A 109,800-nucleotide genomic window follows, 5' to 3' on the forward strand; every position below is an offset into this window, starting at 1 on the left:
CCAAGCGGCCAAGCGGCGCCGGGGACAGCCCCGTCTACCTTGTTTCTTCCCCTACAGTCACGATCACCCGCACGGCGTCCAGGCGCAGGCGGGTGCCCTCGATGGCCTCGTCCAGAGCGGCGCGCTCGGCGCGCAGCGCCGCGAGCTCGTCGTCGCGCACCGCCGGGTTGCGCCGCGCTAGGGCGGTGAGGCGTGACAGCTCGCCATCGAGTTCCTCGCGCATGCGCCCCTGGGCCGCCTCGACGATGGAGGGCAGTTCGCGCTCCGCCTCGCCCTCGCCGCGGTCGAGCAACTCGCGCAGCTGTTCCAGGCGGCTGCGGATCAGGTCCCGGGCCATCGCCTTCTTGACCTTCTGCAGATTCTTCGAGAGCCCGGTGAAGGAGATCTTGTCGGTCAGGTTGGCGCCGGACTCGTCGAGCAGCACGCGCACCGCGGTGGGCGGCAGGAAGCGGTTCAGGTGCAGCTTCTTCGGCGCCGGGCAGTGGGTGCGGTAGATCAGCTCCACCATCACCCGCCCGGGCGGCAGCGACGGATGCCGGAGCAGCGCGAGTGCCGTGTTGCCCATGCTGCCGTCGAGGATGCGGCCCATCATCTCGCGCACCATGGGGTGTTCCCAGGAGAGCCGCTGGACGTCGTCCCGGGCCAGCGCCCGCGCCCGCGAGTAGGTGGCCGAGAAACCCTCCTCGCCCTTGGCCAGTCCCGGCAGGCCGTCGAGCATCTGCGGCCCGGCCACCAGGTGCTGGATGCCGCCGCCCAGCTCCTGGCTGTCGACGCCGAAGATATCCAGCGCCAGGTCCAGGTAGCGGGGCAGGGCACGGTCCTCGTCCAGTTCACCGATCGCCGCGGCCACCGCCTCGGCACGTTCGTGCCGGCAGGCATTGAGCTCCAGCAGGCGATTGCGGCCGGCCTCACGCTCGGTCAGGCGGCTCTCGAACAGCGCCCGGGTCTCCGTGATCACCTCCTCGAGGGCCTCGTCGTCGAGCAGGGCGTCGGCCAGGGCATCGCCGAAGGCATCGAAGATCTCGCTGCCGATGCCGTGGGGCGCGCTGAAGGAGTCCATGCCGTCGCGGAACCAGCGCAGCAGCTTCGCGCCGGGGCTGGCCGCGAACACCGGAACGTGGATCTCGATGGCGTGGCGCTGGCCGATGCGATCCAGGCGACCGATGCGCTGCTCCAGCTGGTCGGGATGCAGCGGCAGGTCGAACATCACCAGGTGGCGGCAGAACTGGAAGTTGCGCCCCTCGGAGCCGATCTCCGAGCACACCAGCACCTGGCAGCCCTCCTCCTCGTCGGCGAAGGCGGCAGCGGCGCGGTCGCGCTCCACCAGCGAAAGCCCCTCGTGGAACACCGGGGCGTGGTAGCCCCCCAGCACGCGCAGTGCCTCGGCCAGCCCCTCGGCGGTCTCGCGGTTATGGGCGATCACCAGCACCTTGTCGCCGGCCAGCCCCCCTGCGGCGTCATCGGCCAGTCGCTCGAGCAGCCAGCTGACCCGCGGGTCGATCTGCCACCAGGGTTCCCCGTTGAGCGGGTCGTCGGCCAGGGCGCGGTACATGGCGTCCAGGTAGATCAGCACCTCGGGGTGGTCGAGGCCGGTCTCGATCAGCAGGTCGTCGAGGTACTCCTCGTCGTGGCCCAGCTTGCGCAGCACCCGGCGATAGGCGGCGGGGGGCGCAAGCTCGGTGACATGCAGGCGCCGCTCGGGGAAGCCGCCCACGTGGCGGCGGCTGTTGCGGAACATTACCCGGCCGGTGCCGTGGCGGTCGAGCAGCTGGTCGCGCAGCTGGTGGCGGGCGGTGTCGCGCTGGGCGGCGTCGGCCTCGGGGTTGGCCAGGGTGGCGAGCAGCGCCAGGCTGTCGGGCTCGTCGATCACCGCGGCGATGCGCTCGCGGTCGGCATCCGCACCGGGCAGGCGCTCCAGGGCGTCGATCGCCTCGGCCACCTCCACGTAGTGGGACTCCTCCTCGCGGAAGGAGGCCAGGCTGTGGTAGCGGTCGGGGTCGAGCAGGCGCAGGCGGGCGAAGTGGCTCTCCATGCCCATCTGTTCCGGGGTGGCGGTGAGCAGCAGCAGGCCCTCGCTCTCGGCGGCCAGGCGCTCCACGCAGGCGTAGCCGGGGCCGACCTGCTCCTCGCTCCAGTCCAGGTGGTGGGCCTCGTCGACGATCAGCAGATCCCAGGCGCAGGCCTCTGCCTGGGACTGGCGGTGGGGATTGGCGAACAGCCAGTCCTGGCTGGCCAGCACCAGCTGGCCAGCCTCGAAGGGGTTGGTGTCGCCGTGGGCCTGGCTCTGCTGCTCGTCGAGCAGGGTCACCTCAAGGGCGAAGCGGCGCAGCAGCTCGACCAGCCACTGGTGGGTCAGGCTCGCCGGCACCAGGATCAGCGCCCGCTCGGCGCGGCCGGTGAGCAGCAGGCGGTGCAGGATCAACCCTGCCTCGATGGTCTTGCCCAGCCCCACCTCGTCGGCCAGCAGCACCCGCGGGGCGTGGCGGCGGGAGACTTCGTCGGCGATATACAGCTGGTGGGGGATCAGGTCGATGCGCGGGCCGGCCAGGCCCAGCGCCGGGTTCTGCTCCACGCGGTGATAGTGGTGCAGGGTGCGGAAGCGCAGGTCGAACCAGTCATTGCGGTTGACCTGGCCGGTGAGCAGGCGGTCGCGGGCCTGGTCGAACTGCATGCTGTCGGCCAGGCGCGCCTCGGGGAGTTCACGCAGCTCGCCCTGGTCATCCTCGCCGATGTAGACGATCAGGCCGCCGACCTCCTTGGTGTCATCGACGGTCAGCGTCCAGCCCTCGGCGGCGCGGATGCGGTCGCCACTACCGAAGGCCACGCGGGTCAGCGGTGCCTGGCGGCTGCTGTAGGTGCGGGTTTCCTGGCTGGCGCCAAACAGCACGGTGACGCTGCGGGCGTCGCAGCTGAGGATGGTGCCAAGGCCCAGTTCGGCCTCGCCGTCGCTGATCCAGCGCTGGCCGGGGGAGAAGTCGCTCATGATGCCTCGAGGATGCTGTAACAGGGTGCGCTCACGGCCGCGGGAAACGGGCGGCCCGGGGACAGGGCGCGGTATCTTACAGCAAAGCCCGTCGCGGCTTAAGCGTGGGACTACCTCGCAGGGCTATCCGCAGCTCAAGGCTTTCCCGGCGCCTTTCGCTATTGCCGGATGATTAGCCGTGATAGCCCTGCTACTTCTCCCGGCCCAGCCAGCTATCCAGCTGGGCGCGGGTGAGCTCGCCCACATGGCGCTCCACGGCGCGGCCTTCAGCATCGAACAGCACCGTGGTTGGGAGCCCCGGTGATTCGCTGAGCACCATCAGCTCCTGGTGGGGGTCGAGCAGGGCGTAGCGGAAGTCGAGTTCCTGGTCGTCCAGGTAGCGCACCACCTGCAGCAGCGACTCGCCCTGGTTGGCCACCACCACGGTGACATCCTCCCGGGCATCGGCCTCGGCTAACAGTGGCATCTCGCGCAGGCAGGGCGGGCACCAGGTGGCCCACAGATTGAGCACCACCCGCTCGCCCTCGAGCTCGCGCAGGTTGACCGTGTTGCCGTCGAGGTCCTCCAGGGCGATGTCGGGCAGTTGCTTGAGCACCATGCCGCCACCGAAGGGTGCCAGGGTGACGGTGGCCAGCCACAGTGCCGAGACCACCACCAGCATGGCCATGGCCCCCACCAGCCGGCCGAGGTGCTCGCGCAGCGCCCAGCCGGTCCAGATCAGCCCGGCCATCAGTCCCCACAGCCCGTGATAGCCCGGCTGCCACAGCTTGAGGGCGTCCAGCGGGGCGGCGGCATAGGCGTCCAGATGCAGGGCCACATGGCCGACCCTGGCGCCGATCAGCCAGGCCAGCAGCAGGCCATTGAACCAGCGGGCGTGGATGCGCCGTGGCAGGCCCAGCAGCCAGGCGCTGGTGGCGAGCAGCAGCAGGGCGGCGACGAAGGCGTAGAGGCGCGGCAGCGAGAGCAGGACGGGGCCGAGGGCGATGGCATCCATGGGGCGTGACTCCTTGAGGGCAGGGTCGGCGAGCGAGTGACGAGCGGTTACACTGTGGCGCAGCCGATCCCGGACCCCGCCAAGCCTACTGCCGGCGGACGGGACTGTCATCCGACGCATCCGCTACCGGGAGCCGCCATGGCCAAGTCCGCCTTCGACACCCTGCGTGCCCTGGCCATTGCCAGCCAGGCGCTGGGCTTCATCCTGATCATCACCCTGGAGACCGTGATGGGGGACGCCGCGCGCCCCTGGCAGGGCTGGACCCTGGCCGCCATGGTGGTGGCGGCACTGTGGATCGCCCTGGTGCGGCTGTATCGGCGCAACCGGGAACGCAAGGCCCGGCTCCGGGGCCTCGGCGATGACGACTGAGTCGCAGCAGGAGTCCCGGCTGGCGCGGCTCAAGGTGCCGCTCGGCCTGCTGCTGGGGCCGCTGCTGGCGGGGCTGCTGCTGATGCTGGGCGCCCCGGAGGGGCTGTCCGAACCGGCCTGGCGGGTGGTGGCGCTGACCGCCTGGATGGCCGTGTGGTGGGTGCTCGAGCCGGTACCCATCGCGGTGACGGCGCTGCTGCCGCTGGTGCTGCTGCCGCTGCTCGAGGTGGCGTCCATCGAGGATGTCGCCGCCCCCTACGCCAACCCGCTGATATTTCTCTTCCTGGGTGGTTTCCTGCTGGCCGAGGCGATCCAGCGCTGGGGGCTGCATCGGCGCATCGCCATGCTGGTGCTGCGCGTGGCGGGGCGCCGCCCCGATCACCTGGTGGCAGGCTTCATGGCCGCCACCGCCGCGTTGAGCATGTGGGTGAGCAACACCGCCACCGCGGCGCTGATGGTGCCTATCGGCCTCTCGCTGCTGGAGATGCTCAAGCAGCGCGGTGGCGAGGGGGGCAGCCATCATATGGCGCTGACCCTGCTGCTGGGGATCGCCCTGGGCGCCAATATCGGCGGCATGGGAACCCTGATCGGCACGCCACCCAATGCCCTGCTGGCCGGCTTCATGGCCGACAGTTATGGCATCGAGATCGGCTTCGCCCAGTGGATGGCGGTGGCGCTGCCTCCCGCGATGCTGCTGCTGGCGCTGTCCTGGTGGCTGCTCACCCGCTGGATCTACCCGGTGGGGCGCAGCGAGCTGCCCGGGGTCGCCGCCATGCTCGAGGAGCAGGCCCGCGACCTGGGGCGGATGACGCGCCCGGAGCGGCGGGTGGCGACCATCTTCGCCCTGGTCGCCCTGGCCTGGGTGTTTCGCCCACTGCTCGAGGCCTGGCTGGAGGTGCCGCTCAGTGATGCCGGCATCGCGGTTACCGCCGCCGTGCTGCTGTTCGTGGTACCGGCACGCTGGCGCCAGCGTCAGTTCCTGATGGACTGGGATGCCGCGGCCAACCTGCCGTGGGGTGTGCTGATCATGGTGGGTGGCGGGCTGAGCCTGGGGACCGCCATCGAGTCCAGCGGTCTGGCCGCGGCAGTCGCCGAGGGCCTGGCCGTGTTCGGAAGCTGGCCGACCTGGGGGCTGGTGGCCATGGTGGCGCTGGTGGTGATGGCGATGAGCCATATGACCAGCAACACCGCGACGGCCGCCGCCATCCTGCCGCTCACCGCCTCGCTGACGGTCAGCCTCGGCCACAGCCCGCTGCTGCTCTCGGTGCCGGTGGCCATGGCGGCGAGCTGCGCCTTCATGCTGCCGGTGGCCACCCCGCCCAACGCCGTGGTCTTCGCCAGTGGCCAGCTCAGCGTGGCGGAGATGGTGCGCGCCGGGGCACTGGTCAGCCTGGCGGCGCTGGTGGTGATCGTGGCGGTGGTCTTCGCCCTGGCGATGCCGCTGCTCGGCTTCGGCTGGGCGGCGTGACCCAGGCCCCTGGCCCGGAGGAGGTTTGACGCAGGACAAGGCGAAGCGGCGCTCGGGCACTATGCTGAAGTGAGAGGGGGAGTCACCGCCCCCGGTTCTTTCCGCCACTGCAGGAGACTTCTCATGTTCAAGACCATTCTGGTGCCCCTCGACGGTTCCGAGCACGCCATCAAGGCGCTGAATGTCGCTGCCTCTTTGGCGCGTGGCGGGACGGCGAAGCTGCACCTGATGACCGTGGCGGAGTTTCCGCCGGACAATATCGGGCTGTTCACCGGCGGCACCGCCGAACCGTTCTCCGAGGCGGAGCGCGAGAAGCTCGCTGCGGGCATGAAGGAGGAAGCCCACAAGGTGATCGAGCAGGCGCGTGACGCGGTCGACTTGAGCGGACTGGAGGTGGAGGAGAGCGTGCGCCAGGGGCGCCCTGCCGAGTTGATCAACGAGGAGGCCGAGAAGGTCACTGCCGATGTCATCGTGATGGGCAGCCGCGGTCTCAGCGACGTGCGTGGGATGATGTTCGGCAGCGTCTCCCACAAGGTCAGTGTGGGTTAGCAGTCGATATGGCACCGGCGAGGGAATGTGGGACAACAAACGATGAAGTGGGACTATTCGTGACGAGAAGTGCCGCAAGTGGCTGAAATACAGGCATCTTAGCGGGCCGGGCAGGGTATAAAGCAGGGGTCAGATAAACAGAACCGGTGCCAAAGGTGCGCGAATCAAGAAAAGGGCCGTCTCAATGCGAGGCGGCCCTTTTTGCTGGGTGTTTGGCACCGCTATGTCACAGCCAGCCCGCAGCCCAGACGGCGCGGCCGATGATCTCCAGCTCGTCGAGGCGATCGCGGGGAACCTGGATCTCCCGGTAGGCCGGGTTCTCGCTGATCACTGCCACCCCGTCGAAGCTGCGCTGCAGCCGCTTGGCGTAGAGGTGATGGTCCAAGCGGATTATGTAGATGCCTTCGCCCTCGATGGTCGTCCTGGTGTGGTCGATCAGAACGGTGTCACCCGCCTCGAGCACCGGCTCCATGGAATCGCCATCCACGCGGATCGCCGAGAGGTGCTCCGGGGTGAGGCCCTGCTTCCGCAGGCTGTGACGGGTAAAGGCCAGGTGAGTGAGCACCTGGCAGTTCTCGTTCCAGGCTCCATCTCCAGCGCTGCATTGAGCGTCGTAGAGGGGGACCAGAGCGTAGTCCTCAATGTCTAGGTGGTCCTCGAATGCACCGGAAGCCTTACCCAGATCGTGTAGCTCTGCCACGCCTGGCAAGGCGTGCTCTTGCTCATCTCCGGTGGCTGCGCACACCTTGTGCATCGCCCTAGCCATCTCATCGCCATAAGCCACCCAATCCAGTGATACCCCAGCAGCCATGCACAGCCTTGCGACTCCCGCAAGAACGGGTACTGACTCACCGGTGGTCCATCGGTTCAGCGTAGATACCGACACCCCAGCGGCTTTAGCCGCTGCCTTCCGGCTGCCGATGCGGTCTGCCACCTCAGCGATTCGAGTTCCGATTCCATCTGTGGGATTCGGAACCGGGTTTGGTTCTTTCTCGTCCAGTTCCGTTTCCATCTAAGCACCTGATTTCATTTGGTTGTCGCCAAGTTTGGTTGCGCCTCGGGCAATTTGAGGAAAGAGAACTCCAAATATGGGTTGATAGCTAACCAAGTTAGGGCTAGTGTTTATGGCAAGTGCCAGGTTAGACACGCCAGAAAAACGCCACCGAGGTGACGCCATGAAGCCCGACATTCCACGGAACCCCCATCAGCGCTGGGAATGGATCAAGTACCAGCTGCGTAGCAAGGGATCCAGCCTCAGCCGGTTGGCTGGTGAGCTGGAGGTGTCGGGTAGTGCCGTGCAGCTAGCCAAGTACGTCCCATACCCAAGAATGGAGCGAGCGATCGCAAAGAAGTTGTCTCTGGCGCCGACTCAGATTTGGCCAGAGCGCTGGAATGCCGACGGCACTCCGGCACGGCAGCGGCCCAATCGCGCGGAAAAGCGTGCCAGCACCACTTCATCTTCGCGCCGCTATTCCGCACAGGATAGCGACTCTAACGCTATCGCGCACCGTCAATTGGCGCGGGAGGCGTGACCATGAGACGTGTCAACGATACCGAAACGCTTGACCTCTTCGAGGTACCGCGCCCGGTGATCCCAACTCCGGGATGCGGCAACTATGCCGCCCTGGTGAGCGAGCTTGTGGGAGAGGTGCTCAAGGACACACCGGCGGATCGCCATGAGATCGCCGCCCAGATGAGCCGCCTCTCCGGCGATGACGTCTCCAAGCACATGCTAGACGCCTGGAGCTCTCCTGCTCGGGTCGATCACAACATCCCCCTTTACCGCGTGCCCCTGCTCGAGGAGGTGTGCCACAGCCATGCCTTCACCGACTGGCTGGTGCACCAGCGCGGCGGGCGCGTGGCCTATGGTCGCGAAGCGCTGGCGGCCGAGTACGGCAAGCGCCAGAGGATGATGGACCAGCTCAAGGCCGATATGCGCGAGCTGAAGCGGCTGATGGGAGAAGAGGAATGAACTGCCAGACCTCCAATCTCACCCGCGGGTGGTACACCGCCAGGGAGCTGGCCGGGCTGCCCGGCATGCCCGGCACCGATCGCGGCGTGAAGAAGGCTGCGGAACGCGAAGGCTGGGAAGGCCAACGTCGTCTCGGAACCAAGGCCCTGGAGTACGCCTTCGCCGTGCTGCCGGCGGAGACCCAGCAAGCGCTGATCGCCCGCAGTGTGGGCCATGGCGCGCCTGAGCCCGAGAACACCGAGCCCGCCGCAGAAGCTCAGCCAGCCGCGGTCGACACCCTGCGCCTCACCGATACCCAGCGCCGGGTGATGAGTGCCCGGGTCGCCTTCGTGCGCGAGATCGAGCGCATGAGCCAGCTGGTCAGCCAGCAGCAGGCCATCGAGACGTTAGTCGCCCTGGCCAAGGCCGGTGATCTAACGCCTTACCTCGCCGAACGTGTGGTGGTCGCCAACGACCGCAAGAGCGAGACCCGCACCCTTAGCGAGCGCACCCTCAAGCGTTGGGTTTCCGCCTTCAGGAAGGAGGGCGAGCGCGGCCTGGCGCCCAAGCGTCGCAAGGCGGACATGAGCATGCCGCCCTGGGCGGGGGAGTTCCTCAAGCGCTACCAGCGCCCGCAGAAGCCCAGCGTCGAGGCCGCCTACCAGCAGCTGGTCGAGCAGACCGAAGGCCCTCACCCCAGCATCCACCAGGTGCGCCGCTTCCTCGCCAAGCTCAGCCCCGAGGCCCGCGAGCGCGGCCGCATGGGCCCCCGCGAGCTCAAGGCCCTGCAGCCGTTCAAGCGCCGCAAGACCGAGCACCTGCTGCCCAACGACGTGTGGGTGGCCGACGGCCACACCTTCGATGCCGAGGTGATCAACCCGCTGACCGGCCAGGCCTTCCGCCCCGAGGTCACGATGATCATCGACTGGGCCACCCGCCGCATCGTCGGCTTCGCCATCAACCTCGCCGAGTCGACCCTCGCCACCCTGGACGCCCTGCGCGACGCCGTCAGCCGCGTCGGCATGTTCAACCTCTTCTACGTCGACAACGGCTCCGGCTTCGATAACGCCAGCGTCTATGAGGTGGTCGATCGTCTCGGCGGCACCATCACTCACTCGCTGCCCTACAACTCTCAGGCCCGCGGCGTCATCGAGCGTCCGCACCAGAGCATTCTGGTGAAGCTCGCCCGCGAGATGCCCAGCTATATCGGCGCCGACATGGACCCCGAGGCCGCCAATCGCGTGCACAAGCTCTCGCGCAAGGCGATCAAGGAAGGCCTCAAACCGGCGATGATCCCCACCTTCCAGGAGTTCTACGACCGGCTGAATGCCGCCCTGGATGCCTACAACTATCGGCCGCATTCCGCGCTGCCCAAGATCCGCGACCTGGAGACCGGCCAGCGTCGCCACCAGAGCACCATGGAGGCCTGGAAGAGCGCCGAGGCCGAGGGCTTCGAGGCGCTGACTGCGCCCGCTGATGTCATCGCCTCGCTGATGCGCCCGCAGGAGATCCGCAAGACCCACCGCGGCGAGGTGCGCTTCGCCGGTGGCCTCTACTTCCTGCGCGAGCTGGCCGACTTCCACGGCGACGAGGTGAAGGTGGCGTGGGACTACCGCGACGTCAGCCGCGTGGGCGTGTTCACCCTGGAGGGTGAGTGGATCGGCGAGGCTCTGCTCGACGGCAACGCCACCCCGGCGATGCCCGCCAGCATGATCCAGCGCGCCGCCGACAAGCGCGAGGCCGGCCAGCTCAACCGCCTGGTCAAGAAAGCCAAGACCATCACCGGCCAGGACGTCGAGATCCGCACCCTCGAGCCGGCCACCGAGAGCACCTATGACGATCGCCGCCTCGAGGCCGGCCGGGCCAAGGCCCGTGAGCTGGCCGCACCCCAGGCGGAGCGCTTCGAGATCCCCCGCGACCCCACCCAACGTTACCGCCTGTGGCAACAGCTGGACGCGCGTCAGCGCGCCGGCGAGGTGCTCGGCGAGCAGGAGAAGACGTGGTGGGCGAGCTACCCGAAGACGACAGGATTCCGCGCCATCCAGCGCGTGATGGATGCCGAGGGACGGCAATCCCCCGGCACCCGGCGGGCCATGTAAGCGCATGGCCCATGACACCCAAGCAAGTGAGGACTGATATGAGCGTCAACGCCATTGTACCACTGACCAACGTGGGCCTCCTGGCCACCGCCGTCGAGAACGTGATGAACCGGCCTCCCGAGCTGCCCGGGGTCGCGGTGATGTACGGCTTCAGCGGCCTGGGCAAGAGCCTGTCCGCCGCCTACACCGCCAACCTGCATCGCGCCTACTACCTGCAGTGCAGGGAATCTTTCACTCGCAAGGCCTTCGTGCAGGCGATGCTCCGCGAGATGGGCATCACCCCCATGAAGACGCTGAACGAGATGATCGACCAGGTCGCCGAGCAGCTCAGTCGGTCCGGCCGACCGCTGATCATCGATGACGTCCAGTACGTCATCGAGAAGAGCGCCGCCAACATCATCACCGACCTCTACGAGGCCAGTCAGGGCACCCTGGTGCTGATCGGCGAGGAACACGTGCCCACCGCCATGAGCAAGCGTCTGGAGCGCCTGCACAACCGGGTGCTGGAGTGGGTGCCGGCGCAGGAAGCCAGCCTCGACGACGTGCAGCTGCTGGCCGAGAAGAGCTATCCCGACATCGAGATCGGCGCCGACCTGCTCGAGCGGGTCAACACTCGGGTGCGCGGCTGCCTGCGCCGGGTCGCGGTCAACCTCTACCAGATCCACAGCGAGGCCCTGGCCAACGGCTGGGCCCGTGTCGACCTCGCTACCTGGGGCGATCGCGACATCCACACCGGCCAAGCGCCGGCACGGAGGGGCTGAGCATGTCACGCAAGCCCGTCCATCTCGAGGCCCAGGGCCCCAAGGGAGACCGCCAGGCCATGTGGGAGACCCTGCGCTGCCTGCACCTGTCCGGCGAGCCGATCACCATCCGTGACGTATGGCTGGTGCTACCGCCCGAAACCCCCAGGGGCCGCGTGCGCGATTACCTGGTGGGCCTGGAGCGCGCCGGCTACCTGGAGCGCCTGGCGGAGCCCAGCAAGAGCGGCGAGGCGGTGCGCTATCGCCTGGCCCGCGACGTGGGCGTGGAAGCCCCGCGGGTCACCAAGCAAGGCCGCCACGTCACCCAGGGCCTGGCCCGCGAGCAGCTGTGGCGCACGCTCAAGATCCTCGGCGAGTTCAGCGCCGCCGAGCTGGCCGATGCCGCCAGCACGCACCGGGTGCCGGTAGCCGAGGCCAGTGCCGTCGAGTACTGCCACTACCTGGAGCGCGCCGGCTACCTGCGCCTGACCCGCCAGGCCGGCCCCGCCGTAGCCGCCCGCTATCGGCTGGTGCCCAGCCGCTGGAGCGGTCCGCGCCCGCCGATGATCCAGCGCGTCAAGCAGCTGTTCGACCCCAACCTCGGCGAGGTGGTGTACAGCCGCGATCCCAGCGTGGAAGGAGGTGCCGAATGAGTCCCCGCAACCCTCGTCCGGTGGATCTTTCCGCCTGGGGCCCCGAGCCGCCGCGCTGGATCCGCCTGCTGGCCAGCGAGGTGCAGGCCAGCAACCGCACCGAGGCCGGCAAGCGCATCGGCATCTCGCGCACCGCCGTGTCGCTGTGCCTGGCCAACAACTACTCCAGCCCCAGCACCGCCGGCATCGAGCGCCGTGTGCTGGCCGCCCTGGATGGCCGCGACTGCCCCGCCCAGGGCCAGCGCATCAGCGCCGAGGCCTGCCGCGAGTTCCGCGACCGTCCGGCTCCCACCCACAACCCCATGGCGATGCGCATCTGGCGCACCTGCCAGGGCTGCCCGCACAACCCGAAGTGCGAGAACGGCCGCGGGCAGGACGCCAAGGGAGGTGAGTCATGACCGATGCCGCTCTGATCCCGGGCCCATCACACCCGGACATGTTCGATGACGAGAGCCCGATCATGCTCCCGCTCGATAAGCATCTGCAGGCTTACGAGGTGAGTGTGACCTACCTGGTTACCGAGCATGAGTCTCGCACTGTAGTCGTCGCCGCTCGGAACGAGGAAGAAGCGGCGCGGCTGGCTCAACAGCGGGTCGAGGATCACGCCTGCGAAGAAGATCACGACCACGACGTTGAGATGGTCACGCTCCTTGATCGTCCCGCTAATGCTGCCGAAAAGCGAGCCTGGCTGGCTCGCGATGGAGGTGACCAATGACCATCCGTGGCATCTGCCCCGAGTGTGGGCTCTCCGCCGAGCTGGCGGCGTTCGTCACCCAGGGCGAGCACAACCAGGCGCTGGCCGCCGCGCTGGAGATCCCCGCCATCCTCGGCCCGCGCGTGGTGCGCTACCTCGGCCTGCACCGGCCGCCCAGCCGGGCGCTGGCCGGGGCCAAGGCGGTGCGCCTGCTCACCGAGCTGCGCGACGTGATCGTCAGTGGTCGCATCGAGCGCAAGGGCGTCAGCCGCCCGGCGCCTCTGCAGGCGTGGATCGCCGCCCTGGACAAGCTCCTGGAGCGCCCGCCCAGCAAGCTACCGCTCTCCGGCCACGGCTACCTGTTCGAGATCGTCGCCAGCGAGGCCGACCGGCTCGACGCCGAGGCCGAGAAGCGCAAGGAAGAGGCCGTTAGAAGCGGGGCCAGCACGCCGCCTTCTAACGCCGTGCGCGAGCGCTCCACCGAGGACGTACTCGCCGAGCACCGCCGCCTGGCCGCCCAGGGCGGAAGGCCCCGGACCGGCGAGCAGGCAGCGGCCCCGCGCCGCGGCAAGCAATCCATCAGCCAACTGCTGGAGGGCGCGCCGCGCCCCGAGGAAGGCGAGTCATGAGCGAGCAACCCATCATCCGCAACCCCTACCAGGCGCCGCGCATCGCCTACCAGCCGCGCTACGCCTGCCCCCAGTGCGGCCCGCTGGGCAGCAACGAGTTCACCCTCGACCACCGCTGTGCCGACTGCAACCGCCCGGTGCTGGCCATCCGCAAGCTCGGCGAGCGCCACGACCGCGACATGGTCAGCCTGCCGCGCCGCGACCTGGAGCTGATCATTGAGCACTGCGGCTGCGCCTACACCCATACCGCCCTGAGTGAACTGCTGGAGGCCCATCATGCGGACCTATAGCGACGCCACCCTCGAGCACTACGCCGACCGCTTCATCGCCCTGCGCCTGGCGCGACACGGCGTCACCCTCGAGCAGTACCTGGCCAACCCGGCGCGCTTCGAGCGCCTGGCCCTGGAGCCCGAGCCCCCTCTGCCCGCCCAGCAGGCCGCCGCCCTGCGCCTGTGGTGGGCCTGGGATACCGGCCTGGCCCCTGCCGGGGCCAGCACCGCACCCACGGCGCTGCCCGCCAACTACCAGTGCTGGCGCGAGCTGATCGCCCAGTGGCGCCACGCCGAAGCCACCGTGGAGCGCGACATCGCCCATCTACCGCGCCGCAACGGCGCCTTCATCGAACCGCTGCATCACCACCGCTTCCCGCGCGGTGGCCAATCCGACTTCACCAAGCGAGGAGCCTGACCATGAACGCCAAGACCCCCATCGCCGACAGCGTGCCCGAGGGCTTCCGCCAGGACGCCAAGGGCCGGCTGGTACCCGAGGACCAGATCAAGGAGGTCGACAAGCTGCGCGACGAGTTCGTGCTCTCCATCGTCGACCGCGCCTGCGAGCTGCGTGACGAGCTGCGCGACTTCAAGGGCGACGTCTTTTCCGAGATCGAGGCCTTCGTCGAGACCAGCGCCCAGGAGTACGACGTCCAGATCGGCGGCAAGAAGGGCAACGTGCAGCTCACCAGCTTCGACGGCCAGTACAAGGTGATCCGCGCCATCCAGGAGCACATCACCTTCGACGAGCGCCTGCAGGCCGCCAAGGGGCTGATCGACGAGTGCCTCAAGGAGTGGACCGCCGACGCCCGGCCCGAGATCGCCACCATCGTCCAGGACGCCTTCCGCGTGGACAGCGCCGGCAACATCCGCACCGGTCAGGTGCTCGGTCTACGCCGGCTCAACATCCAGGACCCGCGATGGCTGCGGGCCATGGATGCCATCGCCGACGCCGTGCAGGTCACCGGCTCCAAGAGCTACGTGCGCGTCTACAAGCGCGACGAGAACGGCCGCTACCTGCCCATCAGCCTGAACATCGCCGACGTGTGAGGAGGTGTGACATGAGCACCGCAACCCTGGGGCCCACCGGGCCCCGCTGCACCATCACCATCGAGCAGGGCGAGGCCGGCGTCATCGTCGCCGCCGAGTTTGGCGAGGCGCTGGACTTCCGCGAGCCCATGCTCACCCAGGCCCTGGCGATGCACGGCGTCGATGCCATCAACCGTCAGCTCGCCGACCTGCGCGAGATCGCCGAGGCCAGCGGCCAGCCGCTGCACCCCACCCGTGCCTACAACCACTGAGGTGACCGCGATGAACGAGGTGGCACTGCGTTGGAGCTCGCGCAAGTTCTGGGCCGCCATGGTCTGGCAGACGGTGCTGGTGTGGCTGCTGGCCACCGGCCGGCTGCCGGTCGCGGCCTTCGAGTCGCTCACCTGGTTGCTGCTGGGCGGGTACTTCGTCGGCAACATCGGCCAGAAATGGCTGCTCAAGGGGGAATCATGAACGAGCCGATCCTGATCCGCGTGCGGCTCAGCACGCAGACCTACACCGCCAGCGCCGCCGGCAAGCGCGCCAGCGCCACCGCCGGGCACCGCCAGGCCGCCGAGCGGCTGGCCGAAAAGCTGGCCGAGCCCGGCACCTGCGAGCTGTGCTTCGCCGGCATCGACAACAGCGACCCGGCCCGGGCGGTGCACTGCTACAAGCTCTATCCCAACCCGTAACCGCGAAACGCCCGGCTCTCGCGAAGAGCCAGGCGTCGTCCGGCGGTGGTGCGCCGGGCCTGATGAGCAGCCAACCAGGAGCCACCCATGATCAGCAAAGGCAAGCTCGCCCAGATTCATATCGCCAAGGCCCAGCTCGGCCTCAGCGATGACGAGTACCGGGCGATTCTGGCGCGCACCGCCGGGGTGAGCAGTGCCAAACAGCTCACCAACCGCAACGTCGGCAACGTGCTCCACGAGTTCCGCCGCCTGGGCTTCGTGCCCAAGCCGGCCAAGAAGGCCGGGCGCAAGGCGCCGCGGCCACCGCGCAGCCGCGCCCGGGTCATGGACAAGATCGAGGCCATGCTGGCCGAGGCCGGCCGCCCCTGGGGCTACGCCGATGGCATGGCCCGGCACATGTTCCAGGTCGAGCGGGTCGATTGGCTCGACGACGACCAGCTCCAGCGGCTGATGCAGGCGCTGATCATCGATGCCAAGCGGCACGCGAGGTACCCCGATGAGTGATGACAACCTGGATCTCGGCTTCGCGATCCCGGAGGACGCCCTGGAGCGCCTCGAGGATCCCGAGCTGCTCAAGAAGTGGCCCCAGGGCCTCACCGACATGATCATGGTGATCGAGGCCGCCATGGTGCGGCGCGGGGCCTGCCGCGAGCAGGCTCGCCGGGTTGCCTTCGTGGCGGTGCGGGCGCTCAGCCAATTCGCCGGGGGGCGCAGCTTCTACATCCCCAAGGGCGAGGCGCTGGACCGCGCCCTGCGCGACCGCGAGCTGTGGGAGCGCTTCGACGGCAGCAACGTCTCCGAGCTGGCCGCCTGGGCGCACCTGACGGAGGTGCAGGTCTACGCCATACTGGCAGAGCAGAGGAAGCTGGCGCGCCGGAGAGTGCAGCCAGAGCTGTTTGAACACCAGGGCTGAGGGGAACAGGGGCATGAAGAGAACAACGACAATCGCCACTATCATCTTGATCGCCAGTCTGGCGGGGTGTGCATCCGGCCCGCCGGTGAACAAGGCCACCCGCTCGGGCTATGCCGAGGCAATGATTCCGCACCTTAACGGTGAGGAGATTCGCGACAGGATCGTCTCTCGCTGCCTCGACCGGGGGCACTCAATCGAAACCTCTACCGAGACCCAGGTGGTTTGCCGCAAGCGGATAGACGGCGCAGCCGGCATCATGACCTGGGCGATGATCGGCAACAGCTACTCCACCCAGCCCGATGTGGTGCTGCGCTTCACCATCGCCAACAGCGAAGGCGCCTACCGCGTGGTGGCACAGCCTCATGTCGAGACGCAAATGGCCATGGGCCAGATGCGGCGCATGGATCTGAAGGAGAACAACGAGCTGCGCAACAACATCCAGGCCTTTCTGGACTCGATCTAGCCGGCTTTACAGCGTGGCCACGATCGCGCTAAATACCCCCACCACGCCCCGCTATCCAGCGGGGCGTTTTCGTAAGGCGCCTGATTGCCGGGCGCCACCGGCCAGCCCCTAGCCTGAAGGCTCAAGACGAGCCATTCCCCCTCAGGCGAGGTGCCCCGTGATCACCACCACCCTTCGAGACAAGCTCCGCGTCGGCCCCTGGCTGGTCGCCGCGCTGATCATGGCCGCCCTGGTCGGCCTGCTCTATCCCCACCAACTGGGCGTGCTGCTGTGGAGCCTGACCAAGCTCAGCTTCGGTGCCTACCTTGGCTACTGGATCGACCGCTCGATCTTCCCCTATGCCCGCCCTGGCGACGCTCTGGACCCACCCCCGCCGGATGCTCGCGACTACTACCTGCCGCTGATGGTCGAGGAGGGCATGATGGACCCCGCCATGCTGATGCTGCGCCGCGCGATCATCATCGCCGCAGCCATCATCGCGCTGGGGCTGGGGGTGTAGCGTGGCCCTCGATCGGCGCACCGTGCTGGCGGCCATCGCCGCCGAAACCGCCGACCGCGCCGGCCCCATGCCGGTGTGGCTGGTGGAGGTGGCGGCCAATGCCAAGACCAAGGCCGAGCGTGACTTCGTGGCCACCGAGCTGATCAGCCTGCGCCAGGCTCAGCTGATCGATTGCCACCGCCAGAACGGCGCCAGCGGGGTCTCGCTGACCGAGGCCGGCCGCGCCGAGCTGCGCGAGCTTAACCAGAGCAAGCGACAGCCCAGCGCCTTCCACGGTGAGCCGATTTCAGCACCTAGCTACCTACACTTCGACACCAGCTCCCTGCACTCCGACACTGGCTCGCCACAATCGCCGCCGATGCCCGACGCCCTGGGCGAGCGCCAGGTGAAGGCCGCGCCACCGCCGGATTCCGGCCCGCTGCCGGATCTCGAACGCCTCGACCCCGATCTTCAGCCGCGCCTCTACGCCCTGATGATGCAGCTTGGCCAGGTGTTGGTGGAGGACCTCGCCCTCGCCACCGAGGCCCGCGATCTGCGCCGCGCCAAGCGCCTCGATGACCTGGCTCGCCGTGTGCTGCGTCACACCCGGAGGCCGTCATGAAAGCTGCCCGTCACGCCCTCGCCGAGTGCCTCGAGGCGCTGGGCATCGTCGGCCTGGTGCTGGGCGCCGGGCTGCTGGCCCTGCTCGCGGGGCTGGTGATGGTAGCCCGCACCCGAACCGCCTTGGCGCTGATGCTGATCGCCCTGCTGGTGCTGGTCAGCTGTCAGCCGGCGCTAGCCCAAGGCATCCCCGGCAGCGCCGAGCGCTACCAGCGCGAGCTGACCCGCGTAGTGCAGCAGGAGTGGGGAATGGCGGGCCGGGTGGCGGTGCACGGCGCCCAGATCCACCAGGAGAGCGCCTGGCGGCCGGGGGTGAACAGCCCCGTCGGCGCCCAGGGGCTCAGCCAGTTCATGCCCGGCACCAGCGCGTGGATCGCCGAGCTCTACCCGGATCTCGGCCCCGCCGCGCCCTATTCGCCGGGCTGGGCCATGCGCGCCCAGACCCGCTACAACAAGTTCCACTGGAATCGCCTGTCCGGCACTGCCGACCAGTGCGAGCGCTGGGCGATGACGCTCTCCGCCTACAACGGCGGGCTCGGCTGGGTGAACCGCGACCGCCGCCTGGCACGTGCCGCCGGCGACGATGCCGCCCGCTGGTTCGGCCATGTGGAGCGCTACACCAGCCGCGCCGGCTGGGCCAAGCGCGAGAACCGCGACTATGTACGCCGCATCCTGCTGACCCTGACCCCGCGCTATGTGCAGGCCGGCTGGGCCGGGGGTGCCCCGTGCTGAGCGTGGCCCGCAAGCTGATTCCCGCCTGGGTGTGGGCGGCACTGCTCGGCCTGCTGGCCCTGTGTGGGCTGGGCTGGTGGGGCGTGACCACCTGGGAGGCCCGGGTCGAAGAGCGCCAGTCACTCGCTCAGCAGGTAGAAACGCTGGAGGCGAACCGCGAGCGCTGGCAGGCCCACACCCTGAGCGTGATGGCACAGCTGGGCGAGGCGCGCGAACGCGCCCGGAAGGCCGAGGCCGCCCTGGTGGAGCTGCAGGCGGCGCTGGCCGAACGCGATGCCGACTACCGCGAGATCCGCGGCCGCATCCGCCAGGCCCCCGCCGAGGACGATGGCCCGGTGGCGCCGGTGTTGCGCCAGGCCCTGGAGGCGCTGCCATGACCCTGCTTGCCAGCCTGCTGTTGATCGCCCTCGGTGGCTATGCCGTGTTCGCCGCCCTGTTCGATACGCGCAACCACCGGCGCCTGTGGCGAGGCGTGGCCATCGGCTGCCTGGTGCTGCTGATCCTGCTGCTGGCCGGCTGCGTCACCCGCGAGGCGCCGCCCCCCGAGCCGCCGCCGTTGCCCGCCCCGGTGCTGTGCGCCGCCCCGGTGGGGATGACCGTCCAGGAGCCCGAGCCGGAGCGGCCGGCGGGCGCGATCACCCAACGCGACGTGGCCGCCTACCTGGTCGAGTTGCACCGCTGGGGCTGGCGTGGCTGGCGCCGCCTCTCAAGCGTTAGAGCGCATGCCAAAGCGTGTGCTTCTAACGCCAATGATGAGTCTATGAAGGAGTACTGAACATGGCACGCACCCCCTATTCCGGTTGGGGCAGCGAAGGGCTGCAGGTCTTCACCCCCTCGCGGATCGAAGAAATCGCCGCCGGCGGCAGCCTGGATACGACCGGCGTGGTCGCTATCCGCATCCCGGCGGACACCGAGTATCAGCTCAACGGTGGAGGGCCGGTGGCCATCATGCCTGCTGGCGCCACCGGCATCGCCCCGGAGGTCACCTCCATCACCTTCGTGACCGCCGTCACCGTGGAGGTGATGTGATGTTGGGGCTGGCGCTCGGCTTGGGTACCAGGGCAAAGGCGGTAAGCCAGTACCCCCTGGCCGAAGGCGGCCTCGAAACCGTCATCGAGCAAAACGGCGTTTATTACCGCGTCCACACCTTCGCGACTGACGGTAGCCTGACCGTCGCCCAGGGCGGGGAGATGCAATATTTGGTCGTCGCCGGGGGTGGTTCAGGCGGTTCCAATGGTGGCGGTGGCGGTGGTGCAGGGGGGCTGTTGCATGGGGCGCTTAACCTTGTCTCCGCCAACTACCCGGTCGCCGTCGGCGCCGGCGGCCCCGGCATTTCTGCGGGCACCACCAGTAGCGGGGTCAATGGGGCCAACTCATCTTTCGCCGGTATGTCAGCCATCGGGGGCGGTGGAGGGGGCGCATTTGAATCAGGCTCGGGACAGAGCGGTGGATCTGGCGGCGGCGGCGCCGCACCTCCGACCTACACGGCTGGGGGCGCTGCGACGACAGGGCAGGGCTTTGAAGGCGGAAACGGTTCTTCCACCACTCAAGACCAATCTGCTGCTGGCGGCGGCGGCGGCGCTGGGGCTCGCGGCCAAGATGGTTCGGCATCAGGAGGCGATGCGGGCGATGGTGGCGCCGGGCTGGAGATCACCCTGAGCGGCACACCCACCTACTACGCCGGCGGCGGGGGTGGCATGTCCGGCAACAACCTCCCTGGTGCTGGTGGACTGGGCGGCGGCGGCGCCGGTGCCGATGCCGGTGATGGGGAGCCAGGGGTTGACGGTCTCGGCGGTGGCGGCGGGGGCTGCCGTTCCTCAGGGGCTTCAGGCTCAGGTGGCTCCGGCATCGTCATCGTTCGCTACCGCATTACCCAAGCCGAATACGAAGCGGAGGTGTCGTGATGGACATGATCTTCGATGTTGCCACCGAGCAGTTGGTGATCGACACCGCCGGGGTATACCCCTGGGGGACCGATCTGCGTGCCGTGCTGAATCGGTATGGCCACACCATCAACCTGCGTGGCGTACAGATGCGCCTCACCATCGCTGTCGAGGGAGAGACGGCCTTCGACATGAGCTTGCCGCCCCCGGGAGTTCGCTACCGGAAAACCGACCAGGACGTGCTGGCGACGGGGCGAGTTCGTTGGCACCCCGATCAGCACATCGAGGTCAGTGCTTGGTGCCGCACCAACGCGGGGCAAGAAGTCACCGCACAGGCTTCCTTCACAGCGCCGCGGCCGGCCCAACCCTTCGATTCCTGGACATGGGATGGCCAGCGGTGGCAAGCGCCGACGCCATACCCCGACGATGGCCAAGCCTACCTCTGGGATGAAGCACAGCAGTTGTGGGTTCTGGACCCCGATACACCGGACAGCCAGGAGGCTTGATGGAAACCATCGACTGGAACGCGGCGCGCTTCTTCTGGGACCTGCTCTCCGCCCTGTTCATGGGCGCGGTGGCCATCTACGTGTGGTGGACCAACCGCACCCGCGCCACCGGCGCCGCCCTGCGCGAGGTACACGGCCGCCTCGACCAGGTCGACAAGCACGTGGCGCGCATCGAGCAAACGCTGGAAAGCCGCCCGGGCTACGCCGAGATCGACGTGCTGCGCGCCGAGATGGCCACGATCAGCCGCGGCATGGCCGAGATCAGCGCCCAGATGCAGAGCACCACGGCGCTGCTCAACCGCCTGCATGAATACCTGCTCACGGAGAAGGGGAACGCACGATGAGCACCGATTTTCAGGACTTCGAGACCGAGGGGCGCCGGCTGGTGATCCTGCGTATCCTGTCGCGGCGCAACCAGTACACCACCAACGAGTACAGCCTCCACGACGAGCTGAAGGGTGCCTACGCGCATATCGTCAGCCGCGACCGCCTGCATGGCGACCTGGCCTGGCTGGAGGAGCAGCAGCTGGTGATCACCCAGCAGCCGCGCGCCGGCTGGATCATCACCCTCACCGCCCGTGGCTCGGATGTGGCCGAGGGCCTGGCCCAGGTGCCCGGGGTGGCCAAGCCTCGCCCCGGCATCAGCTGAGGAGCCGCCCATGCCCCCGCGCAACAAGGTCTACGACCTGCCGCCGGAGATCCGCGAGGCGCTCAACGAGCGCCTGGTCTCCACCGGCTTCCAGGGCTACGAGGAGCTCGCCGCCTGGCTCGAGGAGCAGGGCCACAAGATCTCCAAGAGCAGCGTGCACCGCTATGGCCAGGATCTCCGCGAGGAGTTCGAGGAGGCCATGGGTGATGTGCGCAAGACCACCGAGCTGGCCCGGGCCATGGCCGCCCAGGACGACGACGAGAGCGGCCATCTGATCGACGCCACCGCCCGCATGGTGCAGGACCAGCTGCTGCGCATCACCATCGCCATGCGCAAGGCCGAGGAGGACCCGGCCAAGGCCGCCAAGCAGCTGGGCAGCGTGACCCGGGCGCTGGCCGAGATCGGCCGCGTCTCGCTCGGGCAGAAGAAGTGGGCACGTGAACTGCGCCTGGAGGTGGCCAAGGAAGCCGCCGAAGCCGCCGAGGGCGCCATGGCCAACCAGGGCATGAGCCGTGAGGCCATCGACTCCATCAAGCGCGACATCCTGGGGATCGCCTGATGAGCGTGCTGCCCGAGTCCGTCCTGCTGCCCTACCAGAAGGCGTGGATCGAGGATCCCTCGCCGCTGAAGATCGCCGAGAAGAGCCGCCGCACCGGCCTGACCTGGGGCGAGGCGGCCGACGCCGTGCTGAGTGCCAGCGCGGCCAGGAGCGCCGGCGGCACCAACCACTTCTATGTGGGCTCCAATAAAGAGATGGCCATCGAGTTCATCGATGCCTGCGCCATGTGGGCCAAGGCGTTCGATCGGGCCGCCAGTGCCATCCAGGAGGAGGTGCTGCACGACGAGGACAAGGACATCCTCACCTTCAATATCCACTTCGCCAGCGGCTTCAAGATCCAGGCGCTGTCCAGCCGCCCCAGCAACCTGCGCGGCCGCCAAGGCAACGTCACCATCGACGAGGCGGCCTTCCATGCCGAGCTGGCCGAGGTGCTCAAGGCGGCCCTGGCACTCACCATGTGGGGCGCCAAGGTGCGCCTGATCAGCACCCACAACGGCGTCGACAACCTCTTCAATGACCTGATCCAGGACTCGCGCGCCGGTAAGAAGCGCTACAGCGTGCACCGCGTCACCCTGGACGACGCCTGCGAGCAGGGCTTGTACCAGCGCATCTGCCAGGTTCGCGGGATGCTGTGGAGCCCCGAGGCCGAGGAAGAGTGGAAGGCCAACCTGCTGGCCGACACCGCCACCCGCGAAGACGCCCTCGAGGAGTATTACTGCGTGCCCAAGAGCGGCGGCGGGGCCTACCTCAGCCGTGCGCTGATCGAGGCCCGCATGATCGAGGCCCCGGTGCTGCGCTTCGAGGGCAGCGCCGAGTTCAATGCTGTGCCGGAGCGCTACCGGGCGCTGGAGGTCGAGGACTGGTGCCAGCGCGAACTGGCCCCGCTGCTGGCCGCGCTCGACCGCCGCGACGAGCATGTGTTCGGCGAGGACTTCGGTCGCTCCGGGGATCTCACCGTCATCGCCCCCATGGCGATCACCGCCCACCTGGTGCGCCGCGTTCCCTTCCTGGTGGAGCTGCGCAACGTGCCCTTCAAGCAGCAGGAGCAAGTGCTGTTCTTCATCGTCGACCGCCTGCCGCGGCTGCGCGGCGGCAAGCTGGACGGGCGCGGCAACGGCCAGTACCTCGCCGAGCAGGCGGTGGAGCGCTACGGCAGCACCGTAGAGGCGGTGATGCTCACCCAGGGCTGGTACCTGGAGAACATGCCGCCCTTCAAGGCCGCCTTCGAGGACGCCGGCATCGAGATCCCCCGCGACCGCGACACCGGCGACGACCTGCGCGCCCTGGAGGTGATCAAGGGCGTGCCCAAGCTGCCCGATGCCAAGACCGGCGCGAAAGGCGATCGCCACGGCGATGCCGCCATCGCCCTGGTGCTGGCCCATGCGGCCTCGCTGTCCGACGCCGTGGCCATCGACTTCATCCAGGTGCCGCGTGGCCCGGGCGGGGCCTTCGCCGACGATGACAACCTGACAACCGACTGGGGAGGTGGCGCATGGTAGCCATTCGAGGACTCATCAGCCGCCTGTGGGGCGGCGGCCACCAGGCGCTCAGCGAGCAGCAGACCGACGAGGACGATGGCGCAGGCACCGCGCGCATCGGCTCGCTGAAGCGCGAGTTCGCCGAGCACCCCAGCAAGGGGCTCACACCGGCCAGGCTCTACCAGATCCTCGAGGAGGCCGAGCAGGGCCAGCTCAAGGCCCAGCACGAGCTGTTCGACGACATGGAGGAGAAGGACGCCCAGATCGGCGCGGACCTGGGCAAGCGCCGTCAGCTCGCCGCCGAACTGGAGTGGCAGATCGTGCCGCCGGATGGTGCCAGCGCCGTGGAGAAGCGTGCCGCCGAGCAGGCCGCAGAGGTGTTCTCGGCGCTGGAGGTCGAGGACCTCATCCTCGATCTCGGCCAGGGCATCGGCCACGGCTGGGCCAACTTGGAGCTCTCTTGGGCGCGCGACGGCTCCACCCGCTACATCGAGCAGCCCATCCTGCGCCCCCATTCCTGGTTCCGCCTGCACCCGCACGACCAGAACGTCATCACCCTGCGCGACCATAGCGCCACCGGCGCCGAGCTGTGGCCGCTGGGCTGGGTGCAGCACCGCCACCGCGCCAAGGCCGGCTACGTGGCGCGCATGGGCCTGCACCGCATGCTGGCCTGGCCGTACCTGTTCCAGAACTACGCCCTGGGCGACCTGGCGCAGCTGCTGGAGGTCTACGGTCTGCCCGGGGTGGTGGGCAAGTTCCCCAAGAACGCCACCGACAAGGAGAAGGCCACCCTGCTGCGCGCGGTGGTCAGCATGGGCAAGGATGCCCGCGGCATCATCCCCGAGGGCATGGCCATCGAGTTCCAGGAGGCCGCCGGCAAGGGAACCAGCGCCGACCTCTACAAGACGATGATGGACTGGTGCGAGCGCGCCAAGGCCAAGGCGATCCTCGGCGGCACGCTGACCAGCGGTACCGGCGAGGGCACCAACACCAACGCCCTGGGTAATGTGCACGAGCGTGGCCAGGCCAGCCTGATCCGCTCCGATGTGCGCCAGTACGCCGGCAGCATCCGCCGCGCCATCCTGTGGCCGATGGCGGCGCTCAACTTCGGCATCGAGAAGGCGAGCCGCGCCCCGCGCTTCTATCTGGACGTGGGCGAGACCGAAGACTTCAAGCAGCTCGCCGACACCCTGCCCACCTTCGTCGACATGGGGGCGCGCATCCCCAAGTGGTGGTTCCACGAGAAGAGCGGCATCCCCGAGGCCGGCGAGAACGAGGAGATTCTCATGCCCCGCGCCCAGCCCGCCGATGCGTTCGCCCCGGGCGGCGCCCCGGCGGCCCTCAAGGCGCCGGCACCCCGCCGTGGCCTGGCCGCCCTGGCGGTGGGCAAGGATGGCCGCGAGACCGGCGACGATGCGCCCGAGCTTCAACTGGCCCGCCTGCGCGAGGAGGGCGACGCCGCCCTGGAACCCTGGACCGAGCGCATCCGCCAGGCGGTGGACGACGCTGAGAGCCTCGAGGATCTGCGTGACCGCCTGGTCGAGCTGATGCCGGAGCTCAAAGGCGAGCAGTTCGCCCAGGTGATGACCGACGCCCTGGCCGCCGCCCACCTGGCCGGCCGCTACGACATCCTGGAGGGCGACTGATGGCCGCCGAGCAGTACGGCTCGCTGCCGTTCCGCGAGCAGATCGAGGCCTTCCGAGAGAGAGTGCCGATCCCGACCCGCGCCTGGACGGACGTCTACGGCCGCGAAAACGACCAGGCCTTTGCCGTGGCCGGCGCCAACCGCCAGTCCATCGTCGAGGACTTCGCCGAGGCGGTCGACCGCGCCATCAGCGAGGGGCGCACCCTGGCGCAGTTTCGCGACGAGTTTGACACCATCGTCGCCCGTCACGGCTGGGCCTATAATGGAAGCCGCGGCTGGCGCAGCCGGGTCATCTACGACACCAACCTGCGCCAGAGCTACGCCGCCGGCCGCGAGGCGCAGATCGCCGACCCCGAGCTGCGCCGCGCACGCCCCTACGGCCTCTACCGCCACGGCGGCAGCCGCGACCCGCGCCCTCATCACCTGGCCAAGGATGGCTGGGTGGTGCCACTGGATGACCCCTGGTGGGACGTGTGGACGCCCCAGAACGGCTGGGGCTGCAGCTGCAAGAAGTTCACCCTCAGCGAGGATGACGTGGAGCGCCTGGGGCTGGAGGTCCGCCGCGATCCGCCGCCCATCGAGTACGAGGAGCGCGTGGTGGGTGCCAACGGCCCCAGCCCGCGGCGCGTGCGCGTGCCGGTGGGCATCGATCCCGGCTTCGAGCATCGCCCCGGTGCGGCCCGCCTGCGCGGTATCACCCCGCGCCGGCTCGAGACGCCGCCACCAGCCGCCCGCCAGGCGCCCGATCGCCCCGCCCCCGACATGCCACCACCGGCGCGTCCGGCACCGAGGGCGCCTGAGGCAGACGGCCCCGACGCCGAGGTGGCCGCCTTCCTGGCCCGCTTCGGTGCCGAAGACAATCGCGCCGCCTTCCACCCCGACCCCCTGGGCGAGGTCCTGCCGATCTCCCGCCAGCTGTTCGGCGACGAGGCCACCCCCCGGCTGGGCGCACTGGCAGGCAGCCTGCACCTGCTGGGCGAGGCGCTGGAGGCGCCCGACGAGATCTGGACGGCGCTAGTCTACCACCAGGAGGCCGAGCGCTGGCTGCTGCGCCGCCGCTACCTGGCGTGGCTGGCCGACGATCAAGACGAGCGTGCGGTGCTGTTCGAGTGGGGCCGTGCCGGCTGGGCCGCCTCGGTGGTGACCGGCGACAGCGAACGCCTCGAGGAGTGGCGCCGCGGTGTGCGGCTCTACCGTCGCGGCGAAGAGGAGGAGTGACCCATGGCCGGCGCCCGCCTGCAGATCGAGCTCGACGCCCGCCCGGTGCTCAGCGCCCTGGCCGAGCTGGCCCATCGCATCGATGACCCGCAGCCCGCCTTCCGCGAGATCGGTGAATACCTGGACATGGCCCACCGTGACCGCTGGGACGCCCAGCGCGCCCCGGATGGCTCGCCCTGGGCGCCGCTGTCTGACGTCACCAAGGCCCGAAAGAAGAAGAACGCCGACCGCGTGCTGGTGCTCGACGGCTACCTGCGCGACACCCTGCGCTATCAGGAGAGCGCCACGGAGCTGCTGTTCGGCACCGATAGGGTGTATGGCGCTGTGCATCAGTTCGGCGCCAGGCAGGGCGCCTTCGGCACCACCGCCCGAGGCGGCCCCATTCCCTGGGGCGACATTCCGGCGCGGCCCTGGCTGGGCATCGGCAGCGAGGACGAGCAGCCGATCCTGGCCATCCTCGAGCGGCACCTGATGCGCTGAACAGCAAGCCCGCCTGTGAGCCCCTGTGAGGCGCGCAAAGCTCGAGGGGGTACCTACGGTCATGTTTTTGGAGGTAGGGCAGTTAGACCCGCGTTAGATTTCCTCTGGCCGGGTGTTTGGGTGAGCGGCTAGGCTGTTCGGTGTCTCATTGCTCCACTTCACGCGATAGGGAACATCCGATGCCAAGACGCCCAGCACTCAAGACACTCCATTACCTTCGAGCCGTGTACAACGAAAACCAGGCGCCTCCGGAGCCATTTGCTGACCTGGTCAGGCAGGCGCTAAATCAGCTACCGAAAGTGCCTGACACCAAGGTGGGGATCAGTAATCTGGGAGTGGTCGGCATCCGACAGCGCCACCCGGACTGCGAAGACCCTGACCGGCCCTTGCTCCTTGCCGTCGGCGCCGGGGCGCCTGGAGAACGGATGGGCACCTTCGGAGCCGACGTGGATGCCGACCATGACGACGATCTGCCGGAAGATCCTCCTCAAGACCGTGCCTTCAAGCTTGCCGATGCTTTCATCCTGATCGATGGCCAGGAGTTGCTGGTTTGCACTGACGGAGCAATGCGCGGCTATGCCTCGGTGGAAAAGTACCTGCGGGGGCTCTTCGACCGCGCCAACCTGGATCCAGGCGTCTCAATGTTCGAGCTGCAACCGGCCTCGAATCAGGAGAAGCGTCAGACCCTCGAACGGGAAGGGGTGAAGGACATCACCATCAAAGGCACGATGTATGCCGCCACCCAGGAGCTTGATGGGCAAGACCCCGCAGGCTTCACCGAGTATTTCCGCCGCTTCCGCAAGAAATGCCAGGACTACCTAGCCGAGGAAATCGAGGACGAGCAGGAGCGAGAGGTGCTGGCCGGGCATTGGGGTGACATCAATGTCACCACGACGATCACGCCCACTGGAGGCACCCGTGCTGTGCCTGTGGTGCTGACTTCACTGGATGAGGCAGGTCTGGACATGGTCGAAGAGATCCCCGACGACTCCGAAGTGGTCATCACGACCCGGGCGGGCAACACCATCCGTACCGGCGATGTGGTGTTGAAGAAAAAGGTTAGACTGCGCCGCAAGGAACAGCAGAATGACCTTGACGCGTTCGAGGTGTGGGAGGAGTTGAAGATCTTCCACCGGGAGTTGAGGCAGAGAGGGGCATGGCAGAGATAACCAGCGGTCCCAGGATCAGCAAGCGCAAGGTCGCCATGGAGGTGGTCAGTGTGGTGATTGCCGTGCTGGCCGGCTGGCTGCTGCAGCCTTGGTATCATTGCAGCGACGATGCCACCTCGGTGCTGGTGACGGTGTTCTCGATCCTGGCGGGCTTTCTGGCCGCGGTGATGGCGATTGTCGCCAATGACCGGGTGCTACGAGGACGTAATTGGCGCCAGGACACCTACTACCTCCGTGAGATCCGCCGCGAGCTGCTTCGCCATAGCGTGACCTTCTACGTATATTTGGCCGTGTTGGTGCTGGCCTTCCTGACCAGCATCTCCTCCACCTGGCCGCTGTGGGTGCAGCAGTGGACCGAGCATGGCCTGCTTTTCTTCGCCACTTTGGGTATCTTCCACTCATTCCAGCTGCCGAAGATCCTTAGCCGGAAGCATGTCACGGCGATGGAGAAGGAAATCCGCCGGCGGCGTGAGAAAGAAACCGGCGCCGGCTAACGGCCTGCCACCACTTCCCGCACGTTAGAAACTCGCAATACGCTTTAAATCCTCCCCCCGCGTGTCGGGCGCCATGCTGCGCCCATGACCACGCAACGCTCCACCTCACCCCTGGCCGCGCTCTCCATCCCGGCGGCCCACCCGGCCCGGCCGGTGGCGGCCTGCGCCCTGCGCGTGCAGGCCAGCGAGGACAAGACGCGGCTGATTCCCGCTGGCACCTTCGACGCCCCGCGCGGCTCGATGGCGGGCGAGGGGCCCTGGCAACTCGACGCCCAGGGCGCCGCGGCGATCATCGCCCTGGCGGCCAACCGTGCCACCGACATCGCCATCGACTACGAGCACCAGACCCTGCTGGCCGATCGCAACGGCCAGCCGGCCCCCGCCGCCGGCTGGGTCGACCCGCGCTCGCTGGAGTGGCGTGACGATGGTCTCTATGGCGCGGTGAGCTGGACCGAGCGCGCCCGCACCATGATCGAGGGCGGCGAATACCGCTACCTCTCACCCGTGTTCCCGTACGACGCCCAGAGCGGCGCCGTGCTGGATCTGCTGCACCTGGCGTTGACCAACACGCCGGCCATCGACGAAGGCATCCCCCGGCTCGCCGCCGCGCGGATGGCGCCGACCCCTACCGCAACTCCCCAGGAGGATGACGCTGTGAATCGTGAACAGCTGATTGCCCTGCTCGGCCTGGCGGCCGACGCCACCGACGAGCAGATTGAGACCGGCCTGGCCGCCCTCAAGGCCCAGGCCGATACCGCTCACACCCTGCGCCAGGCCCTCGACGTGGGCGAGGGCGACGACGCGGCCGCGGCCGTGGCCGCCCTCAAGAGCAAGGCCAGCACGCCTGCCTCCCCGGACATGAGCCAGTACGTGCCCAAGGCGGTGTTCGAAGAGACCACCGCCCAGCTGGCGGCGCTCAAGGCCAATGGTGATACCGCCGAGCTGGACGGCCTGATCGAGGCCGGCCTCAAGGATGGCCGCATTCCCGGGAAGGCCACCGCCGACTGGCTGCGTGAGCAGGGCCTGGCCGCCTGCAAGGCGCACCTTGCCGGCGCCCCATCCATCGCCGCGCTGAAGGGCCCCCAGACCCAGGGCCGCGCCCCCGAGGGCGATGACGCGGCCAAGGGCGCGCTCTCCGAGGCCGAGCTGGCGGTGTGCAAGGCGATGGGGTTGACCCCCGAGGCCTACCGCGCGGCCAACCCGGTCGAGTGATCCGCCACCTGAACGCCTGAGAGGAGAGTGCCGTCATGGCCACCACCAAGAACCGCAACACCCCGACCCGCATCGGCTTCCGCCGTAGCGCTCCCGTCGCCGCCGACGCCGTGTGCCATGCCGGTGCCATCGCCGTGCTGAATGCCACCGGCTATGCCGCGCCGGCCACTACCGCCACTGGCCTCACCGCCCTGGGCGTGTTCCACCACTACCAGGACAACACCGGCGGCGCCGACGGCGACCAGGTGGTCGAGATCGAGCGCGGCTTCTTCCACTTCGCCAACAGCGCCGGCGCCGACGAGATCACCCGCGCCGCCATCGGCTCGGTCTGCTACCTGGTCGACGACGAGACCGTGGCCGCCACCGATGGCACCGCCTCGCGCAGCCCCGCCGGCATTGTCGATGACGTCGACGAGCATGGCGTCTGGGTGTGCATCGATCCCACCAACGGCGTAGCCGCCAGCGCCTGATAGGAGCCTTTCACCATGAACCTCACGTCCGCGAATCTTCAGGCCCTGTTCAAGGCCTACAATGCCAACTTCCAGCAGGGCTTCAGCTCGCTGGGCGACCAGGGGGCGCTCTACGAGCAGTTCTGCACCGTGGTGCCGAGCTCGACCGCTGTAGAGGTCTACCCCTGGCTCAAGGCGTTGCCGCGCATGCGCGAGTGGCTGGGCGACCGCGTCATCCACTCCCTGGAAGGCTCCGAGTTCTCGATCAAGAACCGCAAGTTCGAGCTTACCGAGGGCGTGCCCCGCGACTCCATCGATGATGATACCTACGGCCTGTGGTCGCCGGTGTTTCAGGAGTTCGGCCGCTCCAGCCGCGAGCATCCCAACGAGCTTGCCGTCGAGACCCTCGAGGCCAACCCCGAGTGCTACGACGGCCAGCCGCTGTTGGATACCGACCACCCGGTGCTGGATAAAAGCGGCGCCGAGATCTCGGTCTCCAACGACATGGGGGGCAGCGGCCCTGCCTGGTACGTGATGGATCTCACCCGGGTGATCAAGCCGGTCGTCTTCCAGCGCCGCCGCGATTACAACTTCCGCGCCATCACCGACCTCAATGACACCCAGGTGTTCATGACCGACCAGTTCCTGTTCGGGGTGGATGCTCGTGTGAACGCCGGCCCTGGCCTCTGGCAGCTGATCGTGCGCTCCAACCAGGAGTTCAATGCCACCAACTACGCCGCCGCGCGCAAGGCGCTGCAGGACATGCAGGGTGACTACGGCCGACCCCTGGCGCTGCGCCACAGCCACACCATGGTGCCCACCAATCTCGAGGGCGCGGCTGCCCAGGTGCTGCAGGCCCAGCTGGTCAGCGGGGGCGATAGCAACATCTGGCAGGGTACCTCGCAGCTGATCATGAACCCCTGGATGAACAACGCCTAACGCGGCGCTGATCTGATCTCGGGTGCAGCGCCGCCGCCCAGCGGGGCGGCGGCCTGACCAGACCAACAGGAGAGCCCCATGACCACCCGCAAGCGCACCCCGAAGGCGACCCAGGCCGAGCCGACCCCGACTCCCCAGGCAGCGCCCGCCCAGGGCGAGGCCACCTCGAACACGGATGCAGCCACCGCCAAGGATGGCCCTTCACCCACCCCGGAGAGCCCGCCGAAGGCCTCCCAGGAGGGCGAAAAAATTAACACGCCCCCGGCCAGCGCCCCCCAGGGCGAGATTCCGGCGCTGTTCGTGCGCACCAGGCGACGCTTCAAGAGCCGCCGCCGCGCCGGCCATCGCTTCGATCGCAACGGCCACAGCATCGCCCTGGAGGCGCTCTCCGCCGAGGAGATCGCCGCGCTCAAGGCCGACCCCGCCCTGGAGGTGGAGGAGTGCACCTTCCCGGCGGAGCCGGACGAGCCCGAGACCACCTGACCACCGGCCACCGCCGCAGGAGGTGATCCATCTCCAGGCCGGGCTCTGGAAACCCGGCAGCCGCCGGCCCGCCGCGAGGCGATCAGGCGGCCTTTCAACCACCCAGCAGGTAGCGCGCCATGCCCTACATCACCCTTCAGGACCTGACCCGGCGCTTCGGCGAGAGCGAGATCCTCGCCCTGTCCGATGACGGCGCAGGCGCTGTCGACCAGGAGGAGATCGACCGCGCCATCGAGGATGCCGGCGGCGAGATCGACGGCTACGTGGCGGGCGGCGGCTATGTGGTGCCGCTCGACCCCGTGCCGAAGATCGTCGCCAGCTACGCCTGCGACATCGCCCGCTACCGCCTGTATGACGACGCCGCTACCGAGCAGGTGACCAAGCGCTACGAGGACGCCATCCGGTTCCTGCGCATGGTCGCCAAGGGCGAGGTGCTGCTCGGCATCGGCACCGAGGACGGCGGCGAGACCGCCGGCAGCGTGCAATTCCAGACCGGCACGCGGGTGATGCCGGGAGGGGGCTTCTGATGAGCCAGGCGCTGCACCATGACGACTACCTGGTGGCCGAGGGGCTGATCCTCGACCGCCTCGAGGCGGAGCTTTCCGACCTGGCTGGCCTCAAGGTGCTCTCGGCGGCGGATCTCGCCGGTGTGACCGAGGGCGCCCAGCACACCCCGGCGCTGCACGTCATCTACATGGGCGATGCGGTGCCGGGCGGCGAGCAGGTCGATGAGGGCAACTACCACGTGCTGCGCCAGCGCTGGATGGTGGTAGTGGCCGTGCGCAACGCCCGCCACCAGCGCACCGGCCAGGCCGCCCGCGAGGCCGCCGGGCCGCTGCTCTCGCGGGCTATCCAGGCGCTCTCCGGCTGGCGGCCGGGGCAGGGCCTGGGCTCGCTGGTGCGAGTCAGCGCCCCGGCACCGGCCTTCACCCCCGGCGGCTTCGGCTACTTCCCGCTGCAGTTCGAGACCGTGCTGATGACCCGCGCGCCCTCGGTCGATTGACCGCCGCGCCCACTCCCAGGAGATCGACACCGTGAGTACCAAGACCAACGCCCAGCCCGCCCCGCGCCGCGAGGTCACCCTCGCCAAGCCGATCATCCAGGGCGGCATCGAATACACGCCCGGCGGCAAGCAAAAGCCCCTGCTGACCGAGGCGCAGATCGAGCGCCTGACCAAGTCCGGGCACATCGGCGGCGGCGCGAGTGCCAAGACCGCCGCGAAATCCACCCCCCAGGAGGGCTAAGCCATGTCCCGCACTCTCAATGTCGTGGTGCCTGCCGGCAAGGTGTACTTCAACCCGCGCCGCGAGGATGGCAGCTACGAGGGCTACCGCTACCTGGCGGAGACCCCGGCCTTCACCATCACCGCTCAGGGCGAGACCCTGCCGGTGGATGGCTCCGATGGCCCCACCGCCGAGCGCCTGTTCGACGTGCCGATCCGCGTCAACCGCTCCGGGCGCACCACCCTGCGCGACATGAACGCCGAGAACTACGCGCTTTTCCTGATGGGCGAGGCCAGCGAAGTCACCCAGACCGATACCCCGGTGGTCGACGAGGCCCACGATGTGATGCCCGGGCGCTTCTACCAGCTGGGCGCGAGTGCCGCCAACCCCGGCGGGGTGCGCAACGTCTCGGCGGTGGATGTCACCGACGAGACCGACACCACCACCTATGTGGCTGGCACTGACTACGTGGTGCACGCCGAGATCGGCATGCTCGAGATCCTCGAGGATGGTGGCATCGCCGAGGAGACCATCCACGTCGGCTACACCCCGGCGGCCGAGACCCGCGACCGCGTGACCACCAACCAGCTCGGCGCCCGCCGCGGCGAGGTCAAGTTCGTGGCCAACAACACCCAGGGCCAGAACCGCGACATCTACATCCCCGAGGCGCGCCTCTCCCCGGACGGTGAGCTGCCGATGAAGAGCCGCGAGAACCCCCAGGAGATGCCGCTGATCGTCGCCGTGCAGACCCGCGACGGCTACGCCCAGCTCTACGTCGACGGCCGCGCGGCCTGATAGGAGCCCGACCCCATGAGCGAGCACCAAACGCCGGCCGCCGATGAGGCGGCCAGCGACATCGAGATCCTCCTGCCCGACGAGGCCGTGACCATCGAGGGCGAGGAGATCCTGGTTCGCGAGTTCCGCTACCTGGAGGGGCTGCGTGCCATCGCCCTGGCCCGCCCGCTGTTCGCGGAGCTTGCCAGGATCCTCGAGGAGGGCGAGATCGACGCCCTGGCCCTGGACGGCTTGATCGCCGAACACCACGAGGCGTGGATCCAGCTGATGGCGATCAGCACCGGCAAGGACGAGTCGTGGATCGAGGGCCTGCGCGACCGCGACGGCCAGACGCTCTCGATGACCTTCTGGCGGGTCAACTCGGGTTTTTTTATGAGACGGCTGGTGTTCGGCGGGGCGCTGGCCAGGGCGATGCGCCAGATGGTGGCCCCGACGACAGGGAACCCATCCCCCTCGCCGAGCTCTTCGACGCCCTCATCAGTGGCGGCTACGGACGCGACCCCGGAGAGCTCGCCCGGCGGCTAACCTGGCGGCAGATCCAGCGTTACTACGCGCTGACCCGCCGCCGGCGCGACGAGCATCGCGCCGACCTGATCGAGGCGGTCCACGTCGCCTGGGGCGGCAAGCCCAACCAGGAGATCCGCAAGCTGCGTAACCGGAGCCAACCCTGATGGCCGATCGTAACCTCGAACTCGCCCTGCGCATGCGCGCCGACCTGCAGCAGGCCCGCCGCCAGCTGCAGCAGGTCGAACAGGAGCTGGGCGATGTAGCGCGCGGTGGCGGCAAGGCCGGCCAGGGCATGCGCCGCTATACGCAGGAGGCCGACAAGGCCGAGCGCAGCTCGCGGCGGCTCTCTTCCACCGTGGGGCAGATGCGCAACCTGCTGGCCACCCTGGGCGCCGGCCTCGCCCTGCGTCAGATGGTGCAGTACACCGACACCATGACCGGCCTGGAGAGCCAGCTGCGCCTGGTCACCGGCAGTCAGGACGAGTTCAACCAGACGTTCGCCGATCTCTACCAGCTCGCCAACAGCACTCGCCAGGGCCTCGAGCCCACCGTCAACCTCTATGCCCGTATGGCCCGCGCGACCGAGGAGCTGAATCTCTCCAATGAAGAACTGCTGACCCTCACCAAGGCAATCAACCAGTCCTATATCGTCTCGGGCGCCAGCGCCCAGGAGGCCGCGTCCTCCACGCTGCAGCTGAGCCAGGCCATGGCCAGTGGGGTGCTGCGCGGCGAGGAGCTCAACTCGGTGCTGGAAAACAGCCCGCGCCTCGCGCGTGCCATCGCCGACGCACTGGGTGTCACCATCGGGCGGCTGCGCGAGATGGGGGCAGAAGGCGAGCTCACCGCCGAGCAGATCAGCCGCGCCTTGCTCGAGTCCGCCGACAGCATTGAACGCGAATTCCAGACCATGGAGCGCACCGTCGGACAGGCGCTCCAGCAGCTGCGCAACGACCTGCTGGTCACCTTCGGCGGCAGCGAGGTCGACGGCTTCACCGATGCCATCGATGACCTGCGTGACGTGGTCACCGATCCGGGCTTCCGCCAGGCGGTGATCGATATTGGCACCTTTATCGCCGAGCTGGTCGGCGATGCCGCCGCTGCGGCCACCCAGGTCGGCAACCTGGTCAGGCAGTACCGCGAACTCCAGGGCGTCACCACCTTCGATCTCGCCAGCAACGCGGCGGCGGGCTTCGATGCCTTCATGGATCAATTCCGCGATCCACAGGCGCTCGGCAGCATCGAGGCCATCGACCGCGCCCTGGATGCGCTGTTCGATAACCGCGAGCGCCTCAATGAGCGCATCGATGCCTATGGCCCGGATAGCGAGCAGGGGCGCCAGGCCATTGAGGCGATGGAGGCGCTCAAGGCGCAGTATGACGCCCTGATCGAACGCAAAAAGGCGCTGGTCACGGCAGGCAGCGGTGAAGACGGTGTGACGCCACCGCCCCAGGTGACCGCTCCCTCCGCCCCTACGCGCCCGTCCGGTGGGAGTGGTGGTCGCAGCAGCGGCCAGAGCGCCGCGGCCCGCGAATACCAGGCCGCCTTGCAGGCGCTGGCCAACCTCGATCAGGGCCTCCAGCAGCAGATCGCCACCTTCGGCGAGGGCGAGGCCGCCGTCCTGGAGTACCGGCTCACCCTGGGCGATCTCGCTGACGATGTCGCCCGCCTGGGCGCCGAGGGCCAGGCACTGGCCGCCAGCATCGTCGAGCAGGCCCGCGAGGTGGAGCGTCTGACAGAGGCCGAGGAGCGCCGTGCCGAGGCCGAGCGTGAGCGTCAGCAGGCTCAGCAGCAGGCCGAGCAGGCCCTCCAGCAGATCCTCGACCAAGCCGACCCGGCCCGCGCCCTGGAGCGCCAGCTGGAGCTGATCGAGGAGCTCAAACAGCAGTTCCCCGAATACGCCACCGCGCTCGACCAGGCCGCCGCCCAGGTCAGCCAGCGCATCGACGAGATCAACCAGGGCCTGCTCAGCGCCCGCAACATCAACGCCGAGTTCGCCTATGGCGCCACCGATGCCCTGACATCGTTCGCCGAGGACATCGCCAACGGCCGGAACGCCATCGACTCACTAGCCGATGCCTTCCGCCAGTTCGCCGCCGATTTCCTGCTGCAGATCGCTCGGATGATCATGCAGCAGGCCATCTTTAACGCCCTTCAGACGATGGGCGGCGGTGGTGGAGGGATAGGGGGCGCCATCGCCAGCCTGTTCCACGGCGGCGGCGTGGTCGGCCAGGGCGGCACCACTAGCGACCTATTTGGCACTGCACCGCGCTACCACACCGGCGGCATCGCCGGCCTGGCCCCCGACGAGGTGCCCGCCATCCTGCGCCGCGGCGAGGAGGTGCTGACAGCGGCCGATCCCCGCCATCGCAACAACGAGGGTGGCACCGGCCAGCAGCCGGTCAGCGTCAAGAACGTCAACGTCTTCGACAGTGCCGAGGTGCTCAACCAGGCCATGTCCGATACCGCCGGCCAGAAAGTCATCCTCAACTACATCAAGGCCAACCGCAGCGCCGTGCGCAGCGCGCTGGGCAGCTAGGGAGCCGTCATGCGATTCGCCGTGATCAACAACTTCGAGGTCCAGCTCGCCGCGCCGCTGACCGCGGGCGCGACCACCATGGACATCACCGAGGGCGGTGATCGCTTCGCCTCGGCGACGCTCGAGCGCCAGTACCCGCTGGTGGTCTGCGAGCGTGACATCCGCGGCCGCGACCTGCGCCGTGAGATCCTCTACGTCACCGGGCGGGCCGCTAACACCTTGACCATTGTGCGCAGCCGCGAGGCCACCGCCGCCGATGCCTGGCCCGCCGGCTCGCCAGTGGAGTCACGCTTCACCGCGGCGATTCTCGATGCCTTGGTGGCTAGTGACGCCCTGGATGCCCACGAAGCGGCGAGCGACCCGCATCCGCAATACGAGCAAAAAGCCCCCGGCAGCCTCGACGCCCTGCGTCCGGTGGTGCTGCGCTCCGCCGAGTTGGATCTCACCACCGCCGGTGCCGCCGTCACGGTGGTGATCCCCGCCAGCTATCGGCTGTTCCTCGATGCCATCGACCTGGTGGTGACCGCCAGCGACGGGGCGGGTGGGGTGCCAGAAGTACAGGCCGGGCCGGACGATCAAACGCCGGCCGCTTATCTGGCCAGTACCGCCGTGACCGTTGCGGCTCTCAACGCCCGCCAGAGCGAAGCCCCGCTGGTCGCCGATGGACTGACGGCCGTGCGGGTGGCCACCACCGTGGCCGGTAGCGGCACGGTCTACTCCATTCGCGCACTGCTCTATGGCTACCTGCTGGCCGAGGGAGCCTAATCGCATGAGCGCCATCTGGCCCGTCAACACCAAACCCGTCGCCTGGGGTACCTCGCGGGTCACCGAAGGCCCAGTGGTGCCGCCCGAGGGCGAGCGCCGCGCCTGGCCCTTCGTCATCGCCTGGCCGCCCAGCGGGCAGAACGTGCAGGAGCGCTACCGCTACCTCACCGAGATCCAGGTCTCGCGCTCCGGGCGTGAGTATCGAGCCGCCCGCCGGGACAGCCCGCGCCATGCCCTGGAATTCTCTGCAGTGCTCTTCGAGGGCAGGCTGCGCGACTGGCAGGCCCTCGTTCACCGTGCCCTGGTCCAGCCCCTGGTGCTCCCCCAGCACCACACGCGCCTGCCGCTGCCCGCCGATATGCCCGCCGGCACCGATGTGCTTTATCTGGCCGAGCCGCCCGAGTGGCTACTGCCCGGCCTGGACGTGATCCTCGGCGACGGCCCGCAGCGCGAGGCGCTCACCGTCATCGCCGTGGAGGGCAACCTGACCTTCTTCGCCGCCGGGCCCGCGCAGACCTGGCCAGCCGGCACGCCGCTCTATGCCGGGCTGGTCGGCGTGCTCGAGCAGGCCCACCAGGCGGATCTGGTCACCGCCGAAGTGGCCACCCTGGAGATCGCCTTTCAGGTGCGCCCGCTCTCCGAACCGACGCCCGCACCCGGCGAGCCCGAGCGCATCTTCAATGGCCGCGAGGTGTTCCTGATGCGCCCCAACTGGGTGCAGCCGGTGAGTCAGTCCTGGGTGCGCCCGGTAGACGAGCTCGACTACGGCACCGGCCCGACCACGCGCTATTCCCCGGTGCCATTCGCCGCCGACACCCTGCAGGCCACCTACGTGGGTGCTACTCGCGACCAAGTGCAGGCCATCGGCGACCTCTTCCACCGCATGCGCGGACGCCAGGGCGAGTTCTACGCCCCCAGCTGGCTGCCGGATCTCCCCCTGCGCGAGGGCCTGACCGCCGGCGCCACCACCCTACGGGTGCAGGGCCAGCAGCTCGCCGAGGCATACGCCGCCAGCCTGACCCATCGCGCCGTGTTCGTGCGCCTCGCCGGGGGTGAGCTGCTGCTGCGCCAGGTGGAAAGCATCGCCCTGGTCGACGACACCCAGGGGCGGGATTCGCTGATCACCCTGGATGCCCCCTGGGCCGAGAGCGTACCCGAGAGCCAGATCGTGATGGCCGGCTGGCTGCTGCTGCGCCGCTTCGCCTCCGACGACCTCACCATCGAGTGGCGCACCTCGGCGGTGGCCACCATGCAGTTCGGCATGCTCACCCTCGAGGCGTTGCCCCCGGAAGCGTTAGACACGGGAGGGCTCTAACGATGTTCGAGACCTTCTTCACCAGCCGGGCCGGGTCGCGGCCGATCTACCTCTACGACCTCACCTTCGGCGAGGGGGACGCTGGCAAGCTGCGCCTGACTAGCGCCGAACGGCCGATCTATGCCTTGGGCGGACGCTTCGATCCTGCCCAGATCAAGCACGGCGAGATCGAGAGTTCCGGCACCCTGGACAACGCCACCCTCGAGGTGAAGACGCCGCGCACCAACCCGCTGGTCGAGATTTTCCGGGTCTACCCGCCGGAGCGAGTGGTCAACCTGGTGATCTACCGTGGCGAGTTGGACGACCCGGACGCCGAGTTCAAGGCGGTGTGGTCGGGCCGGGTGCTGAACTTCGGCCTTCAGGGGCTGGAGGCGACCTTCTCCTGCGAGCCGATCGCCACGGCGATCCGCCGGCCGGGGCTGCGCCGCACCTACCAGTACGGCTGCCCCCATGCGCTCTATGGCCCCCAGTGCCGAGCCGACAAGACGGCCGCCAGTTCGCCGGGGCAGGTGACCTCGATCAGCGGCTCGGTGGTCACCCTGGCCAGCGGCTGGAACGCCCAGCACGCCGCCAAGTACACCAACGGCATGCTGGAGTGGGCCGGCGAAGGCGGCACCACTCGCCGTACCATCCTGCAGGTGCTGGCCGGTGATCAACTCCTGCTGGCCGGGGTGATCCACGACCTGGCCCCGGGCGATGCGGTCACCGCGGTACTGGGCTGCAACCACCAGATGAGCGACTGCAAGGACCTGCACGACAACATCCTCAACTACGGCGGCCAGCCGTGGATCACCAAGATCAACCCGCTCGGCCAGCGCACCGTCTTCTACTAGGAGGTCATCATGTTCTCGTTTCTCGTGGCCATCGGTATATCGATCCTGCTCGCCGTGGTGGCGTTCATGCTCATGCCCAGGCCCAAGAACAACGTGCCGGATATGTCCCGCGACCTGGAGATACCCACCGCCGAGGCGGGGCGCCCGATCCCAGTGGTATTCGGGGAAGGGACGATCAAGTCGCCGAATACCCTGTGGTACGGCGACAAGGATCAGGAAACCGTCGAGATTTCGGCGTAACCCCCAGGTAACGGAACCAGGAGACGCGCATGGGCCTGTTCGGCGGTGGCGGCGAAGCCAAGATGAAGGTCACCAAGTATTACCTCTCCATCCACATGGGGGTGTGCCAGGGGCCGGTCGACGCCGTGAAGCGGGTCTGGGTTGGCGAGAAGCTGGCCTGGCGCGGGGTCTGGACGCGCAGCGGCACCACCGCTCTGCTGCGCGATGGCCTTTTCGGCGGGCTCAAGAAGGAAGGCGGGGTGGCCGGCAGCATCGACGTGTTGATCGGCAACCGCGAGCAGCTACCGTCACCCATGCTGATCAAGAAGCTGCGCCGCGACGCCGGCAACGTGCCGGCCTTCCGGGGTATCACCTCGCTGCTGTTCTATGGCGGCGGCGAGGTGTGGCCCGACATGACCAACCTCAAGCCGGACGACACGGACACCGGGGGACTGTTCGGCGGGGTACGCGGCGTCTTCTCGATCTTCGCCTTCTTCTCGAAAAAGAGCTTCTACTGGGGCACCCAGCCCTACATCAAGCCCGTGTGGGTGACCGTACAGCGCATCCCGGCCCGCCAGCTCCGGCCAGACACCGCGCCGATCCCACGGGGCGTCAGCGAGCCCCTGGCGCTCTATTTGGCCATCGACATCTCCAACTCCATGGCGGAGATCACCAGCAACGGCAAGACCCGCCTGGAGAACATGAAGACCGCCCTGGAACAGGCACTGCTGCCGCTCACCGCCTACACAACTGCCACCAGCCTGGACATCCGCGTGGTGGCCTTCGCCAAGTCCTCGGTGAGCATCCAGCGCGACAACGTCAACGGCCAGGACGTGCGCGACATCATCGACTGGATCAAGGCCCGCGATCAGTCCGATGTGGCCAACGGCAACACCGACTTCGAGCTGGCCGTCTCCTCGGCCCCGGCTTTCTTCGATGGCCGTCCCAACAAGGAGCGGGTGCTGGCGTTCATCACCGACGGGGAGCCCTACATCTCGGGCCAGCCACTCCCCACCGAGCAGAACGCCATCGACGCCGGCAACGTCATCGACAGTGTCTCCATGCTCTCCTCCTACGGCTTCAACATCGACCTGGAGGACACCCAGTACACCGCCTACGTCGACAACACCCCGGGCGACGGGGTGCCGGTAGTGCCGGGCGGCGACCCCTCGGTGCTCGCCAACTCGCTGGGCTATGTGTTCTCGCCGGTGGCCGACGCCAACCCGGCGCATATCGTTTATGAGTGCCTGACCGACACCGACTGGGGCATGGGCGCCGACCCGGCGAGCCTCGACACCGCTAGCTTCGAGGCCGCCTCCCAGGTGCTCTACGCCGAGCAGTTCGGCGTGTTCATGACCTGGATGCAACAATCCAGCATCGAGGACTTCATCGGCGACGTGCTGGACCACATCAAGGGCGCCCTCTACCCCCACCCCCGCACCGGCAAGATCACCCTGCGCCTGTTGCGCGACGATCTCGACCACGACACCCTCAAGGAGATCACCCCCGACAACGCGGTGCTGGGCAACTTCAGCCGCAAGGGCTGGGGCGAGACCACCAACGAGATTGTGGTGACCTGGACCAACCCCGACACCGAGAAGGGTGAGACGGTGCGCGCCCAGGACCTCGCCAACCTGGCGCAGCAGGGCCAGCTCGTCTCCGGCAGCAAGAACTACTACGGCGTACGCACCCCGCAACTTGCGCTGCGCCTGGCCGAGCGTGACCTCCGCGAAGCCTCGGCGCCGCTGGCCTCCTGCGAGGTGGAGGTGGGCCCCGAGTTCTGGGACACGGTGCCGTTCGACGGGGTGAAGGTCACCTGGCCCGAGTTCGGGCTGGACGGCCTGGTGATGCGGGTGATGAAGGTCAACTACGGCGACAGCGGCAGCCGCAAGATTCGCCTCTCCCTGGTCGAGGACCTGTTCGCCCTGCCGCTGGCCAGCTATGTGCCGCCGCAGCAGGGTGAGTGGGAGGACCCCACGGCGCCGCCGGCGCCCGTATCGCACGCCTGGATGATACCGTTCCCGCTCTACTTCCTCGATCTGGTGGGGGGTACGGTGAACGACCTGACTCACCCGGAGACCGGGGTGGTGGTGCTGGCGGCCAACCCGACTACCGACGAGAGCGCCACCTTCGACGTGCTGTGGAAGGGCACCACGGCCTCCGACGATACCGCCTGGGAGTGGGTGCAGACCGACCGCCCCTTCCTGGGCCGGGCGACCCTGACCGTGGAGCTGCCGGCGGCGGTGACCAGCCCCGACGTAGGGCTGGAGGACCTCACCGGCTGGTGGGTTCATCGTGACGACATCGTGCTGTTCGGCGACAGCAGCCTAGCCCCCGACGAATTGGAGATGGCGCTAGTGACGGCAGTCGACGAGGAGACCGGGGCGCCCACGCTGCTGCGCGGCGTGCTGGATACCGCCCCGCGCACCTGGCCGGCCGGCACCCCGGTGTGGTTCACCAACCGGGAGATGTGGCGTCCGCTGCCCAAGGACCTGAACGACGGCGACACCTTCACCCTCAAGCTGCTGGTCACCACCGGCGAAGGGCAGCTCGACGAGAGCCTGGCCCCGGAGATCGCCGGCACGGGGGCAGCGCGCCCCACGCTACCCTACCGGCCCGCCGATCTGCGCGCCCAGGGCTTCCTGTGGCCCGCCGAGGACTACTACCCGGACTACCCGGTCGACGTGGAGTGGCTGGAACGCAACCGCCTCACCGAGACCGGCGCCATGCGCGCCTGGGACGCCGCCGGTGTGGCGCCGGAGAGCGGCACCGACTACCGCGTCACCGCCGAGGCCATCGACGAGACCGGCGCGGTGGCCGGGGTGATCGAGGAGGTAGTCACCGGGGGGCTCACCAGCTACACGCTGGATGACGCAACCGTGGGCGAGACCTGGGCCGGCTACCCCTTCATCCGCGTCTCGGTCGCCGCGCTGCGCGACGGCCTGGCGAGTTGGCAGGCGGGGCAGGTGACCTTCCGTGGGCCGTTCCGTGAGCCGACGGGGCTGGTGGGCGTCTACGCCTCACCCAAACCGCCGCAGGACGTTAGCTTCGATCTCATTCCATAGGGCAGACGCATGGGCATCCGTATCCGCTGGCTCGACAACAACCTGGCCGAGGAGGGGCACCGCCTCTACCGCTCGGACTCCCCGATGGACGTCAACGCCATGCCGGCGCCGCTGGCGTTGATGGGCGCCGACGCCACCGAGTACGACGACGCCGACGGCATCGTGCCAGGGCAGACCTACTACTACCGCATCGGCGCCTTCGTGGGCGGGGTGGAGAAGATCAGCGACGAGCTGGTGATGGTGGCTACCGAGGACCCGGTGCCGCTGCAAGGGCTGGTGCTGCACTACACCATGAACAGCATCACGGGAAGCTCCCTGGCCGACGAGACCGGCAGCTACGACGGCACGATCAGCGGCGCCATGCAGGTAGCAGGCCGCTTCGGCAACGCGCTCGCCTTCGACGGTGAGAACGACTACGTGGACGTCGGCGCCATCATCCCTCTGGAGACGTTCACCGTCTCCTTCTGGCAGAAGGGACGGGCAGTCGGCGGGCGGGTCTATGACGGCGGCCGTGGACTAGGCCCTCTGGAGTCAGGCCTGAAGGGCTTTCAGATCAAGGATGGCTCAGTAGAGCCTTTCTTGCTGGAGCGAGAAGACGGCACCAGTTTCAAGATCCATCCGGAAGATATGCGGTATCGCTACGGCCACGACGACGCCTGGCACCATGTGGTGTGGCAGTACGATCGGCAAAGTGGGCAGGCGCGCGGTTATGTCGACGGGCGTTTGTCCGCCAAGGGAGTGTTCGCGGATAACGGCTCGTCGCTGCTGGGCGCCTACAACCACCGTCTCGGGGGTCCTGCGAATGGAGCAAGCGTGCAGTACCTGGCGGCGGAGCTGGACCAGTTGCGCCTCTATGCGCGCTTCCTGACCGAGTTCGAGGTCTACCAACTCTACATGGAGGCGACATCATGAAGATTCGGATTCGCTGGCGAGACGCCAACTTCGGTGAGAGTGAGCAGCGCATCTACCGCGACACGTCGCCGATGGACCCTCAAGCGTTACCGGCTCCTATCGGCAGTGTAGGCGCCGGGGTCACGGAGTTCATCGATGCCAATGTGGTCGACCAGACCACTTACTACTACCGCCTCTCGGCCATCGTCGACGGCCAGGAGTACGTCGACGACGAGTTCGAGGTGTTAGCTGACGACACCTTGGCACTCTACAAGGGGGTGTGGCTGATCTCCCTGGCCGCCTGGGGCGATGTCAGGGTAGAGCAATACGACCCCGCGAACACAGAGCATATCGCCTGGCCGGACCGCTTCGGCCTGACCGCGGGTTCTATCCTGATCGACAACTACAAGAAGGAGACCACCGGCCGTGTGGATACCGGATCGGTGGTGGGCGGCGTGATCCCGGCGGGCGGTCCCGGCTACGAGTTCTACCTGTTCGGCGACAACCGCAGCGACTACTACTCCGAAGCCGAGATGGACCTGGAGTTCCAGGATGCTCAAGGCACCACCCTGGCGGTGCTGCGCATGGCCCGCGACGGCGCCTACAACCAGGGGCTTTGGTACGGAACCGACTTCAACTCTCTCACGAAGGCGCCACAGAACGGCGACGGGTCTTACGAGATGACCGCCGGCTGGCTGCGCTTCGACAATGACGGCTTCTCCTTCACCGTGGATGAGGTGAACGTAGGCTCACGCTACAACGACAGCTTCCGCTTCGACGTGCCCGGCGGGCTGGCCGATTTCGCCCAGATCAACGTGCCCTACACCCGGGCCTATGAATACGAGACCTCCGGTAGCGGCAGCCGCACCTACTGCTATCTGGAGCTGCTCAGGCTTCGGCTGCTGCTCGGCTTCGGCGTCAGCGTGGATACGCAGGCTGACCAGACCACCCTCACCTGGGAGGAGTCGGTTCCGTCGAGTGTGCAACAGGTTCGCGTGTACCGTGACACTTCACCACTCGAGCCGGATAACCTGCCGGCGCCCCTGACGACTCTCGCCGGGGGTGTGGGGACCTACGTCGACACGGTGCCCGACGGGACGGTGAACTACTTCTACGCGCTCGGTCTTGTCGGACCTTCAGGGGAGCAGGAACTATCAGAGGTCGAGATGGCAGTCTACAGCGACCTTTCTAGCGGGCTGGTGGCCTGGTACACCATGGATGCCATCTCAGGCGGGGTGATCGCCGACGAGATGGGCGCCTACCCGGCGACACTGGTCAACGGTACGGTGGTGCCCGGCAAGGCCGGCGACGCCGTCGCCTTCGATCCTAACGCGCCTACCTACGCCGAAACCTCGCAGCGGGTGCCGCATGGAGGCACGGCCATCACTGTCGCCGTCTGGGCACGGCTGCACAACCCCACGAAGTCAAACGGCAACTGGGTGCTGAGCCAACGTTCCGATCCCGATGATAATGCGCAGCAGGAGTGGCAGTTCAACAACAACTCGGACTCTGGCGAGGATTCGATGGCGTTCTGGATCAGCGATGACTCTGGCGCCGGTTACCAGTTTCGTCATACAACAGACACGATCCCCGCCAACGAGTGGGTCCACTGGGTCGGCACCTACGACGGCACCGATATCAAGGTCTACAAGGATGGTGTGCTGCTAGGCAGTACCAGAGCGCCAGGGGTTACACTCAGCAGCGGTGCTGGTGCGATGACGATGGGTGTGCGGGCGATCCTAGACCCAGAGACGGCCTACACGGCTGGCGCACCCGGCAATACCGACGGCGACCTGGACGATGTGCGCCTCTACGATCGCGCCCTGACGGCGACCGAGGTGCAGGCGCTGTATGGCCTGCACGCTTGAGGACTCAGCGGGCTTGCCTCACTCCTTGGGTTTGGCGGGTACACCCACGAGTGTGACTTTCTCGGAGAAGCTCTTCGTCACAAAGGCCATGGCGCCCACGATGGTCTCATCCGCAAGGGTGATGCCATGCTGCAGGACTGCCTGCGTCCCGATGAAACAGCCATTGCCTATCTTGGCACCACCGATCGACTGCTTGCCTTGGTCGAGGTTATTGGTCATGACGCGGGGGGAGAGATAGCAGTCATCGCCTATGTCACACCCTCTGGCAATGATGGTGCCGTATCGAAGGCTGACATTGCGCCCGACTTTACAGTCGCCTGAAGTGGAAACGCGAGAATCTACATAGCAGTCCGGGCCGATGATGGTGCCTTTCCTGATCTCCACGAAGTCCATCATGAGCGTTCCTGCCCCAATGACGGCTCCGCTCTTGATGACGCAGTAGTTGCCAATCGTGACGTTGTCGCCGATCTCGGCACCTTCCTCGACAATGCTGCCGATGCCAATCTTGACGCCTTCCCCCAGAATGGCCTTGTCCGATACATGGTTACTCATGCCGCTACCTTAGTTATCAAGTGGCTTGGGAACGCCTGACATCCTGCCAGACGCGGATTTCGCGGGCTTGGCCGGGGCGCCCATCAGCAACAGTCCCGGCTCCTCGCAATGCTTTACAACGACGGCGCCGGCGCCGACCACGGTGCGCTCGGCGAGCCGAGTCTGCGGTCGCACCACGGCGCCAGAGCCAAGGAAGCACTGCTGGCCCAGGGTGACGTTGCCGGCGATCGAGATATTGTTGGCGAAGTGGCACTCAGGCCCGATCTGCGAGCCATGGCCGATCTTGCTGCCGTGGGCAATCACACAGCCTTCCCCGATGATGGTGGTCTCGTTGACCGAGCCGCGCACCACCGTGATGTCAGTTCCCAGGAAGGAGCCACGGCACACTCGGGTGTAGCCCGTCTGGGGCTGCACGACACGACGGCGGGTAACAGGGTCCCAGATCCAGGCCACGCCAGTCGCACCAATCGTCGAGTGCGACTCGATGGTCACGTCCTCCTCGATCGTGGTGCCTCGCATGATGGTGACATGAGAGTGGAGCCTGGCGCCGGCCTTGACGATGCAATCCTCCAGAACGCAGAAGGGCCCGATGTAGGCGCTCGGGTCGATCTCGCAGCCCTCACCGATAACCGCCGTCGGGTGAATGCCTTGCGGCTTCACGCTTTCACCCACCATGGCTTCCATCAGCCGATAGAACACCAGCTGAGGATCCTCCACCTGGAGGGTCACATTGCCAGCCCCACCGTAATCGGCCTCGGGGTATAGGATGATGGAGTTCTCGATCTGCGGCGGGTTGGGGATGCCTGCCACCAGGAAGTAGATCCCGGCCGGCTCGATCTGCCGCAAGCTCTTGAAGGCATAGCGCGCTTCCGGGGCGGTAGAGCTTGAGGTAGAGAAGGGGATGTCGAGCCGTTGGAGCTGCTGCTGCACCTCTTCCAGCGTGAAGGTTCGGGCTTCGCGCATACGCATCCCTGCTGTTGGTCTATGGAAAGACCATACCCTACTAAGATTCCTTTGCACGCGCGACACCCATCCCGAATGATGCGCCAATGTCCTCGCTGGCTGTAGGAGATCGCTTACACAGGGTGGGGTAGCGGCACCAGTGCCAAGCATCGCGCGAATTCCGAGAGGTGCTATCAGCCACTACCAGTGCCAATTACAGCGCGAGGCTATGCCAATTCCGGCGCGCGGTTACAGTCAGCCACACCGCCAGTTGCAGCGTGATCACGGTGACCTGAAGGCGTTGACCGTGCGACCCCTGCCTTCGGGAGGCAGAGGTCGCACGGTGGCTTGCAAGCCGAGCAACGAAAAAGGCCTTGCGAGTAATCGCAAGGCCTTGAATTCGTTGGTCGGAGTAGCAGGATTCGAACCTACGACCTCTGCCTCCCGAAGGCAGCGCTCTACCAAGCTGAGCTATACTCCGATGTCGATTCTCGAGGGCTCCGCCTCATCGACGCAGCGTAGTTTACGCAAATGCCGGCGGAATGCAACCCCGCCGGAGCGTTTTCACGCCTGGCGATCCACCGCCAGGCGGGCGAGTTCGGCCATGCTGTCGCGGTAGGGGCTGGCCGGCAGCGACTCGAGCTGGGCCAGGGCCAGGTCGGCCATCTCCACGGCGCGGCTGCGGGTGTACTCCAGGGCACCGGTGGCGTCGATGATCTCCAGCACCTCCTGCAGGTGGTCGAGGCCACCCTGGCGGATCGCCTGGCGGATCACCTTGGCCTGCGCCGGGGTGCCCTTGGCCATGGCCTGGATCAGCGGCAGGGTGGGCTTGCCCTCGGCCAGGTCGTCGCCGACATTCTTGCCCATGGCCTCGGCATCGCCCTGGTAGTCGAGCAGGTCGTCGATCAGCTGGAAGGCCAGGCCCAGGTAGCGGCCGTAGTGCTGCAGCGCGGCCTCCTGTTCCGGGGTGGCCTCGGCAAGGATGGCGCCGCTGTGGCTGGCCGCCTCGAACAGCATGGCGGTCTTGCCCTGGATGGTCTCGAAGTAGGCGGCCTCGTCGATGTCCGGGTTGCCGACGTTGGTGAGCTGCTGCACCTCTCCCTCGGCGATCACGCAGGTGGCGGAGGAGAGCACGTCCATGATCCGCATGGAGCCCACCTCTACCATCATCTGGAAGGAGCGCGAGTAGAGGAAGTCACCCACCAGCACCGAGGGGGCGTTGCCCCAGGCGTCGTTGGCGGTGGCCTTGCCGCGACGCAGGTGCGACTCGTCCACGACATCGTCATGCAGCAGGGTGGAGGTGTGCATGAACTCGATCAGGGTGGCCAGCGTCACGTGGCGGTCGCCCTGGTAGCCCAGCGCCCGGGCGGCCAGCAGTACCAGCAGCGGGCGCAGTCGCTTGCCACCGCTGGCGATGATGTACTGACCGATGGTCTCGACCAGCGGGATGCGCGAGCCGAGCTGGGCCATGATGGTGCGATTGACGGCGGCAAAGTCCTCGGCCACGGCGGCGTGGATCGGGGAGGGTGCGGCGGTTTCGGAAACTGGAGCGTGGGTGGGCATGGAGGCGATATCGACGGTCGGTTGGGGGCCGGGGCGAGGTGGCCCCCTCTGGCCATGGATTGCCGGCCATGCTATGGGGCCCCCTCGGGGGCGTCAAGGCGCGCTGCCGGGCGGCGGGACGAACGGCGTGTTTCGCGGGTTGTCTGGGGCGTCGCCTGTCGTTATAATTCGCGACCCACTCATCTCGCTCCCTGTCAGATGGCTGCCAAAAGGGGCGCCACTCGAAGCAGGCCGACGAAGAGCCCAACCCGATGAGTCCTGGAGAGAGAAGCATGTACGCAGTTATCAAGAGCGGTGGCAAGCAGTACCGCGTTCAGGAAGGCCAGACCCTGAAGCTCGAGAAGATCGAAGTCCCCACCGGCGAGTCCATCGACTTCGACGAAGTGCTGCTGGTCGGCAGCGAGGACGAGGTCAAGGTCGGCGCGCCGCTGGTTGACGGTGCCAAGGTCTCTGCCGAGGTCGTCTCCCACGGCCGTGGCGACAAGGTGACCATCATCAAGTTCCGTCGCCGCAAGCACCACATGAAGCGTCAGGGCCACCGCCAGTGGTTCACTGAAGTCAAGATCACCGGGATCTCCGCCTAAGCGGTCCATCCCCCTGAACGGAGGTTTATTCCATGGCACATAAGAAGGCAGCGGGCTCTACCCGTAACGGTCGCGATTCCGAATCCAAGCGCCTTGGCGTCAAGCTCTTCGGTGGCCAGGCCGTGAACGCCGGCAACATCATCGTTCGCCAGCGCGGCACCAAGTTCCACGCCGGCACCGGCGTCGGTATCGGCCGTGACCACACCCTGTTCGCACTGGACGAGGGCGTGGTCAAGTTCGAGACCAAGGGTCCGAAGAACCGCAAGTTCGTCAGCGTCGTCTCTGCCTGAGACGCCTGATGCTTGCCGCGAGAAGGCCCCGCCACGGCGGGGCCTTCTTGTACGTATACTCAGGCGGGTGGGACGGCATATTGCCGTCAGGAGAGTGACAGATGCAGTTCGTCGACGAATCCTCGATCATCGTGGAGGCCGGCAAGGGGGGCAATGGCTGCCTCAGTTTCCGCCGCGAGAAGTACGTGCCCAAGGGTGGTCCCGATGGTGGCGACGGTGGCCATGGTGGCAGCGTCTACCTGATCGGTGACGACTCCCTCAACACCCTCATCGACTTCAAGTACCAGCGCTTCTACAAGGCCCAGAACGGTCAGCCCGGCATGGGTCGGCAGATGAGCGGTCGGGCCGGTGAGGACCTGCACGTCAAGGTGCCGGTGGGGACCACGGTGATCGACGAGGACACCCTCGAGGTGATCGCCGACGTCACCGAGATCGGCCAGGTGGTGCTGGTGGCCCAGGGCGGCCGCCGCGGGCTCGGCAACATTCACTTCAAGTCCTCCACCAACCGCGCGCCGCGGCGGACCACGCCGGGCACCGAGGGCGAGCGTCGCAACCTGCGCCTGGAGATGAAGGTGATGGCCGACGTGGGCCTGCTGGGCATGCCCAATGCCGGCAAGTCGACGCTGATCCGCGCCGTCTCCGCGGCCAAGCCCAAGGTGGCCAACTACCCCTTCACCACCCTGGTGCCCAACCTGGGGGTGGTGAAGCTCGGCATGCACGAGCACTTCGTGATGGCCGACGTGCCGGGGCTGATCGAGGGCGCCTCGGACGGCGCCGGCCTGGGGCTGCGCTTCCTCAAGCACCTGACCCGGACCCGGCTGCTGTTCCACGTGGTGGATGTGGCGCCCTTCGACGAGTCCGACCCGGTGGAGGCCGCCGAGGCGATCATCCACGAGCTGGGCGAGTTCTCGCCGGCCCTGGCCGAGCTGCCGCGCTGGCTGGTGCTCAACAAGCTCGACCTGCTGCCCGAGGAGGAGCGCGAGGCGCGCGCCGACGAGATCGTGCGTCGCCTGGCCTGGGATGGGCCGGTGTTCCGCATCTCGGCGATCTCCGCCGACGGCACCGATGCCCTGGTGCAGGCCGCCTACCGCTGGCTGACCGAGCAGCGCCAGCTCGAGAACGAGGACGAGGAAGCCGCCGAGCGTGCCCGCGAGATGCGTGCACGCATGGAAGACGAGGCGGTGGCCCGCACCGAGGCGCGGCTGGGTCGCAAGCGCAAGACGGCCGACGAGGATGATGACGACTTCGATGACGACGACTACGACGTCGAGGTCGAATACGCGCCTTGAGGATCGAGAGCGAATGGAAAGCAACGAGCAGGTGGCAGGCCGCGAGGCGCTGATCGGCGCCCGCCGGGTGGTGGTGAAGATCGGTAGCGCGCTGCTGACCAACGATGGTCGCGGCCTCGACGAGGCGGCGATCGGCGGCTGGGTGGACCAGATCGCCGCGCTGCACAAGAGCGGCGTCGAGGTGGTGCTGGTCTCCTCCGGGGCGGTGGCCGCTGGCATGGTGCGCCTCGGCTGGCAGGTGCGCCCCTCGGCGGTGCACGAACTGCAGGCCGCCGCGGCAGTGGGCCAGAACGGCCTCACCGAGTGCTACGAGGGCCACTTCGCCCGCCACGGCCTGCTGACTGCCCAGGTGCTGCTGACCCACGACGACCTCTCCAACCGCAAGCGCTACCTCAATGCGCGCTCGGCGCTGCGCACCCTGGTGGGCCTGCGGGTGGTGCCGGTGATCAACGAGAACGACACCGTGGTCACCGACGAGATCCGCTTCGGCGACAACGATACCCTGGGCGCCCTGGTGGCCAACCTGCTGGAGGCCGATGCTCTGGTCATTCTCACCGACCAGGAGGGGCTGTTCGACGCCGATCCACGCGGCAACCCCGAGGCGCGGTTGATCGGCGAGGGGCGCGCCGATGACCCGGCGCTGGCGGCGGTGGCCGGCGGCAGCGGTGCCCTGGGGCGCGGTGGCATGGCCACCAAGATTCGCGCCGCGCGGCTGGCGGCGCGCTCGGGGGCCGTTACCGCCATCGCCGGTGGTCGCCAGGCCGAGGTGCTCGCGCGGCTGATGGCCGGCGAGCGACTGGGCACCCTGCTCTACCCTGACCAGGCGCCTATCGCGGCACGCAAGCGCTGGCTCGCTGGCCAGCTGCAGGTGCGCGGCACCCTGACCCTGGATGCCGGGGCGGTAAAGGTGTTGCGTGGCAGCGGCTCGAGCCTGCTGCCGGTGGGGGTGAAGGCCGCTTCCGGCGCGTTCCGTCGCGGCGACATGGTGCTCTGCGTCGACGAGGCCGGCGAGCGGGTGGCCAAGGGGCTGGTCAACTACGGCATCGACGATGCGCTGCGCATCCTCGGCCAGCCCAGTCATCAGATCGAGGCGCTGCTCGGCTACATGGAGGCCCCGGAGCTGATCCATCGCGACAACCTGGTGGTGCTCTAGGCGAGACGCTATGGCAAGCGGATCACGGGCTGTGCTAGGATACGCCATCCTCTCAGACACGGCCCGTGAACGGTCGCCTATCTTCGGCGATCGGCCAGATGGCCAAACCGGCGGGAAGGCTTTTACTTTCCTGCCGGATCAATACGTTATGAAGCCGTCACCACACGGGCGGCAATGAATCTCCAAGGAGACAGCAAGTGGCAAACAGCAAGCAAGCTCGCAAGCGCGCCCGTCAGGCCGAAGGTCGTCGTGTCCTGAAGGCCAGCCAGCGCAGCATGGTCCGCACCTACATCAAGCACGTCATCAAGGCCATCAACAGCGGCGATCACGCCGAGGCCATGGCGGCTTTCAATAAGGCGCAGCCGGTCATCGACCGCATCGCCGACAAGGATGTGCTCTCCAAGAAGCGTGCCGCACGCATGAAGAGCCGCCTGAACAAGCGCATCAAGGCCCTGGCTGCCTAAGCCGGTCCGATGCCATCGAGGCGCGGCCTGCGTGGCCGGCGTCTCGTGAAAAAACCGGCTGCGGCCGGTTTTTTTGTGGCTGCCATTCATGGGGCGGATGAAAAGCCGAGGAACGGACGTGACGGATCGCGAGCAGTCGCCACCGGCACCGGTGGACGAGAGTGACAAGGTGGTGGCCCCCAAGGGTGGAGGGCTGATGCGCTCGGGCCTGGTGGTCAGCGTGATGACCATGCTTTCGCGGGTGATGGGTCTGGCCCGTGATGTGGTGATCGCCGCGCTGTTCGGCGCGGGGCAGGGCGCGGATGCCTTCTTCGTCGCCTTCAAGATTCCCAACTTCATGCGCCGGCTGTTCGCCGAGGGCGCCTTCAACCAGGCCTTCGTGCCGGTGCTTTCGGAGTACGCCACCCGCGGCAGCCGGCGCGAGGTGCGCGAGTTGCTGGACGCCGTCTCCGGCAGCCTCGCCGCGGTGCTCTTCCTGCTCACCGCGGTGGCCATGTTCGCCGCTCCCTGGCTGGTGTGGGTGTTCGCCCCCGGCTTCGGCCGCGATCCGGCCAAGCTCGCGCTCACTGCCGACATGCTGCGGCTGACCTTCCCCTACCTGCTGCTGATCTCGCTGACGGCGTTTGCCGGCAGCGTGCTCAATACCTGGAATCGCTTCGCGGTGCCGGCCTTCACCCCGGTGCTGCTCAACCTCTCGTTGATCGGCGCGGCGCTGCTGCTGACGCCCCTGTTCGAGGAGCCGGCCATGGCGCTGGCCTGGGGCGTTCTGATCGCCGGCGGTGCCCAGCTCGCCTTCCAGGTGCCCTTCCTGATGCGGCTGGGGCTGGCGCCGCGGCCCTGGCCGAACTTCGCCCACCCCGGCGTCAAGCGGATCATGGTACTCATGGTGCCGGCGCTGTTCGGTGTCTCGGTGTCGCAGATCAACCTCCTGCTCGATACCGTGCTTGCCTCGCTGCTGGCGGCGGGCAGCGTCTCCTGGCTCTACTACTCCGACCGCCTGGTGGAGCTGCCGCTGGGGGTGTTCGGTATTGCCATCGGCACCGTGATCCTGCCGGCGCTCTCCAAGCGCCATGCCGCGCAGTCCGGCGAGCACTTCAGCGCCATGCTCGACTGGGCAATCCGCGCCGTGCTATTGCTCGGCCTGCCCGCGGCCCTGGCCCTGGCGGTGCTCGCCGAGCCGCTGCTGATCTCTTTGTTCCACTATGGCGCCATGACCGAGCGCGATATCGCCATGGCGGCGATGAGTCTTCGTGCGTACTCGCTGGGGTTGGTGGCCTTCATGCTGATCAAGGTGCTGGCGCCGGGCTTCTTCGCCCGTCAGGACACCAAGACGCCGGTGAAGGTGGGCATCATCGCCATGGTCGCCAACATGGTCTTCAACCTGATCCTGATCTGGCCCCTGGCCCACGCCGGCCTGGCGCTGGCCACTGCCCTCTCGGCGTTCCTCAACGCCGGCCTGCTGGGCTGGCTGCTGCGCAAGCAGGGCGTGCTGGTATTCCAGCCCGGCTGGGGGCGCTACGCGGTGCAGCTGCTGGGCGGCTGCGCGGTGATGGGGTTGGGCCTGGCCTGGGCCGCGCCCGATTGGCAGGCGTGGCTCGGCTGGGGCATCTGGCAGCGTGTGGCCTGGCTGGCCGCCCTGGTGGTCGGCGGCGCCGCGCTCTACTTCGCCTGGCTGGCCGCCACCGGGGTGCGCCTGCGGCATTTCCGGATGAAGAGCTGACCTGAATTTGTAGGAGACCGTTGTATCGGCGATAGCGGGTATGGGTGCCGCCTGGTGGGAGCCCGATTTATCGGCGATAGCGGTGTTGCCAGTGCGCCTGCCGGCGCCATCGCGCAGAATCTGCGCTCCTACATTGTGGGAGCCCGATTTATCGGCGATAGCAGTGCGTACCGGTAGGCACCAAGGCCGCCCCGGCTGTCAAGGGGCCGGCTGTCCGGTATAATCGACGCTTTGACCACCTTTCGACGCCGAGCGGGGCTCCACCACGCCATGCAAGTGATTCGAGGACTGCACAACCTGCGCGACGAGCACCGCGGCTGCGTGGCCACCATCGGCAACTTCGATGGCGTGCATCGCGGCCATCAGGCGATCCTCGAGCAGTGTCGCGAACAGGCCCGGCGCCTCGATCTGCCGGTGGTGGTGGTGGTGTTCGAGCCCCAGCCCCGGGAGTTCTTCGCCGGCGAGCAGGCCCCGCCGCGGCTCACCCGCCTGCGTGACAAGGTGCGCCTGCTGGGCGAGGCGGGGGTCGAGCGCGTGCTCTGCCTGCCCTTCAACGACGCCCTGCGCAGCCTGACCGCCGAGGCCTTCATCGAGCGGGTGCTGATCGACGGCCTGGGCGTGCGCCATCTGGTGGTGGGTGACGACTTCCGCTTCGGCTGCGACCGCCGCGGCGACTTCCACCTGCTCACCGCGGTGGGCGAGGCCAACGGCTTCGGCGTGGAGCACACCCGCACCTTTACCGCCGACGACGAGCGGGTCTCCAGCAGCCGTATCCGCACCCTGCTGGCCAGCGGCAACTTCGCTGCCGCCGCCGCCCTGCTGGGTCGCCCCTATCGCCTGGGCGGGCGAGTGGTGCCCGACCAGCAGCTGGGCCGCACCATCGGCGTGCCCACCGCCAACCTGCCCCAGCCGGTGCGTTCCCTGGCGCTGCAGGGGGTCTACGCGGTGATCACAGAACTGCCCGACGGGCGCCGCCTGCCCGGCGTGGCCAATATCGGCTGGCGCCCCACCGTGGGCAGCACGCGCCCGGTGCTCGAGGTACACCTGTTCGACTTCGATGGCGAGCTCTACGGCGAGCGCCTGGTGGTGTTTCCCTGCGCCAAGCTGCGTGGCGAGGTGAAGTTCGACGACTTCGCGGCCCTGAAACACCAGATCGGTCTCGACCTCGAGCGGGCTCGGGGCTACTTTGCCCAGCATGCTTTGCAGCGCCCCACCTTCATTAACGATGATTCTCTTCCTCTGGCATCGGCGCCGCTGGCGCGCGAGGCCGTGACACTCGATTCCTCGGTGGGTACGCCTGCCGACCATGACGACGGCTGATCCCCAGAATATGAGCGACTACAAGCCCACTCTGAACCTGCCAGAAACCGACTTCCCCATGCGCGGCATGCTGCCCAAGCGCGAGCCCGAGCGGCTGGCCCAGTGGCAGCAGCTGGACCTCTACCACCGCCTGCGCGAGGCGCGCCGGGGCCGGGAGCTGTTCGTGCTGCACGACGGCCCTCCCTATGCCAACGGCAGCATCCATATCGGTCACGCCGTCAACAAGATCCTCAAGGACATCATCGTCAAGTCGAAGAACCTGGCCGGCTTCGATGCCCCCTATGTGCCGGGCTGGGACTGCCATGGTTTGCCCATCGAGCACAAGGTGGAGACCACCCACGGCAAGCACTTGGCGCCCGAGCGTGCCCGCGAGCTCTGCCGCGAGTACGCCGCCGAGCAGATCCAGGGCCAGCTCACCGACTTCGTGCGCCTGGGCGTGGTGGGCGACTGGGACAACCCCTACCGCTCCATGGACTTCGCCAACGAGGCCGGAGAGATCCGCGCCCTGGCCGACATGGTCGAGGCCGGCTATGTGTTCAAGGGCCTGAAGCCCGTCAACTGGTGCTTCGACTGTGGCTCGGCCCTGGCCGAGGCGGAGGTGGAGTATCAGGACAAGAAGTCCGACGCCATCGACGTGGCCTTCGCGGTGGAGGACGCCGACCGCCTGGCCGCCGCCTTCGGCCTGAGCGAGCTGCCCAAGCCGGCGGTGATCGTGATCTGGACCACCACTCCCTGGACCATCCCCGCCAACCAGGCGCTCAACATGCACCCGGAGTTCACCTACGCCCTGGTGGATACCGGCAGCCGCCTGCTGGTGCTGGCCGAGGAGCTGGTGGAGTCCTGCCTGGAGCGCTATGGCCTCGAGGGCGAGGTGATCGCCACCGCCAAGGGCACCGCCTTCGACGGTATCCGTTTCCGCCATCCCTTCTACGAGCGCCTCTCGCCGGTGTATCTCGCCGACTACGTCGAGAGCGAGGTGGGCAGCACCGGCATCGTCCACTCTTCGCCCTCCTACGGCGTGGATGACTTCGTCACCTGCCGCGAGCACGGCATGAGCTTCGATGAGATGCTCAACCCGGTGCAGGGTGACGGCGTCTACGCCGATGATCTGCCGTTCTTCGGCGGCCAGCTGATCTGGAAGGCCAACCCGCAGATCGTCGCCAAGCTCGAGGAGGTGGGTGCGCTGATGGCCCACCAGCCGATCATCCACAGCTACATGCACTGCTGGCGCCACAAGACCCCGGTGATCTACCGTGCCACCGCCCAGTGGTTCGTGGGCATGGATGTGCAGGGCCGCGACGGCAAGACCCTGCGCGAGCAGGCCCTGGAGGGCATCGAGGCCACCGCCTTCACCCCGGCCTGGGGCAAGGCGCGCCTGCACAGCATGATCGCCAACCGCCCGGACTGGTGCATCTCGCGCCAGCGCAACTGGGGCGTGCCGATCCCCTTCTTCCTGCACAAGTCCACCGGCGAGCTGCACCCGCGCACCGTGGCGCTGATGGAGGAGGCCGCCAAGCGTGTCGAGGCCGAGGGCATCGACGCCTGGTTCCGCCTCGACCCGGCTGAGCTGTTGGGCGAGGAGGCGGCCGACTATGAGAAGGTCACCGATACTCTGGATGTGTGGTTCGACTCCGGCACCACCCACCGGCACGTGCTGCGCGGCTCGCACCCCCACGGCCACGAGAGAGGCCCGCGCGCCGACCTCTACCTGGAGGGTTCCGACCAGCATCGCGGCTGGTTCCACTCCTCGCTGCTCACCGGTTGCGCCATCGACGGCCATCCGCCCTACCGCGGCCTGCTCACCCACGGCTTCACCGTGGATGCTCAGGGCCGCAAGATGTCCAAGTCGGTGGGCAACGTGGTGGCACCCCAGGAGGTGATGGACAAGCTTGGCGCCGACATCCTGCGCCTGTGGGCAGCCTCCACCGACTACTCCGGCGAGATGGCGGTCTCCGATGAGATCCTCAAGCGCACCGCCGATGTCTACCGCCGCATCCGCAACACCTCGCGCTTCCTGCTCGCCAACCTCAACGGCTTCGCGCCGGAGCGTGATGCGCTGCCGTTCGACGAGATGCTGGCCCTGGACCAGTGGGTGGTGGATCGCGCCGCCCAGCTGCAGGCGCGTATCGAGAAGGCCTATGAGGAGTACCGCTTCCTCGACGTCTACCAGCAGGTGCATGGCTTCTGCGCCCGGGAGCTGGGTGGCTTCTACCTGGACGTGATCAAGGATCGCCAGTACACCACCCAGACCGACTCGGTGGCGCGGCGCAGCGCCCAGACCGCGCTCTACCACGTGGTGGAGGCGCTCTCGCGCTGGGTGGCGCCGATCCTCAGCTTCACCGCCGAGGAGATCCATGAGCATATCCCGGGGGAGCGCAGCGAGAGCGTGCTGCTTGAGGAGTACTACACCGGGCTTGCCACGCTGGCCGACGACGCCGAGATGGGCCGCGACTTCTGGGAGCGGGTGCTCGAGGTCAAGCAGGCGGTCAACAAGTGCCTGGAGGACGCCCGCAACGCCAAGACCATCAAGGGCAGCCTGGCCGCCGAGGTCACCCTCCACGTGGACGACGCCCTGCAAACCACGCTCGCCAAGCTGGGCGATGAGCTGCGCTTCGTGATGCTCACCAGCGAGGTGACGCTCAAGCCGCTCGTCGAGGCACCGGCGCAGGCCGAGGCCACCGAACTCGAGGGTCTCAAGGTGGCGGTGGTCGAGAGCCCCAACAACAAGTGTGAGCGCTGCTGGCACCATCGCGAGGAGGTGGGTACCCATCCCGAGCATCCGGATCTCTGCAACCGCTGTATCAGCAACCTGCCGGATGGCCCCGGCGAAACCCGTCGCTATGCGTAAGGTGCCCGGCATGGCCAGCAGTGAAGAAAAGGGCGAAGAGCCCAGGGAGAGCGCAGGGCAGGGCGCTGCAAGGGGCGTGGAGGTGGCGCCCATGCAGCAGCCGCTGCGCTGGCTGTGGCTGGCGCTGGCAGTGATCGTGCTGGATCTCGCCACCAAGTACGCCGCCAGCGCCTGGCTCACCTATGCCCGGCCGGTGGAGGTGCTGCCGTTCTTCAACCTGACGCTGCTGCACAACACCGGGGCGGCCTTCAGCTTCCTGGCCGGCCACCCCGGCTGGCAGCGCTGGTTCTTCGCCGCCATCGCGGTGGGGGCGAGCATCGGCCTGACGCTGTGGATGCGTCGCCTCAAGCGCGACGAGACGCTGCTGGCGGCGTCGCTCGCCATGATCATCGGCGGCGCCCTGGGTAACCTCTACGACCGTCTGGTACACGGCTACGTGGTGGACTTCCTCTCCTTCCACGCGGCCGGCTGGTACTACCCGGCCTTCAACGTGGCGGACATCGGCATCACCCTGGGCGCCATCGGCCTGATCTGGGAGTCGCTGTTCGGCGAGAAGCGCCGCGCCCGCCGCCGGGGCTGACATAACCTGTGATTGAAATCGTAGGAGCCCGATTTATCGGGCGAATGGCGCCGCAGTCGCCCCTGCGGCGCCACCCGGCCCTGTAGGAGCCCGATTTATCGGCGATTGGCGCCCCGGTTAGCCACCAGGCTCACTGTAGGAGGCCGGCTCCGCCGGGCGATTGGCGCCGTCAGGCGCCCCGGCAGTGTTGCCCAAGCCTCGCCACCGAACTGAAATCCTGTTTACCGAGTCCCAAGACCCATGACCGACCAGAATAGCCCCCAACACCGCATCGACGAGGGCATGGAAGTGACCCTGCACTTCACCCTCAAGCTGGAAGACGGCACCGTGGTGGACTCCACCCGCGACAAGGCCCCGGCCACCTTTCAGGTGGGCGACGGCAACCTGCCGCCCGGCTTCGAGCACCCCATGAAGGGCATGAGCGCCGGCGAGAGCGCCACCTTCGAGATCACCCCGGAGCACGCCTTCGGCCAGCACAACCCGCAGAACATCCAGCGCCTCAAGCGTGATGACTTCGGCGAAGAGGCGCTGGAGATCGGCACCGTGATGTCCTTCGCCGATCCCGGTGGCGGCGAGCTGCCCGGCGTGATCAGCGCCATCGAGGGCAATCAGGTGGACGTGGACTTCAACCACCCGCTGGCGGGGCGTACCCTGACCTTCGAAGTGGAAGTGCTGGACGTGAAACCCGCCACCACGCATTGAGGCGCCACCGAAACCAACAGGCAGATGCGCGAGCATCAAGGCAAGGCAACCATGCAAGCTAACCCCGTGCAGATCAGGCTGGCCAACCCCCGCGGCTTCTGCGCCGGCGTCGACCGCGCCATCGAGATCGTCAACGGCGCCCTGGACGTGTTCGGCCCGCCGATCTACGTGCGCCACGAGGTGGTTCACAACCGCTTCGTGGTGGACAGCCTGCGCGAACGAGGCGCCATCTTCGTCGAGGAGCTACACGAGGTCCCCGACGACGTCATCGTCATCTTCTCCGCCCACGGCGTCTCCCGCGCCGTGCAGCAGGAGGCGGAGCGCCGCGGCCTCAAGGTGTTCGACGCCACCTGCCCGCTGGTCACCAAGGTGCATATGGAAGTGCTGCGCTACGCCAAGCGGGGCCAGGAGTGCATCCTCATCGGCCACGAGGGCCATCCCGAGGTGGAGGGCACCATGGGGCGCTACGACACCTCCCATGGCGGGCAGATCTACCTGGTCGAGGACGAGGCGGACGTGGCCAACCTCGAGGTCAAGGACCCGAGCCAGCTGGCCTTCGTCACCCAGACCACCCTCTCCATGGATGACACCGCCCGGGTGATCGACGCCCTGCGCGAGAAGTTCCCGGAGATCCAGGGGCCGCGCAAGGACGACATCTGCTACGCCACCCAGAACCGCCAGGACGCCGTGCGCGAGCTGGCGGATGGCGCCGACCTGGTGCTGGTGGTGGGTAGCCCCAACAGTTCCAACTCCAACCGCCTGCGGGAGCTCTCCGAGCGGGTCGGCACCCCGGCCTACCTGGTCGACAGCGCCGAGCAGGTCGACCCGGCGTGGCTGGAAGGCGTCAACGTCATTGGCGTCACCGCCGGCGCCAGCGCCCCCGAGGTGCTGGTCAAGGGCGTGATCGAGCGGCTGCAGGCCCTGGGGGCCACCGCCCCCGAGGAGCTCGCCGGCCGCGAGGAGACCATCACCTTCTCCATGCCCCGCGAACTGCGCGAGCGCGTCATCGCCAGCGAGTAGCATTATGAATGTCGGCTGACTTCGAGCGAGTCAGCCGACGGCAGCGTCACAACGCCTCTTCGATCTGCTCCACCAGTACAAGTTCGCCCTCTTGAAAGACGATGCGAACCAGCTTTCCTGGCTCCAGCTCACCGGGTGTCGCACGCTCTCCACTAACGTAGATATCTACGCCTTGTGTTAGCCGAAAAACACGACCTTCCGCACGGAAATGAGACGAGCTTACGGTGTCTAGGCGGACGATGGTGCTGAGTCCAGTGCTTTCTCCCTGCGCTGTAGCAAGGCTGGAAAGTACCAAGCTGCCAATTATGAATAAGAGGCATAGTACCCGGCGAATGGACTTGATATCTATCTGTTTCATTTTTATTCCCAAAGTTTTTTTAACGCTCTTCCCAAGATAACCGGCCGATAGATCCTCTGTCCGGCACGATACCGAGCGGTTCTCCTGCTGGGTCGTTGGAAAGAATCGACTGTTGTCCCTCGGCATTGCTGACACTGGGGGCCTGAGTACCATCGCCCCAGGCTACGGAATCAATGACTATTGTGTCGTCCCCTTTCATGGGATTATCGCGGTCGTCCACATATCCATCGCGATTCAGGTCGAATACGGGAGCAGGATTGCTGCCGTCTGGGTGAATGTCTAGTACGTTGAGCCAGCCTTCGCGCCCTGGCAGGCAAGGGTCATCATTAGGGAGCATGGAGGCGAAGCGGACTTTTTTTCCGCTACCTGAAAGAGTTGGGGTGCTGATAACGCGCTCTCCCTCGGGTGTGCTGTAGGCGAGATCTAGGTACCACCCTTGCTGGCTGTCATTCACGATGTTACGCGAGACTTCACGGGCATTGTAACTCTGAGTGCCGCCACCATCGAGCGTGACCGAAACACTCCCTTCCCATTCAATAGTCTGCTCTTCAAGCTGGCCTCGGCCGCCAACGGATTGCCCGGGGGTTGTATCGTGCACAGCATAGAGCGACTGGATCTGTGAGGCGCTGCCGCCAACGGCATCTTCTACTCGGAAGTAACTGCCAGTGCCGAACATCACCACGATCTCGCCTTGCTGCCCGGGGTTAGGCGCCAGCAACGGGCGGGCGGTGATGGGCTGTGACGTGCCGTTGCGCACGGCCTGAAAAAGTTTATTCGCGCTCCAGTTCTCGGGATTCTCACTGCTGAGGTCAAAGCGCCACATGTTGCCCTGTAGGTCGCCGGCATAGGCGCGGCTGGCATTCAGGTCGAGGTTTGGCCAGTCGGTAACAGTGGGTGTTGCAAGGCCATCAGAGCCGACCTCCTCGGTTTCGATCAAGTTAATGAGATCGCCGCTCTCTAAGTTGACAACAAAGAGTTTGGCGGTTCGGTCGCCGGCGTTGTAGCCATTGCCGAATATCGCGGCCCATGTGCCGTCACTCAAGCGAGCGATGCTGGGGCGACTGACGCCACGACCAAGGTCTTCGTGAGTAAACTCCCAAAGGACATCACTGTCAGTAAAGCCTTCAGGATCAGTCACATCCAGAGCGAATACGGTGCGACCGCCTGCCCCCATGCTGCCCAAGGCAATGGTCCGCCAACCGTTTTCGAGATATGCATCACCGACCGTGGTTTCACCATCAAGCAAGAAGCGATGGCTGTAGTCAGGCTCCATCAGGGCGCTGATTCGTGCAGGGCCGCCGGGTTGCTCTGGGGCTAAGAGTTCTGACGGCATGTAAGCAAAAAGTTCTTCTCCGTCTTCAGTATCAAAGGCATGTAGCATTCCATCATTGGCGCCAACATAAAGCATGTCAGGACGTTCGCTCAAACTCTTGATAAAGCCGAGGTAATCATTACCTTCATCGCCGGGTAGCGAGGAGTATCCCTGATACCGTTGTGTCGCTATAATCGGCGTGGAGTGAACGATATCACCTAAGAGGCGCCGCCCACCAGGATGAGACCGGTTACGTAACTGGTCATGATCAGAGCCACGCAGCCAGTTGATTCGAGCGGTTCCTAGGTCATCTTGCTGATCCTGCCAGTTGCGATCCAGTGCCTCTTGCTGAATTTCTGAAAGGTTTTCGAACACCAAGGAAATTGGACCCTCATCCGAGGAGCTGAAGATGTTCCGATTATCAGGATTAGTGCTGCGCAATTTTGCCTCTGCGTCCCAGACGAGCTCGCCGTAGCTGGCATCCGAATTCAGAGAATAACTCTGTAGTTCACCCGACCAGTCTTCACTACGAAAGGCAGAGAGATAAGCACGGGAACCATCCTGAAGGAAGCTGCTTGCGACTGCCACGGCGGTGGCTGTTTCGCGGGTGGAGCTGATGATGTTGTCGAAAATTCGCTCCAAGGCGGCATCCAGCTCCTGGGGTTGCTGGGCAAAGTAGGCCCTGTTGGTGCCCCCGGCGCTAGCAAGCCGCTCCAGCGAGTTAGGGTCAACGGTGGGTGGCATGGCGAAACCCACGACATAGGCATCCACGTCTGCTGAGTGAAGTTCCTCCGCGGCTGCAATAGCCTCATTGAGCGCCGTGTCGGTATCTTCCCCTAGCGCATTGCCCTCCTTGTCGACAGAGGGCATCCCATCGGTGAGCCAGATCAGAGTATTGACCCCGCAGCTTTCCGGCAGAGGATATTCGGCGTTACCTCGACCCTGGCGGGTGCCGAAATAGGAAGACTGGTTTTTAAAGTAGTCTCTGGCTGTCAGCAGGGTGCCTTCCAGCGGCGTCAGTCCAGCGGCTATGACCGGATCGTCCGGGTCCGTCAGCAGGTTGGAAGCGTAGTTCTGATGTTGTGGCGCTAGTTTTTTCTGCAGCCGCTCGCGCTGTTCCTCATCGAGTGGCTTGATGGGGGTGTGCAGATAGCCTAGACCGGGAGAGGAGATTGATACCCACTCTTGGGTATTAAATGGTAGAGCGACCATCTGTTTCCCCCAGTTCGTGACGCCGCGTGCTCTCGCACTATCGTTAAGTAGGCCAGAAGTGCTTCCACAGTAAGAAGAATACCCATATCCGTTGTTTGATGTGCCGGTCTTTCTGCGGTAGCAGTAGAAGCGAAAAGGTGCATTCTTATAGCTGCTGCCAGATTCGTAGTTCCAGAAGTAGGCTTCCTCGCCTGATCCAGTTGTGTACCCAGGAACTCCAATGTTGTAATTTATTACGCCGTCTGGGTCGCTGGGATTGTCAATTTGAAAGCGCTTTTTCTGGCTGTCCCAAGGGGAGCCAGAGAAACTGGGGTCAAAGTCCTCTGGATCGTAACTGACATCGTAATAGCGATTGACAATATCAGCTAGAATGACATTATCGTCCCAGCCTGAGGTGCCGGCAGGATTCTGTTGATAAGCCATTAGCCCCAAGTTGACCTGGCCGAGGTACTTGTCCAGCAACCGGCGGCCAACGCCACGAATGATTTCCGATTTGCTGAGCGGGCTGGCAGCACCCGCTATACAACTTGCATTCGGTCCCGGTTGGCATTCGGCTGCCACCGTGCCCATGACGTTTTCAACCATGGTGTTGGAGTTGTCTAGTAGCAGCAGGATATTGGGAGCAGCACTAGTCGTGACGTTAAGGGGGGAAGAGGCGATAGCAATGTCTTCATATACTTCATCAAGCTCGCAACCCGATTCAATGCCTTCAACTGTGATTTCAGCTATGCAATTTTGCGCAATTTGAATGGTGTTGCCAGATATCCCAAAGCTGTTATCTGAGCATGAAGTAAATATGCTGCAAAAAAAGCTAGAACAAGGAATGTACTCTTTTATTTCCGTAATGATTTCTAGGTCATTAAACGTTACTTGTGTCTGGTTTCTAAAGCTTCCAACGTCACCATTGGTAGTTCGTTCTACCAGGCACTGATTAGCATTTGCTTTATTCGGGAGGGTTAAAAAAACTCCTAATATAATAACTATGCAGTAGCTAAGGGTTTGAGTCAGTGTGAACTGAAAATTTCTGCAGAGTAGCGTTTTTTTGATATTTGGCATTTAAGACCACCTGCTTTCAATAGCTCGAAATTTGGGGTTGATCAAAGCTCGCATTCCGGCCTCGGTTGAAAGTAGCTGCGGAGCCTCACCTGAGCCTGATTCGTTCCACCGCTGGATCTTGCATCAACTTGGAAGATACATCGAAAACGTAAGTCGCTACCGATTTCCAACCCCTGCCTACGATCTACGAGACGTTGGCGCATTGCCAGCATAGCTGTATAAGTTGGCTCGTCGGATAGCAGCCCTTGCAAGGACTGGGCCTCAACAACACCGTTCACACTGTCCATTGCGTCAAGGTAAAAACCTTCATCATCTCTAAGCCTGCCCTCCGCGCTTGATAAGGCCGCCTCCGCTCCTTGAAAGGCCCTGGCACGGTCGGAAGAGTTGCCCGCCATGCGCTCCTGTAGCCCGCTTACCTGCATGATCGAAACGCCCAGCAGCGACATGATCAACAGCAGCACGAGCGCAATGGCCAGCGCCGTTCCTCGTTGGGTTTGGCGACAGTTAGTCATGCCTTGGACGAACATGGCGTCTCCCTAGTGGTTTCGTAACCAAACCGTGCCCCCGATGGCATATCTAAGCCTCCGATCGTTGGCCTGGCGCATTGCGCCATCGAAGAAGTACGCTTGCTCGCCCGGGCTTGCCAGCACATCATTTTCGCTGCGCAGAAGCAGTTCGAAGCGTACGGCCAGGATTTCCTCGTTGCCCAGGCTGCCGTGCCGCACGAATCGATCGACGCTTTGAGCATCATCCGAAATGCCATAGAGGAGTTGTATCGACTCGATGCCTGAAAAGGTCGGTGAGCCATTAAAACGCAGCACACCGTCGCCATCTAAGCGGAATTCCCGCTCCTCCACGCGCACTGCGATGGCGGGGGAGTTGGTGGCAACCTCTAGGCTATCCAGCCCTTCAGCGTTGACATCCACGCTACCGCTTGCGCTTGCACTCAGAGTGAAATCCTCGCCTATCTCGACCAAGGCCATGTTGTTGCAGTCGTTGACCAGCACCACATTTCCATTTCTCCAATTGAGCTGGGGGTCGTCATTGCCCAACTCCATGGTCAGGCTATCGGAGTTGACGCCGGTAACCCGATAGGAGGCACTGCTGGGGCTCAACAAAGAGAAGCTGTCGTCGTCGGTTTGCTGAATGACTTCGCCGTTTACCAGTCGAGTCGCCAGCGACTGAATATTGTCGTCATCGTCATCGCGGAATATTTCGCCATCCTCTCCGCCACCGCACCCGGTGTAGCCTGCGGCTCTCAGACTGCTACTGAAGACTTCGGCAGCATAGCGGGCATCTTCTTGCAGGGTTGAAGACGCTTCGGCTAGGCGATAGTTGCGCTGCATGCCGCCGAACATGGCAAGCAGTGCGCCTGTCACCACGAGCCCAATGATCATGGCTATCATCAGCTCGATCAGGCTGACACCTCGTTGTTGCCGCGGGCCGGCAGTTCGTAAGGAGTGCCTCATGGTGCCACCGCAATCTCGACACGTTCCAGCGTATCATCGTCTGCATCGACCTCTTCCATCGATGACCACTCGATGCGAATGGTGTAGACGCCATCGCTTTCGGCGATGGAGGCGATACCGGCTGGCAGCCGGCAGCCAATCAAGTTCTGCCATTCGGCCAGGTCGTTTTCCGTTGTAAATGTGCCAGCCAAGCTGATGTTCTCACACTCAAAAGAATTGTCGGGCATGGAAAACACATAGTCGTCTGCGTCTTCATTTACCTCGGCAGAGCGAAGCCGATCCGCCATGTCGTTGGCCAGTATTACCGCCTGGCTGCGCAGGTAGCCCGCGCTGGCGTTTTCCAGGCCCCTGAGCTGCATCATGGCCACCGCCAGTAGCCCGATACTCAGAATGGTGAGCGCTACCAGGACTTCTATGAGAGTTACGCCGTTCTGATATTGGTCATGTTTCATGGCGCTCACTCCCCTGGCTCGTCATAGTCATCCTGTTTGGAGGCGTCTTCATTCGTCACTCTTCCTGAGCTTTCGACGCTAAGGCGCTTGCCCCTGACCGAGTCATTGCTGGGGGTAAGAGTTACCGAGCACTCCCTTGCTTCACAGCCTGGCGCGCGGCCCAAGGCATTGAACTCAATAGATGCTGCCGATGCACTGAGCTGGGTCGCTCCATGGTCGTAGCGGTGCTGGCTGATCACTTGGCCATCGTTATCCACTATGCTAAATCCCCAAGGTTGCTCGGTCTCGGGGTTGAATCGTACCGGAGCTCTGCGCTTTACGGCTTCACTGCGGGCAAGATGAAGGCCTGAAATCAAGGTGTTAGTGTCTGCTACGATACGGTTGCTCGCTACCAGTGACTGAAATCCAGGCACGGCTACGGTGGCCAGTATTGCAAGAACTGCCACCGTCACCAGGAGTTCGATCAGCGTAAAGCCACTGACCCGCCTCATTTACTATCGCTACCAGCAGTTATCATCGTCGGCACCCCGGTTGCCAGTCGCGTCGATCGTTAATGTGCCGCACCTGTCACTTGACTGAGCGCTTCCCGAATCGGGAGTGGCGGTCAATGCAAATGCATTTCTCGTTATCGCATCGGTGTCTATCGCCACAGTATAAAAGTCAAGCTCAGCGTTGCGCGCATTAAGAACCTCTTCGGCTGAGGTACAGTTAGTGTAGGTAAAGTTTGCACTGCGGCATCGTTCCATGGCGCCGGCAACGTCTAGAAGGGCCGACTTAGCCTCCGTGCGACGAGCGTCTTGTACATAGCGTTGGTAGCTGGGATAGGCAATTGAGGCAAGGATCCCTATGACAGCGACGGCGATCATGAGCTCTATCAGAGTAAAACCCTTATGCCTATATAGTGCTTTATTCTTTAAATCGCTGTTTTTCATACAATTTGTCACATATTTCAGCTCACGTTCTGTCATTATGGCTAAGAGGAAAAGGGTTTTCTAGGAAAATGTAACCAGATTGTGAATTTTTCTGACTCAACCCCACATCTGGTGTGCGCGCACAAGAGGTTACGTGCCAGAAGTCTCATCCAGCGGTCCCCAAGTTCCATCCTCCCACCAGCCCTTGCGGCTTCGTTTGCGCCGTTCCTGCACGTCCTCTATCGCTGCCCGGGTGTCTTGCAGCGGGTCCTCCAGGGCATTGACGGGGCGAAAGACCACCTCGGCCGGTGGGGCGCCGTCGCGGTTGATGTGCTGGCGGATGCGCGAGACATCTTCCGTGCTGATCAGCGCCGGGGAGCCCGACGTCGGGTTGTTCTGAGCGACCAGGCGGCCGTCGTAGTCCCAGCAGCGCTGCGGTACCTGGGCAACGGTCCAGCTCCGCCCTTGCCACTCCGCGACTCGGCCATCCTCTACCAGCCTGAGGTGATGAAGCGGCACCACGGCGGTAAGGCGCCGGGTGTTGAGCACGATGCCGGTATCGCCCATGCGCACCCCGCCCTCATACCGACCGGCCTCAAGCGCTTTTTTCAGGTTCATCGCAGACTGGCGTGAAAGCGAAGTGGTCTTAGGAGAAGGCAGGATAGAGAAACGGCGGTAAATCCAAGTAAGCTGATGTTCGCCAAAACGCCCAGCCTACGGACACCGCCGTTGCTATGGATGCTACCCCGCTCTGCCTGTTCTGGAAAGGTTTCACCGTCACCCACCACGAGTTCCTGGATCCTCAGACGCTGCGGCTCGAGCTGGAGCCCGATGACCGAATCCCGCCGGTCTGCAGTGGCTGCGATCATGCCTGCTTCCTGGTGCATGACGTGCATCGTCGGCGCGTCCGTGAGGCACCGCTGCTGATCTACCGAGTGGAGCTCGACGTCCCGGTACGCCGTCTGCGCTGCCCCGTCTGTGGCCCGACACGGGAGCGCATCGACTGGTTGCCTTGCCGGGGCGCTCGCCGGTCACCACCACGTTGCGCCAGTGGGTGGAGCGCTTGGTCACGTTGCTGCCGATTCGGCATGTCGCCGACCTGGTCGGCTTGCACTGGCATACCGTCAAGGCCATCGACAAGCAGCGCCTGCAGCGCGACCTGCCGGCACCGGAGCCGACGCGGTTACGGCGCCTGATGATGGACGAGTTCGCCCTGCACAAGGGGCATCGCTACGCCACGGTGATCGCCTGCGCCGACACACAGCAAGTAGTGTGGGTTGGCGAAGGCCGCTCCCGAGAGGCGATCCGCCCGTTCTTCGAGTGGCTGGGCGAGGCGCGGGAGCAAATCGAGGCGGTCGCCATGGACATGAATTCGGCCTTCGATCTCGAGGTGAAGGACCAGTGCCCCAACGCCGAGGTGGTTTACGACCGCTTCCATGTGGTGGCCAAGTACGGCCGCGAGGTGATGGACCGGGTGCGCGTCGACCAAGCCAACCAGCTACGCGATGACAAGGCCGCTCGTAAGGTGATCAAGGGCAGCCGCTGGCTGCTGCTGCGCAATGCCGACAACCTCAAGCCCGAGCAGGCAGTGAAGCTGGAGGAGCTGCTGGCGGCCAACGCGTCACTGACCACGGCGTACCTGCTCAAAGACCAGCTGAAGACCCTGTGGTTTGCCGACGACGAGGCCACCGCCCGAAACGTCTGGCAGGAGTGGTACGACATGGCCACCAGCAGCGGCATTGAGGCCCTGGCGCGCTTTGCCAAGCGGTTGGCTCCCTATCTGCAGGGGATCCTGTCCAGTGCCCGGCACCGGCTAAATACCAGTGTGCTGGAGGGCATGAACAATCGAATCAAGGTCATCAAGCGGATGGCCTATGGGTACCGCGACACGGCGTATTTCTTCCTGAAGATCCGTGCCGCGTTTCCCGGCAAAGTGCGATGAACCTTTTTTCACTCGCCTGGGCTTTTCGTCCGATGCCAGCACTCCCTGACCGCATAGGTGCAATATCCCGTCGTCGTCGACCTGCTTGATGACCCAGGCCTTGATCGGTGTCTTCTTGAAGAGAGTGCGCATCATGTGGGGCGGGTGATGTCCATGTCGATGAAAGCGTGAGCATGCAGCGTGTCGAGGCGAGGTCGAGGGGCACGGTGACATGCCGGTCGACGGGGCGAAACGCAACATGCCGAAGTGTGGTGCTGCGGCTCGATGATCAAGGTTACCCCATGGGGCAATGTGCTTCACTGACGGACAACGCGGACAACTTCTTCCCGCCTGGCCGTATCCAAATCTTTACTTCTCCGGCGGCTCGCCCAGTGGCCCCCAGGAGCCATCTTCCCGCCAGCCCTTCCGGGAGCGCTTGCGCCGTTCCCGCACCTCCTTGATCGCCGCCTGGGTGTCCTGCAGCGGGTCTTCCAGGGCATTGACGGGCCGGAACACGACCTCCCCCGGCGGTGCGCCGTCGCGGTTGATCTGCTGGCCGATGCGCGAGACATCTTCTGTACTGATCAGCGCCGGGGAGTCCGAAGTCGGGTTTCTCTCCGCCACCAGGCGCCCCTCGTAATACCAGCTGCGTTGGGGCACCCAGGCCAGCCGCCAGCGTTTGCCTTGCCATAACGCGGCATTCTGCGTGTCATCCAGCCAGAACTCCTCTTCGGGAACGATAGCCTCAAGCAGGCGGCTATTGATTACCATGCCGGTATCCCCAATGCGGATACCGCCGCGGTACTGGCCAGCCAGCAGCTGAGCCCGAAGCTTCTTCGGTTTCATGTCAGATTCGAGGGTGCCCCTGCCAACCAGGTGCAGTAGTTCTTCATCGGCCTGCTTGATGGACCAGACCCAGATAGGTTGCCTGCCGAATAACTTCCCAAGCATGGGGGAAATCGTCCTTTTCATGTAGGCGCGCATCCAACGCTCGTATCAGCATAGTCTAGCAGGTTGGGCGTTCAGGCTCGACACGCACGCGCCCCATGATGTTGACAATGACCCTGGCTCCCTCCTCGAACTTTCCACAGATCCTGAAAGTGCCGAAATGCCCGCCGGCCCTCCCCAGGGCTCCGTAGCGTACTGGCAGGTTGTCATTTCGATAGGACAGGCTATCGACTCTGCTGTCGCCAAAGGTGCGCAGCAGTTCGGCATCACCTGTACTGCCATTGCCGACAAAGATGGCCAGCGTGTTGCCCCATCCGCCTGCTACATCACACTCTGATAGTGTTGAAGTTGGGCACAGGGTGACCTGGGTGCGGCGAGTTATCGCAACGCTGCGGGCCTTGGCCAAGGCTGTTTTTAGCCTCAACACCTCGGCAGCCACCTCGTTGCGGGCACTGAAGCGCTGGTAGTTGGGTAAACCGACCGTGGTCACTATCGCCAACACGGCAATGGCCACAATCAGCTCGATCAGCGTCAGGCCGGCGTGAGTGCGGCGGGGGCCGCGGCGGGGTGGGGTTGCGAGGCGCATGGGGCCCTCCCGGAGATGTCTCCTTGCTTTGGTGCGAAGTTGGTGAAGTGGTTCTTTCACCGTAGCCAAGCCGCCGGGGCCGTTTGTCCGTTTTTTCCTACACCTGATGTAGGTGCTCTCCGCCACGCATATGCGTGAACAACGTAGGTTGCCGACTCCTCCAACACTGTCGCTGGCTCGAATCCGAAACCTCAACCCGCTATCGTTTGTCGGAGCCTCACACGCCGCCGCCGATAGCCGGGGCGGCTTCGCAACCAGGAGTCAGCATGAGCGACCAGAACCAGTATGTGCCGCCGAAGGTGTGGAAATGGGAGCAGCCGAGCGGCGGCGCCTTCGCCAGTATCAACCGCCCGGTGGCCGGGGCCACCCACGAGAAGCCCCTGCCGGTGGGTGAGCACCCCTTCCAGCTCTACTCGATGGGTACGCCCAACGGGGTCAAGGTCACGGCGATGTTCGAGGAGCTGCTGGCGCTGGGCCACAGGGATGCCGAGTACGATGCCTGGCTGATCCGCATCGGCGAGGGCGACCAGTTCGGCAGTGGCTTCGTCGAAGCGAACCCCAACTCCAAGATCCCGGCACTGATGGACCACTCCACCCAGCCGCCGACCCGGGTGTTCGAGTCCGGCGCCATCCTGCTCTACCTGGCGGAGAAGTTCGGCGAGTTCTTGCCGGCCGATCACGCCACCCGCACCGAGACCCTCAACTGGCTGTTCTGGCAGATGGGCAGTGTGCCCTTCGTGGGTGGCGGCTTCGGCCACTTCTACGCCTATGCGCCGGAGAAGCTCGAGTACCCCATCGACCGCTACGCCATGGAGACAAAGCGCCAGCTCGATGTGCTGGATCGCCATCTGGCCGACAACCGCTACCTGGCCGGCGACGACTACACCATCGCCGATATCGCCAACTGGCCCTGGTACGGCCAGCTGGTACTGGGGCGGCTCTACGACGCCGGCGAGTTCCTGCAGGTGCATGAGTACAGCCACGTGCAGCGCTGGGCCAGGGAGATCGATGCCCGCCCGGCGGTGCAGCGCGGCCGCATGGTCAACCGCACTTTCGGCGAGCCGGAGATACAGCTCCATGAGCGGCACTCTGCCAGCGACTTCAAGACGCAGACCCAGGACAAGATCGGCACCGACCAGTAGTCGCGAGTCTCTTCAGGTAAGGCTGACCGCGCCCAGGGCGTCGGTCAGCTGCTCGATCAGCTTCCCGCTGTGGCGCCAGCTGTGCCAGTAGAGCGGGACCTCCAGTGCCTGCCCCGGGGCGATGCTGACCAGCTCGCCTTGCTCCAGCTGCCTCTCCACCTGCATCCGCGGGATCATGCCGTAGCCCATGCCGGCCAGGGCCAGCCTGACGAAGCCCTCGGAGGCGGGGCAGAGGTGGTAGGGGAAGGGGCCGTGGTAGCCGCAGCTGGCCAGAAAGCGGTGCTGGAGCTGGTCGTGGGGCCCGAAGACGATGGCCGGGGCGCGCCGCAAGGCTTCCTCCATGAGGCCCTCCGGAAAGTGGCGTTCGCGATAGGCGGGCGTGGCCAGGGGCAGGTAGCTCATGCGACCCAGCGGCAGGGCGCGGGCGCCGGCAACGGGCTGAGGGCTGGCACATAGGCAGGCGGCCACGTCACCGTCGCGCAGTCGGCGCAGGCCGACGTCCTGGTCCTCCACTACCAGGTCGAGTACCACGCCTTCCTCCCGACACAGTGGGCCGATGGCCTGGGCCCACCAGGTGGCCAGGCTGTCGGCGTTCACCGCGATGCGCAGTCGCGGGGCCTCGCTCGTCAGTGTTGGCAGCGCCTGGCGCAGGTCGCGCTCCAGCAGCTGCACGCGCCGGGCGTGGTTGAGCAGTCGCCGGCCCACCGGCGTGGGCGCCAGGGCCGGGGTGCGCACCAGCACCGGCTGGCCCAGGCGCACCTCCAGCGAGCGGATGCGCTGGGAGACCGCCGACTGCGACAGCCCCAGCGCCTCGCCGGCGCGCTCGAAGCCGCCGCACTCCACCACCGCGGTCAGTGCCTCCAGCAGCTTGTAGTCCAGCATCGCAGGGTCTCCTTGTTGTGCCTTGATCTTGTAACATGATCATAAGCAAAACTGATGAGGTATTAACAGGATAATTTTTGCGTATGGTCGGAATCGGCTAGGCTGGCCGCCATCGAACACGCGACGGGAGCAAGGGAGATGCTGGAGAGTTACCTGACCGGGCTGGTGGTGTGCGGCGGGATCATCATGGCGATCGGCGCCCAGAACGCCTATGTGCTGGGGGTGGCGATCCGTCGTCAGCATCAGTGGTGGTCGGCCGGGCTGTGCATGGTAAGCGACCTGCTGCTGTTCAGCGCGGGCATGCTCGGCGTCTCGGCACTGCTGCTGACCGTGCCCCAGGCCATGGAGGCGATGCGTTGGGCCGGGGTGGTGTTTCTTGGCTGGCTGGCCGCCCAGGCACTGTGGCGGGCGGCCACCGGGCGTCAGGGGCTGGATGGCGAGGCGGTCGCGACACCGGGACGGCGTCGGGTGATCCTGGCCACCCTGGCGGTGACCCTGCTCAATCCCCAGGTCTACCTGGATACCCTGCTGCTGATTCCGGCAGTGGGGGCACAGCAAAGCAGCAGTGCGGCCTTCCTGGCGGGGGCGGGGTCGGCATCGATCCTGTGGTTCAGCCTGCTGGCCTGGGGTGGGGCGGCGCTGGCGCCGTGGCTGAAGAAGCCGGCGGCGTGGCGGGCCATCGATGGCGCCATCGGGGTGATGATGGCCGCCATCGCGCTGCAGCTGGCGAGCGGTGCGGGAATGCCGCCCGCCATGGCGGGGGTCAGTTGATCTGGGTGATCATCACCGGGGCCACGCCGCGGTTGAGCAGGCCCAGCTTCTTGGCGGCACGCTTGGAGAGGTCGATGATGCGTCCCTTCACGAAGGGGCCGCGATCATTGATCACCACCTTCACCGCCTGGCCGGTGTCCGGACGCGTCACCACGACCTCGGTGCCGAAGGGCAGGTGGCGGTGGGCGGCGGTGAGCTGATTCTGGTCGAAGGGCGCGCCACTGGCGGTGGTACGGCCCTGGAACTTGTCGGCGTAGTAGGAGGCGTATCCCTTCTGAGTCTCGGCGCTGGCAGTGGTCACAGTGCCGAGGGTCAGGAGGCCTGCCAGACAGCAGGCCAGAAACAGGGGCGATCGGGTTCCCATCGGTGTTACCTCATGGTTCTCGCTATGGCGATGTGTGCTTGCACGATGCAATGAGGACGGGGCGCTCCCCCGCTGCGTTGCACAAATAGTAACCACTCACCGGCGGCCACGCAAGCGATCTCGAAGATGGGCGACGATGGGTGCTAGATCGCGACAAACTTATGCAAGGACTCACCCGCAGGGGGCCGGGCCGGTCTTCGGTGGCCCTGGCGTCAGGCCTCGACGGCGAGTCGGCCCTGGCCGATATGCCCGATGGCGCCGTAGCGCCAGGGGCGGTTGTGCAGCCCATGGCCGACAGGCAGGCCGTGGTAGAGCGGCAGGCCCAGCGGTGCCAGGGTCTCGGCGAGGATCGCCTCGAGCCGTTCGTTGCCCCAGGGAGGGCAGCCCTCGAAGGTGCCCAGGCACACCGCGGCGGCCTGGTCCAGGGCGCCGCCCTGCACCAGCTGCCAGAGCGCACGCTCCAGGCGATACCAGGGCTCGCCGACATCCTCGAGGATCACCAGGGCCCCCTGCGGGGCTCTGAAGGCGACGGGAGTGCCCACCAGGCTGGCCAGGGTGGTGAGGTTGCCGCCGACCAGGGGGCCTGTGAGCGTGTCCGGCGCCTCGCCCCAGGCGGCAATGGGATAGGTGGTGGGATAGATGGTGGGATAGTCGAGGGTGGCGGGGCCGTCGATCAGTGCCAGGGTCTCGCGGAGCTGGCGCCGAAGTACGCCGTACTCCTCGCTCTCGTCATGGGCGTCGAGCAGCCCGCCGGCAGCCTTGACCACCGGGCCGTGGATGGCCGGCAGGTCGTGACGGTGCCAGTGGTCGAGGAGCACGGTGACGTCGGAGTAGCCGACCAGCGGCTTGGGATTGGCGGCAAGCCGCGCCCAGTCGATGCCGTCGAGCAGCTGGGCGGCACCGTAGCCGCCGCGGATCGCCCACACCGCTTGGGTCTCGGGGTCGTCGTAGGCGGCATGCAGCTGGGCCAGACGCCACTCGCGGGAGCCGGCCAGGTAGCGGCAGGGCTGCTGCAGCGGTTCGGGGCAGTGGACCTTGACGCCCAGCGATTCCAGCCCCCGGATGCCGCGCGCCACGGCGGCATCGTCGGTGATGGATGAGGGGGCGATCAGGCTGATGGCGAGCGACATGGAGGCTGTCCGGCGGCGATGGAGGCCCCGAGGATGCCATGCCTGCAGCCGCCACGCATCCCGGCACCCGGGGTCTCGGCTCCCACCTGTCGGTCGGGGTGATCAGCCCAGGCCGCGGGCCAGCAACTCGTCGGCAACGGCGCGGGAGGCCTGGGCGAACTCGATGCGTGCCGCCCCCAGGGCGCTCAGGTCGCGGGAGTCGGGGTCGTGCTCCAGGCGGTCGAGGCGGGCCTTGGCCAGGGCCAGGCGGCGGGCGAGTTCCGCATCGAAGCCGAGGCAGGCGGCGGGCACATGCGGGCTGGGCAGCGGCTGGTCGATGAGTTCGGATGGCGTTAGCGGGTGGCTGGGCATGGTGTCCATGACAGCATCCTTGGCGAACGTGGAGCCCGGTAGCGCCGGGAAAAGGCGAATGCCTTTGTTATATGCATAGGCCGCACCGGCGTGCGCTGTCAACGGGGAGTTGAGGCCTGGAACGAAAACACCCCGAGCTGAACGGCAGCCCGGGGTGTGGCAGGAGGGAGGCGATCTCAGTGTCGCGAGGCGCCCTCCTCCTCGAACAGCTCTGCCTTGGCATCACGCATCACGTCCTCGCAGGCCGCTTGGTGAGCGAGCTGGGTGAGCAGCCCCTGGGTCACGGCGAAGCCCTTGCCCAGACAGGTATCCACATCCTCCCGGCTCACCGCCGGGACCACATCGCAGTCGATCTTCAGGGTCCTGCCGCCACCTTCCAGCCGGTCGGCGAAATCGCGCAGCTGCCAAGCGATCCGCTGCTTCCAGCCGGCCGTGTCATCCGCGCCTTCGTTTACGCTAAACGTGCACCGCCATTCAGGTTTATAGACCTTCATGTGAACCTCCGTGCTGGCTTGGATTGAATGATCGATCGTGTATTCTGCTCCTTGGTCATGCGGTACTGCCTCAACCAGCATACCGGATCACCGCTGTCGCTGCAGTCGACGTTAGTCTCCACTTACCCGCTATCGCCAGGAGGGCACCATGGCCAGCATCTTTACCCGTATCATGCAGGGCGAGATTCCGGGGCACTTCGTGCACGAGGATGACCAGTGCGTGGTCATCATGACCATCCAGCCGATGAAGCCCGGCCACGTGCTGGTGATTCCCCGCGAGGAGGTCGACCACTGGGATGACCTGCCCGAGCCGCTCTATCAGCATCTGATGACGGTGTCGCGGCGCATGGCCAAGGCGATCAAGCAGGCCTTTCCCTGCCAGCGCGTGGGGATGCTGATCGTCGGCCTGGAGGTGCCCCATGTGCATGTCCACCTGACCCCGCTGGATGCGATGAGCGATATCCAGGTGGAGAACCTGCCGATGGCCGAGTCGGCCGACCTGGCGGCGGCGGCCGAGAAGCTGCGCGCGGCGCTGGGCTGAGCCCAGGCCGGTCCGCTTTCACCTGAAAGGCCCGGGACGATGCCCCGGGCCTTTCGCATTAGAGGCTGCGGTCAGTCGCCGGGGCCGCACTCCATGCAGCGCTCGGTGATCGCCGGGCCGAGCTGCAGGTTCGCATTGAGGTCGTGCAGGGCGCCGCGCAGTCCCTCCTCCAGCACCGGGTGGTACCAGGGCATGGCCAGCATCTCGCTGATGCTGAGCTTCTGCTCCTGCGCCCAGGCCAGCAGATGCGCCATATGCTCCACCCGCGGGCCGAACAGTTCGGCGCCGAGGAACTGTCCGGAGCCGTGCTCGGCGTAGAGGCGCATCAGGCCGCGGTTCTGGCGCATCACCACGGCGCGGCCCTGGTCGGCGAAGGAGGCCTCGCCCACGGCCAGGCAGTCGCAGCCCCCCAGGCGCTTCTCGAGCTCGGCATAGCCCTCGCCCACGGTGGCCATCTGCGGCTCGCTGAAGACGATGGCCAGGGGCACGTTGCGCCGGCCGGCGCGCAGTTCAGGGAAGCGCCCGGCATTGTCGCCGGCGATGCGCCCCTCGCTGTTGGCCTCGTGGAGCAGCGGCAGCTCCTGGTTGGCGTCACCGGCGATAAATACATGGCTGGGGCCGTCATCGGTGTTGCGGCACTGCAGGGTGAAGCGGTTGAAGTGCGGCACGCCCTTGTCGTCGAGTGCCAAGTTGGCGTTCTCCAGGTCCAGGCGGTCGACGTTGGGGCGCCGGCCGGTGGCGGCCAGCAGGTAGTCGAAGCGCTCGGTCAAGGTCTCGCCGCTTTGGCGCTCGATGAAGCTGATCACCACGGCGTCGCCGTCGCGCTCGATCTTCTCCACCCGGGCGTCGGGGTCGACGTAGAACTCCTCGTTGAAGGTGGCGTCGGCCGCCTCGCGCACCTTGGCATCGCGGAACGGGCCCAGGGCGCCACCCACGCCGAACACCCGCAGGCGCACTCCCAGGCGGTGCAGTGCCTGGCCCAGCTCCAGGCCGATCACGCCGGGGCCGAATACCGCGATGGACTCGGGCAGGTCGTCCCACTCGAAGACGTCGTCGTTGATGATCAGTCGGTCGCCGGCTGCGTCGAACATCTTCGGCCAGGTGGAGCGCGAGCCGGTGGCGATGACGATATTGCGGGCCTTGACCCGGGTGTGCTCGCCCACCCTCAGGGTGTGGGGGTCCTCGAAGCGGGCGTGGCCCTGCAGGCGGTTGGCCTCGGGGATGCGCTGCATCGACTTGAACACCCGCCCCACGAAACCGTCGCGCTCCTGCTTGAGCCGCGCCATCACCGCGCGGCCGTCCACCTCGACGCCGATCACCTTGATGCCGAAGCCGCCGGCGTCACGGGCCTGGTGGGCTGCCTCGGCGGCGGCGATCAGCAGCTTGGAGGGCATGCAGCCCACCCGGGCGCAGGTGGTGCCGTACTCACCACCCTCGATCAGGACCACGCGGTCGCTGTGCTTGCTGGCGGCGTGCCAGGCGCTCAGGCCGGCACTGCCGGCGCCGATGATCGCGATGTCGACCTCACGTTGCTGCATCGGGCTCTCCTTGCTCAGGAATCAGTTGCTTCACTCTGTTCCTTCACTATGACACAGGGTAGGGAGGGGCGATGGGGCCACAACGGCGGCGTCTTGACGCAGGCCCGCAGTCGTGTCGGCTCAACCTGCCGCCATGACCCGGTTGCGACCCGCCTCCTTGGCGCGATAGAGGGCGGCATCGGCGCGCTCCAGGGCCTGCTGTGGTGCTTCATCATCTTGCAGGCCTGCCACACCGACGCTGGTGGTGACCGGCACGCGCTGATGATTATGGTCCGGGAAGTGGTGCTGCTCGACGGCCTGGCGAATGCGCTCTGCTACGTCGTGGGCCCGGGCGCGGTCGGCATTGAACAGCAGCACCACGAACTCTTCGCCGCCGTAGCGGGCCACGCAGTCCTCGGGGCGGGTCTGCTGAGTCAGCACTCTGGCGAATTCGGCCAGCACCATGTCGCCCACGGAGTGGCCGTGGGTGTCGTTGATCTTCTTGAAGTGGTCGATATCCATCATCAGCACCGCGCACTCCGGCGTGCTGTGCTCTGAGTACTCGCCGTGGCGCCAGGCCTGGAGCTTCTCCAGGTGCAGCGACAGGGCGCCGCGGTTGAGCAGTCCGGTCAGCGGGTCATGGGTGGCCTGGCGGTAGACCCGCATGAGCAGGCTCAGCTGGAAATGGTTGGCCGCCATGGATACCACCAGCAGGCTGGCGAGCAGCCACATGCCTTCGAGCCCCTGCGCAGTCAGCCAACTGCCGTCGACCATCTGGGCGAAGGCGAGCAGCCAGAGCATGGCGATACCGGCGGCAAGCGACTCGACGATGGTGAAGGGAAAGATGCTAAGCGCGGCCACCAGCAGGAAGGGGATAAAGGCGTAGCCTGCCAGGCGCACGACCTCGTCGTCGGGCAGCAGGATCAGGACCAGCGCATAGAAGGCCGCCGGCAGCGCCAGCAACAGGCCGGCACTCAGGCGAATGCGCCCGATACGCTCGCGGCTGAGCTTGGCCAGCAGTATCACGCAGGCCAGTCCCGCCAGCAGCAGGCCGCGGCCCATCAGGGTGGTGTCGAGCAGTTCGCGCGGCAGCATCACCGCATCCACCAGGGCCCACAGCGGGGAGAGCAGCAGGAAGATAACGCCCACGGCCAGCACCCGGTTGCGCAGGTAGTGGGCGTGGGAGTAGGCGAAGTCCAGCGAATGGTGGCGGTTGCTGAAGGTATCGCGGATCGAGGTGAGATTGGCGCGTAACTCTCCGCTGGCACGGGGGGTCGTGAAGGGCGGGTTGGGTGTGGCCTTGCGACGCTGTGGCGTGGGAGATGAGGTCTCATCGACTGGCTTTGGCATGGCGCGGCAACTTGTCTGGGCCCCGAAGCGCTCGGGGCATTGGGCATTAAGCACTAGGCACTGGAGTGCTCCATCATAGCAGAGCTGCTACTCCTCCTTGTGGGAACCCAGATCCTGGCCAGGGCTATCGCAGTTACCGTAGCGCCCTTCGCCCTTGTACCACCGCGATCGCCGATAAATCGGGCTCCCACGCCGCCATAGCGTGCTCCCACAACGGCGCAGCGTGGCCGCCGGCTTTCTGTTATCCTGCAGGCCATCCATCTCCCCCACTTCCGACGCATGCCGCTCGGCCCTCGCCGTCGCTCGCTTACGACCCTGGCTCGCCCGCTGTCCCTGGCTGCCCCTTTCTGCAGGATGTTCCCTTGTCCGATACCCCTTCCGACGCCTCCTTCGCCGCGCTGCCGCTGGCGCCGGAGCTGCTCGATAACCTCGCCTCGCTGGGCTTCACCGCCATGACGCCGATCCAGGCCGAGAGCCTGCCGCCGATCCTGGCCGGCCGCGACGTGATCGCCCAGGCGAAGACCGGCTCCGGCAAGACCGCCGCCTTCGGCCTGGGGCTGCTCTCGCGGCTTGAGCTCTCGAGCTTCCGTGTGCAGGGGCTGGTGCTCTGCCCGACGCGGGAGCTGGCCGACCAGGTGGCCGGCGAGCTGCGCCGGCTGGCGCGCAGCCTGCCCAACGTCAAGGTGCTGACCCTGTGCGGCGGCGCTCCCTTCGGGCCGCAGCTGGCCTCGCTGGAGCACGGTGCACATATCGTGGTGGGTACCCCGGGCCGGGTGGAGGAGCATCTGCGCAAGGGCTCGCTTGCGCTTGACGGACTCGCGACCCTGGTGCTGGACGAGGCCGACCGCATGCTCGACATGGGCTTCCAGGCGAGCCTGGAGGCGATCGTCGCCGAGACCCCTGCCCGCCGTCAGACGCTGCTGTTCAGCGCCACCTTCTCCGACACCGTACGCCCCGTGGCCGCGGCGCTGATGCGCGACCCGGTGACGGTGGAGGTGGCCGAGACCCATGACGCCAGCAGCATCCACGAGCGGGTCTACCGGGTCGCCGACGGCGACGAAGCGCGCCTGGAGGGGCTGTGCCGGCTGCTGCTGCACCTGCGCCCGGCCGCAAGCGTGGTGTTCTGCAATACCAAGCGCGAGACCGACGAGGTGGCCCAGGCGCTGAATGCGGCGGGCTTCAGCGCCCTGGCGCTGCACGGCGACCTGGAGCAGCCCGACCGCGACCGGCTGCTGGTACTCTTCGCCAACCGCAGCGCCTCGATCCTGGTGGCCACCGACGTGGCCGCCCGCGGACTCGACATCGCCGAACTGGATGCGGTGTTCAACTACCACATCGCCCGGGACCTGGAGGTGCACGTGCACCGCGTCGGGCGCACCGGTCGGGCCGGCAGCGCGGGGATCGCCTGCACCCTGGTCGGCCAGGGCGAGGAGTACCGGCTGGCGCGCCTCACCGACTTCCTCGGCGAGCCCCTCGATGAGGCCAGCCTGCCGCCGCGCTCGGTGCTCTCCCGGGAGCCCCTGGTGGCCCCCATGGCGACCCTGCAGATCGGTGGCGGCAAGAAGCAGAAGGTGCGCCCCGGTGACATCCTCGGTGCGCTGACCGGCGAGGCGGGGCTGGCCGGTGACCAGGTGGGCAGGATCAAGGTGCTGGCCAACAGTGCCTACGTGGCCGTGCGGCGCGAGGTGGCCGACCAGGCCCTGGAGCGTCTGGTGAACGGCCGAATCAAGGGGCGCAGCTTTCGCGCCCGGCGCATCAGCCGCTGAACCGAATCGGCAATACGGTTCGGCACTACCGGGAGGATAGATGAAGATACCCAAGCGCTTGCAGCCGCTGGTGGACGACGGCCTGATCGAGGCGGTCGAGAGCCAGCTGATGAGCGGCAAGGAAGCCCAGGTCTACGTGGTGCGCTCCCATGGGGAGCGGCGCTGCGCCAAGGTCTTCAAGGAGGCCAAGCAGCGCAGCTTCAAGCAGGCCGTGCAGTACCAGGAGGGGCGTCGTGAGCGCAACAGCCGCCGCTCGCGGGCCATGGCCAAGAAGACCCGTTACGGCCAGAAGGAGCAGGAGCAGGCCTGGCTCAACGCCGAGGTGGATGCCCTCTACCGGCTGGCCGCGGCGGACGTGCGGGTGCCCAAGCCCTATGGCTTCATCGATGGCGTTCTGCTGATGGAGATGATCAGCGATGCCGAGGGTCTTACCGCCCCGCGCCTGGACGACGTGACCCTGAGCGCCGAGGAGGCCCGCGAGCACTACGCCAAGATCCTGGCCGATGTGGTCAAGATGCTGTGTGCCGGCCTGATCCACGGCGACCTCTCCGAGTTTAACGTGCTGCTGGCCGCCGACGGCCCGGTGATCATCGACCTGCCCCAGGCGGTGGACGCCGCCGGCAACAACAGCGCCGAGTGGATGTTCGAGCGCGACGTGGACAACATGCGCCGCTATTTCGGCCGCTTCGCCCCGGAGCTGCTGGCCACGGACTACGGCAAGGAGATCTGGGCGCTCTTCGAGGCCGGTGAGCTGCACCCGGAGAGCCGTCTCACCGGCCGCTTCGTGCACGACACCGCCCCCGTCGATGTCGACGAGCTGATGACGGTGATCGACGACGTGCGCGACGAGGAGGCCCAGCGCCAGGCGGCCCTCAACCGCGGCGACGAGCCCGGCGTGGAAGAGGCCGCCGAGGAGTGGCGCGAGTCCCAGCGCGAGCGCTGAACGGCCCACGCCTCCTTTATTTGCGACCTCCCTGCCAACCCTGCCGCTCTCGACTAGTCTGACAAGACGGGAGCGGGCTGTGGACAGCCCGCATGGCTTATCTGGCGGCACCTACCGCCCTGCATGCCATCGCGGGATGGCAGAGGAGAGCATCATGAACAAGCAGATCCTTGCCCTGGCGCTGGGTCTGGCCGGCAGCGCACTGCTGGCGGCTCCGGCCGTGGCCGAGATGGAACGCGTCGCGGCCCCGGAGGGAGCCGAGGTCTATTTCCTGTCGCCTGAGGAGGGCGCGACCCTCTCCGGCCCGGTGACTGTGCGCATGGGCTTGAAGGGCATGGGCGTGGCCCCCGCCGGTACCCAGGCCGAGGGCACCGGCCACCACCATCTGCTGGTGGACACGCCGCTGGATGAAGTGGATCTCGACCAGCCGCTGCCGGCCAACGACGGCATGCGCCATTTCGGCGGCGGCCAGACCGAGACCACGCTGGAGCTGGAGCCGGGCGAGCATGAGCTGCAGCTGCTGTTTATGGACCACCGGCACGTGAGCTTCGACCCGCCGGTGACCTCCGAAGTCATCACCATCACCGTGGAGTAGGGGGCTCCCGCAGGCCCCTCAATCCTCGGGGAGTTCGGCGCTGTGGAAGACGTTCTGCACGTCGTCGCAGTCGTTGAGCGCGTCGAGGAGCTTCTCGAACATGGCCACGTCGTCGCCCTCAAGCGGGGTCGTGGCCTGGGGCACGAACTGGATCTCGTCGACCTCGAAGTCGAGCTCGCCGAAGGCGTCGAGCAGCGCCTGCTTGGCCTTGGCGTACTCGGTATGCGGGGCGAAGACGGTGATCTGTCCCGCCTCGTTCTCGATGTCGGTGACGTCGACATCGGCCTCCATCAGCGCCTCGAGCACCGCCTCCTCGTCGCTGCCCTGGAAGGCCAGGATGGCGCAGTGGTCGAACATGTGGCTGACGCTGCCGGGGGTGCCGAGCTTGCTCTTGGCCTTGTTGAAGCAGGTGCGCACCTCGCCGAAGGTGCGGTTGGGGTTGTCGGTCAGGCAGTCGACGATGACCATGCAGTTGCCCGGCCCGAAGCCCTCGTAGCGCGCCGGAGAGAAGTCCTCGCCGCCCACACCGCTGGCCTTGTCCAGCGCCTTGTCGATGACGTGGGTGGGGACCTGGTCCTTCTTGGCGCGCTCGATCAGCCCGCGCAGGCTCAGGTTGCCGGCGGGGTCGGTACCGCCCTGCTTGGCGCAGACGTAGATCTCGCGGCCGTACTTGCTGTAGACCTTGGTCTTGGCGGCGGCCGTCTTGGCCATGGATTCCTTGCGGTTCTGGAAGGCCCTGCCCATATCATTATCCTGTCGAGTTCAACACGAGGCTGGATTCTACGAGACCCAAGGGGGCGGGAACAGGGCTATTTTCCGTCCTGCATGACCCCCGTCATGACTACACTCCGGGAGTCACCATCCGGCTCCGGAGGCCCCATGGACCATCATGCCTATCGTCACGCCCTGGCCGGCGCCCTGGGCGGCAGCGAACTGCCTTTTCCGCCCGCGGAGTTCGCTGCCCGCCTGGCCCGGGTACGCGCCGCCATGCACTCGGCCGGCCTCGATGCCCTGCTGCTCACCGACCCGGCGGATATCTTCTACCTCACCGGCTACCACACCTTCGAGGTGTCGGTGCACACCGCCCTGGTGGTCAGCGCCGAACGCCTGGTGCTGCAGGTGCCCTCCATCGAGACCGGCCCGGCGGTGGTCACCGCCGCGGTGGACGAGATACTCGGCTACCGCTGGGAGGGCATCGAGGAGGTGGTCGCGCCGCTCGCCGAGACCCTGGCGGCGCAGCGCGCCATCGGCCTGGACCTGTATGGCGCCGGGCTGCGTTTCGGTGTGATCCGCGAACTGCAGGCGCGCCTGGGGGCCGAGCGCTTCCGCGATGACGGCGGGGCGCTGCTCGACGCCATCCGCATCGTCAAGACGCCGGCGGAGCTCGACTGCCTGCGCGAGAGTGCGCGGATCACCGCGGCCGGCCTCACCGCCGCCGAGGCAGTGATCGCGCCGGGGGTCACCGACAACGACATCGCCGCGGAGGGCAGCCGGGCGCTGCTGGCGGCCGGCAGCGAGTTCATGAGCCTGCAGCCCATCGTCACCAGCGGGCGGCGCATCAGCATCATCCACGTCAACCACAAGCGCCGCGTGATCGAGCCGGGTGATCCGGTGTTCCTTGAGTTCGGTGCGGCCTTCCAGCGCTACACCGCGCCGATGATGCGCACCGCCGTGGCGGGGCGGGCCACGCCGGAGATGCAGGCGCTGCGCGATGTCTGCCGCGAGCTGTTCGAGGCGCTCACGGTGGCGATGCGCCCCGGCAACCGCTTCGATGATGCCGCCCGGGCCGCCGAGACAGTGCTGGCGCCCCACGCCGAGCGCGTGTTCTTCTCCGGCGTGTTCGGCTATGCGGTGGGCGCCCAGTTCCCGCCCAGCTGGGTGGAGGGCACCGGCTATATCGCCCGCGGCCAGACTCGCGAGTTCGCCGAGGACATGGTCTTCCACCTGCCGCTCTGCCTGCGCCGTCCGGGAGAGTGGGGCATCGGCCTGAGTGATACGGTGCGCGTCACCGACGGCGGCGCCGTGCCCCTCACCGACAACAACTGGCGGCTCAACGAGCTCACGGGTTGATCTCGGCGGACATCGCCCGCACCCCTGTGTCAGGCTGTCCCGGATTGCCATCGATTTCAGCGACAAGGAGCCAACATGAAGGTCGTGACCCTGAAGAGCCCGGGCGGGCTCGATAACCTGCAGTTGAGCGAGCATGACGCGCCGGGCGAACCCGGCCCGGGCGGGATCCGCGTGCGCCTGCACGCCAGCTCGCTCAACTTCCATGACTACCTGGTGGCGGCAGGCGGCATTCCCACCGCCGACGGTCGCATCCCCATGTCCGACGGCGCCGGTGTGGTCGAGGCCGTGGGGGAGGGTGTCGAGGAGTTCGCGGCGGGGGATGCCGTGGTCTCCACCTTCTTCCCGTCCTGGCTGGAGGGCCCGGCTCGGCTGGGCAACTTCGCCACTACCCCCGGTGATGGCGTCGATGGCTACGCCCGGGAGCAGGTGGTGGCGAAGGCCAGCGCCTTCACCCGCCAGCCGGCAGGGTGGAGTCATGCCGAGTCGGCCACGCTGACCACCGCCGGGCTCACCGCCTGGCGCGCCCTGGTGGTGGACGGTGGGCTCAAGGCCGGCGATACGGTGCTGGTGCTGGGCACCGGCGGCGTCTCCATCTTCGCCCTGCAGTTCGCCAGGATGATGGGGGCGCGGGTGATCGCCACCTCCTCCTCCGACGAGAAGCTCAAGCGGCTGCGCGAGCTGGGAGCCGAGCACACCATCAACTACCGCGAGGACCCGGAGTGGGGCCGTACGGTCCGGGAGCTGACCGGCGGTGAGGGGGTCGACCAGGTGGTCGAGGTGGGTGGCCCGGGCACCCTGCCGCAGTCTATCGAGGCGGTGCGCATCGGTGGGCATATCGCCCTGATCGGCGTGCTGACCGGAGGCGCCGGGGAGGTGCCTACCGCCAAGCTGATGGCCAGGCAGGCCAGCCTGAGGGGGCTGATCGTCGGCAGTCGCCGCCACCAGATGGAGATGATCCGCGCCATCGAGGTCGGCGGGCTCAAGCCGGTGATCGATCGCGAGTTCCCGCTGGACGCGATCGCCGATGCCTTCCGCCACCAGGAGGCCGGTCGCCACTTCGGCAAGATCTGCCTGACCTGGTAGCCGACACGCGTGTCGCTGCCCACGACGCCCGCCCGGCCCCGCCGCGGCGGGCGTCGTCGTCTCGGCGCCCCGGGCGGGGCGTGCTATGGTCAGCTCATCGACGGTGAATCGGGGAAGGCGCGCCATGGCGCAGGACGAGGAGCGGGAGCGCCCGCTGTGGGAAGTGGTGCCCCTCGAGGAGCGGGAGTTGCCCAGGGCGTCCCAGGCCAGCCAGGCGCGGCGCCGTTGGCAGGCCCTGGGACGCTGGCTGACGCTGGGCAGTGAGGCGGGGGAGGAGCCGGCGCGGGATGAGGCGCAGCTCCGGCGGCTGCCTCGGGTGCGCCTGGCCAACCTGGCGCCGCCCATCGACTGGCAGCCGGGTGCCCGGGCCCTGGCCCACTATCTGGCCGAGGCCGGCGAGTCGGCGGGACCGGTCACCCTGCTGGTCGGCGCCCCCGCGGACGGCCATGCCGAGCTGGTCGAGGCCTGGGCGCGCCTGAATGGGGCCCGCCTGCTGCCCGAGCCGGCGGCGGCAGCGCTGCTGGCCGGCGAGATGCCCTGGTCACCGGCACCGTCGGCGCACGCCTGGGCGGTGCCGCGGCTGGAGCGGGGCTTCCTGCGTCAGGCGACATCTCTCGCCGGGCTGCGCAACTTCCTCGAGGCTGCGCTCACCGGGCGCCTGGGGCGCGGGGTGATCGGCTGCGACAGCTGGACCTGGGCCTACCTGCAGCATGCCCTGGCGCTGCCCGAGTCCGCGGCTGTGACCCTGCAGGCCTTCGATGGCGCGCGGCTGACCCGCTACCTGGCTGCCACTACCCGGGCCGCGGCGGCGCGCACGGCAGGCGAGCCGCCGGCGATTCTCGCCGTGGGCAGCGGCGAGCCGGTGCTGGCTGATGGTGATGAGGCCTCGACCAGCCGTGAGCTTCGCGAGCTGGCCGCCCACTGCCACGGTCAGCTGGGCCTGGCCTGGCACTACTGGCGGGCCAGACTGTGCGACGAAACACCGGAGGGGGAGGCCCCGGATACCCTGTGGCTGGCCGAAAGCCTTGATGAGGCCACCCTGCCCGGCGAGGTCGGTGAGGAGTCGGTGCTGCTGCTGCACACCCTGCTGCTGCACGGTGGCCTCGACGAGGCGCTGCTGCCCGAGGTGCTGCCGTTCTCCCATGCCCGGGCGCTCTCCGGCCTGCGCCAGCTGCAGCGGCGCGGGGTGGTGAGCTGTGATGCCGGCCGCTGGCGGGTGGCCCCGCTGGGCTACATGAGCGTGCGGCGCCTGCTCGAGGAGCGTACCTATCTGGTGGATGCCCTGTAAGGAGCCTGGTGATGGACAACGCCGACGACTACTCGCGGCTATTCAACAAGCTGGATACGGCGGCCCTGGTGGAGCTTGCGCTGGTGGCGGCGGGGGCGATCCTGCTGATCGTGGTGAGCCAGAAGGGGCTCAACTGGGCCGCCAACCGGCTGCATGGCCAGCATCACTTCCGGGTCTTCGCCCTGGTGCCGCTGGTACGCCTGGCGATCCTGATCGTCGCGATCTCCATGGCGGTGCCCATCGTCATCGACCCCTCGCTGCAGAACATGATCGCCCTGCTCGGCGCCGTGGGGCTGGCCATCGGCTTCGCCCTCAAGGACTACGTCAGCAGCCTGATCGCCGGGGTGGTGGCAGCGGTAGAGATGCCCTACCGCCCGGGGGACTGGGTGGAGATCGAGGGGGTCTACGGCGAGGTCACCCATGTGGGCATGCGCACCATCGAAGTGGTCACCCCCGACGACAACCTGGTCAGCATCCCTCACCTCAAGATCTGGAACACGCCGATCAGCAACGCCAACAACGGTGGCGACAGCCTGCAGTGCGTGGCCGACTTCTACCTGCATCCCGATCACGACGCCGCGCGGGTGGAGGAGGCGCTGCGCGACGTGGCGCTGACCAGCCCCTATCTCAAGTTCGACCGGCCCATCGCCGTGGTGGCCAAGGAGCACCCCTGGGGCACCCAGTACAAGATTCGCGCCTACCCCGTGGACCCGCGCCAGCAGTTTCGCTTCGTCACGGACCTGACGCTACGTGGTCGCGCGGAGCTCGGTCGCCTGGGTGCGCGGCCCGCCCAGACGCTGGCGGGAATGGAGGGAGGCTAGCGCCTTCAGGCCAGCCAGGCGACCGCCAGTCCGATGGCCAGGGAGGCGAGCATCGGCACTCCCACCCGCCAGGCGGTACGGCGCGTGCCGAAGGCGCCGGCCAGCCCCGCCTTGACCAGGTTGTTGGTGGCCGCGGCGAGGATGATTCCCAGCACCGCGGTGTCCGGGGCGATGGCGTCCAGCGACATGCGGGTCAGCGACAGGGTGATGGCGTCGACATCGGCGATCCCCGAGGTGGTGGCCAGCAGGTAGATGCCGGCATCGCCCAGCGCACCGCGCAACCACTCGCCCAGCAGCATGATCACCGCCAGCAGGGCGCCGAAGAACAGCGCCGTGCGCAGCTCCAGCGGGTTCTGTCCGGAGGTTGGCCGCTGTACCGCGCCATCGCCGCGGTGGCGCCGCCACAGGTATAGCGCCGGCAGGTAGAGGGTGAGGCCCATCAGCGTGATCGGCAGCAGCAGGGCCGGGATCAGGCCGGGGCTGATCACCGCGGCGTAGAGCAGGATGCGGGGGAACATGGTGCCGCAGGCGATCAGGATGCCGGCGGCCAGCATCGGCGAGAGCCCCGGGGCCAGCCGTGACTGGCGCGCGAAGTGCAGGGTCAGGGCGGTGGAGGAGCTGAGTCCGGCGAACAGCCCGGTGAAGAGGATGCCCTTCTCGGCGCCACCCACGCGGATGGCGAAGTAGCCGACGAAGGAGACCGCGGCGATCAGCACCACCATCCACCAGATCTCGTAGGGATTGAGCGCGCCGCCGGGACCCATGGCACGGTCCGGCAGCAGCGGCAGCATCACCGCACTGATCACCAGCAGCTTGAGGCCGGCGTCGAGCTCGTGAGCCTGCAGCTTGTAGAGCAGGCCGTGGATTTCGCGCTTGTTGTCGAGGATCACCGCCGTGGCCACGGCACAGGCGGTGGCCAGGGCCGGGTCCACCTCCACCGCCACGGCGCCGAAACAGAAGGTCAGCAGCAGTCCCACCAGGCCGGTGATGCTGTAGTCCTCGGCCTCGGCCAGCCGCGCCCGCCACGCCACCAGGGCGATGCCCGCCACCGCCAGGAACACCAGCGGGAACGCCCAGGCGCTCACCGTGGTGGAGAGCAGGGCGGCCAGCCCGCCGAGCAGCCCCACCAGGGCGTGGGTGCGGATGCCGGCGATGCGCTCGCCGGACTTCTGTTCGCGGGCTACCCAGCCGCGCTCGATGCCGATCAGCGACCCCAGCAGCAGGGCCACCGCCAGGCGGATCAGCGGCTGGTTGGCGTCGATGAAATGGCGGGTGACCTCTTCCATGGGGGCAGGATGCTCCGAGTGGCGGCGGGTAGTGATGCTTCTACCGGCACAGCCTTGTATAAGTGGTTACACTACCTACACGAACGGCAGGATTCACCCACTCAGCAGGGATTGCCATCAGCATGCCGCACTCTCCGGACCTGGCGCTACCCGATGCTGCGCACGATATCCACCGCGACAGGCGCCGTGCCGTCGCCGTCTACGTAGGCGGTGTGCTGTTGATGCTGGTGGTGCTCGGCACCCTGATGCTCGAACAGTTTCGTCGTGATACCCGGGCCGCCGAGGAGCGCACCGCGGCCCGGGCCGACCTGGTGGCGGAGTGGGTGACCAGCACCTTCTCCGCCAGCGAGGCGCTGCTGGCCAGCGTGTCGGCGCGGATCGAGGGCAACGAACTCCCGGCCGAGCTGGGTGGCTGGCTGGCCGCGCTGAGTGATGAACTGCCCTTTCTCGACAGGATCAGCGTGCTGGATAGCCAGGGACGGGTCCTGGTCTCCTCCCGCGACGCCTACCCGCCGGGCTATGCGCTGGGGGGGCTACCTTATCACCGTGACCTGCTGCAGGCGCCGGCGGGTGAACGGCTGATCACGCCGCTGTTCTGGTCGCACTTCGTTCAGAAGTTCCGGGTGGTGCATGCCCAGCGCCTGGCGGGTGGGGGTATCGTCAGCGCCGAGCTCGAGCTCTCGGCCTTCTCCCATGCCCTGGATCGCCTGAGCCTGGCGGCGGGGCAGAGCACCGCCATCATCGATACCCAGATGCAGCTGATTGCCCGGCGCCCCGTCTTCGGTGGGGAAGACCCCCTCGAGGTACTGGGCGAGCAGATCTCGGAACCCCTGACCCGCGACTTCATCGACAGCGGCCAGCAGCGGGACAGCTTTCGTACCGACTCGCCCCTGGATGGCGAGGATCGCTACTACACCATGCGTCGTGTCGGCGAGCTGCCCTTCGTGGCGGTGATCGGCGAGGAGGTGTCGACGGTGCTGACGGGCTGGATGCACCGGCTCTGGCTGCGCCTGGCGATCGCCGGGACGGTGATCGGCCTCGGCGGCCTGGTGCTGCGCCACTACCTCAACCGGCTGCGGCTGGAGGGCGAGGTGCGCCAGCGCGTCGCCGAGCGGGAGCAGGCGCGCCGCGAGAGCCAGTCTCGCGAGGCGCGACTCCAGGCGCTGGTGGGCTCGATCCAGGACATGATCTTCGTGTTCGACGGCACGGGGCGCTTCGTCTTCGTGCATGCCCCCGACCCCAGCGAGCTGCTGCTCGACTCGCGTGACCTCATCGGGCGCCACTATCGCGAGGCGCTGCCGGTAGACCTCGCCGAGCAGCTTGCCGCGGCCTTCGCGGAGTTGCGCGACGGCGGTGGGCCGGTGGAGTACGACTACCGGCTGGAGATCGGCGGCGAGTGGCGCCACTTTCGTTCGGTGCTGAGTGCCCTGGGCACCCGCGGCCCGGACGCCGGCGGAGCCCTGGCGGTGGTACGCGACGTCTCCGAGGAGCGGGCCACCGAGGCCCAGCTGCGCATCGCCGCCACCGCCTTCGAGACCCACCTGGGAATGCTGATCACCGATGCCGAGGGCATCATCCTGCGTGTCAACGACACCTTTACCCGCATCACCGGCTACGCCGAGGAGGAGGTGCTGGGCAGGAACCCGCGACTGCTCAGCTCCGGGCTGCATGACGATGCCTTCTATGCGGGGCTGTGGGACAGCGTGTCGCGCCACGGCAGCTGGCAGGGCGAGATCTGGAACCGTCGGCGCAACGGCGAGGTGTTCCCCGAGTGGCTGACCATCAGCGCGGTGCGCAATGCCGAGGGCGAGCTGACCCACTACGTGGCCACCTTCAGCGATCTCACCGAGCGCAAGGCGGCCGAGCAGGAGATCCACCAGCTGGCCTTCTTCGACTCCCTGACCGGGCTGCCCAACCGTCGCCTGCTCATGGACCGCCTGGAGGGGGTGCTGCGTGACAGCTACCGCAACGGTCGCTTCGGCGCGCTGATGTTCCTGGACCTCGATAACTTCAAGCAGGTGAATGACACCCTGGGCCACCATAGCGGGGACCAGCTGCTGCGTTCAGTGGCCAGGCGACTGGGGGCGGTGGTCCGCGACACCGATACCCTGGCCCGCCTGGGAGGCGACGAGTTCGCGCTGCTGCTCCACGACCTCGGCGAGCGCCCGGAGGAGGTCGCGGTGATCGCCGAGCGGGTGGCGCACAAGCTGCTGTCGGCCCTGCAGGCCCCCGTGCTGCTGGGCGGTGAACGCCTGATGGTGACCGGCAGCCTGGGCATCACCCTGTTCCGTGATCACGAGACGAGCCTTGACGAGGTGCTCCAGCAGGCCGACATGGCGCTGTTCCAGGCCAAGGGGGCGGGGCGCAACACCCTGAGCTTCTTCGACCCGGAGATGCAGGTGCGTCTGCAGGCCCGCGCTCGCCTCGAGGCCGACCTGCGTCAGGCGTTGCCACGGGAGGAGTTCCACCTCCACTACCAGCCCCAGGTCACGGACTCGGGCGAGATCCGCGGCGTCGAGGCCCTGCTGCGCTGGCAGCACCCCCGGCGAGGGGCCGTGTCACCCGGGGAGTTCATCCCCCTGGCCGAGGAGAACCGCCTGATCGTGGCCATCGGCGCCTGGGTGCTGGAGAGTGCCTGTCGGCAGCTGGCCGCGTGGGCCGCCGACCCGGCCAGGCGGCACCTGACGCTGGCGGTGAACGTGAGCCCGCGGCAGTTCCGCGAGGTGGACTTCGTCGAGCGGGTGGTGGCGATCCTCGATGCCACCCGGGCGCCGGCCGAACGCCTCAAGCTGGAGGTCACCGAGAGCCTGTTCCTGGAGGAGCGCGACGAGGCGCGGGCCAAGATGCTGCGCCTGCGAGAGCGAGGCGTGCGTTTCTCGCTGGATGACTTCGGTACCGGCTACTCCTCGCTCTCCTACATAAAGCGCCTGCCGCTGGACCAGCTCAAGATCGACCAGAGTTTCGTGCGCGACCTGCTCGTCGACGAGGCTTCGGCGGCCATCGTGGCCAGCATCATCGCCCTGGCACGCAGCCTGGAACTGGAGGTGATCGCCGAGGGGGTCGAGACCGAGGCCCAGCGCGACTGGCTGATCGCCCACGAGTGCCATGCCTTCCAGGGTTACCTGTTCAGCCGCCCACTGCCGCTTGAGGAACTGCACCTTTCTAAGGCCTGTTAAGTCAGCGGCTGGAGTTGTCAGCGGATGCCATCTACTCGATACTGTATTTATTTACAGTATCTGGTGGGGGTAGCCATGAAATTGTCGGATTCGACTCGGGCTCGGGTGATCGGCCGCGCCGAGCCTGGTACCGCGGTTTCCAGCCTGCCGCTGATGGGGTGCCGGGTGCGGGCGGGTTTCCCCAGCCCCGCCGACGATCACCTCGAGGCGGAGATCAATCTCCACGAACATGTGGTGAAGCGCCCGGCGGCCACCTACTTCGTGCGTGCCGAGGGTGATTCCATGCTCGGCGACGGCATCCATGACGGCGACCTGCTGGTGGTGGACCGCAGCCTGGAGCCGCTGCCCGGCCGGGTGGTGGTGATCGCCCTGGAGGGGGAACCCACCGTCAAGCGCCTGGCGCGGTGCGGCGGCGAGGTGTGGCTGGTGGCCAGCAACCCGCGCTTCGCGCCGATCCCCCTGGCGGGCCGCGAGTGCCACGTGTGGGGTGTGGTCACCCATGTGCTCCACGCCCTGCCGGGGGGCGAGCGGTGATCGCCCTGGTCGACGGCAACAGCTTCTACGTCAGCTGCGAGCGGGTCTTCGACCCGCGCCTGGAGGGGCGAGCGGTGGGCGTGCTCTCCAACAACGACGGCTGCGTGGTGGCGCGCTCCCACGAGCTCAAGGCGCTGGGCGTGGCCATGGGCGCGCCGCTGCACCTGCTGCCGCCGGCGGTGCGCCGCCAGGCGGTGATGCTCTCCAGCAACTACGCGCTCTACGGCGACATGTCGCGGCGGGTCAACCAGGTGCTGGGCGAGTTCTCCCCCGACGTGGAGCCCTACTCCATTGACGAGAGCTTCGTGGGCTTCTCCGGCTTTCCCGAAGGCGAGCTCGAGCCGCGCTGCCGGGAGCTGCGCGACACCGTGGGCCGCTGGACCGGCATTCCCGTGGGTGTGGGGCTGGCACCCACCCGGACCCTGGCCAAGCTCGCCAACCGCCTGGCCAAGCGCGAGCCCGCCTTCGAGGGTGTCTGTCGACTGGACGCCGAGGGTGAGGCCACTCGCCGGGTGCTCGAGGCTTGCCCGGTGGATGACCTGTGGGGCGTGGCGCGACGCAGCGCCGAGCGGTTGGCGCTGATGGGCATCGAGAACGCCTGGCAGCTGCGCGAGGCCGACCCACGCTGGGTACGCAGCCGCTTCTCGGTGGTGATGGAGCGCATGGTCTGGGAACTGCGCGGGCGGCCGGCCATCGTCCTCGATGACATGAGCGAGCCGCGCCGGCGGTTGCTGGTATCGCGCTCCTTCGGGCGGCTCACCGGCGAGCGCCACGAACTGGAGGCAGCCATGCGCCAGCACTGCGCCCGGGCCGGCGAGAAGCTGCGCCGTCAGGGCAGCCTGGCCCAGGCGGTCCAGGTGTTCGTGCGCACCAATCCCTTCCTGGCCGGCGAGCCCCAGTACCGCAACGCCGCGGTGGTGGCGCTGCCGGCCCCCAGTGCCGACAGCCGCGAGCTGCTGGCCGCGGCGAGCCGCGCCCTGGCGGCGATCTACCTGGAGGGCTACCGCTACCAGAAGTGCGGCGTGATGCTGCTCGACCTGGTGGACGTCGAGCGGCGCCAGGCCTCGCTGCTCGAGACACCCGAGGACGATGCGCGCCGCGCGCGCAGCCAGCGGCTGATGGCGGCCCTGGACCGGCTCAATCGCGAGATGGGTCGTGACACGGTGCGCTTTGGCCTGCCGCGGCGCGACAATGCCTGGAAGCTGCGCTGCGAGCGGCGCACGCCGCGCTACACCACGTCCTGGGATGAGTTGATGCGCGTCAAGACAGGGCGATAATTGTCTGCAACGCCATGCGAGAAGAGGGCGGGGTGGTCCCCGGCTCGACTACACTGGTGGCACCGCGGCGCGGTCGTGCGTCGTCAGGAAGTCATCACAGGGAGCAGAGCTCATGCGAATGAAGGGCAAGAACGTCATCGTCACCGGCGGCGCCAGCGGTATCGGCCTGGCCAGCGTGGAGCGTTGCCTGGAGGAGGGGGCCAACGCGGTGATCGCCGACCTCGAGGGTGGCGAGGGTGCGGCCCGGGCGGCGGAGCTGGATGCCAGGCATGCCGGCCGCTGCCTGTTCAAGGCATGCGACGTCACCGATACCGCCCAGGTCGACCGCCTGTTCGCGGAGACCGTCGCCGAGCTGGGCAGCGTGGATGCGGTATTCAACAATGCCGGTATCGGTGGCGTGACCCCCTCCGACGAGGTGAGCGACGACGAATACCTGCGCATCATCGACATCAACCTCAACGGGGTCTTCCGTGTGGCCCGCGCGGCGTTGCGGGTGATGTATCGCCAGGGCAGCGGCAGCATCGTCAACTGTGCTTCCATACTCGGCATGATGGGTCAGTCCCAGACCGCCGCCTACACCGCGGCCAAGGGTGGGGTGGTCAACATGACCCGCACCCTGGGCATCGAGGCCGCCCCCAAGGGGGTTCGGGTCAACGCCATCGGGCCGGGCTACATCGACACGCCGCTGCTCCAGGCCCTGGACGACGAGCTGCTGCAAGGGCTGATCTTCCTGCACCCGATGGCCCGGCTGGGCCGCCCCGAGGAGGTCGCTAACGGTTTCCTGTTCCTGGCCAGCGACGAGGCCAGCTTCATTACCGGCACCACCCTGATGATCGACGGCGGCTTTACCGCCGGCAAGTCCTGACCCGTCCCTCCCCGCGCCTCCTCATGCCGTGAGGAGGCGCTCGATCTCCGCCAGCAGTATCGCACACGCCTCGTCGAGGGTGCGGTGCTGCTCGGCGGTATCGCCATCGAAGTCGCGTTCGAGCAGTGCTGCGACCAGGGCGTGCGCCTCCCGGTGCAGTGCCGCCAGGTGGTCCAGGTCGGGCAGGTCATTGTGGTCGAGGGCCAGCCAGTCGCAGAAGTGGCAGTGCGAGTCCGCAAGCGGCGTGGGCAACGGACTCGCGTCTGCCTCCAGGAGGTGATGCAGGTGCCGGCACCAGGCGCGATGCTCCACGCCGGCAACCAGCAACGGCAACTGGCCGGGTGCCAGCGGTGCCTGCTGGGCCCAGCTGGTCGGCGGTTGCCACTCCTGGCACCAGTCGGCAATGGCGTCCGCTGGCATCGGGCGGGCGATACCGTAGCCCTGCCCCAGCTCGCAACCCAGGCGCAGCAGCAGCTGGCCATGGTCCAGGGTCTCCACTCCCTCCGCGATCACCTGGCGCTCGAAGGCATTGGCCAGCCCCAGCACGCCGGCGAGGATCTTGATGTCCTCCGGGGCGCCCAGGATGTCACGCACGAAGCTCTGATCGATCTTGACCGTGCCTGCCGGTAGCCGCTTGAGATAGGTGAGCGACGAGTAGCCGGTGCCGAAGTCATCCAGCGAGACCTGTACGCCGAGGCGCCGGCACTCCTCCAGTAGCTCGCTGATCAGCGCCAGGTCGCCCAGGGCGCTGGTCTCGAGGATCTCAAGCTCCAGGCTGCCCTCGGGCAGGTCCGGCTGCTCGGCGAGCAGCTCCGCCAGCCGCGCGGGAAGCTCGCGCTGGCGCAGCTGGCGGGCCGCCATGTTGACGCTCACCGGCAGCTCGAGACCGGCGCGTCGCCAGGCGGCGGCCTGGGCCAGGGCGCGGCGGATTACCCACTCCCCCAACGCCTCTGCCAGGGCATGCTCCTCGATGATGGGCAGGAACTGGCCCGGGGCGAGCAGGCCGCACTCGGGGTGGGCCCAGCGCACCAGCGCCTCGACCCCGATCACCTCGCCGCTGCGCATGTTGACCTTGGGCTGGTAGTGGAGCACGAACTCCTCCTTCTCCAGCGCTTGCTGCAGGCGCTCCAGGCTTTCGTGATGGCTGCGTACCGAGCGGTCATGCTCCGGATCGAACAGGTGGTAGCGCCCCTTTCCGGCGAGCTTGGCCTGGTACATGGCCTGGTCGGCCTGGCGCAGCAACTGGTCGGCCTCGACGCTCTCCGCCTGGGGATAGAAGGTCACCCCCAGGCTGGCGCTGACCTCGAGACGCTGGCCTTCGTACCATACCGGCTGGGCGGCGGCCTCGAGCAGGCGGCGCAGCAGGGGGGTGGCCAACCGGGTGTCGGGGAGATCGACCAGCACGGCGACGAACTCATCGCCGCCCAGGCGCGACAGGGTATCTCCCTCGCGAACCACTTCACGCAGTCGTTTCGCCAGGGTCACCAGCAGGTGGTCGCCGGCGGCGTGACCGAAGCGGTCATTGATGGACTTGAAGCCATCGAGGTCCAGGTAGATCACGGCCAGGGAGCGTTCGAGGCGCTGCTCGTGGGCCATGGCCTGGCCCAGGCGGTCGGCGAGCAACACCCGGTTGGGCAGCCCGGTGAGGGCGTCGTAATGGGCCAGGTACTCCAGCTGACGCTCATGCTCCTTGATCAGGGTGATATCGCTGGAGATGCCCAGCAGGCCGACGATCTCCTCGCCGTCGCGGATCGGTGTCTTGATCTCCAGAAAGACACGCCGGTTGCCATCGGCGTCGCGGGTGACCACCTCCTCGGTGGTCTGCTCGCCGGCCAGCACGCGGCGATCCAGCGCATGGAGCCTCGCCACGGTATCGGTGCTGAAGAAGTGAGCATCCTCGCTGCCGATTAGCGACTCGGCATCGCAGCCGAACAGCGTCAGGGTGGCGCGGTTGGCGTAGGTATAGCGATAGTCCCGATCCTTCATGTAGATGTAGGAGCCGACGTGGTCGAGGGCCTCGCGGAAGCGCCGGGTCTCGAGGTGGGCGGCATGCAGGGCGAACTCCGCCTGCTTGCGCTCGGTGATATCGGTGATCACGCCGTACCAGGTGATGGCGCCATCGGCTTCGGCGTGGGGCAGGGCGTCGCCGAACACCCACTGCAGCCTGCCATCCGGCAGGTGCACCCGGTACTCCTGGCGCCAGGGGGTCAGGGTCTCGCCGGAACGGGCGATGGAGACCACCACGGCATCGCGGTCGTCGGGGTGGATGGCAGAGATTACCGGGGTGGCGTCGTCCTGTACCTGCTCCGGTGCCACGCCGTAGATCTGCCGCATGCCATCGCTGGCATAGGGGAAGCGCGAATGCCCGCCGGGCTCGAGGCGGAATTCATAGACCACGCCGGGAATGCGCCCGGCGATGGTCCTCAGGCGGGAGACGGCCCGCTCCAGCTGGGTCTCGCGCTGGCGGATGGTCCGGGTCAGTGCCTGGGTCATGGCCAGGGCGCGGGCCCGGGTGCCCTGCAGCGAGGCGATCAGGGCGCAGAGCAGGAGGGTAAGGAGGAGGCCTCCGGCGAGGCGCCATCCGGCGGCAGTGAGGTCGGCCGCGGCGCCGGGCGCACGATGGCGGAAGAGCAGCCGCCAGGTCTGGCCGGCAATATCGATGTGTCGGGTCTGCTGGAAAGTCGAGGCGGGGGCGGGCTCGGAGTCGCTCGCGTAGAGCAGAGCTCCCCGGGCGTCGCCCTCGCTCTCGTGGAGGCTCAGCACCAGCGGTTGGCCGTCGCTCCAGTCATGGTCGTCGAGGATGCCGGCCATCAGGTCATACATGCGGTAGGGCATGTAGACCCAGCCGAGCAGGGCGTCGCGGCGCTCAGCGGTGTTCGCCTGCGGCATATCGCGGCGATAGACCGGCAGGTACATCAGGGTGGCCGGCTGCGGCTCGCCCTGTTCGGTGACCAGCTCGACTCGCCCGCTCAGGGTCGCCTTGCCGGTGTCCCGGGCTCGCTCCATGGCGGCGCGCCGGATGGGCTCGGCGAACATGTCGTAGCCCAGGGCGTGCCGGTTGCGGCCGCTGAAGGGCTCGATGTAGTGCACCGGGCCATAGGCCTCGCGTTCACCGGAGGGGGTGATCGCATGGTCGGTGAAGCCCTCGGCGCGCACCGTTGCCAGATAGTCAGCCAGCCGGTCGGCGGGCACATGGCGGGCGAAGCCGATGCCTTCGACGTTGCCGAGCAGCGCCGAGGCCTGCAGGTCCTCGACGAAGGTGCGCCACTCGCCGCGGTCCACCGTCTCCGAGGCGTCGAACAGCGCGGAGGCGCCGCGCAGGATCAGCGCATAGGCGGCGAGGCGCTCCTCGACACGCAGGGTGACCTGGTCGGCGCTGAAGGCGAGCCGCTGCATCGCCTCGTCCCCGGCATCACGGCGCGCCTGCTGCGCGGTGGCCAGCGACAGCATCACCCCGACCAGGGCGATCAGCCACAGCCATGGGGGAATCTGGAGGTAGGGAGGGCGTGCCATGCCGGTGGATCACTCCTGCGAGTCGCTCCGTGACTGTAGAAGCATACCGGCTCAACGGACCGACGTCGCCGAGGAGGGGGTGACGGAGTGGCCGAAACGCAAAACGGCTACCGCGACGATGCGCCAAGTAGCCGTTTTCATTGATATTTCTGGTGCCGCAAAGAGGAGTCGAACCTCCGACCTACGCATTACGAATGCGTTGCTCTACCAACTGAGCTATTGCGGCCTGACAGGCATGTTAGCGCTGGCGGGGCGCCGCGGCTAGCCCTCCCCGTCGCGCAGCCGGGTCAGCCCCTCCTGGGCGGTGGAGGCCACCAGGCGGCCGTGGCGGTCGTAGATGCTGCCGCGAGCGAAGCCACGAGAGCCGCCGCTCCAGGGGCTGTCCATGTCGTAGAGGAGCCAGTCGTCGACGCGCACCTCGTGGTGGAGCCACAGGGCGTGGTCGAGGCTGGCGATCTGCAGCTTGGGGTCGCGGAACTCGATGTCGTGGGGCACCAGGGCGGTGGTCAGCAGGTTGAAGTCGGAGCTGTAGGCCAGCAGGTTGCGGTGCGTGGCGGGGTCGTCGGGCAGGTCGCCGACCAGGCGGAACCAGACGCGCTTGCGGGCCGGCTGGCCGGCGTCCCACCCCTGGCTGTCGAGCAGGAACTCGATGGGGTGATTGTCGAAGCGAGCCAGCCGGGCGCCGTCCTCGATCAGGCGCTCCGGTGATGTCACCCCGGGCATCGCGGTCTGGTGGTCGAAGCCCTCCTCCTCGCCGTGGAAGGAGGCGCTGCAGAAGAAGATTGGCCGACCCTTCTGGATGGCGGTGACCCGGCGGGTGGTGAAGCTGCCGCCGTCGCGAATGGTGTCCACCTGATAGACTACCGGGCGGTGGGGGTCGCCCGGACGCAGGAAGTAGCCGTGCAGCGAATGGGCGCGGCGCTCGGCGGGGACGGTCTGGCTGGCCGCCGAGAGCGCCTGGCCCAGCACCTGGCCGCCGAACAGCTGCGGCAGGCCGAGGTCCTGGCTGGTGCCGCGGAACAGGGTCTCATCGAGGGGCTCGAGGGCCAGCAGGTTCACCAGGTCGTTCAGGGCATCGGGCATGGGGCTCTCCTGGGCGGCGGCCATGGCCACCATTCATACGGTTGTTTCAAGCCAGTCTACACGGAGTTGACGGCGGTGCGCAGCGATGAATTCTACATGCATCGGGCCCTGGATCAGGCCCGCCTGGGGCTTGCCGCCGGCGAGGTGCCGGTGGGGGCGGTGGTGGTCGATGCCGCCGGCGAGATCATCGGCGCGGGCTACAACGCGCCGGTGGCCGGCCATGATCCCAGCGCCCACGCCGAGATCCGGGCCCTGCGCGATGCGGGTGCGCGGCTCGGCAACTACCGTCTCGATGGCTGCACCCTCTACGTGACCCTGGAACCCTGCCTGATGTGCACCGGGGCGATCATCCATGCCCGGCTGGCCAGACTGGTCTATGGCGCCGCCGAACCGCGCAGCGGCATGGTGGAGTCGAAGGCCAACCTCTTCGCCCAGCCCTGGTACAACCACCATGTGGCGGTGCAGGGCGGGATACTGGCTTCTCGGGCGTCGCGCCTGCTCCGGGAGTTCTTCGCCTCGCGTCGCCAGGTGTGAGCCTCAGCGCGGCAGGCGGGCGGGCTCGGTTTCCTTGGCCCGGGCATTGAGCCGCGGGAATTCACGCCGGCTGCGGTCGACGTAGCTGAGTATCTCGTGATAGCGGCGGATGTTGCGCACATAGATCACCGGCTCGCCGCCCCTGGCATAGCCGTGGCGGGTCTGGCTGTGCCATTCGCGCTCCTGCAGCAGCGGCAGGGATTCACGCACGTCGCCCCACCGGTCCGGATCGCCACCGCGCTGCTCGGTGATCCGGCGCGCATCGTAGAGGTGGCCGAGGCCGACGTTGTAGGCCGCCATGGCCATGTAGAGGCGGTCGTCACCCTGGATCGACTCGGGCAGGCGTTCATGCAGCTGGCGCAGGTAGCGGGCGCCGCCATGGATGCTCTGGGCCGGGTCGAGGCGGTCGGCGACGCCCAGATCGCCAGCGGTGGCGTTGGTCAGCATCATCAGCCCGCGTACGCCGGTGGGGGAGGTGGCCAGGGGGTCCCAGTGGGACTCCTGGTAGCCCACCGCGGCCAGCAGCTTCCAGTCGAAGTCCGACGCTCGGGCGGCCTCGCGGAACAGCTCGGTGTAGTCGGGGAGGCGCTCCTCGACGTGATCGAGGAAGGTGCGCGTCCCGACATACTCCAGGTAGTCGTCGTGGCCGAAATAGCGAGCCACCAGGGCGTCGAGCTCGCCGGCGTCGTGCAGTTCGGAGATGAAGCGATTGGCGGCCTCGACCAGCGCCAGGCTGCGTTCGGCGGGGAAGGCCCAGGCCATGGAGAGGGGGTCGCCGAGCAGGAAGCCGCGCTCCACGCCGGGGAAGAACAGCCGGTTGAGGCGGAACTGGTGATCGAAGAGCACCGCCGCGTCGAGCTCACCGTCCTCGACCTGGCCGAGCAGCTCGGCGACCTCCACCTCGGCGGAGGCTGCCCAGCGCAGTTCCGGATAGTCGGCCTGAAGCTCGCTCAATACCCGTCCGGTGCCGGCGCCGCCGATGGTGCCGATGGAAAGACCCGGCAGGTCGTCGGCGGCCTCCACGGGCGGCAGGCCACGGCGATAGACCACGACCGGCTGCAGCTCGATGATCGGTCGGCTGAAGACCACTCCCGGCAGGTCGGGCTCCAGGGGCAGGGCCGCCGCGCCCATGTCGCCCTCCTGGCGTACCGCCTCCAGGGCACTGGCGATGTGGTGATCGGCGCGAATGGTCAGGCTGACCCCCAGCTGTCCGGCGAAGCGGCGTACCAGCTCGTACTCGAACCCGGTGGGCCCCTCACGCCCCTCGTAGTAGGTGGTGGGGGTGTTGCGGGTGTGCACGCTGAGCAGCTCCCGGGCCAGGATCGTCGCGAGCTGGCCCGGCTCTCCGGTGCGCGGGGGCTCGGGGATCAGGCACAGAGCGAGGGTCGCCAGCAGGGCGAGAACACCACGCCTCGGGGAAGCGTTCGGGATCAGGGTCATGCGGTGACGGGCTGTGATGAGGTCCTCCACGATACCCAGCCCGGCCGTGGCTGTCATGTGGCGGATTTCTCGCCACCTGCGCTTTCCAGTATCATGTGCGCTCGTTGCCGCAGGCCGCGGCCCCCGATCGTGAAGACTCTCAGAGGCTCCTGGATATGCTCGAACTGCGCGGCGCCCCCGCCCTCTCCGCCTTCCGTCATGCCAAGTTGCTGGCCGCCCTGAGCGACGGCGTGGGTGACGTCGCCTCCCTCTCGGCGGAATATGTGCACTTCGTCGACCACGAGGGCGAGCTGTCCGGCGAGGCCCTGGCCGTGCTTGAGCAGTTGCTCGACTACGGGGTCGAGCACCGGGACGAGGATGTCCGCGAGGGCCAACTGTTTCTGGTGGTGCCGCGTATCGGCACCCAGTCGCCCTGGTCCTCCAAGGCGACCGATATCGCCCATAACTGCGGCCTTTCCCAGGTGAGGCGCATCGAGCGTGGCATCGCCTACCGGGTCAAGCTCAAGGGGATGCTCTCCGAGAAGGCCTTCGAGCGGATCATTGCTGCTCTCCACGACCGTATGACCGAGACGGTGCTCACCGACTCGAGCGACGCGGCCAAGCTGTTCGCCCATCACGAGCCGGCGCCGCTGGGCAGTGTCGACCTTCTCGCAGGGGGGCGCGAGGCGCTGGTCACCGCCAACGCCGAGCTGGGCCTGGCCCTGGCGGATGACGAGATCGACTACCTGGTCGAGGCCTTCCATGACCTGGGGCGCAACCCCACCGACGTCGAGCTGATGATGTTCGCCCAGGCGAACTCCGAGCACTGTCGCCACAAGATCTTCAATGCCGACTGGGTGGTCGACGGCGAGGCGCAGACGCACTCGCTGTTCAAGATGATCAAGAACACCTACCAGGCCTCGCCGGACGACATCCTCTCCGCCTACAGCGACAACGCGGCGGTGATCCGTGGCTGCGAGGCGCCGCGCTTCTTCCCGGCACCGCTGACCGGCCAGGCGGGGGAGCGTGCCACCTACGCGGGCCATGCCGAGCCGATCCAGATCCTGATGAAGGTGGAGACCCACAACCACCCGACGGCCATCGCGCCGCACCCGGGGGCGGCCACCGGCGCCGGCGGCGAGATCCGTGACGAGGGCGCCACCGGTATCGGCGGCAAGCCCAAGGCGGGACTCAGCGGCTTCACGGTCTCCAACCTGCGTATCCCCGAGTTCGTGCAGCCCTGGGAGGCCTTCGACTACGGCAAGCCCGAGCGCATCGTCTCGGCGCTGGCGATCATGCTCGAGGGCCCCATCGGCGGCGCGGCCTTCAACAACGAATTCGGCCGGCCCAACCTCACCGGCTACTTCCGTACCTACGAGCAGGAGGCGCTGGGCGCCAACGGCATCGAGCGCCGCGGCTTCCACAAGCCGATCATGATCGCCGGCGGCTTTGGCAACGTCCGCGACGGCCACGTGCAGAAGGGCGAGATCCCGGTGGGTGGCAAGCTTATCGTGATGGGCGGCCCGGCCATGCTGATCGGCCTGGGGGGCGGTGCGGCCTCCTCCATGGCCTCCGGCGCCTCCAGCGCCGACCTGGACTTCGCCTCGGTGCAGCGCGGCAACCCCGAGATCGAGCGCCGCGCCCAGGAGGTGATCGACCGTTGCTGGGCGCTGGGCGAGGCCAACCCGATCCGCTTTATCCACGATGTGGGGGCCGGCGGCCTCTCCAATGCGCTGCCGGAGCTGGTCAAGGATGGCGAGCGCGGCGGTCAGTTCGACCTGCGCGCGGTGCCCAACGCCGAGCCCGGCATGAGCCCGCTGGAGATCTGGTGCAACGAGGCCCAGGAGCGCTACGTGCTGGCGGTGGCGGCCGAGGATCTCGACACCTTCGATGCCCTGTGTGCTCGGGAACGCTGCCCCTACGCCGTGGTTGGCGAGGCCACCCAGGCCCACCACCTGGCGGTGCGTGACGGCCACTTCGAGAGCCAGCCCGTCGACCTGCCGATGAGCGTACTGTTCGGCAAGCCGCCGAAGATGACCCGCGAATTCCAGCGCCAGGCCAACGAGCTGCCGGGGGTGATGCTCGACAACCTCGACCTGCGCGAGGCCATGGACCGCGTGCTGCGCCTGCCCACCGTGGCGTCCAAGAGCTTCCTGATCACCATCGGCGACCGCTCCATCACCGGCCAGGTGGCCCGCGACCAGATGGTCGGGCCCTGGCAGGTGCCGGTGGCCGACGTGGCGGTGACCACGGCCAGCTTCGATACCCATGCGGGCGAGGCCATGGCCATGGGCGAGCGTCCGCCGGTGGCGCTGATCGCCCCCGCCGCCAGTGCCCGCCTGGCGGTGGCCGAGGCGATCACCAACCTGGCCGCGGCACCCATCGACAAGCTTTCCGACATCAAGCTCTCCGCCAACTGGATGAGCGCGGCGGACCACCCCGGCGAGAACCAGGCGCTGTATGACGCCGTCCATGCGGTGGGCATGGAGCTCTGCCCTCAGCTTGGCATCGCCGTGCCGGTGGGCAAGGACTCCATGTCCATGCGTACCGCCTGGCAGGAGGAGAATGCGAAGGGTGACGTCGAGGAGAAGAGCATCACCTCGCCGCTCTCCCTGGTGATTACCGGCTTCGCCCCGGTCAGCGATGCCATGCGCACCCTGACGCCCCAGATCAACCTGGAGCAGGACGAGTCCGACCTGATCCTGATCGACCTGGGCGAGGGGCAGAACCGCCTGGGCGGCTCGGCGCTTGCCCAGGTCTACGGCCAGGTCGGTGACGAGGCCCCGGACCTGGATGACCCGGAGGATCTCAAGGCGTTCTTCGCGGTGATCCAGGGGCTCAACGCCGAGGGCAAGCTGCTCGCCTACCACGACCGCAGCGACGGCGGTCTGCTGGTGACCCTGCTGGAGATGGCCTTCGCCGCGCATGCCGGCCTGGAGATCAAGCTCGACTGGCTGGTGGATGAGCCGGTGGAGGCCTTCAACGCGTTGTTCGCCGAGGAGCTGGGCGCGGTGATCCAGGTGAGCCGCGAACACACCGAGGAGGTGCTGGCCCAGTTCGCCGCCGCCGGCCTCGAGACCTGTGGCGTCATCGCCCGGCCACGCTACGACGACCAGGTGCGCGTCACCCTCTTCGAGGAGCCGCTGCTGGAGACCACCCGGCTGCGCGCCCAGCGCACCTGGGCCGAGACCAGCTATCGACTGCAGGCGCTGCGCGACAACCCCGAGTGCGCCAAGAGCGAGTTCGATGGCCTGCTCGACGACCGCGACCCGGGGCTCTCCGCCACGCCCACCTTCGAGGTCGATGAAGATATCGCCGCCCCCTATCTCCAAGCACCCGGGCTCAACCTGGCGCGGCCCGCGGTGGCGGTGCTGCGCGAGCAGGGGGTCAACGGCCAGGTGGAGATGGCCTGGGCCTTCGACCACGCCGGCTTCGAGGCCGTGGATGTGCATATGAGCGATATCCTGGCGGGGCGGGTGTCGCTGGATGAGTTCAAGGGCCTGGTGGCCTGCGGCGGCTTCTCCTATGGCGACGTTCTGGGTGCCGGTGGCGGCTGGGCCAAGTCGGTGCTGTTCAACGAGCGTGCCCGTGAGCAGTTCGCGGCCTTCTTCGAGCGCGACGACAGCTTCTCGCTGGGCGTCTGCAATGGCTGCCAGATGCTGGCCCAGCTCAAGGAGCTGATTCCCGGCGCCGAGGCCTGGCCGCGCTTCGTGCGCAACGAGTCCGAGCAGTTCGAGGCCCGCGTGGCCATGGTCCAGGTGGAGGAGAGTCCCTCGATCCTGCTGGCCGGCATGCAGGGCTCGCGGCTGCCCATCGCCGTGGCCCATGGCGAGGGTCGCGCCGAGTTCCGCGACAGCGCCCACCTGCGTGGGATGCAGGGCAGCGGCGAGGTGGCGCTGCGCTACGTGGACAACTATGGCCAGGTCACCACTCGCTACCCCGCCAACCCCAACGGCTCGCCCTCGGGCATCACCGGCCTGACCACCCCGGACGGCCGGGTCACCATCATGATGCCCCACCCGGAGCGGGTGGTGCGTGCGGTGACCAACTCCTGGCGTCCGGCGGAGTGGACGCAGGATGGCGCCTGGCAGCGGCTGTTCCGCAATGCCCGGGTGTGGGTGGACTGAGGGTTTTCGTGTTGCCCCATGACCCTGTACAGAAGGCGGCCTCCGGGTCGCCTTCGGCGTCTGCGGCCCCGGCACTGCGCCCCTACCAGCGGGAGGCGGTGCGCCGGGTGATCGAGCACTTCCGGGGATCGGATGAGCCGGCGGTGGTGGTGTTGCCCACGGGCAGCGGCAAGTCGCTGGTGATCGCCGAGCTGGCGCGCCTGGCCCGGGGGCGGGTGCTGGTGCTGGCCCATGTGCGCGAGCTGGTGGAGCAGAACCACGCCAAGTACCAGGCCTACGGCCTGTCCGCGGATATCTTCAGCGCCGGCCTGGGGCGCAAGGAGAGCGGCCGCCAGGTGGTGTTCGGCTCGGTGCAGTCGGTGGTGCGCGGCCTCGAGCGCTTCGCTTCTCCGTCTCAGGGTCAGGGCGACTTCACCCTGCTGGTGATAGACGAGTGTCACCGGGTCTCCCCCGCCGAGGATGCCAGCTTTCGCCGGGTTATCGAGCGGCTGCGCCGGGCCAACCCGCGCCTCAAGGTGCTGGGGTTGACCGCCACCCCCTATCGGCTCGGTCAGGGCTTCATCTACCACCGCCACCATCACGGCATGGTTCGCGGAGAGGCCGACGTCTTCTTCCGGGAGTGCGTCTTCGAGCAGCCACTACGCCTGATGGTCAAGCAGGGCTACCTCGCCGAGCCGGTAAGGGTGGATGCTGCGGTGGAGCGCTACGACTTCTCGGCGCTGGCTCCCTCCACCAACGGCCTGTTCCGGGAGGAGGAGCTCAACCGGGTGGCGGCGGGCAACCGTGCCACGCCGGGGATCATCGCCGAGGTCATCGAGCGCGCCCGCGACCGCCAGGGGGTGATGCTCTTCGCCGCAAGCGTAGCCCACGCCGAGGAGATCCTCGGCTACCTGCCGGCGGCCACGGCGGCGCTGATCACCGGCGAGACCCCCTCCACCGAGCGCGAGCGGATCATCGCCGCCTTCAAGGCCCGCGAGATCAAGTACCTGGTCAACGTGGCGGTGCTGACCACCGGCTTCGATGCCCCCCATGTGGATCTGATCGCCATCCTGCGTCCCACCGAGTCGGTGGGCCTCTACCAGCAGATCGTCGGCCGTGGGCTGCGCCTCTCGCCGGGCAAGCGCGACTGCCTGATCCTCGACTACGCCGGCAACCCCTGGGACCTCTATGCCCCGGAGGTGGGCTCGCCCCGGCCCGACTCCGACAGCGAGCCGGTGCAGGTGGAGTGCCCGGCCTGCGGACACGCCAACCTCTTCTGGGGCAAGCGCGATGGCGAACTGGTGATCGAGCACTTCGGGAGGCGCTGCCAGGGGCTGGTTCTTTCTAGTCGCGCCCGACCCCGCGCGAAAAGCGAAAAATCAACGTCGACGATGGAGCAGTGTTCGTTTCGCTTTCGCTTCAAGGTGTGCGGGGAGTGCGGTGCCGAGAACGATATCGCCGCCCGGCGCTGCCACGGCTGCCAGACCCTGCTGGTGGACGCCGACGACAAGCTGAAGGAGGCGCTGCGCCTGCGCGACGCCCGGGTGCTGCGGGTGGCCGGCATGCAGCTCGAGGCCACCGTCAATGGCCGCGGCCTGGCGCGGCTCAAGGTCACCTATCACGATGAGGAGGGCGTGACGCTGTCCGAGTGGTTCGCCCTGGAGACCCCGGCCCAGCGAGGCGCCTTCGCCGCGGCCTTCCTGCGCCAGCACCTGCGGGCCCCGGGGGTGCCCTTCCGGCCCACCACGCCCGAGGAGGTGGTCGCCGAACAGCGGCGACTACGCCATCCGGATTTCGTGGTGGGGCGCAAGGTGGGGCGCCACTGGCAGGTGCGCGAGAAGCTCTTCGACTATACCGGGCGCTACCGCCGCGCGGTCGAGGCGGGGTAGGTCAGCCGGCATTGCCTCGAGGGCAAGCGGGGTGTGGGAAGGGAGGGCGACTCAAGAATGCGGCTCGTCATCGCCGTCCCGGTCTTCCTGTTCCTGCTGCTCCTGGAGGTAGCGGTCGCGGTGGGCGCTGGAGCAGAACCACTGGCCTCTCTCGCGCTGGGCTTCGCTCTCCGGTACATGCACCTGGCACCAGGCGCAGCGAACCATCTGATTGCCCCCGGCGCCCTCGCGGTCGTCCTCCAGCAGCTCTTCGCGCTCCAGTTTCCATTCCCGGTAGATGCGGTACAGCTTGAGGCCGGCCAGGAACAGCACGGCGAAGATGATCAGGCGAATTATCAATAGGTTCATCCAGGTGGCTCCCAGGTGGGGTGGTCGGCTTTGCCAGTCGGCCGCCCATGCGGGACAATGAGGGCATACATCGATTCTCGAGAGATTTCCAAGCCCATGCAAGACCTGACGCTGGTGATGGCTCAGCTGGACCCTCTGGTAGGGGATATTCCCGGCAACACCGAACGCGCCATCGAGGCGGTGCGTGAGGCGCGCATCGAGCATGGCGCCGATATCGTGGTGCTCCCCGAGCTGTTCCTGACCGGCTATCCGCCGGAGGACCTGCTGCTGCGCCCCTCCATGGAGACCCGCCTGCGTGCGGCCCGTACCCGCATGGCGGAGAAGGTGGTGCGCGACGTGCTGGTGATCGTCGGCTACCCCGGCCGCCGCGAGGGACGGCTCTGGAACCTGGCCGGCGCGCTCTTCGACGGCGAGTGGCTGGGTGAGTACGCCAAGCAGGCGCTGCCCAACTACGAGGTGTTCGACGAACAGCGCTACTTCGCTCGTGGCAGCGAGCCGCTGGTGATCGAGCATCGTGGCGCGAAGCTGGGCCTGCTGATCTGCGAGGACCTCTGGGAGGAGGCGCCGGCGCGCCAGGCGAAAGCGGCCGGTGCCGAGATCCTGATCAGCCTCAACGCCTCGCCCTTCCACCAGGACAAGCCCGCCGAGCGGTTGCGCCTGCTGGAGGAGCGCGCCGCGGCGGTGGCGCTGCCCATCGTCTACGTCAACCAGATCGGCGGCCAGGACGAGCTGGTGTTCGACGGCGGCTCGGCCTGCGTGGACGCCGCCGGTGAGCTGGTGGTGCAGGCCCCCCACTGGGCGGTGGGGGTGATGCCGGTGCAGTTCATCCGCCAGCAGGGCGCCTGGGTGCCCCAGGCCGGGGAGACCGAGCCCGATGTCACGCCGGAGGAGAACCTCTACTGTGCGCTGGTCACAGGCCTGCGCGACTACGTCAACAAGAGCGGTTTCGAGGGCGTGGTACTGGGGCTTTCCGGCGGCATAGACTCCGCGCTGTCGCTGGCCATCGCCGTGGATGCCCTTGGCCCGCAGCGGGTGGAGGCGGTGATGATGCCTTACCACTACACCGCGGACATCTCCAAGCAGGACGCCGCCGAACAGGCCGATATGCTCGGCGTGCACTACGAGGTGATGCCGATCGAGCCCATGGTGGAGGCGTTCATGGCGACGCTGGCCGCGGCCTTCGAGGGCACGCAGCGCGATACTACGGAGGAGAACCTGCAGTCGCGCTGTCGCGGCGTGCTGCTGATGGCACTCTCCAACAAGAAGGGACTGATGGTACTGACCACCGGCAACAAGAGCGAGATGGCGGTGGGCTACGCCACGCTCTACGGCGACATGGTGGGCGGCTACAACGCCATCAAGGATGTCTACAAGACCTGGGTCTATCGCCTGGCGCGCTGGCGCAACACCCAGTCGCCGGCGATCCCCGAGCGGGTGATCGAGCGCCCGCCCTCCGCGGAGCTGGCCCCGGACCAGCAGGACAGCGATTCGCTGCCCGACTACGACACCCTGGACGCCATCCTGGTGCGCTATATCGAGGGCGACATGAGCGCCGAGTCGATCATCGAGGCGGGCTTCGACCGCGACGACGTCTACCGGGTGGTCAAGCTGGTGGACCGCTGCGAGTACAAGCGCCGCCAGGCGCCGGTGGGCGTGCGGGTGACCCGGCGTGGCTTCGGTCGTGATCGCCGCTATCCCATCGTCAATGGCTGGCAGCCGGGGGAGTAGCAGCAGCCAAGCCGCCAGCCTCAAGCGGCCAAGCCGTGAGGTAGACCATCGACATCCCATCGGGCCAGCCTGGTGGGGTGTTTCTTTTTCTGCGGACTGTCCCAGGCGTCATCTGGTCACCAGACCCTCAGGCTGCGTGGCGGCGCCAGGTGTTGCGGCCGGCCTGCTTGGCGCG

Annotated in this window: 113 protein-coding genes, 2 tRNA genes, 1 other RNA gene and 1 pseudogene (1 of these 117 only partly in view); 85 read left to right on the plus strand and 32 right to left on the minus strand. The window is 67.2% G+C overall.

Annotated features, from left to right (window positions below; all coding sequences use genetic code 11):
* Positions 1-34 precede the first annotated feature (34 nt).
* Both rapA and GRB96_RS02020 read right to left on the minus strand, forming a co-directional pair.
* Positions 35-2,983 (minus strand): RNA polymerase-associated protein RapA, encoded by a 2,949-nt coding sequence (rapA, locus tag GRB96_RS02015; RefSeq protein ID WP_161430209.1) that lies wholly within the window; start codon positions 2,981-2,983, stop codon positions 35-37.
* 190 nt (positions 2,984-3,173) lie between these two features.
* A complete protein-coding gene (locus GRB96_RS02020) occupies positions 3,174-3,977 on the minus strand; it encodes a TlpA family protein disulfide reductase (protein WP_161430210.1) in 804 nt (267 codons plus the stop codon).
* A 138-nt stretch (positions 3,978-4,115) separates the two neighbouring features.
* Between GRB96_RS02020 and GRB96_RS02025 the strand changes: the two genes are divergently transcribed.
* The 3 genes from GRB96_RS02025 (at position 4,116) to GRB96_RS02035 (ending at position 6,363) form a co-directional block, all read left to right on the plus strand.
* The gene (locus tag GRB96_RS02025; RefSeq protein WP_161430211.1) at positions 4,116-4,346 is read left to right on the plus strand and encodes a hypothetical protein; all 231 of its coding nucleotides are present in this window, start codon (positions 4,116-4,118) and stop codon (positions 4,344-4,346) included.
* Positions 4,336-5,814: an SLC13 family permease gene (locus tag GRB96_RS02030; protein ID WP_161430212.1), complete on the plus strand. Its 1,479-nt coding sequence runs from the start codon at positions 4,336-4,338 to the stop codon at positions 5,812-5,814. The genes GRB96_RS02025 and GRB96_RS02030 overlap by 11 nt, the downstream gene beginning before the upstream one ends.
* 123 nt (positions 5,815-5,937) lie before the next feature.
* Positions 5,938-6,363: a universal stress protein gene (locus tag GRB96_RS02035; protein WP_161430213.1), complete on the plus strand. Its 426-nt coding sequence runs from the start codon at positions 5,938-5,940 to the stop codon at positions 6,361-6,363.
* A gap of 226 nt (positions 6,364-6,589) precedes the next feature.
* Here GRB96_RS02035 and GRB96_RS02040 read toward each other — a convergent pair whose 3' ends face one another.
* Complete coding sequence (locus GRB96_RS02040) at positions 6,590-7,375, minus strand: S24 family peptidase (RefSeq protein WP_161430214.1); 786 nt, start codon at positions 7,373-7,375, stop codon at positions 6,590-6,592.
* A gap of 163 nt (positions 7,376-7,538) precedes the next feature.
* On the opposite strand from GRB96_RS02040, the gene GRB96_RS02045 reads away from it, so the two are divergent.
* From GRB96_RS02045 to GRB96_RS02295, 52 genes are all read left to right on the plus strand, one after another.
* Positions 7,539-7,895 carry a helix-turn-helix domain-containing protein gene (locus tag GRB96_RS02045; RefSeq protein WP_161430215.1) on the plus strand — a complete coding sequence of 119 codons (357 nt, stop codon included), beginning with the start codon at positions 7,539-7,541 and terminating at the stop codon, positions 7,893-7,895.
* Positions 7,896-7,897: 2 nt separating this feature from the next.
* The gene (locus tag GRB96_RS02050) at positions 7,898-8,335 is read left to right on the plus strand and encodes a hypothetical protein (protein ID WP_161430216.1); all 438 of its coding nucleotides are present in this window, start codon (positions 7,898-7,900) and stop codon (positions 8,333-8,335) included.
* Complete coding sequence (locus GRB96_RS02055) at positions 8,332-10,413, plus strand: DNA-binding protein (RefSeq protein WP_161430217.1); 2,082 nt, start codon at positions 8,332-8,334, stop codon at positions 10,411-10,413. Before GRB96_RS02050 ends, GRB96_RS02055 begins: the two co-directional genes overlap by 4 nt.
* 38 nt (positions 10,414-10,451) lie before the next feature.
* Positions 10,452-11,174, plus strand: coding sequence for an AAA family ATPase (locus GRB96_RS02060; RefSeq protein WP_161430218.1), 723 nt, complete (start codon positions 10,452-10,454; stop codon positions 11,172-11,174).
* Positions 11,175-11,176: 2 nt separating this feature from the next.
* Entirely contained in the window at positions 11,177-11,806 is a 630-nt protein-coding gene (locus tag GRB96_RS02065) for a hypothetical protein (RefSeq protein WP_161430219.1), read from the plus strand.
* Positions 11,803-12,204 carry a hypothetical protein gene (locus tag GRB96_RS02070; RefSeq protein WP_161430220.1) on the plus strand — a complete coding sequence of 134 codons (402 nt, stop codon included), beginning with the start codon at positions 11,803-11,805 and terminating at the stop codon, positions 12,202-12,204. Before GRB96_RS02065 ends, GRB96_RS02070 begins: the two co-directional genes overlap by 4 nt.
* Complete coding sequence (locus tag GRB96_RS02075; protein WP_161430221.1) at positions 12,201-12,521, plus strand: hypothetical protein; 321 nt, start codon at positions 12,201-12,203, stop codon at positions 12,519-12,521. Before GRB96_RS02070 ends, GRB96_RS02075 begins: the two co-directional genes overlap by 4 nt.
* The gene (locus GRB96_RS02080) at positions 12,518-13,129 is read left to right on the plus strand and encodes an MBL fold metallo-hydrolase (protein ID WP_161430222.1); all 612 of its coding nucleotides are present in this window, start codon (positions 12,518-12,520) and stop codon (positions 13,127-13,129) included. The genes GRB96_RS02075 and GRB96_RS02080 overlap by 4 nt, the downstream gene beginning before the upstream one ends.
* Positions 13,126-13,419 carry a hypothetical protein gene (locus tag GRB96_RS02085; RefSeq protein ID WP_161430223.1) on the plus strand — a complete coding sequence of 98 codons (294 nt, stop codon included), beginning with the start codon at positions 13,126-13,128 and terminating at the stop codon, positions 13,417-13,419. The genes GRB96_RS02080 and GRB96_RS02085 overlap by 4 nt, the downstream gene beginning before the upstream one ends.
* Positions 13,406-13,816, plus strand: a complete 411-nt coding sequence (locus GRB96_RS02090) for a hypothetical protein (RefSeq protein WP_161430224.1) — start codon at positions 13,406-13,408, stop codon at positions 13,814-13,816. Before GRB96_RS02085 ends, GRB96_RS02090 begins: the two co-directional genes overlap by 14 nt.
* Positions 13,817-13,818: 2 nt before the next feature.
* Complete coding sequence (locus GRB96_RS02095; RefSeq protein ID WP_161430225.1) at positions 13,819-14,448, plus strand: DUF3164 family protein; 630 nt, start codon at positions 13,819-13,821, stop codon at positions 14,446-14,448.
* Positions 14,449-14,459: 11 nt separating this feature from the next.
* Entirely contained in the window at positions 14,460-14,699 is a 240-nt protein-coding gene (locus GRB96_RS02100) for a hypothetical protein (RefSeq protein WP_161430226.1), read from the plus strand.
* Between the two features lie 10 nt (positions 14,700-14,709).
* Positions 14,710-14,901, plus strand: coding sequence for a hypothetical protein (locus GRB96_RS02105; RefSeq protein ID WP_161430227.1), 192 nt, complete (start codon positions 14,710-14,712; stop codon positions 14,899-14,901).
* Complete coding sequence (locus tag GRB96_RS02110; RefSeq protein ID WP_161430228.1) at positions 14,898-15,119, plus strand: hypothetical protein; 222 nt, start codon at positions 14,898-14,900, stop codon at positions 15,117-15,119. Before GRB96_RS02105 ends, GRB96_RS02110 begins: the two co-directional genes overlap by 4 nt.
* Positions 15,120-15,195: hammerhead ribozyme type II (locus GRB96_RS02115), an RNA gene on the plus strand. It begins immediately after the preceding gene.
* An 11-nt stretch (positions 15,196-15,206) separates the two neighbouring features.
* Positions 15,207-15,623 (plus strand): gp16 family protein, encoded by a 417-nt coding sequence (locus GRB96_RS02120; RefSeq protein WP_161430229.1) that lies wholly within the window; start codon positions 15,207-15,209, stop codon positions 15,621-15,623.
* A complete protein-coding gene (locus GRB96_RS02125) occupies positions 15,616-16,032 on the plus strand; it encodes a Mor transcription activator family protein (protein ID WP_161430230.1) in 417 nt (138 codons plus the stop codon). The genes GRB96_RS02120 and GRB96_RS02125 overlap by 8 nt, the downstream gene beginning before the upstream one ends.
* A 13-nt stretch (positions 16,033-16,045) precedes the next feature.
* Entirely contained in the window at positions 16,046-16,495 is a 450-nt protein-coding gene (locus GRB96_RS02130; RefSeq protein ID WP_161430231.1) for a hypothetical protein, read from the plus strand.
* Between the two features lie 157 nt (positions 16,496-16,652).
* Entirely contained in the window at positions 16,653-16,994 is a 342-nt protein-coding gene (locus GRB96_RS02135; RefSeq protein ID WP_161430232.1) for a putative holin, read from the plus strand.
* Between the two features lies 1 nt (position 16,995).
* The gene (locus tag GRB96_RS02140; protein WP_161430233.1) at positions 16,996-17,595 is read left to right on the plus strand and encodes a hypothetical protein; all 600 of its coding nucleotides are present in this window, start codon (positions 16,996-16,998) and stop codon (positions 17,593-17,595) included.
* On the plus strand, positions 17,592-18,326 hold the full coding sequence (locus GRB96_RS02145; RefSeq protein ID WP_205743465.1) for a transglycosylase SLT domain-containing protein: 735 nt from the start codon (positions 17,592-17,594) through the stop codon (positions 18,324-18,326). The genes GRB96_RS02140 and GRB96_RS02145 overlap by 4 nt, the downstream gene beginning before the upstream one ends.
* Positions 18,320-18,703, plus strand: a complete 384-nt coding sequence (locus GRB96_RS02150; protein WP_161430234.1) for a hypothetical protein — start codon at positions 18,320-18,322, stop codon at positions 18,701-18,703. The genes GRB96_RS02145 and GRB96_RS02150 overlap by 7 nt, the downstream gene beginning before the upstream one ends.
* Positions 18,700-19,101: a hypothetical protein gene (locus GRB96_RS02155; protein WP_161430235.1), complete on the plus strand. Its 402-nt coding sequence runs from the start codon at positions 18,700-18,702 to the stop codon at positions 19,099-19,101. The genes GRB96_RS02150 and GRB96_RS02155 overlap by 4 nt, the downstream gene beginning before the upstream one ends.
* Before the next feature lie 2 nt (positions 19,102-19,103).
* Positions 19,104-19,355 carry a hypothetical protein gene (locus GRB96_RS02160; protein ID WP_161430236.1) on the plus strand — a complete coding sequence of 84 codons (252 nt, stop codon included), beginning with the start codon at positions 19,104-19,106 and terminating at the stop codon, positions 19,353-19,355.
* Complete coding sequence (locus GRB96_RS15740; protein WP_161430237.1) at positions 19,355-20,230, plus strand: glycine-rich domain-containing protein; 876 nt, start codon at positions 19,355-19,357, stop codon at positions 20,228-20,230. The genes GRB96_RS02160 and GRB96_RS15740 overlap by 1 nt, the downstream gene beginning before the upstream one ends.
* Positions 20,230-20,715: a hypothetical protein gene (locus tag GRB96_RS02170; RefSeq protein WP_161430238.1), complete on the plus strand. Its 486-nt coding sequence runs from the start codon at positions 20,230-20,232 to the stop codon at positions 20,713-20,715. The genes GRB96_RS15740 and GRB96_RS02170 overlap by 1 nt, the downstream gene beginning before the upstream one ends.
* The gene (locus GRB96_RS02175) at positions 20,715-21,059 is read left to right on the plus strand and encodes a DUF2730 family protein (RefSeq protein WP_161430239.1); all 345 of its coding nucleotides are present in this window, start codon (positions 20,715-20,717) and stop codon (positions 21,057-21,059) included. The genes GRB96_RS02170 and GRB96_RS02175 overlap by 1 nt, the downstream gene beginning before the upstream one ends.
* A complete protein-coding gene (locus tag GRB96_RS02180) occupies positions 21,056-21,364 on the plus strand; it encodes a VpaChn25_0724 family phage protein (RefSeq protein ID WP_161430240.1) in 309 nt (102 codons plus the stop codon). The genes GRB96_RS02175 and GRB96_RS02180 overlap by 4 nt, the downstream gene beginning before the upstream one ends.
* A gap of 10 nt (positions 21,365-21,374) precedes the next feature.
* Complete coding sequence (locus GRB96_RS02185; protein WP_161430241.1) at positions 21,375-21,923, plus strand: DUF3486 family protein; 549 nt, start codon at positions 21,375-21,377, stop codon at positions 21,921-21,923.
* Complete coding sequence (locus GRB96_RS02190) at positions 21,923-23,422, plus strand: hypothetical protein (protein ID WP_161430242.1); 1,500 nt, start codon at positions 21,923-21,925, stop codon at positions 23,420-23,422. The genes GRB96_RS02185 and GRB96_RS02190 overlap by 1 nt, the downstream gene beginning before the upstream one ends.
* Positions 23,416-25,047 carry a DUF935 domain-containing protein gene (locus GRB96_RS02195; RefSeq protein ID WP_161430243.1) on the plus strand — a complete coding sequence of 544 codons (1,632 nt, stop codon included), beginning with the start codon at positions 23,416-23,418 and terminating at the stop codon, positions 25,045-25,047. The genes GRB96_RS02190 and GRB96_RS02195 overlap by 7 nt, the downstream gene beginning before the upstream one ends.
* Positions 25,047-26,264, plus strand: coding sequence for a PBECR2 nuclease fold domain-containing protein (locus GRB96_RS02200; RefSeq protein WP_161430244.1), 1,218 nt, complete (start codon positions 25,047-25,049; stop codon positions 26,262-26,264). Before GRB96_RS02195 ends, GRB96_RS02200 begins: the two co-directional genes overlap by 1 nt.
* 3 nt (positions 26,265-26,267) lie before the next feature.
* Positions 26,268-26,744, plus strand: a complete 477-nt coding sequence (locus GRB96_RS02205) for a phage virion morphogenesis protein (protein WP_161430245.1) — start codon at positions 26,268-26,270, stop codon at positions 26,742-26,744.
* Between the two features lie 179 nt (positions 26,745-26,923).
* Positions 26,924-27,913 carry a hypothetical protein gene (locus GRB96_RS02210; RefSeq protein WP_205743466.1) on the plus strand — a complete coding sequence of 330 codons (990 nt, stop codon included), beginning with the start codon at positions 26,924-26,926 and terminating at the stop codon, positions 27,911-27,913.
* Positions 27,901-28,407, plus strand: a complete 507-nt coding sequence (locus GRB96_RS02215) for a hypothetical protein (RefSeq protein ID WP_161430247.1) — start codon at positions 27,901-27,903, stop codon at positions 28,405-28,407. Before GRB96_RS02210 ends, GRB96_RS02215 begins: the two co-directional genes overlap by 13 nt.
* 84 nt (positions 28,408-28,491) lie before the next feature.
* On the plus strand, positions 28,492-29,619 hold the full coding sequence (locus GRB96_RS02220) for a phage protease (RefSeq protein WP_161430248.1): 1,128 nt from the start codon (positions 28,492-28,494) through the stop codon (positions 29,617-29,619).
* 35 nt (positions 29,620-29,654) lie between these two features.
* Entirely contained in the window at positions 29,655-30,089 is a 435-nt protein-coding gene (locus GRB96_RS02225; protein ID WP_161430249.1) for a hypothetical protein, read from the plus strand.
* Between the two features lie 15 nt (positions 30,090-30,104).
* On the plus strand, positions 30,105-31,007 hold the full coding sequence (locus GRB96_RS02230) for a Mu-like prophage major head subunit gpT family protein (RefSeq protein ID WP_161430250.1): 903 nt from the start codon (positions 30,105-30,107) through the stop codon (positions 31,005-31,007).
* Between the two features lie 78 nt (positions 31,008-31,085).
* Positions 31,086-31,490, plus strand: a complete 405-nt coding sequence (locus tag GRB96_RS15510) for a hypothetical protein (protein ID WP_170293763.1) — start codon at positions 31,086-31,088, stop codon at positions 31,488-31,490.
* A gap of 119 nt (positions 31,491-31,609) precedes the next feature.
* Positions 31,610-32,017, plus strand: coding sequence for a gp436 family protein (locus tag GRB96_RS02240; RefSeq protein ID WP_161430251.1), 408 nt, complete (start codon positions 31,610-31,612; stop codon positions 32,015-32,017).
* Entirely contained in the window at positions 32,017-32,493 is a 477-nt protein-coding gene (locus GRB96_RS02245; protein ID WP_161430252.1) for a phage tail terminator protein, read from the plus strand. Before GRB96_RS02240 ends, GRB96_RS02245 begins: the two co-directional genes overlap by 1 nt.
* A gap of 31 nt (positions 32,494-32,524) precedes the next feature.
* A complete protein-coding gene (locus GRB96_RS02250) occupies positions 32,525-32,734 on the plus strand; it encodes a hypothetical protein (protein WP_161430253.1) in 210 nt (69 codons plus the stop codon).
* Between the two features lie 3 nt (positions 32,735-32,737).
* Positions 32,738-33,508: a phage tail tube protein gene (locus tag GRB96_RS02255; RefSeq protein WP_161430254.1), complete on the plus strand. Its 771-nt coding sequence runs from the start codon at positions 32,738-32,740 to the stop codon at positions 33,506-33,508.
* A gap of 15 nt (positions 33,509-33,523) precedes the next feature.
* Positions 33,524-34,033, plus strand: a complete 510-nt coding sequence (locus GRB96_RS02260) for a DUF6631 family protein (protein WP_161430255.1) — start codon at positions 33,524-33,526, stop codon at positions 34,031-34,033.
* A 145-nt stretch (positions 34,034-34,178) separates the two neighbouring features.
* Positions 34,179-36,551 carry a tape measure protein gene (locus GRB96_RS02265; protein WP_161430256.1) on the plus strand — a complete coding sequence of 791 codons (2,373 nt, stop codon included), beginning with the start codon at positions 34,179-34,181 and terminating at the stop codon, positions 36,549-36,551.
* Between the two features lie 9 nt (positions 36,552-36,560).
* On the plus strand, positions 36,561-37,316 hold the full coding sequence (locus GRB96_RS02270) for a hypothetical protein (protein ID WP_161430257.1): 756 nt from the start codon (positions 36,561-36,563) through the stop codon (positions 37,314-37,316).
* Between the two features lie 4 nt (positions 37,317-37,320).
* The gene (locus GRB96_RS02275; protein WP_161430258.1) at positions 37,321-38,631 is read left to right on the plus strand and encodes a hypothetical protein; all 1,311 of its coding nucleotides are present in this window, start codon (positions 37,321-37,323) and stop codon (positions 38,629-38,631) included.
* 2 nt (positions 38,632-38,633) lie between these two features.
* Entirely contained in the window at positions 38,634-39,464 is an 831-nt protein-coding gene (locus GRB96_RS02280) for a phage BR0599 family protein (RefSeq protein ID WP_161430259.1), read from the plus strand.
* 9 nt (positions 39,465-39,473) lie between these two features.
* Positions 39,474-39,704, plus strand: a complete 231-nt coding sequence (locus tag GRB96_RS15515; protein ID WP_170293759.1) for a hypothetical protein — start codon at positions 39,474-39,476, stop codon at positions 39,702-39,704.
* A 29-nt stretch (positions 39,705-39,733) separates the two neighbouring features.
* Entirely contained in the window at positions 39,734-42,748 is a 3,015-nt protein-coding gene (locus GRB96_RS02285; protein ID WP_161430260.1) for a phage tail protein, read from the plus strand.
* 9 nt (positions 42,749-42,757) lie between these two features.
* A complete protein-coding gene (locus GRB96_RS02290) occupies positions 42,758-43,660 on the plus strand; it encodes a LamG domain-containing protein (RefSeq protein ID WP_161430261.1) in 903 nt (300 codons plus the stop codon).
* On the plus strand, positions 43,657-45,507 hold the full coding sequence (locus GRB96_RS02295) for a LamG domain-containing protein (RefSeq protein WP_161430262.1): 1,851 nt from the start codon (positions 43,657-43,659) through the stop codon (positions 45,505-45,507). Before GRB96_RS02290 ends, GRB96_RS02295 begins: the two co-directional genes overlap by 4 nt.
* An 18-nt stretch (positions 45,508-45,525) precedes the next feature.
* Here GRB96_RS02295 and GRB96_RS02300 read toward each other — a convergent pair whose 3' ends face one another.
* The 4 genes from GRB96_RS02300 to ispB form a co-directional block, all read right to left on the minus strand.
* Positions 45,526-46,059 carry a DapH/DapD/GlmU-related protein gene (locus GRB96_RS02300; RefSeq protein ID WP_161430263.1) on the minus strand — a complete coding sequence of 178 codons (534 nt, stop codon included), beginning with the start codon at positions 46,057-46,059 and terminating at the stop codon, positions 45,526-45,528.
* Between the two features lie 9 nt (positions 46,060-46,068).
* Positions 46,069-47,022: an LbetaH domain-containing protein gene (locus tag GRB96_RS02305; RefSeq protein ID WP_170293764.1), complete on the minus strand. Its 954-nt coding sequence runs from the start codon at positions 47,020-47,022 to the stop codon at positions 46,069-46,071.
* Positions 47,023-47,405: 383 nt separating this feature from the next.
* Positions 47,406-47,482, minus strand: a tRNA-Pro gene (locus GRB96_RS02310).
* A gap of 83 nt (positions 47,483-47,565) precedes the next feature.
* The gene (gene ispB, locus GRB96_RS02315; protein ID WP_161430265.1) at positions 47,566-48,564 is read right to left on the minus strand and encodes an octaprenyl diphosphate synthase; all 999 of its coding nucleotides are present in this window, start codon (positions 48,562-48,564) and stop codon (positions 47,566-47,568) included.
* Positions 48,565-48,836: 272 nt separating this feature from the next.
* Here ispB and rplU point away from each other — a divergent pair, with 272 nt between their 5' ends.
* The 11 genes from rplU to ispH all read left to right on the plus strand — a co-directional run bounded on the left by rplU (position 48,837) and on the right by ispH (position 60,534).
* A complete protein-coding gene (gene rplU / locus GRB96_RS02320) occupies positions 48,837-49,148 on the plus strand; it encodes a 50S ribosomal protein L21 (RefSeq protein ID WP_161430266.1) in 312 nt (103 codons plus the stop codon).
* A gap of 32 nt (positions 49,149-49,180) precedes the next feature.
* Entirely contained in the window at positions 49,181-49,438 is a 258-nt protein-coding gene (gene rpmA, locus GRB96_RS02325; RefSeq protein WP_161430267.1) for a 50S ribosomal protein L27, read from the plus strand.
* A gap of 101 nt (positions 49,439-49,539) precedes the next feature.
* On the plus strand, positions 49,540-50,727 hold the full coding sequence (gene cgtA / locus GRB96_RS02330) for an Obg family GTPase CgtA (protein ID WP_161430268.1): 1,188 nt from the start codon (positions 49,540-49,542) through the stop codon (positions 50,725-50,727).
* A gap of 13 nt (positions 50,728-50,740) precedes the next feature.
* Positions 50,741-51,880 carry a glutamate 5-kinase gene (gene proB, locus GRB96_RS02335; RefSeq protein ID WP_161430269.1) on the plus strand — a complete coding sequence of 380 codons (1,140 nt, stop codon included), beginning with the start codon at positions 50,741-50,743 and terminating at the stop codon, positions 51,878-51,880.
* Between the two features lie 197 nt (positions 51,881-52,077).
* On the plus strand, positions 52,078-52,344 hold the full coding sequence (rpsT, locus tag GRB96_RS02340; RefSeq protein WP_161430270.1) for a 30S ribosomal protein S20: 267 nt from the start codon (positions 52,078-52,080) through the stop codon (positions 52,342-52,344).
* 196 nt (positions 52,345-52,540) lie between these two features.
* Entirely contained in the window at positions 52,541-54,064 is a 1,524-nt protein-coding gene (gene murJ / locus GRB96_RS02345; RefSeq protein ID WP_161432965.1) for a murein biosynthesis integral membrane protein MurJ, read from the plus strand.
* 270 nt (positions 54,065-54,334) lie between these two features.
* Positions 54,335-55,384: a bifunctional riboflavin kinase/FAD synthetase gene (gene ribF / locus GRB96_RS02350; protein WP_161430271.1), complete on the plus strand. Its 1,050-nt coding sequence runs from the start codon at positions 54,335-54,337 to the stop codon at positions 55,382-55,384.
* A 10-nt stretch (positions 55,385-55,394) separates the two neighbouring features.
* Positions 55,395-58,232 carry an isoleucine--tRNA ligase gene (ileS, locus tag GRB96_RS02355; protein ID WP_205743467.1) on the plus strand — a complete coding sequence of 946 codons (2,838 nt, stop codon included), beginning with the start codon at positions 55,395-55,397 and terminating at the stop codon, positions 58,230-58,232.
* Between the two features lie 91 nt (positions 58,233-58,323).
* Complete coding sequence (gene lspA / locus GRB96_RS02360; protein ID WP_161432966.1) at positions 58,324-58,812, plus strand: signal peptidase II; 489 nt, start codon at positions 58,324-58,326, stop codon at positions 58,810-58,812.
* Positions 58,813-59,052: 240 nt separating this feature from the next.
* Positions 59,053-59,514: an FKBP-type peptidyl-prolyl cis-trans isomerase gene (gene fkpB / locus GRB96_RS02365; protein ID WP_161430273.1), complete on the plus strand. Its 462-nt coding sequence runs from the start codon at positions 59,053-59,055 to the stop codon at positions 59,512-59,514.
* Between the two features lie 51 nt (positions 59,515-59,565).
* Positions 59,566-60,534 carry a 4-hydroxy-3-methylbut-2-enyl diphosphate reductase gene (gene ispH / locus GRB96_RS02370; protein ID WP_205743468.1) on the plus strand — a complete coding sequence of 323 codons (969 nt, stop codon included), beginning with the start codon at positions 59,566-59,568 and terminating at the stop codon, positions 60,532-60,534.
* A gap of 46 nt (positions 60,535-60,580) precedes the next feature.
* On the opposite strand, the gene GRB96_RS02375 is transcribed toward ispH, so the two are convergent.
* From GRB96_RS02375 to GRB96_RS02410, 8 genes are all read right to left on the minus strand, one after another.
* Entirely contained in the window at positions 60,581-60,892 is a 312-nt protein-coding gene (locus GRB96_RS02375; RefSeq protein ID WP_161430275.1) for a hypothetical protein, read from the minus strand.
* Positions 60,893-60,911: 19 nt separating this feature from the next.
* Positions 60,912-64,472, minus strand: coding sequence for a pilus assembly protein (locus GRB96_RS02380; protein WP_161430276.1), 3,561 nt, complete (start codon positions 64,470-64,472; stop codon positions 60,912-60,914).
* A gap of 41 nt (positions 64,473-64,513) precedes the next feature.
* Positions 64,514-64,999, minus strand: a complete 486-nt coding sequence (locus tag GRB96_RS02385) for a pilus assembly PilX family protein (RefSeq protein ID WP_161430277.1) — start codon at positions 64,997-64,999, stop codon at positions 64,514-64,516.
* A 9-nt stretch (positions 65,000-65,008) separates the two neighbouring features.
* Entirely contained in the window at positions 65,009-65,941 is a 933-nt protein-coding gene (locus GRB96_RS02390; protein WP_161432967.1) for a PilW family protein, read from the minus strand.
* Positions 65,938-66,393 (minus strand): type IV pilus modification protein PilV, encoded by a 456-nt coding sequence (gene pilV, locus GRB96_RS02395; RefSeq protein WP_161430278.1) that lies wholly within the window; start codon positions 66,391-66,393, stop codon positions 65,938-65,940. Before pilV ends, GRB96_RS02390 begins: the two co-directional genes overlap by 4 nt.
* 5 nt (positions 66,394-66,398) lie before the next feature.
* Complete coding sequence (locus GRB96_RS02400; protein ID WP_161430279.1) at positions 66,399-66,884, minus strand: GspH/FimT family pseudopilin; 486 nt, start codon at positions 66,882-66,884, stop codon at positions 66,399-66,401.
* A 9-nt stretch (positions 66,885-66,893) separates the two neighbouring features.
* Positions 66,894-67,361 carry a type IV pilin protein gene (locus GRB96_RS15625; protein WP_338073999.1) on the minus strand — a complete coding sequence of 156 codons (468 nt, stop codon included), beginning with the start codon at positions 67,359-67,361 and terminating at the stop codon, positions 66,894-66,896.
* Positions 67,362-67,454: 93 nt separating this feature from the next.
* Positions 67,455-67,922 carry a hypothetical protein gene (locus GRB96_RS02410; protein ID WP_161430281.1) on the minus strand — a complete coding sequence of 156 codons (468 nt, stop codon included), beginning with the start codon at positions 67,920-67,922 and terminating at the stop codon, positions 67,455-67,457.
* 116 nt (positions 67,923-68,038) lie between these two features.
* Between GRB96_RS02410 and GRB96_RS02415 the strand changes: the two are divergent.
* Positions 68,039-69,246, plus strand: a pseudogene (locus tag GRB96_RS02415) (ISL3 family transposase).
* 348 nt (positions 69,247-69,594) lie between these two features.
* Here GRB96_RS02415 and GRB96_RS02420 read toward each other — a convergent pair.
* Complete coding sequence (locus tag GRB96_RS02420; protein ID WP_205743469.1) at positions 69,595-70,071, minus strand: hypothetical protein; 477 nt, start codon at positions 70,069-70,071, stop codon at positions 69,595-69,597.
* A gap of 160 nt (positions 70,072-70,231) precedes the next feature.
* Complete coding sequence (locus GRB96_RS02425; RefSeq protein WP_161432968.1) at positions 70,232-70,759, minus strand: GspH/FimT family pseudopilin; 528 nt, start codon at positions 70,757-70,759, stop codon at positions 70,232-70,234.
* Positions 70,760-71,025: 266 nt separating this feature from the next.
* Here GRB96_RS02425 and yghU point away from each other — a divergent pair, with 266 nt between their 5' ends.
* Positions 71,026-71,901 (plus strand): glutathione-dependent disulfide-bond oxidoreductase, encoded by an 876-nt coding sequence (gene yghU, locus GRB96_RS02430; protein WP_161430283.1) that lies wholly within the window; start codon positions 71,026-71,028, stop codon positions 71,899-71,901.
* 12 nt (positions 71,902-71,913) lie between these two features.
* On the opposite strand, the gene GRB96_RS02435 is transcribed toward yghU, so the two are convergent.
* Entirely contained in the window at positions 71,914-72,783 is an 870-nt protein-coding gene (locus GRB96_RS02435) for a LysR family transcriptional regulator ArgP (RefSeq protein ID WP_161430284.1), read from the minus strand.
* A 138-nt stretch (positions 72,784-72,921) separates the two neighbouring features.
* Here GRB96_RS02435 and GRB96_RS02440 point away from each other — a divergent pair, with 138 nt between their 5' ends.
* Positions 72,922-73,554, plus strand: a complete 633-nt coding sequence (locus GRB96_RS02440) for a LysE/ArgO family amino acid transporter (RefSeq protein WP_161430285.1) — start codon at positions 72,922-72,924, stop codon at positions 73,552-73,554.
* Here the strand turns inward: GRB96_RS02440 and GRB96_RS02445 are convergent.
* The 4 genes from GRB96_RS02445 to GRB96_RS02460 form a co-directional block, all read right to left on the minus strand.
* On the minus strand, positions 73,547-73,918 hold the full coding sequence (locus GRB96_RS02445) for a septal ring lytic transglycosylase RlpA family protein (protein ID WP_161430286.1): 372 nt from the start codon (positions 73,916-73,918) through the stop codon (positions 73,547-73,549). The two genes, GRB96_RS02440 and GRB96_RS02445, sit on opposite strands and share 8 nt — an antisense overlap.
* A 212-nt stretch (positions 73,919-74,130) precedes the next feature.
* Positions 74,131-75,048, minus strand: a complete 918-nt coding sequence (locus tag GRB96_RS02450; RefSeq protein ID WP_161430287.1) for a S66 peptidase family protein — start codon at positions 75,046-75,048, stop codon at positions 74,131-74,133.
* 102 nt (positions 75,049-75,150) lie between these two features.
* Complete coding sequence (locus GRB96_RS02455) at positions 75,151-75,408, minus strand: hypothetical protein (RefSeq protein ID WP_161430288.1); 258 nt, start codon at positions 75,406-75,408, stop codon at positions 75,151-75,153.
* Between the two features lie 167 nt (positions 75,409-75,575).
* Positions 75,576-75,893 carry a hypothetical protein gene (locus GRB96_RS02460; protein ID WP_161432969.1) on the minus strand — a complete coding sequence of 106 codons (318 nt, stop codon included), beginning with the start codon at positions 75,891-75,893 and terminating at the stop codon, positions 75,576-75,578.
* 148 nt (positions 75,894-76,041) lie between these two features.
* Here GRB96_RS02460 and GRB96_RS02465 point away from each other — a divergent pair, with 148 nt between their 5' ends.
* Entirely contained in the window at positions 76,042-76,434 is a 393-nt protein-coding gene (locus tag GRB96_RS02465) for an HIT family protein (RefSeq protein WP_161430289.1), read from the plus strand.
* 71 nt (positions 76,435-76,505) lie between these two features.
* Here GRB96_RS02465 and GRB96_RS02470 read toward each other — a convergent pair whose 3' ends face one another.
* Both GRB96_RS02470 and GRB96_RS02475 read right to left on the minus strand, forming a co-directional pair.
* On the minus strand, positions 76,506-77,972 hold the full coding sequence (locus GRB96_RS02470) for a dihydrolipoyl dehydrogenase (RefSeq protein WP_161430290.1): 1,467 nt from the start codon (positions 77,970-77,972) through the stop codon (positions 76,506-76,508).
* 120 nt (positions 77,973-78,092) lie between these two features.
* A complete protein-coding gene (locus GRB96_RS02475) occupies positions 78,093-79,301 on the minus strand; it encodes a GGDEF domain-containing protein (RefSeq protein ID WP_161430291.1) in 1,209 nt (402 codons plus the stop codon).
* 362 nt (positions 79,302-79,663) lie between these two features.
* Between GRB96_RS02475 and dbpA the strand changes: the two genes are divergently transcribed.
* From dbpA to GRB96_RS02490, 3 genes are all read left to right on the plus strand, one after another.
* A complete protein-coding gene (dbpA, locus tag GRB96_RS02480) occupies positions 79,664-81,067 on the plus strand; it encodes an ATP-dependent RNA helicase DbpA (protein ID WP_161430292.1) in 1,404 nt (467 codons plus the stop codon).
* Positions 81,068-81,107: 40 nt separating this feature from the next.
* Positions 81,108-82,010: a PA4780 family RIO1-like protein kinase gene (locus GRB96_RS02485; RefSeq protein ID WP_161430293.1), complete on the plus strand. Its 903-nt coding sequence runs from the start codon at positions 81,108-81,110 to the stop codon at positions 82,008-82,010.
* Positions 82,011-82,164: 154 nt separating this feature from the next.
* Complete coding sequence (locus GRB96_RS02490; RefSeq protein WP_161430294.1) at positions 82,165-82,605, plus strand: DUF4399 domain-containing protein; 441 nt, start codon at positions 82,165-82,167, stop codon at positions 82,603-82,605.
* A gap of 18 nt (positions 82,606-82,623) precedes the next feature.
* Here GRB96_RS02490 and GRB96_RS02495 read toward each other — a convergent pair whose 3' ends face one another.
* On the minus strand, positions 82,624-83,349 hold the full coding sequence (locus GRB96_RS02495) for a YebC/PmpR family DNA-binding transcriptional regulator (RefSeq protein WP_161430295.1): 726 nt from the start codon (positions 83,347-83,349) through the stop codon (positions 82,624-82,626).
* 135 nt (positions 83,350-83,484) lie between these two features.
* Here GRB96_RS02495 and GRB96_RS02500 point away from each other — a divergent pair, with 135 nt between their 5' ends.
* From GRB96_RS02500 to GRB96_RS02515, 4 genes are all read left to right on the plus strand, one after another.
* Positions 83,485-84,675: a M24 family metallopeptidase gene (locus GRB96_RS02500; protein ID WP_161430296.1), complete on the plus strand. Its 1,191-nt coding sequence runs from the start codon at positions 83,485-83,487 to the stop codon at positions 84,673-84,675.
* A gap of 75 nt (positions 84,676-84,750) precedes the next feature.
* Positions 84,751-85,758, plus strand: a complete 1,008-nt coding sequence (locus tag GRB96_RS02505; RefSeq protein WP_161430297.1) for a zinc-dependent alcohol dehydrogenase family protein — start codon at positions 84,751-84,753, stop codon at positions 85,756-85,758.
* Between the two features lie 124 nt (positions 85,759-85,882).
* Positions 85,883-87,046: a hypothetical protein gene (locus tag GRB96_RS02510; RefSeq protein WP_161430298.1), complete on the plus strand. Its 1,164-nt coding sequence runs from the start codon at positions 85,883-85,885 to the stop codon at positions 87,044-87,046.
* A gap of 11 nt (positions 87,047-87,057) precedes the next feature.
* On the plus strand, positions 87,058-87,867 hold the full coding sequence (locus GRB96_RS02515; RefSeq protein WP_161430299.1) for a mechanosensitive ion channel family protein: 810 nt from the start codon (positions 87,058-87,060) through the stop codon (positions 87,865-87,867).
* Between the two features lie 5 nt (positions 87,868-87,872).
* On the opposite strand, the gene GRB96_RS02520 is transcribed toward GRB96_RS02515, so the two are convergent.
* On the minus strand, positions 87,873-89,153 hold the full coding sequence (locus tag GRB96_RS02520) for an MgtC/SapB family protein (RefSeq protein WP_161430300.1): 1,281 nt from the start codon (positions 89,151-89,153) through the stop codon (positions 87,873-87,875).
* A 122-nt stretch (positions 89,154-89,275) separates the two neighbouring features.
* Here GRB96_RS02520 and GRB96_RS02525 point away from each other — a divergent pair, with 122 nt between their 5' ends.
* The 4 genes from GRB96_RS02525 (at position 89,276) to GRB96_RS02540 (ending at position 95,005) form a co-directional block, all read left to right on the plus strand.
* Complete coding sequence (locus GRB96_RS02525) at positions 89,276-92,329, plus strand: bifunctional diguanylate cyclase/phosphodiesterase (RefSeq protein ID WP_240894112.1); 3,054 nt, start codon at positions 89,276-89,278, stop codon at positions 92,327-92,329.
* 75 nt (positions 92,330-92,404) lie between these two features.
* Positions 92,405-92,863, plus strand: a complete 459-nt coding sequence (locus GRB96_RS02530) for a LexA family protein (protein WP_161430301.1) — start codon at positions 92,405-92,407, stop codon at positions 92,861-92,863.
* On the plus strand, positions 92,860-94,140 hold the full coding sequence (locus tag GRB96_RS02535; RefSeq protein WP_161430302.1) for a Y-family DNA polymerase: 1,281 nt from the start codon (positions 92,860-92,862) through the stop codon (positions 94,138-94,140). Before GRB96_RS02530 ends, GRB96_RS02535 begins: the two co-directional genes overlap by 4 nt.
* Before the next feature lie 112 nt (positions 94,141-94,252).
* The gene (locus GRB96_RS02540) at positions 94,253-95,005 is read left to right on the plus strand and encodes an SDR family NAD(P)-dependent oxidoreductase (RefSeq protein WP_161430303.1); all 753 of its coding nucleotides are present in this window, start codon (positions 94,253-94,255) and stop codon (positions 95,003-95,005) included.
* A 21-nt stretch (positions 95,006-95,026) separates the two neighbouring features.
* Here the strand turns inward: GRB96_RS02540 and GRB96_RS02545 are convergent, their stop codons facing one another.
* The 3 genes from GRB96_RS02545 to GRB96_RS02555 form a co-directional block, all read right to left on the minus strand.
* Positions 95,027-98,518, minus strand: a complete 3,492-nt coding sequence (locus tag GRB96_RS02545) for a bifunctional diguanylate cyclase/phosphodiesterase (RefSeq protein WP_161430304.1) — start codon at positions 98,516-98,518, stop codon at positions 95,027-95,029.
* A 150-nt stretch (positions 98,519-98,668) separates the two neighbouring features.
* Positions 98,669-98,744 (minus strand) — tRNA-Thr (locus GRB96_RS02550).
* A 35-nt stretch (positions 98,745-98,779) separates the two neighbouring features.
* On the minus strand, positions 98,780-99,601 hold the full coding sequence (locus tag GRB96_RS02555) for an acyl-CoA thioesterase (RefSeq protein WP_161430305.1): 822 nt from the start codon (positions 99,599-99,601) through the stop codon (positions 98,780-98,782).
* A gap of 75 nt (positions 99,602-99,676) precedes the next feature.
* Here GRB96_RS02555 and tadA point away from each other — a divergent pair, with 75 nt between their 5' ends.
* The gene (tadA, locus tag GRB96_RS02560; protein WP_161430306.1) at positions 99,677-100,135 is read left to right on the plus strand and encodes a tRNA adenosine(34) deaminase TadA; all 459 of its coding nucleotides are present in this window, start codon (positions 99,677-99,679) and stop codon (positions 100,133-100,135) included.
* Positions 100,136-100,138: 3 nt separating this feature from the next.
* Here tadA and mltF read toward each other — a convergent pair whose 3' ends face one another.
* On the minus strand, positions 100,139-101,575 hold the full coding sequence (gene mltF, locus GRB96_RS02565; RefSeq protein WP_161432971.1) for a membrane-bound lytic murein transglycosylase MltF: 1,437 nt from the start codon (positions 101,573-101,575) through the stop codon (positions 100,139-100,141).
* Positions 101,576-101,730: 155 nt separating this feature from the next.
* Here mltF and purL point away from each other — a divergent pair, with 155 nt between their 5' ends.
* Positions 101,731-105,681: a phosphoribosylformylglycinamidine synthase gene (gene purL, locus GRB96_RS02570; protein WP_161430307.1), complete on the plus strand. Its 3,951-nt coding sequence runs from the start codon at positions 101,731-101,733 to the stop codon at positions 105,679-105,681.
* A gap of 11 nt (positions 105,682-105,692) precedes the next feature.
* The gene (radD, locus tag GRB96_RS02575) at positions 105,693-107,549 is read left to right on the plus strand and encodes a DNA repair helicase RadD (RefSeq protein WP_476729745.1); all 1,857 of its coding nucleotides are present in this window, start codon (positions 105,693-105,695) and stop codon (positions 107,547-107,549) included.
* Positions 107,550-107,600: 51 nt separating this feature from the next.
* On the opposite strand, the gene GRB96_RS02580 is transcribed toward radD, so the two are convergent.
* The gene (locus GRB96_RS02580) at positions 107,601-107,897 is read right to left on the minus strand and encodes a PP0621 family protein (RefSeq protein WP_161430309.1); all 297 of its coding nucleotides are present in this window, start codon (positions 107,895-107,897) and stop codon (positions 107,601-107,603) included.
* A 96-nt stretch (positions 107,898-107,993) separates the two neighbouring features.
* On the opposite strand from GRB96_RS02580, the gene GRB96_RS02585 reads away from it, so the two are divergent.
* Entirely contained in the window at positions 107,994-109,625 is a 1,632-nt protein-coding gene (locus GRB96_RS02585) for an NAD+ synthase (protein ID WP_161430310.1), read from the plus strand.
* A gap of 127 nt (positions 109,626-109,752) precedes the next feature.
* On the opposite strand, the gene GRB96_RS02590 is transcribed toward GRB96_RS02585, so the two are convergent.
* A protein-coding gene (locus GRB96_RS02590) for a diguanylate cyclase domain-containing protein (RefSeq protein ID WP_161430311.1) crosses the window boundary here: on the minus strand, positions 109,753-109,800 show its 3' end. Its footprint extends 1,734 nt past the window's final position; only the last 48 of its 1,782 coding nucleotides appear in the window; the start codon falls outside the window, past its right edge; its stop codon occupies positions 109,753-109,755.

Origin of the sequence: Halomonas alimentaria (genome assembly GCF_009902005.1) — a bacterium.
Taxonomy (GTDB): domain Bacteria; phylum Pseudomonadota; class Gammaproteobacteria; order Pseudomonadales; family Halomonadaceae; genus Halomonas; species Halomonas alimentaria.

What these genes read in the sequence shown, in the direction of transcription:
- rapA (WP_161430209.1), bottom strand. Translation starts at nt 2,983, where the DNA reads ATGAGCGACTTCTCCCCCGGCCAGCGCTGGATCAGCGACGGCGAGGCC.
- GRB96_RS02020 (WP_161430210.1), bottom strand. Translation starts at nt 3,977, where the DNA reads ATGGATGCCATCGCCCTCGGCCCCGTCCTGCTCTCGCTGCCGCGCCTC.
- GRB96_RS02025 (WP_161430211.1), top strand. Translation starts at nt 4,116, where the DNA reads ATGGCCAAGTCCGCCTTCGACACCCTGCGTGCCCTGGCCATTGCCAGC.
- GRB96_RS02030 (WP_161430212.1), top strand. Translation starts at nt 4,336, where the DNA reads ATGACGACTGAGTCGCAGCAGGAGTCCCGGCTGGCGCGGCTCAAGGTG.
- GRB96_RS02035 (WP_161430213.1), top strand. Translation starts at nt 5,938, where the DNA reads ATGTTCAAGACCATTCTGGTGCCCCTCGACGGTTCCGAGCACGCCATC.
- GRB96_RS02040 (WP_161430214.1), bottom strand. Translation starts at nt 7,375, where the DNA reads ATGGAAACGGAACTGGACGAGAAAGAACCAAACCCGGTTCCGAATCCC.
- GRB96_RS02045 (WP_161430215.1), top strand. Translation starts at nt 7,539, where the DNA reads ATGAAGCCCGACATTCCACGGAACCCCCATCAGCGCTGGGAATGGATC.
- GRB96_RS02050 (WP_161430216.1), top strand. Translation starts at nt 7,898, where the DNA reads ATGAGACGTGTCAACGATACCGAAACGCTTGACCTCTTCGAGGTACCG.
- GRB96_RS02055 (WP_161430217.1), top strand. Translation starts at nt 8,332, where the DNA reads ATGAACTGCCAGACCTCCAATCTCACCCGCGGGTGGTACACCGCCAGG.
- GRB96_RS02060 (WP_161430218.1), top strand. Translation starts at nt 10,452, where the DNA reads ATGAGCGTCAACGCCATTGTACCACTGACCAACGTGGGCCTCCTGGCC.
- GRB96_RS02065 (WP_161430219.1), top strand. Translation starts at nt 11,177, where the DNA reads ATGTCACGCAAGCCCGTCCATCTCGAGGCCCAGGGCCCCAAGGGAGAC.
- GRB96_RS02070 (WP_161430220.1), top strand. Translation starts at nt 11,803, where the DNA reads ATGAGTCCCCGCAACCCTCGTCCGGTGGATCTTTCCGCCTGGGGCCCC.
- GRB96_RS02075 (WP_161430221.1), top strand. Translation starts at nt 12,201, where the DNA reads ATGACCGATGCCGCTCTGATCCCGGGCCCATCACACCCGGACATGTTC.
- GRB96_RS02080 (WP_161430222.1), top strand. Translation starts at nt 12,518, where the DNA reads ATGACCATCCGTGGCATCTGCCCCGAGTGTGGGCTCTCCGCCGAGCTG.
- GRB96_RS02085 (WP_161430223.1), top strand. Translation starts at nt 13,126, where the DNA reads ATGAGCGAGCAACCCATCATCCGCAACCCCTACCAGGCGCCGCGCATC.
- GRB96_RS02090 (WP_161430224.1), top strand. Translation starts at nt 13,406, where the DNA reads ATGCGGACCTATAGCGACGCCACCCTCGAGCACTACGCCGACCGCTTC.
- GRB96_RS02095 (WP_161430225.1), top strand. Translation starts at nt 13,819, where the DNA reads ATGAACGCCAAGACCCCCATCGCCGACAGCGTGCCCGAGGGCTTCCGC.
- GRB96_RS02100 (WP_161430226.1), top strand. Translation starts at nt 14,460, where the DNA reads ATGAGCACCGCAACCCTGGGGCCCACCGGGCCCCGCTGCACCATCACC.
- GRB96_RS02105 (WP_161430227.1), top strand. Translation starts at nt 14,710, where the DNA reads ATGAACGAGGTGGCACTGCGTTGGAGCTCGCGCAAGTTCTGGGCCGCC.
- GRB96_RS02110 (WP_161430228.1), top strand. Translation starts at nt 14,898, where the DNA reads ATGAACGAGCCGATCCTGATCCGCGTGCGGCTCAGCACGCAGACCTAC.
- GRB96_RS02120 (WP_161430229.1), top strand. Translation starts at nt 15,207, where the DNA reads ATGATCAGCAAAGGCAAGCTCGCCCAGATTCATATCGCCAAGGCCCAG.
- GRB96_RS02125 (WP_161430230.1), top strand. Translation starts at nt 15,616, where the DNA reads ATGAGTGATGACAACCTGGATCTCGGCTTCGCGATCCCGGAGGACGCC.
- GRB96_RS02130 (WP_161430231.1), top strand. Translation starts at nt 16,046, where the DNA reads ATGAAGAGAACAACGACAATCGCCACTATCATCTTGATCGCCAGTCTG.
- GRB96_RS02145 (WP_205743465.1), top strand. Translation starts at nt 17,592, where the DNA reads ATGAAAGCTGCCCGTCACGCCCTCGCCGAGTGCCTCGAGGCGCTGGGC.
- GRB96_RS02155 (WP_161430235.1), top strand. Translation starts at nt 18,700, where the DNA reads ATGACCCTGCTTGCCAGCCTGCTGTTGATCGCCCTCGGTGGCTATGCC.
- GRB96_RS02160 (WP_161430236.1), top strand. Translation starts at nt 19,104, where the DNA reads ATGGCACGCACCCCCTATTCCGGTTGGGGCAGCGAAGGGCTGCAGGTC.
- GRB96_RS15740 (WP_161430237.1), top strand. Translation starts at nt 19,355, where the DNA reads ATGTTGGGGCTGGCGCTCGGCTTGGGTACCAGGGCAAAGGCGGTAAGC.
- GRB96_RS02170 (WP_161430238.1), top strand. Translation starts at nt 20,230, where the DNA reads ATGGACATGATCTTCGATGTTGCCACCGAGCAGTTGGTGATCGACACC.
- GRB96_RS02175 (WP_161430239.1), top strand. Translation starts at nt 20,715, where the DNA reads ATGGAAACCATCGACTGGAACGCGGCGCGCTTCTTCTGGGACCTGCTC.
- GRB96_RS02180 (WP_161430240.1), top strand. Translation starts at nt 21,056, where the DNA reads ATGAGCACCGATTTTCAGGACTTCGAGACCGAGGGGCGCCGGCTGGTG.
- GRB96_RS02185 (WP_161430241.1), top strand. Translation starts at nt 21,375, where the DNA reads ATGCCCCCGCGCAACAAGGTCTACGACCTGCCGCCGGAGATCCGCGAG.
- GRB96_RS02190 (WP_161430242.1), top strand. Translation starts at nt 21,923, where the DNA reads ATGAGCGTGCTGCCCGAGTCCGTCCTGCTGCCCTACCAGAAGGCGTGG.
- GRB96_RS02195 (WP_161430243.1), top strand. Translation starts at nt 23,416, where the DNA reads ATGGTAGCCATTCGAGGACTCATCAGCCGCCTGTGGGGCGGCGGCCAC.
- GRB96_RS02200 (WP_161430244.1), top strand. Translation starts at nt 25,047, where the DNA reads ATGGCCGCCGAGCAGTACGGCTCGCTGCCGTTCCGCGAGCAGATCGAG.
- GRB96_RS02205 (WP_161430245.1), top strand. Translation starts at nt 26,268, where the DNA reads ATGGCCGGCGCCCGCCTGCAGATCGAGCTCGACGCCCGCCCGGTGCTC.
- GRB96_RS02210 (WP_205743466.1), top strand. Translation starts at nt 26,924, where the DNA reads ATGCCAAGACGCCCAGCACTCAAGACACTCCATTACCTTCGAGCCGTG.
- GRB96_RS02215 (WP_161430247.1), top strand. Translation starts at nt 27,901, where the DNA reads ATGGCAGAGATAACCAGCGGTCCCAGGATCAGCAAGCGCAAGGTCGCC.
- GRB96_RS02220 (WP_161430248.1), top strand. Translation starts at nt 28,492, where the DNA reads ATGACCACGCAACGCTCCACCTCACCCCTGGCCGCGCTCTCCATCCCG.
- GRB96_RS02225 (WP_161430249.1), top strand. Translation starts at nt 29,655, where the DNA reads ATGGCCACCACCAAGAACCGCAACACCCCGACCCGCATCGGCTTCCGC.
- GRB96_RS02230 (WP_161430250.1), top strand. Translation starts at nt 30,105, where the DNA reads ATGAACCTCACGTCCGCGAATCTTCAGGCCCTGTTCAAGGCCTACAAT.
- GRB96_RS15510 (WP_170293763.1), top strand. Translation starts at nt 31,086, where the DNA reads ATGACCACCCGCAAGCGCACCCCGAAGGCGACCCAGGCCGAGCCGACC.
- GRB96_RS02240 (WP_161430251.1), top strand. Translation starts at nt 31,610, where the DNA reads ATGCCCTACATCACCCTTCAGGACCTGACCCGGCGCTTCGGCGAGAGC.
- GRB96_RS02245 (WP_161430252.1), top strand. Translation starts at nt 32,017, where the DNA reads ATGAGCCAGGCGCTGCACCATGACGACTACCTGGTGGCCGAGGGGCTG.
- GRB96_RS02255 (WP_161430254.1), top strand. Translation starts at nt 32,738, where the DNA reads ATGTCCCGCACTCTCAATGTCGTGGTGCCTGCCGGCAAGGTGTACTTC.
- GRB96_RS02260 (WP_161430255.1), top strand. Translation starts at nt 33,524, where the DNA reads ATGAGCGAGCACCAAACGCCGGCCGCCGATGAGGCGGCCAGCGACATC.
- GRB96_RS02265 (WP_161430256.1), top strand. Translation starts at nt 34,179, where the DNA reads ATGGCCGATCGTAACCTCGAACTCGCCCTGCGCATGCGCGCCGACCTG.
- GRB96_RS02270 (WP_161430257.1), top strand. Translation starts at nt 36,561, where the DNA reads ATGCGATTCGCCGTGATCAACAACTTCGAGGTCCAGCTCGCCGCGCCG.
- GRB96_RS02275 (WP_161430258.1), top strand. Translation starts at nt 37,321, where the DNA reads ATGAGCGCCATCTGGCCCGTCAACACCAAACCCGTCGCCTGGGGTACC.
- GRB96_RS02280 (WP_161430259.1), top strand. Translation starts at nt 38,634, where the DNA reads ATGTTCGAGACCTTCTTCACCAGCCGGGCCGGGTCGCGGCCGATCTAC.
- GRB96_RS15515 (WP_170293759.1), top strand. Translation starts at nt 39,474, where the DNA reads ATGTTCTCGTTTCTCGTGGCCATCGGTATATCGATCCTGCTCGCCGTG.
- GRB96_RS02285 (WP_161430260.1), top strand. Translation starts at nt 39,734, where the DNA reads ATGGGCCTGTTCGGCGGTGGCGGCGAAGCCAAGATGAAGGTCACCAAG.
- GRB96_RS02290 (WP_161430261.1), top strand. Translation starts at nt 42,758, where the DNA reads ATGGGCATCCGTATCCGCTGGCTCGACAACAACCTGGCCGAGGAGGGG.
- GRB96_RS02295 (WP_161430262.1), top strand. Translation starts at nt 43,657, where the DNA reads ATGAAGATTCGGATTCGCTGGCGAGACGCCAACTTCGGTGAGAGTGAG.
- GRB96_RS02300 (WP_161430263.1), bottom strand. Translation starts at nt 46,059, where the DNA reads ATGAGTAACCATGTATCGGACAAGGCCATTCTGGGGGAAGGCGTCAAG.
- GRB96_RS02305 (WP_170293764.1), bottom strand. Translation starts at nt 47,022, where the DNA reads ATGCGCGAAGCCCGAACCTTCACGCTGGAAGAGGTGCAGCAGCAGCTC.
- ispB (WP_161430265.1), bottom strand. Translation starts at nt 48,564, where the DNA reads ATGCCCACCCACGCTCCAGTTTCCGAAACCGCCGCACCCTCCCCGATC.
- rplU (WP_161430266.1), top strand. Translation starts at nt 48,837, where the DNA reads ATGTACGCAGTTATCAAGAGCGGTGGCAAGCAGTACCGCGTTCAGGAA.
- rpmA (WP_161430267.1), top strand. Translation starts at nt 49,181, where the DNA reads ATGGCACATAAGAAGGCAGCGGGCTCTACCCGTAACGGTCGCGATTCC.
- cgtA (WP_161430268.1), top strand. Translation starts at nt 49,540, where the DNA reads ATGCAGTTCGTCGACGAATCCTCGATCATCGTGGAGGCCGGCAAGGGG.
- proB (WP_161430269.1), top strand. Translation starts at nt 50,741, where the DNA reads ATGGAAAGCAACGAGCAGGTGGCAGGCCGCGAGGCGCTGATCGGCGCC.
- murJ (WP_161432965.1), top strand. Translation starts at nt 52,541, where the DNA reads ATGCGCTCGGGCCTGGTGGTCAGCGTGATGACCATGCTTTCGCGGGTG.
- ribF (WP_161430271.1), top strand. Translation starts at nt 54,335, where the DNA reads ATGCAAGTGATTCGAGGACTGCACAACCTGCGCGACGAGCACCGCGGC.
- ileS (WP_205743467.1), top strand. Translation starts at nt 55,395, where the DNA reads ATGAGCGACTACAAGCCCACTCTGAACCTGCCAGAAACCGACTTCCCC.
- lspA (WP_161432966.1), top strand. Translation starts at nt 58,324, where the DNA reads ATGCAGCAGCCGCTGCGCTGGCTGTGGCTGGCGCTGGCAGTGATCGTG.
- fkpB (WP_161430273.1), top strand. Translation starts at nt 59,053, where the DNA reads ATGACCGACCAGAATAGCCCCCAACACCGCATCGACGAGGGCATGGAA.
- ispH (WP_205743468.1), top strand. Translation starts at nt 59,566, where the DNA reads ATGCAAGCTAACCCCGTGCAGATCAGGCTGGCCAACCCCCGCGGCTTC.
- GRB96_RS02375 (WP_161430275.1), bottom strand. Translation starts at nt 60,892, where the DNA reads ATGAAACAGATAGATATCAAGTCCATTCGCCGGGTACTATGCCTCTTA.
- GRB96_RS02380 (WP_161430276.1), bottom strand. Translation starts at nt 64,472, where the DNA reads ATGCCAAATATCAAAAAAACGCTACTCTGCAGAAATTTTCAGTTCACA.
- GRB96_RS02385 (WP_161430277.1), bottom strand. Translation starts at nt 64,999, where the DNA reads ATGTTCGTCCAAGGCATGACTAACTGTCGCCAAACCCAACGAGGAACG.
- GRB96_RS02390 (WP_161432967.1), bottom strand. Translation starts at nt 65,941, where the DNA reads ATGAGGCACTCCTTACGAACTGCCGGCCCGCGGCAACAACGAGGTGTC.
- pilV (WP_161430278.1), bottom strand. Translation starts at nt 66,393, where the DNA reads ATGAAACATGACCAATATCAGAACGGCGTAACTCTCATAGAAGTCCTG.
- GRB96_RS02400 (WP_161430279.1), bottom strand. Translation starts at nt 66,884, where the DNA reads ATGAGGCGGGTCAGTGGCTTTACGCTGATCGAACTCCTGGTGACGGTG.
- GRB96_RS15625 (WP_338073999.1), bottom strand. Translation starts at nt 67,361, where the DNA reads ATGACAGAACGTGAGCTGAAATATGTGACAAATTGTATGAAAAACAGC.
- GRB96_RS02410 (WP_161430281.1), bottom strand. Translation starts at nt 67,922, where the DNA reads ATGAACCTGAAAAAAGCGCTTGAGGCCGGTCGGTATGAGGGCGGGGTG.
- GRB96_RS02420 (WP_205743469.1), bottom strand. Translation starts at nt 70,071, where the DNA reads ATGAAACCGAAGAAGCTTCGGGCTCAGCTGCTGGCTGGCCAGTACCGC.
- GRB96_RS02425 (WP_161432968.1), bottom strand. Translation starts at nt 70,759, where the DNA reads ATGCGCCTCGCAACCCCACCCCGCCGCGGCCCCCGCCGCACTCACGCC.
- yghU (WP_161430283.1), top strand. Translation starts at nt 71,026, where the DNA reads ATGAGCGACCAGAACCAGTATGTGCCGCCGAAGGTGTGGAAATGGGAG.
- GRB96_RS02435 (WP_161430284.1), bottom strand. Translation starts at nt 72,783, where the DNA reads ATGCTGGACTACAAGCTGCTGGAGGCACTGACCGCGGTGGTGGAGTGC.
- GRB96_RS02440 (WP_161430285.1), top strand. Translation starts at nt 72,922, where the DNA reads ATGCTGGAGAGTTACCTGACCGGGCTGGTGGTGTGCGGCGGGATCATC.
- GRB96_RS02445 (WP_161430286.1), bottom strand. Translation starts at nt 73,918, where the DNA reads ATGGGAACCCGATCGCCCCTGTTTCTGGCCTGCTGTCTGGCAGGCCTC.
- GRB96_RS02450 (WP_161430287.1), bottom strand. Translation starts at nt 75,048, where the DNA reads ATGTCGCTCGCCATCAGCCTGATCGCCCCCTCATCCATCACCGACGAT.
- GRB96_RS02455 (WP_161430288.1), bottom strand. Translation starts at nt 75,408, where the DNA reads ATGGACACCATGCCCAGCCACCCGCTAACGCCATCCGAACTCATCGAC.
- GRB96_RS02460 (WP_161432969.1), bottom strand. Translation starts at nt 75,893, where the DNA reads ATGAAGGTCTATAAACCTGAATGGCGGTGCACGTTTAGCGTAAACGAA.
- GRB96_RS02465 (WP_161430289.1), top strand. Translation starts at nt 76,042, where the DNA reads ATGGCCAGCATCTTTACCCGTATCATGCAGGGCGAGATTCCGGGGCAC.
- GRB96_RS02470 (WP_161430290.1), bottom strand. Translation starts at nt 77,972, where the DNA reads ATGCAGCAACGTGAGGTCGACATCGCGATCATCGGCGCCGGCAGTGCC.
- GRB96_RS02475 (WP_161430291.1), bottom strand. Translation starts at nt 79,301, where the DNA reads ATGCCAAAGCCAGTCGATGAGACCTCATCTCCCACGCCACAGCGTCGC.
- GRB96_RS02485 (WP_161430293.1), top strand. Translation starts at nt 81,108, where the DNA reads ATGAAGATACCCAAGCGCTTGCAGCCGCTGGTGGACGACGGCCTGATC.
- GRB96_RS02490 (WP_161430294.1), top strand. Translation starts at nt 82,165, where the DNA reads ATGAACAAGCAGATCCTTGCCCTGGCGCTGGGTCTGGCCGGCAGCGCA.
- GRB96_RS02495 (WP_161430295.1), bottom strand. Translation starts at nt 83,349, where the DNA reads ATGGGCAGGGCCTTCCAGAACCGCAAGGAATCCATGGCCAAGACGGCC.
- GRB96_RS02500 (WP_161430296.1), top strand. Translation starts at nt 83,485, where the DNA reads ATGGACCATCATGCCTATCGTCACGCCCTGGCCGGCGCCCTGGGCGGC.
- GRB96_RS02505 (WP_161430297.1), top strand. Translation starts at nt 84,751, where the DNA reads ATGAAGGTCGTGACCCTGAAGAGCCCGGGCGGGCTCGATAACCTGCAG.
- GRB96_RS02510 (WP_161430298.1), top strand. Translation starts at nt 85,883, where the DNA reads ATGGCGCAGGACGAGGAGCGGGAGCGCCCGCTGTGGGAAGTGGTGCCC.
- GRB96_RS02515 (WP_161430299.1), top strand. Translation starts at nt 87,058, where the DNA reads ATGGACAACGCCGACGACTACTCGCGGCTATTCAACAAGCTGGATACG.
- GRB96_RS02520 (WP_161430300.1), bottom strand. Translation starts at nt 89,153, where the DNA reads ATGGAAGAGGTCACCCGCCATTTCATCGACGCCAACCAGCCGCTGATC.
- GRB96_RS02525 (WP_240894112.1), top strand. Translation starts at nt 89,276, where the DNA reads ATGCCGCACTCTCCGGACCTGGCGCTACCCGATGCTGCGCACGATATC.
- GRB96_RS02530 (WP_161430301.1), top strand. Translation starts at nt 92,405, where the DNA reads ATGAAATTGTCGGATTCGACTCGGGCTCGGGTGATCGGCCGCGCCGAG.
- GRB96_RS02540 (WP_161430303.1), top strand. Translation starts at nt 94,253, where the DNA reads ATGCGAATGAAGGGCAAGAACGTCATCGTCACCGGCGGCGCCAGCGGT.
- GRB96_RS02545 (WP_161430304.1), bottom strand. Translation starts at nt 98,518, where the DNA reads ATGGCACGCCCTCCCTACCTCCAGATTCCCCCATGGCTGTGGCTGATC.
- GRB96_RS02555 (WP_161430305.1), bottom strand. Translation starts at nt 99,601, where the DNA reads ATGCCCGATGCCCTGAACGACCTGGTGAACCTGCTGGCCCTCGAGCCC.
- mltF (WP_161432971.1), bottom strand. Translation starts at nt 101,575, where the DNA reads ATGACCCTGATCCCGAACGCTTCCCCGAGGCGTGGTGTTCTCGCCCTG.
- purL (WP_161430307.1), top strand. Translation starts at nt 101,731, where the DNA reads ATGCTCGAACTGCGCGGCGCCCCCGCCCTCTCCGCCTTCCGTCATGCC.
- GRB96_RS02580 (WP_161430309.1), bottom strand. Translation starts at nt 107,897, where the DNA reads ATGAACCTATTGATAATTCGCCTGATCATCTTCGCCGTGCTGTTCCTG.
- GRB96_RS02585 (WP_161430310.1), top strand. Translation starts at nt 107,994, where the DNA reads ATGCAAGACCTGACGCTGGTGATGGCTCAGCTGGACCCTCTGGTAGGG.